Source organism: Microbacterium phyllosphaerae, assembly GCF_017876435.1.
In the GTDB taxonomy this organism is placed as follows: Bacteria; Actinomycetota; Actinomycetes; order Actinomycetales; family Microbacteriaceae; genus Microbacterium; species Microbacterium phyllosphaerae.
The window spans coordinates 1,075,450-1,190,792 of the sequence record NZ_JAGIOA010000001.1 but is presented as its reverse complement, the minus strand read 5'-3'; the positions used below and the strand labels follow the sequence as shown (position 1 = coordinate 1,190,792).

Annotated in this window: 85 protein-coding genes and 2 pseudogenes (2 of these 87 only partly in view); 26 read left to right on the top strand and 61 right to left on the bottom strand. The window is 69.0% G+C overall.

Annotated elements, in window-relative coordinates; genetic code table 11:
* The 5 genes from JOF42_RS05560 to JOF42_RS05540 all read right to left on the bottom strand — a co-directional run.
* Nucleotides 1-403: the 5' portion of a Sec-independent protein translocase subunit TatA/TatB gene (locus JOF42_RS05560; RefSeq protein ID WP_210096955.1), read on the bottom strand. Its footprint begins 20 nt before the window's first position; only the first 403 of its 423 coding nucleotides appear in the window; the start codon lies at nucleotides 401-403; its stop codon lies off the left edge, out of view.
* A 2-nt stretch (nucleotides 404-405) separates the two neighbouring features.
* Nucleotides 406-1,233: a twin-arginine translocase subunit TatC gene (tatC, locus tag JOF42_RS05555; protein ID WP_307803550.1), complete on the bottom strand. Its 828-nt coding sequence runs from the start codon at nucleotides 1,231-1,233 to the stop codon at nucleotides 406-408.
* 3 nt (nucleotides 1,234-1,236) lie between these two features.
* The gene (locus JOF42_RS05550) at nucleotides 1,237-1,497 is read right to left on the bottom strand and encodes a twin-arginine translocase TatA/TatE family subunit (RefSeq protein ID WP_210096954.1); all 261 of its coding nucleotides are present in this window, start codon (nucleotides 1,495-1,497) and stop codon (nucleotides 1,237-1,239) included.
* A gap of 24 nt (nucleotides 1,498-1,521) precedes the next feature.
* Nucleotides 1,522-2,502: an intradiol ring-cleavage dioxygenase gene (locus JOF42_RS05545; protein ID WP_210096953.1), complete on the bottom strand. Its 981-nt coding sequence runs from the start codon at nucleotides 2,500-2,502 to the stop codon at nucleotides 1,522-1,524.
* Nucleotides 2,503-2,604: 102 nt separating this feature from the next.
* Nucleotides 2,605-3,735 (bottom strand): low temperature requirement protein A, encoded by a 1,131-nt coding sequence (locus JOF42_RS05540; protein ID WP_210099088.1) that lies wholly within the window; start codon nucleotides 3,733-3,735, stop codon nucleotides 2,605-2,607.
* A 352-nt stretch (nucleotides 3,736-4,087) separates the two neighbouring features.
* Here JOF42_RS05540 and JOF42_RS05535 point away from each other — a divergent pair, with 352 nt between their 5' ends.
* The 7 genes from JOF42_RS05535 to JOF42_RS05505 all read left to right on the top strand — a co-directional run bounded on the left by JOF42_RS05535 (nucleotide 4,088) and on the right by JOF42_RS05505 (nucleotide 15,597).
* Complete coding sequence (locus JOF42_RS05535) at nucleotides 4,088-5,620, top strand: sugar transferase (RefSeq protein WP_210096952.1); 1,533 nt, start codon at nucleotides 4,088-4,090, stop codon at nucleotides 5,618-5,620.
* 98 nt (nucleotides 5,621-5,718) lie between these two features.
* Nucleotides 5,719-6,867, top strand: a complete 1,149-nt coding sequence (locus tag JOF42_RS18180) for a DUF1972 domain-containing protein (protein ID WP_307803549.1) — start codon at nucleotides 5,719-5,721, stop codon at nucleotides 6,865-6,867.
* Nucleotides 6,864-7,979 (top strand): Gfo/Idh/MocA family protein, encoded by a 1,116-nt coding sequence (locus JOF42_RS05525; protein ID WP_210096951.1) that lies wholly within the window; start codon nucleotides 6,864-6,866, stop codon nucleotides 7,977-7,979. The genes JOF42_RS18180 and JOF42_RS05525 overlap by 4 nt, the downstream gene beginning before the upstream one ends.
* Before the next feature lie 2 nt (nucleotides 7,980-7,981).
* A complete protein-coding gene (locus tag JOF42_RS05520; protein WP_245340730.1) occupies nucleotides 7,982-8,869 on the top strand; it encodes a hypothetical protein in 888 nt (295 codons plus the stop codon).
* A gap of 1 nt (nucleotide 8,870) precedes the next feature.
* Nucleotides 8,871-10,010 carry a glycosyltransferase family 4 protein gene (locus JOF42_RS05515; protein WP_210096949.1) on the top strand — a complete coding sequence of 380 codons (1,140 nt, stop codon included), beginning with the start codon at nucleotides 8,871-8,873 and terminating at the stop codon, nucleotides 10,008-10,010.
* Nucleotides 10,011-10,199: 189 nt separating this feature from the next.
* Nucleotides 10,200-10,817 carry a DUF4352 domain-containing protein gene (locus tag JOF42_RS05510; RefSeq protein ID WP_210096948.1) on the top strand — a complete coding sequence of 206 codons (618 nt, stop codon included), beginning with the start codon at nucleotides 10,200-10,202 and terminating at the stop codon, nucleotides 10,815-10,817.
* A 64-nt stretch (nucleotides 10,818-10,881) separates the two neighbouring features.
* Nucleotides 10,882-15,597 carry a laminin G domain-containing protein gene (locus tag JOF42_RS05505; RefSeq protein ID WP_210096947.1) on the top strand — a complete coding sequence of 1,572 codons (4,716 nt, stop codon included), beginning with the start codon at nucleotides 10,882-10,884 and terminating at the stop codon, nucleotides 15,595-15,597.
* Nucleotides 15,598-15,951: 354 nt separating this feature from the next.
* Here the strand turns inward: JOF42_RS05505 and JOF42_RS05500 are convergent, their stop codons facing one another.
* The 7 genes from JOF42_RS05500 to JOF42_RS05470 all read right to left on the bottom strand — a co-directional run bounded on the left by JOF42_RS05500 (nucleotide 15,952) and on the right by JOF42_RS05470 (nucleotide 29,379).
* Nucleotides 15,952-18,510, bottom strand: a complete 2,559-nt coding sequence (locus tag JOF42_RS05500) for a right-handed parallel beta-helix repeat-containing protein (protein WP_210096946.1) — start codon at nucleotides 18,508-18,510, stop codon at nucleotides 15,952-15,954.
* A gap of 170 nt (nucleotides 18,511-18,680) precedes the next feature.
* Nucleotides 18,681-19,262 (bottom strand): CDP-alcohol phosphatidyltransferase family protein, encoded by a 582-nt coding sequence (locus JOF42_RS05495; protein WP_307803548.1) that lies wholly within the window; start codon nucleotides 19,260-19,262, stop codon nucleotides 18,681-18,683.
* A 131-nt stretch (nucleotides 19,263-19,393) separates the two neighbouring features.
* Nucleotides 19,394-24,727, bottom strand: a complete 5,334-nt coding sequence (locus JOF42_RS05490; RefSeq protein ID WP_210096945.1) for a PKD domain-containing protein — start codon at nucleotides 24,725-24,727, stop codon at nucleotides 19,394-19,396.
* Between the two features lie 110 nt (nucleotides 24,728-24,837).
* The gene (locus JOF42_RS05485) at nucleotides 24,838-25,470 is read right to left on the bottom strand and encodes a hypothetical protein (protein ID WP_210096944.1); all 633 of its coding nucleotides are present in this window, start codon (nucleotides 25,468-25,470) and stop codon (nucleotides 24,838-24,840) included.
* 56 nt (nucleotides 25,471-25,526) lie between these two features.
* Nucleotides 25,527-26,804, bottom strand: coding sequence for an O-antigen ligase family protein (locus JOF42_RS05480; RefSeq protein WP_210096943.1), 1,278 nt, complete (start codon nucleotides 26,802-26,804; stop codon nucleotides 25,527-25,529).
* Nucleotides 26,788-28,113, bottom strand: coding sequence for a YveK family protein (locus JOF42_RS05475; RefSeq protein ID WP_210096942.1), 1,326 nt, complete (start codon nucleotides 28,111-28,113; stop codon nucleotides 26,788-26,790). Before JOF42_RS05475 ends, JOF42_RS05480 begins: the two co-directional genes overlap by 17 nt.
* A gap of 57 nt (nucleotides 28,114-28,170) precedes the next feature.
* Nucleotides 28,171-29,379 (bottom strand): lipopolysaccharide biosynthesis protein, encoded by a 1,209-nt coding sequence (locus JOF42_RS05470; protein ID WP_210096941.1) that lies wholly within the window; start codon nucleotides 29,377-29,379, stop codon nucleotides 28,171-28,173.
* Between the two features lie 144 nt (nucleotides 29,380-29,523).
* Between JOF42_RS05470 and rfbA the strand changes: the two genes are divergently transcribed.
* The 3 genes from rfbA to JOF42_RS05455 are packed head-to-tail and all read left to right on the top strand — an operon-like array spanning nucleotide 29,524 to nucleotide 32,809.
* Nucleotides 29,524-30,396: a glucose-1-phosphate thymidylyltransferase RfbA gene (gene rfbA, locus JOF42_RS05465; RefSeq protein WP_210096940.1), complete on the top strand. Its 873-nt coding sequence runs from the start codon at nucleotides 29,524-29,526 to the stop codon at nucleotides 30,394-30,396.
* On the top strand, nucleotides 30,393-31,391 hold the full coding sequence (gene rfbB / locus JOF42_RS05460) for a dTDP-glucose 4,6-dehydratase (RefSeq protein ID WP_210096939.1): 999 nt from the start codon (nucleotides 30,393-30,395) through the stop codon (nucleotides 31,389-31,391). The genes rfbA and rfbB overlap by 4 nt, the downstream gene beginning before the upstream one ends.
* Entirely contained in the window at nucleotides 31,391-32,809 is a 1,419-nt protein-coding gene (locus JOF42_RS05455) for a sugar nucleotide-binding protein (RefSeq protein ID WP_210096938.1), read from the top strand. Before rfbB ends, JOF42_RS05455 begins: the two co-directional genes overlap by 1 nt.
* Before the next feature lie 3 nt (nucleotides 32,810-32,812).
* Here JOF42_RS05455 and JOF42_RS05450 read toward each other — a convergent pair whose 3' ends face one another.
* The gene (locus tag JOF42_RS05450; RefSeq protein WP_210096937.1) at nucleotides 32,813-33,991 is read right to left on the bottom strand and encodes a glycosyltransferase; all 1,179 of its coding nucleotides are present in this window, start codon (nucleotides 33,989-33,991) and stop codon (nucleotides 32,813-32,815) included.
* A gap of 163 nt (nucleotides 33,992-34,154) precedes the next feature.
* Here JOF42_RS05450 and JOF42_RS05445 point away from each other — a divergent pair, with 163 nt between their 5' ends.
* Nucleotides 34,155-34,616, top strand: coding sequence for an FAD synthase family protein (locus JOF42_RS05445; protein ID WP_210096936.1), 462 nt, complete (start codon nucleotides 34,155-34,157; stop codon nucleotides 34,614-34,616).
* A gap of 69 nt (nucleotides 34,617-34,685) precedes the next feature.
* Here JOF42_RS05445 and JOF42_RS05440 read toward each other — a convergent pair whose 3' ends face one another.
* Nucleotides 34,686-35,078, bottom strand: a complete 393-nt coding sequence (locus tag JOF42_RS05440; protein ID WP_210096935.1) for an SIP domain-containing protein — start codon at nucleotides 35,076-35,078, stop codon at nucleotides 34,686-34,688.
* A 111-nt stretch (nucleotides 35,079-35,189) separates the two neighbouring features.
* On the opposite strand from JOF42_RS05440, the gene JOF42_RS05435 reads away from it, so the two are divergent.
* From JOF42_RS05435 to JOF42_RS05425, 3 genes are read left to right on the top strand one after another with little or no spacing between them, the layout of a single operon-like run.
* Entirely contained in the window at nucleotides 35,190-35,453 is a 264-nt protein-coding gene (locus JOF42_RS05435) for a glutaredoxin family protein (RefSeq protein ID WP_210096934.1), read from the top strand.
* A gap of 39 nt (nucleotides 35,454-35,492) precedes the next feature.
* Entirely contained in the window at nucleotides 35,493-36,872 is a 1,380-nt protein-coding gene (locus JOF42_RS05430; protein WP_210096933.1) for an MFS transporter, read from the top strand.
* A gap of 45 nt (nucleotides 36,873-36,917) precedes the next feature.
* The gene (locus JOF42_RS05425) at nucleotides 36,918-38,672 is read left to right on the top strand and encodes an aldehyde dehydrogenase family protein (RefSeq protein ID WP_210096932.1); all 1,755 of its coding nucleotides are present in this window, start codon (nucleotides 36,918-36,920) and stop codon (nucleotides 38,670-38,672) included.
* Between the two features lie 51 nt (nucleotides 38,673-38,723).
* On the opposite strand, the gene pip is transcribed toward JOF42_RS05425, so the two are convergent.
* A complete protein-coding gene (gene pip, locus JOF42_RS05420; protein WP_210096931.1) occupies nucleotides 38,724-39,692 on the bottom strand; it encodes a prolyl aminopeptidase in 969 nt (322 codons plus the stop codon).
* Between the two features lie 49 nt (nucleotides 39,693-39,741).
* Between pip and JOF42_RS05415 the strand changes: the two genes are divergently transcribed.
* Entirely contained in the window at nucleotides 39,742-40,374 is a 633-nt protein-coding gene (locus JOF42_RS05415; RefSeq protein ID WP_210096930.1) for a hypothetical protein, read from the top strand.
* Nucleotides 40,375-40,386: 12 nt separating this feature from the next.
* Here the strand turns inward: JOF42_RS05415 and ypfJ are convergent, their stop codons facing one another.
* Nucleotides 40,387-41,271: a KPN_02809 family neutral zinc metallopeptidase gene (gene ypfJ, locus JOF42_RS05410; RefSeq protein ID WP_210096929.1), complete on the bottom strand. Its 885-nt coding sequence runs from the start codon at nucleotides 41,269-41,271 to the stop codon at nucleotides 40,387-40,389.
* A gap of 51 nt (nucleotides 41,272-41,322) precedes the next feature.
* Here ypfJ and JOF42_RS05405 point away from each other — a divergent pair, with 51 nt between their 5' ends.
* Complete coding sequence (locus JOF42_RS05405; protein ID WP_210096928.1) at nucleotides 41,323-42,312, top strand: malate dehydrogenase; 990 nt, start codon at nucleotides 41,323-41,325, stop codon at nucleotides 42,310-42,312.
* 52 nt (nucleotides 42,313-42,364) lie between these two features.
* On the top strand, nucleotides 42,365-42,835 hold the full coding sequence (locus JOF42_RS05400; protein ID WP_210096927.1) for a recombinase family protein: 471 nt from the start codon (nucleotides 42,365-42,367) through the stop codon (nucleotides 42,833-42,835).
* Nucleotides 42,836-42,859: 24 nt separating this feature from the next.
* Here the strand turns inward: JOF42_RS05400 and JOF42_RS05395 are convergent, their stop codons facing one another.
* The 11 genes from JOF42_RS05395 to JOF42_RS05345 all read right to left on the bottom strand — a co-directional run bounded on the left by JOF42_RS05395 (nucleotide 42,860) and on the right by JOF42_RS05345 (nucleotide 56,808).
* Complete coding sequence (locus JOF42_RS05395) at nucleotides 42,860-43,330, bottom strand: TY-Chap domain-containing protein (protein ID WP_210096926.1); 471 nt, start codon at nucleotides 43,328-43,330, stop codon at nucleotides 42,860-42,862.
* The gene (locus JOF42_RS05390) at nucleotides 43,330-43,815 is read right to left on the bottom strand and encodes a DUF6301 family protein (RefSeq protein ID WP_210096925.1); all 486 of its coding nucleotides are present in this window, start codon (nucleotides 43,813-43,815) and stop codon (nucleotides 43,330-43,332) included. Before JOF42_RS05390 ends, JOF42_RS05395 begins: the two co-directional genes overlap by 1 nt.
* Nucleotides 43,816-43,850: 35 nt before the next feature.
* Nucleotides 43,851-44,750 (bottom strand): hypothetical protein, encoded by a 900-nt coding sequence (locus tag JOF42_RS05385; RefSeq protein ID WP_210096924.1) that lies wholly within the window; start codon nucleotides 44,748-44,750, stop codon nucleotides 43,851-43,853.
* A complete protein-coding gene (locus tag JOF42_RS05380) occupies nucleotides 44,747-45,175 on the bottom strand; it encodes a UCP033725 family protein (RefSeq protein WP_210096923.1) in 429 nt (142 codons plus the stop codon). The genes JOF42_RS05385 and JOF42_RS05380 overlap by 4 nt, the downstream gene beginning before the upstream one ends.
* On the bottom strand, nucleotides 45,172-49,431 hold the full coding sequence (locus tag JOF42_RS05375; protein ID WP_210096922.1) for a WXG100-like domain-containing protein: 4,260 nt from the start codon (nucleotides 49,429-49,431) through the stop codon (nucleotides 45,172-45,174). The genes JOF42_RS05380 and JOF42_RS05375 overlap by 4 nt, the downstream gene beginning before the upstream one ends.
* A 7-nt stretch (nucleotides 49,432-49,438) precedes the next feature.
* Nucleotides 49,439-49,768 (bottom strand): hypothetical protein, encoded by a 330-nt coding sequence (locus JOF42_RS05370; RefSeq protein ID WP_210096921.1) that lies wholly within the window; start codon nucleotides 49,766-49,768, stop codon nucleotides 49,439-49,441.
* Complete coding sequence (locus tag JOF42_RS05365; RefSeq protein WP_210096920.1) at nucleotides 49,765-50,214, bottom strand: WXG100 family type VII secretion target; 450 nt, start codon at nucleotides 50,212-50,214, stop codon at nucleotides 49,765-49,767. Before JOF42_RS05365 ends, JOF42_RS05370 begins: the two co-directional genes overlap by 4 nt.
* A gap of 48 nt (nucleotides 50,215-50,262) precedes the next feature.
* Entirely contained in the window at nucleotides 50,263-50,556 is a 294-nt protein-coding gene (locus JOF42_RS05360; protein WP_060928559.1) for a WXG100 family type VII secretion target, read from the bottom strand.
* A gap of 111 nt (nucleotides 50,557-50,667) precedes the next feature.
* Nucleotides 50,668-51,342, bottom strand: coding sequence for an FHA domain-containing protein (locus JOF42_RS05355; RefSeq protein ID WP_210096919.1), 675 nt, complete (start codon nucleotides 51,340-51,342; stop codon nucleotides 50,668-50,670).
* A 94-nt stretch (nucleotides 51,343-51,436) separates the two neighbouring features.
* On the bottom strand, nucleotides 51,437-55,774 hold the full coding sequence (locus JOF42_RS05350; RefSeq protein WP_210096918.1) for a type VII secretion EssC family protein: 4,338 nt from the start codon (nucleotides 55,772-55,774) through the stop codon (nucleotides 51,437-51,439).
* Nucleotides 55,771-56,808 carry a hypothetical protein gene (locus JOF42_RS05345; RefSeq protein ID WP_210096917.1) on the bottom strand — a complete coding sequence of 346 codons (1,038 nt, stop codon included), beginning with the start codon at nucleotides 56,806-56,808 and terminating at the stop codon, nucleotides 55,771-55,773. The genes JOF42_RS05350 and JOF42_RS05345 overlap by 4 nt, the downstream gene beginning before the upstream one ends.
* Before the next feature lie 74 nt (nucleotides 56,809-56,882).
* On the opposite strand from JOF42_RS05345, the gene JOF42_RS05340 reads away from it, so the two are divergent.
* Nucleotides 56,883-57,542, top strand: a complete 660-nt coding sequence (locus JOF42_RS05340; protein WP_210096916.1) for a hypothetical protein — start codon at nucleotides 56,883-56,885, stop codon at nucleotides 57,540-57,542.
* Complete coding sequence (locus JOF42_RS05335; RefSeq protein ID WP_210096915.1) at nucleotides 57,526-58,239, top strand: hypothetical protein; 714 nt, start codon at nucleotides 57,526-57,528, stop codon at nucleotides 58,237-58,239. The genes JOF42_RS05340 and JOF42_RS05335 overlap by 17 nt, the downstream gene beginning before the upstream one ends.
* Before the next feature lie 15 nt (nucleotides 58,240-58,254).
* On the opposite strand, the gene JOF42_RS05330 is transcribed toward JOF42_RS05335, so the two are convergent.
* From JOF42_RS05330 to JOF42_RS05245, 18 genes are all read right to left on the bottom strand, one after another.
* Nucleotides 58,255-58,614 (bottom strand): hypothetical protein, encoded by a 360-nt coding sequence (locus JOF42_RS05330; RefSeq protein WP_210096914.1) that lies wholly within the window; start codon nucleotides 58,612-58,614, stop codon nucleotides 58,255-58,257.
* 10 nt (nucleotides 58,615-58,624) lie between these two features.
* Nucleotides 58,625-59,389, bottom strand: a complete 765-nt coding sequence (locus JOF42_RS05325) for a hypothetical protein (RefSeq protein WP_210096913.1) — start codon at nucleotides 59,387-59,389, stop codon at nucleotides 58,625-58,627.
* Nucleotides 59,390-59,428: 39 nt separating this feature from the next.
* Nucleotides 59,429-60,172, bottom strand: coding sequence for a hypothetical protein (locus JOF42_RS05320; RefSeq protein ID WP_210096912.1), 744 nt, complete (start codon nucleotides 60,170-60,172; stop codon nucleotides 59,429-59,431).
* Complete coding sequence (locus tag JOF42_RS05315; protein WP_210096911.1) at nucleotides 60,169-61,872, bottom strand: serine/threonine-protein kinase; 1,704 nt, start codon at nucleotides 61,870-61,872, stop codon at nucleotides 60,169-60,171. Before JOF42_RS05315 ends, JOF42_RS05320 begins: the two co-directional genes overlap by 4 nt.
* On the bottom strand, nucleotides 61,869-63,314 hold the full coding sequence (locus JOF42_RS05310; protein WP_210096910.1) for an FHA domain-containing protein: 1,446 nt from the start codon (nucleotides 63,312-63,314) through the stop codon (nucleotides 61,869-61,871). Before JOF42_RS05310 ends, JOF42_RS05315 begins: the two co-directional genes overlap by 4 nt.
* A complete protein-coding gene (locus JOF42_RS05305) occupies nucleotides 63,314-64,126 on the bottom strand; it encodes a PP2C family protein-serine/threonine phosphatase (protein ID WP_210096909.1) in 813 nt (270 codons plus the stop codon). Before JOF42_RS05305 ends, JOF42_RS05310 begins: the two co-directional genes overlap by 1 nt.
* Entirely contained in the window at nucleotides 64,123-65,733 is a 1,611-nt protein-coding gene (locus tag JOF42_RS05300; protein WP_210096908.1) for an RDD family protein, read from the bottom strand. Before JOF42_RS05300 ends, JOF42_RS05305 begins: the two co-directional genes overlap by 4 nt.
* Nucleotides 65,730-68,135: a transglutaminase TgpA family protein gene (locus JOF42_RS05295; RefSeq protein WP_210096907.1), complete on the bottom strand. Its 2,406-nt coding sequence runs from the start codon at nucleotides 68,133-68,135 to the stop codon at nucleotides 65,730-65,732. The genes JOF42_RS05300 and JOF42_RS05295 overlap by 4 nt, the downstream gene beginning before the upstream one ends.
* Nucleotides 68,132-69,394, bottom strand: coding sequence for a DUF58 domain-containing protein (locus tag JOF42_RS05290; RefSeq protein ID WP_210096906.1), 1,263 nt, complete (start codon nucleotides 69,392-69,394; stop codon nucleotides 68,132-68,134). Before JOF42_RS05290 ends, JOF42_RS05295 begins: the two co-directional genes overlap by 4 nt.
* Nucleotides 69,394-70,365 (bottom strand): AAA family ATPase, encoded by a 972-nt coding sequence (locus tag JOF42_RS05285; protein WP_210096905.1) that lies wholly within the window; start codon nucleotides 70,363-70,365, stop codon nucleotides 69,394-69,396. Before JOF42_RS05285 ends, JOF42_RS05290 begins: the two co-directional genes overlap by 1 nt.
* Nucleotides 70,366-70,420: 55 nt before the next feature.
* Nucleotides 70,421-76,480, bottom strand: a complete 6,060-nt coding sequence (locus tag JOF42_RS05280) for an Ig-like domain-containing protein (RefSeq protein ID WP_210096904.1) — start codon at nucleotides 76,478-76,480, stop codon at nucleotides 70,421-70,423.
* Nucleotides 76,481-76,626: 146 nt separating this feature from the next.
* On the bottom strand, nucleotides 76,627-77,196 hold the full coding sequence (locus JOF42_RS05275; protein ID WP_210096903.1) for a DNA-3-methyladenine glycosylase I: 570 nt from the start codon (nucleotides 77,194-77,196) through the stop codon (nucleotides 76,627-76,629).
* Between the two features lie 51 nt (nucleotides 77,197-77,247).
* On the bottom strand, nucleotides 77,248-77,850 hold the full coding sequence (locus JOF42_RS05270; protein WP_210096902.1) for a hypothetical protein: 603 nt from the start codon (nucleotides 77,848-77,850) through the stop codon (nucleotides 77,248-77,250).
* Complete coding sequence (locus tag JOF42_RS05265; RefSeq protein ID WP_210096901.1) at nucleotides 77,843-79,195, bottom strand: XrtP-associated glycosyltransferase; 1,353 nt, start codon at nucleotides 79,193-79,195, stop codon at nucleotides 77,843-77,845. The genes JOF42_RS05270 and JOF42_RS05265 overlap by 8 nt, the downstream gene beginning before the upstream one ends.
* 78 nt (nucleotides 79,196-79,273) lie before the next feature.
* The gene (locus JOF42_RS05260; protein WP_210096900.1) at nucleotides 79,274-79,888 is read right to left on the bottom strand and encodes an archaeosortase/exosortase family protein; all 615 of its coding nucleotides are present in this window, start codon (nucleotides 79,886-79,888) and stop codon (nucleotides 79,274-79,276) included.
* Nucleotides 79,889-80,149: 261 nt separating this feature from the next.
* A complete protein-coding gene (locus JOF42_RS05255; protein WP_210096899.1) occupies nucleotides 80,150-80,326 on the bottom strand; it encodes a hypothetical protein in 177 nt (58 codons plus the stop codon).
* A 152-nt stretch (nucleotides 80,327-80,478) separates the two neighbouring features.
* A complete protein-coding gene (locus JOF42_RS05250; RefSeq protein WP_210096898.1) occupies nucleotides 80,479-81,315 on the bottom strand; it encodes an Ig-like domain-containing protein in 837 nt (278 codons plus the stop codon).
* Nucleotides 81,312-82,067, bottom strand: a complete 756-nt coding sequence (locus JOF42_RS05245; RefSeq protein ID WP_210096897.1) for a GntR family transcriptional regulator — start codon at nucleotides 82,065-82,067, stop codon at nucleotides 81,312-81,314. Before JOF42_RS05245 ends, JOF42_RS05250 begins: the two co-directional genes overlap by 4 nt.
* 94 nt (nucleotides 82,068-82,161) lie before the next feature.
* On the opposite strand from JOF42_RS05245, the gene wecB reads away from it, so the two are divergent.
* From wecB to JOF42_RS05230, 3 genes are all read left to right on the top strand, one after another.
* On the top strand, nucleotides 82,162-83,280 hold the full coding sequence (wecB, locus tag JOF42_RS05240) for a non-hydrolyzing UDP-N-acetylglucosamine 2-epimerase (RefSeq protein WP_210096896.1): 1,119 nt from the start codon (nucleotides 82,162-82,164) through the stop codon (nucleotides 83,278-83,280).
* Nucleotides 83,281-83,617: 337 nt separating this feature from the next.
* Nucleotides 83,618-84,430, top strand: coding sequence for a GntR family transcriptional regulator (locus JOF42_RS05235; RefSeq protein WP_210096895.1), 813 nt, complete (start codon nucleotides 83,618-83,620; stop codon nucleotides 84,428-84,430).
* Complete coding sequence (locus tag JOF42_RS05230) at nucleotides 84,430-85,104, top strand: GntR family transcriptional regulator (protein ID WP_210096894.1); 675 nt, start codon at nucleotides 84,430-84,432, stop codon at nucleotides 85,102-85,104. Before JOF42_RS05235 ends, JOF42_RS05230 begins: the two co-directional genes overlap by 1 nt.
* Nucleotides 85,105-85,262: 158 nt before the next feature.
* Here JOF42_RS05230 and JOF42_RS18310 read toward each other — a convergent pair whose 3' ends face one another.
* The 3 genes from JOF42_RS18310 to JOF42_RS05215 all read right to left on the bottom strand — a co-directional run bounded on the left by JOF42_RS18310 (nucleotide 85,263) and on the right by JOF42_RS05215 (nucleotide 88,915).
* On the bottom strand, nucleotides 85,263-87,089 hold the full coding sequence (locus JOF42_RS18310) for an HNH endonuclease signature motif containing protein (RefSeq protein WP_504739534.1): 1,827 nt from the start codon (nucleotides 87,087-87,089) through the stop codon (nucleotides 85,263-85,265).
* 323 nt (nucleotides 87,090-87,412) lie between these two features.
* Nucleotides 87,413-87,853: a hypothetical protein gene (locus tag JOF42_RS05220; RefSeq protein ID WP_210096893.1), complete on the bottom strand. Its 441-nt coding sequence runs from the start codon at nucleotides 87,851-87,853 to the stop codon at nucleotides 87,413-87,415.
* 15 nt (nucleotides 87,854-87,868) lie between these two features.
* Nucleotides 87,869-88,915, bottom strand: coding sequence for an NAD(P)-dependent alcohol dehydrogenase (locus JOF42_RS05215; RefSeq protein ID WP_210096892.1), 1,047 nt, complete (start codon nucleotides 88,913-88,915; stop codon nucleotides 87,869-87,871).
* Between the two features lie 114 nt (nucleotides 88,916-89,029).
* Between JOF42_RS05215 and JOF42_RS05210 the strand changes: the two genes are divergently transcribed.
* On the top strand, nucleotides 89,030-90,115 hold the full coding sequence (locus tag JOF42_RS05210; protein ID WP_210096891.1) for a hypothetical protein: 1,086 nt from the start codon (nucleotides 89,030-89,032) through the stop codon (nucleotides 90,113-90,115).
* 181 nt (nucleotides 90,116-90,296) lie between these two features.
* On the opposite strand, the gene JOF42_RS05205 is transcribed toward JOF42_RS05210, so the two are convergent.
* The 6 genes from JOF42_RS05205 to JOF42_RS05180 all read right to left on the bottom strand — a co-directional run bounded on the left by JOF42_RS05205 (nucleotide 90,297) and on the right by JOF42_RS05180 (nucleotide 103,289).
* The gene (locus JOF42_RS05205) at nucleotides 90,297-92,366 is read right to left on the bottom strand and encodes an acyl-CoA dehydrogenase family protein (protein ID WP_210096890.1); all 2,070 of its coding nucleotides are present in this window, start codon (nucleotides 92,364-92,366) and stop codon (nucleotides 90,297-90,299) included.
* A 151-nt stretch (nucleotides 92,367-92,517) separates the two neighbouring features.
* A complete protein-coding gene (locus JOF42_RS05200; RefSeq protein ID WP_210096889.1) occupies nucleotides 92,518-93,765 on the bottom strand; it encodes an HTTM domain-containing protein in 1,248 nt (415 codons plus the stop codon).
* Nucleotides 93,762-94,577 (bottom strand): DUF5819 family protein, encoded by an 816-nt coding sequence (locus tag JOF42_RS05195; protein WP_210096888.1) that lies wholly within the window; start codon nucleotides 94,575-94,577, stop codon nucleotides 93,762-93,764. The genes JOF42_RS05200 and JOF42_RS05195 overlap by 4 nt, the downstream gene beginning before the upstream one ends.
* Before the next feature lie 76 nt (nucleotides 94,578-94,653).
* Nucleotides 94,654-99,801 carry a choice-of-anchor G family protein gene (locus JOF42_RS05190; RefSeq protein WP_210096887.1) on the bottom strand — a complete coding sequence of 1,716 codons (5,148 nt, stop codon included), beginning with the start codon at nucleotides 99,799-99,801 and terminating at the stop codon, nucleotides 94,654-94,656.
* 432 nt (nucleotides 99,802-100,233) lie between these two features.
* Nucleotides 100,234-101,988: a glycoside hydrolase family 3 protein gene (locus JOF42_RS05185; protein ID WP_210096886.1), complete on the bottom strand. Its 1,755-nt coding sequence runs from the start codon at nucleotides 101,986-101,988 to the stop codon at nucleotides 100,234-100,236.
* A gap of 2 nt (nucleotides 101,989-101,990) precedes the next feature.
* Complete coding sequence (locus JOF42_RS05180) at nucleotides 101,991-103,289, bottom strand: MFS transporter (RefSeq protein ID WP_210096885.1); 1,299 nt, start codon at nucleotides 103,287-103,289, stop codon at nucleotides 101,991-101,993.
* 139 nt (nucleotides 103,290-103,428) lie between these two features.
* On the opposite strand from JOF42_RS05180, the gene JOF42_RS05175 reads away from it, so the two are divergent.
* Nucleotides 103,429-104,709 carry a TetR/AcrR family transcriptional regulator gene (locus JOF42_RS05175; RefSeq protein ID WP_210096884.1) on the top strand — a complete coding sequence of 427 codons (1,281 nt, stop codon included), beginning with the start codon at nucleotides 103,429-103,431 and terminating at the stop codon, nucleotides 104,707-104,709.
* Between the two features lie 13 nt (nucleotides 104,710-104,722).
* Here the strand turns inward: JOF42_RS05175 and recQ are convergent, their stop codons facing one another.
* Nucleotides 104,723-106,753, bottom strand: a complete 2,031-nt coding sequence (gene recQ, locus JOF42_RS05170; protein ID WP_210096883.1) for a DNA helicase RecQ — start codon at nucleotides 106,751-106,753, stop codon at nucleotides 104,723-104,725.
* 92 nt (nucleotides 106,754-106,845) lie between these two features.
* Between recQ and JOF42_RS05165 the strand changes: the two genes are divergently transcribed.
* Together JOF42_RS05165 and JOF42_RS05160 are read left to right on the top strand one after the other, a co-directional pair.
* Nucleotides 106,846-107,163, top strand: a complete 318-nt coding sequence (locus JOF42_RS05165; protein WP_210096882.1) for a GNAT family N-acetyltransferase — start codon at nucleotides 106,846-106,848, stop codon at nucleotides 107,161-107,163.
* Nucleotides 107,163-108,080: a pirin family protein gene (locus JOF42_RS05160; protein ID WP_210096881.1), complete on the top strand. Its 918-nt coding sequence runs from the start codon at nucleotides 107,163-107,165 to the stop codon at nucleotides 108,078-108,080. The genes JOF42_RS05165 and JOF42_RS05160 overlap by 1 nt, the downstream gene beginning before the upstream one ends.
* An 87-nt stretch (nucleotides 108,081-108,167) precedes the next feature.
* On the opposite strand, the gene JOF42_RS05155 is transcribed toward JOF42_RS05160, so the two are convergent.
* The 6 genes and pseudogenes from JOF42_RS05155 to JOF42_RS05130 form a co-directional block, all read right to left on the bottom strand.
* Nucleotides 108,168-111,128 (bottom strand): S8 family serine peptidase, encoded by a 2,961-nt coding sequence (locus JOF42_RS05155; RefSeq protein ID WP_210096880.1) that lies wholly within the window; start codon nucleotides 111,126-111,128, stop codon nucleotides 108,168-108,170.
* 244 nt (nucleotides 111,129-111,372) lie between these two features.
* The gene (locus JOF42_RS05150) at nucleotides 111,373-112,830 is read right to left on the bottom strand and encodes a sodium/solute symporter (RefSeq protein ID WP_210096879.1); all 1,458 of its coding nucleotides are present in this window, start codon (nucleotides 112,828-112,830) and stop codon (nucleotides 111,373-111,375) included.
* A complete protein-coding gene (locus JOF42_RS05145) occupies nucleotides 112,827-113,219 on the bottom strand; it encodes a heavy metal transporter (protein WP_210096878.1) in 393 nt (130 codons plus the stop codon). The genes JOF42_RS05150 and JOF42_RS05145 overlap by 4 nt, the downstream gene beginning before the upstream one ends.
* Nucleotides 113,216-113,935: pseudogene (locus JOF42_RS05140) on the bottom strand (LytR/AlgR family response regulator transcription factor). Before JOF42_RS05140 ends, JOF42_RS05145 begins: the two are co-directional and overlap by 4 nt.
* Before the next feature lie 9 nt (nucleotides 113,936-113,944).
* Nucleotides 113,945-115,124: pseudogene (locus tag JOF42_RS05135) on the bottom strand (sensor histidine kinase).
* A 41-nt stretch (nucleotides 115,125-115,165) separates the two neighbouring features.
* On the bottom strand, nucleotides 115,166-115,343 hold the 3' portion of the coding sequence (locus JOF42_RS05130; protein WP_210096877.1) for a YbdD/YjiX family protein. Its footprint extends 68 nt past the window's final position; the window shows 178 of its 246 coding nt (coding positions 69-246); its start codon lies beyond the right edge, outside the window — the gene reads right to left on this strand; it ends in the stop codon at nucleotides 115,166-115,168.

Here is a 115,343-nt window from a genome sequence, read left to right as displayed (position 1 = left end):
ACACGCGACGGGGATGCCCCGACGATCCGGCCATGACCCAGGATCCGGCGGGCGCGGAGGACTCGCTCTCCGGCGCATCCGGAGGGCTCATCGCAGGCACCGGCACCTCGGCCGATGAAGAGGCAGCCTCGTCCGTCGAACCCTCCGCGTCGGATGCGGCCCACGCTTCGCGGATGATGCGCCGAGGGTCGTACTGTCGGGGGTCCAGCGCGGTCCAGTCCTCTCGGATGGCCGCCACGCCGGTCTCCTGCTCCGCGCGACGCGCGGCGTCTCCGGCCAGCACGGTGAGTCGACGGATCAGTGCGCCCAGCCTCCCCGCGTACTCCGGCAGGCGCCGAGGACCGATGATGACCGCGGCGAGCAGTGCGACGACGAAGAGCTTCTCGATCGTGAGTCCGAACATCGTCACTCCTCCGTCGCTCGGGAGATGTCCGCGGAGATCGCGGAGAGGCGGCGGCTCGCCGCCCGATCGTGGAGCCAGGCGATGACCAGCGCCACGAGGAACAGCGCAGTCATCGGCACCGCGATGAGGAACATCGACAGCACGTCGGCGGCCGGTGTCACGATCGCACTGAAGAGGACGATCGCGACGACGACGATCCGCCAGCTGCGCGCGATCGACCGCGCCGGCAGGATGCCGAGCAGATTCAGCATCACGAGGAACACGGGGAGCACGAAGGCGACACCGGTGGCGAGAACGATCTTGAGGATGAAGTCCACGTAATACGAGGCCTGGAGGAGGGTGCTGTCCTCCGTCGAGGCGAAGCCGGCGAGCATCTCCACCATGTGCGGGAACAGCAGGAAGCCCGCGACGCACCCGCTCGCGAAGAGCGGGACGGACGCCGCGAGGAACCCGAATGTGTACTTCTTCTCCCGCCGGTTCAGTCCGGGGGCGAGGAAGGCGAACAGCTCGTACATCCAGACAGGGCTCGACAGCGCGATGCCGCCGAAGAGCGCGATCTTGAGCTTGAGATCGAAGGCTCCGGTGATGCTGTCGTAGTTCAGGCTCGCGTCGCGAGATTCGGCGAGAGCCGTGATCGGCGCCCTCACGATCTCCATGACCTGGTCGGACAGGAGATAGCCGACAGCCACTCCGATCAGGAGCGCCGCCACCGCGCGGAGGGAGCGGGTGCGCGCCTCGCGCAGGTGCGAGGACAGCGGCATCCCGGTCGAGGTGCCGGCCCGCGTGGTCGAGGCGGAGTCCCCGACCACGTCAGGTGCGAGCACGGTCACGGTCTACTCCGCGGCGCGCGCGACAGGACGAGCGAGGTCGTCCGCGGCGACCGCGTCGACGTATGCACGGGCGCCCCGTGGCGTCACCGGCCGCGGCGCGGTTTCGGGTGCGGTGTCGGTCGCAGGTTCGGACACCTCGGTCTTGAGGATGCGCATGGACTGCCCCACGCTCTTGGCGAGGGCGGGGAGCTTGGCGGCGCCGAAGATGAGGACGACGATCGCGAGGATGATCAGGGCGTGCCACCCTGTGAGGTTCTGAAGCATGTCTTCTCTCCTTTCGTGAGAGCGTCAGTTGGACGGCGCCTGGCCGCCGCCGGGGCCGCCGTCGCCGCCCGAGGGGGCGGAGCCTGCGGAGGGAGTGGTCGTCGTGTCGACGCCGACCACGAGGGTGGCCGTGTAGCCGCCGGTCACGTCGCCCGTGATGGTGGGCAGCTGCAGGGCCGCGGAGTCGTCGCCGAAGACGTTGTCTCCGGCGAGGCTTGTCTGCGACAGGTTCTGCGACGAGCCGTCGTAGCGCGAGTCCGCGTAGACCGCCGAGCAGGCGTCTTCGGGGAGCGCCATCTGCGAAGTGGCGATCGCGTTCGCCGAGTCGGTGATCGAGTCGACGTCGGGGTACACCTCGAAGTGGATGTGCGGCCAGCGTCCTGAGTAGCACCCCGGGAAGACCGAGGAGAACGAGACTTTGCCCTCGGCATCCGCCACCTGCACTCCGCGCAGGTACGTGACGTCCTCGAGGCCGGAGGAGTACATGGAGTACTCGCCCTGGGCGGTGCAGTGCCAGGCATAGACGGCCACGCCCTCGAAAGGAACGCCTCCGTTCGCCATGTCGAGCACCTCGAACTCGAACGTGAGCGGGATGCCGTCGGCAGTGGCCGAGCCGTCGATCGACGTGGTGATGTCCTGACGCACGATGCCCGACTCCTCGAGCACGTCGGGGCCATTGGATCCGTCTCCCGGGTAGGGCCCCGCGGTCTCGTCGGGTATCTCCCCCGCGGCCGTCGCCGTGCCGGACGAGCTGCCGGTGTCCGTCGTCGCGGTCGGTTCGGCGCTGCCGGTGCTCGATGTGCCCGTCGCGGCCGGCGCGCAGGCCGCCAGGACGACGGCGCCCACACCGAGCCCTGCGAGACCCAGCACGCCTCGTCGGGTCACCAGGGTGCGGATGTCGAAGGCTGCGCCCTGATCGACGACCTCCTCATCTGCGCGGTCGAGCAGACGACCTTCGTAGGTGGGGCCCTCAGGGGTCTGGACGGGTTCGGGGATGCGGCTCATGATCGTGCTCCTCTCGATGCGTGCGGGGTGTCGACGGTGGCGTCGATGTACCCATGGTCACGGAGGAGCCGATCAGCGAGCTATGCCTCGCCTATGCGAAAGCTATGACCTCTTGTCCACCGGGGGATGCAGGACCAGGACGGCCACGATCGCGGCCAGGACGAGCGCGGTGACGGCCACCGGGATCGGCAGGATCGGGTCGAGGAGCACCACGGCGGCACCGATCGGGATGACGGTGTTCACGACGCGGTCGGCGTTCTCGCGGATCGCGATCCACCAGATCCCGAGCAGGAAGATCGCGATCGGGATCGTGACCGTGTACGACGCGATCGCGTTCGAGAGGTGGCTCTCACCGGTGAGGACGTCGAGCTCGACCTCGATGCCGGCCGAGAACGCCGCCGCCGCCGCGAACACCACGTAATGGGTGTAGCCGTAGCGGAGCGAGCGGCCGAACGTGGTGATCGCCCGGTGATGCGGCGGCCAGAAGTAGATCCACCACAGGGAGGCGGTCACGACGAGGGTGAGCACCGAGATCGAGATGAGCGGTACGAAGGACTCCAGCTCGTGACCGGCGTCGATGATCGCGTTCGCCGAGGCGAGGAGACTCTCGCCCAGGACGATCAGCGTGAAGAGCCCGTACCTCTCGGTGATGTGGTGCGGATGCCACGGCGTCTGCTTCCGGTACTCGGCGAACACCGGCACACTGACCTCGATCAGCGCGAAGACCACGAAGGCGACGAGTTGCGCAGGACCCGAGGGGATGAGCAGGAACAGCACCCACAGCACCTGCACGGCGGCGATCCCGAAGGCGTAGCGACGGGTCGCGGAGCGCAGCTCTCCCGCCCCACGTGAGGCGCGGAGCCACTGAGCGACCATCGCGACGCGCATGACGATGTAGCCGACGACCGGCACCGTGAAGTCGCCGTACTCGAATGCCGCGGGGATGCCGGACGCGAAGACGAGGACGCCACCCATCTGCACGATCGTGGTGACGCGGTACAGCCAGTCGTCGGTGTCGAACGAGGTGGCGAACCAGGTGAAGTTCATCCAGGCCCACCACAGAGCGAAGAAGACCATCGCGTAGGAGGTGATGCCGTGCACGAACTCGCCGTGGCTCAGGGCATGGTGCAGCTGCGCCGAGGCGATGCTCACCGCCACGACGAAGACCAGATCGAAGAAGAGCTCGAGCGTGCTGGCCGCGCGGTGCGGCTGCGCGGGGTCTCTCGGCAGCATGCGAGCCAGGCGGAAGCGCGGTGGTGTGGTGGTGGTCACGCGGTCAGAATATCGCCGCGATCACGGGCTTCAGCGCGCGTATCGGAATATCGGTTCGTCCACTCGCGTGAATTATCTTCCCCTGAACGTTCGGTTCCGCTAGAGTGAACGAAGTCTGCAGTGCCTGCTGCCAGCACCACCGTGTGGGACGGTGACCGCGACTCGTGATGTGGGATCACGAAACGCAGCAGGACCCGAGGGGTCGGGATGCAGACGATGCCATGGACGTGGGGTCCGTGGTCTGGGGAAAATCTGGGGAAATCATGGCGCACTGGGGAATTCTGCGTACATTCACGGCTCACGAGGCCTCGGCATGACTTCCGTCGAGGATGCGTTGAGCATCACTCGCACGGGTTCGGTCTTCACGCCGATCGCCGCACCGCGAGCCGCCAAGTCGGTCACGCATACGGTGGTCACACCGCGCGTGTCCGCAACGCTGGAGCGACGCCGTCAGTGGGAGCGGCGTTATCGGATGCGACTGCGCATCACGGATGCTGGGGTCATCCTGTTCGCAGTCGGAATCACAGCAGCGGTCCAGGTGATGACCGGTATCGCAGGGGAAGAGGCCCTGCGTAACGGAATTCTGCTGGCCACGCTCTGGTATCTGATGCTCAGCGCCCTGCACACCCGTGATGCAGCGCTGTTCCGTGCCAGTGCCACCGAGTACCGCGGAGTGGCTCACGCCAGCGGCCTGGCGTTCGGGATCATCGCCATGCTCAGCGTGCTGCTCGGTTGGCAGACGATGCAGCTGGTGCTGCTCGTCGGCCTGCCGCTCGGTGTTCTCACACTGCTCGTCACGCGTTGGGCGTGGCGGCACTGGCTGACGGCGCAGCGTGCGCGCGGGCGTTTCGCCTCGCGCACGCTCGTCGTCGGCAACAGAGACGACGTCGAGTACGTCATCCGCACTCTGCACCCGATCGGCGCTTCCGGCTACCAGGTGGTCGGCGCGACGCTCCTCGACGGCAACGCCCGCGATGTCGAGGCAGGCGGCGCGCACTTCCCCGTCCTGGGCAACGTCAACTCCGTCTCCACCGTCGCCGCCGAGCTGGGTGCCGACACGATCATCGTCGCGAGCCGCCCTGACGGCGACCCCGACTTCGTGAAGCACCTGAGCTGGCAGCTCGAGGGCACCGCCGCGGAGCTCGTGCTCTCCAGCCGCCTCACCGATGTCGCCGGCCCTCGCATCTCCTTCGCGCCGGTCGAGGGGCTGCCGCTGATCCAGGTGCAGATCCCGTCGTACGAGGGCGGCCAGCACGTGCTCAAGCGCGCACTCGACATCGCCGTCGCATCGGTCGCGCTCATCCCGATCGCCCTGATCACGCCGATCCTCGCACTGCTCGTCAAGCTCGACTCTCCCGGGCCGCTCTTCTTCTCGCAGGAGCGCGTGGGCCGCGACGGCCGCACCTTCAAGATCATGAAGTTCCGCTCGATGAAGACCGACGCCGAGCAGCAGCTCGCCGCGCTCAAGGAGCAGAATCAGGGAGCAGGTCTGCTGTTCAAGATGAAGGACGACCCCCGCGTCACCCGCGTGGGTCGGATCCTGCGCAAGCTGTCGCTCGACGAGCTGCCGCAGTTCTGGAACGTCCTGATCGGCGACATGAGCGTCGTCGGCCCGCGTCCGCCGCTGCCCTCCGAGGTCACGGCGTACGACGGCACGGTCTTCCGTCGCCTGTACATCAAGCCCGGTATCACCGGTCTCTGGCAGGTCTCCGGTCGCAGCGACCTCTCGTGGGATGAGAGCGTCCGCCTCGACCTGCGGTACGTCGAGAACTGGTCCGTGATGAACGACCTGCAGATCATGTGGCGAACTGCCAAGGTCATGGTGCAGCCCAGCGGGGCATACTAGTCACAGAACGCTGTGGTTCGGTCCGCCGGGGAGGCGGATGCAGGACCGTGATGCAGTGAGATGGATGCGGGAGCATCCGAAATGAGGGGGAAATCAACGTGCCATCAACCGTCCGGATCCTTGGCACCCATGGTGTTCCGGCCGCGTACGGCGGCTTCGAGACAGCCGCTGAGCATGTCGGTCTGTACCTGCGCGATCAGGGCTGGAACGTCATCGTCTACTGTCAGATCCCCGGGGAGGGGCCGACGACCGTCGACGACTGGAACGGCCTTCAGCGCGTGCTCGTGCACGAGCCCCGCGAAGGCTGGAAGGGCACGTCGTCGTTCGACCTGACCTCGATCCGTCACGCGATGCGCGAGCACGTCGACGGAGACGTGTGGCTCACGTTCGGCTACAACACCGGCGTTTTCGACATCATCCCGCGGCTCCGCCGGATCCCGAACGTCATCAACATGGACGGCATGGAGTGGACCCGCAAGCGCTGGGGCGTCGTCAAGCAGGGCATCCTGCTGGCGAACGAACGCCTCGCCGGGCTGGTCGGCGACGTGCTGATCGCCGATCACCCCGTGATCGCCACCTACCTGCGCCGGCATTTCGGCAAGCGGCGCGTGCAGACCATCACCTATGGGGCACCCGAGGTGCTCGATGCCCCGACGGGGCCGGTCGAAGAGCTCGGGCTGACACCCGACGACTACGCGATGATCGTCTGCCGCCCGATCCCCGAGAACTCGGTGCTCGAGATCGTCCAGGCATGGTCGGCTGCCGAACGAGGCATGCCGCTGGTGGTCGTCGGTCCCTACGGTGACGACGACCCGTATCACGTGGCGGTGCGCGCCGCGGCATCCGATGAGGTGCTGTTCCCCGGGTCGATCTTCGAGCCCGAGCGCATCCAGTCGCTCCGGTTCCACTCCGCCCTCTACCTGCACGGGCACACGGTCGGCGGCACCAACCCGTCGCTCGTCGAGGCGATGGGCGCGGGCAACGCCGTGATCGCCCATGACAACCCGTACAACACCTGGGTCGCAGGACCCGACAACGCCTACTTCACCGGAGCCGACGATCTCGCCGGTCTGCTCGACGATGTGCTCTCCGATGAGGGCAGGAGGCGGCGCATGGGCGCCGCCAGCCGCGAACGGTTCCGCGCGGAGTTCACGTGGGCCAAGATCGGCGCCGAGTACGAACAGGCCCTCCGCACCGCGCTCGCGCGGCGAGGGCACGCACAGCAGCAGACAGGGGTAAACGCATGATCGATGTCGCAGTGGTCGGACTCGGGAAGATGGGGCTCTCTCATCTGTCGATGATCAAGGCGCACCCCGACGTCAATCTCGTGGGGGTGTGCGACGCCACGGGGTACCTGCTCGACATCCTGGCGAAGTACACCGGGGTCACCACCTACAAGGACCTCGACAAGATGCTCGATGAGGCCCGCCCGCAGGCGATCATCATCGCGACGCCGACGCACCTGCATGCGGGGATGATCCGCAATGCGCTGCAGCGCGGCATCCACGTGTTCTGCGAGAAGCCGCTCGTGATCGACCCGGCCGACAGCATCGAGCTCACGGCGCTGGCCGAGCAGAAGGGTCTCGTCACCCAGGTCGGCTACCACAACCGCTTCGTCGGAGCCTTCCTCGAAGTCAAGCGCCTGCTCGACCTCGATGCGATCGGCACGGTCAACACCGCTCTCGCCGAGGCCTACGGACCCGTCGTGCTCAAGCCGGCCGGTCGCACCTGGCGCAGCGAGCGCGCCACCGGTGGAGGCTGCCTCTACGACTACGCGGCCCACCCGCTCAACCTCCTCACCTGGTACCTCGGCACGCCGGAGTCGGTCAGCGGCAGCCAGCTGACCAGCATCTTCTCGGCGCAGATCGATGACGCCGTGGCGAGCACCCTGCACTACCCCGACGGCACCGCTCAGATCATCTCGAACTGGTCGGACGAGTCGCAGCGCAAGATGACGACCAAGATCACCCTGTGGGGCACCAACGGCCGGATCTACGCCGACCGTCAGGAGATCCACGTCTACCTGCGCGACACCGCCACGATTCCCGAGGGCTACCGCGTCGGCTGGAACGTCCGCTACACGACGGATCTCACCGAGGCGCCCTGGTTCTACCTGCGCGGCGAGGAGTACAGCGCACAGCTGGACTCCTTCGTGCAGCGCGCCCAGGCCGGCGCATCCGCCGGAACCAACGACTTCGCATCGGCCGCGGTCACCGACAGGGTGATCTCGATGATCAGCGAGGATGCGGTGCGCGAGGACTCGCGACTCACCGCGGAGGCAGCATCCGATCTCGCCGTGCAGACGGCACCGAAGGGGCGTATCGCGGCAGCGCTGAGCGCTCTGCGTGGAGGGAAATGACCATGACGACATCCACTCGCACCATGGACCGGCTGCTGTTCGGTGACAACCAGTTCTTCGGCGTCAACCACATGTCCGAAGAGAAGGCACGCGCGCAGCAGATGCGCTTCCAGGACACCGAAGCGATCATGAGTGTGCTCGACGCGGCGTACGACGAGGGCGTGCACACGTTCATGTGCACCACCCACGATCGCATCGCCGAGGTCACCGACCACGTCCGAGCCCACCCGGATCGCTACTCGGACATGACGTTCTTCCCGTGCATGCCGTACGCGCACAAGTACGCGAACGCCGTGACCGAAGACGGCTTCCTCGGAGCCATCCGCAAGTTCCTCCCGGAGGAGGGCCTGCTCGACAGCATCGCGCGAGGCACCTCGTCGCTCGCCCGCAAGGACATCGAGGGCGTCACCACGCTGCTCATCGACGCCGAGATGAAGATGTTCGACGGCCTGTCGACGCCTGTCATCTGGTTGCAGAACGTCGTCGTCGACCTGCTGTCGGGGCTCGGCTTCACCGATGCGTTCCGCATCTTCGCCGACCACGTGCGCAAGCGCTACAACGCCGAGCCCGGCTTCATCACGATGAACCTGCCCCGGCTGCTCGACGACCTCGACAAGGCGGGAGTCGAGAACCCGATCGTGTGCTCGAACATCAACAAGCTCGGATTCCGGATGTCGGGTGGTGTCGACGCCTACCGCGACGCGATGGACAAGCGTCCGTTCCGCGCCGTCGCCATGTCGGTGTACGCGAGCGGGGCGATCCCGCCGCGTGAGGCCATCGAGTGGGTGACGAGCCTTCCCAACCTCGAGTCGATCGTCTTCGGCGCGTCGAGCCGTGCGAACATCGCCTCCACGGTGAGCCTCGTGGACGAGTACTGGCCGCAGCGCTGACATGCCGACGGGTGACCCGAACGTCGTTCTGATCGCCAACCCCGGCGCCGACCTCTACGGGTCGGATCGGATGGTGCTCGAGACCGTGCGCGGCCTCGTGGGGGCCGGCCGACGAGTCGTCGTGACCGTGCCGCACACCGGCCCCCTCGTGCCGCTGCTCGAGGATGCGGGCGCGGAGGTGGTCGAGTGCGCGACCCCGATCGTCCGCAAGGGATTGCTGAACGCGCGGGGCCTCGTGGAGCTGGTCGTGACGTCGATCCGCTCGGTCGGCCCCGGCCTCAGGCTCATCCGACGGGTCGACCCCGGCGCGGTGATCGTGAACACCATCACTCCCCCGCTGTGGATCCTTCTCGGGCGCATCAGCCGACGCCTGACCGTGTGTCACGTGCACGAGGGCGAGGGTTCCGTCGCCGGCATCGTGCGTCGCGCCCTCTACCTGCCCCTCGTCTTCACGAATCGCGTGATCGCGAACAGCGACTTCACACGACGGGTGCTGGCGACCTCCGCCCCGCGGGTGGCCGACAGGACCATCGTGGTGCACAACGCGGTGCCGGGCGCGGATGCGGTCGAGACACCGCGCGACACGCTCACGGCCCCGACGCGCCTGCTCTATGTCGGTCGCCTGTCGCACCGCAAGGGCGTGCACGTGGCGATCGATGCGCTCGACGTCCTCGTCCGCGAGGGTCGCGACGTCCGCCTCGATGTCGTCGGCGCGGTCTTCCCCGGCAACGAGGCCTACCTCGCCGAGCTTCACGCGCAGGTCGCCCGCTGCGCACTCGGGGATCGCGTGTCCTTCCTCGGGTTCAAGTCGTCGGTGTGGGACGACCTCGCACGCAGCGACATCGCCGTGATCACCTCGCTGGTCGACGAGACGTTCGGCAACACCGCTGTCGAGGCCGCTCTCGCCGCGCGTCCTGCAGTGGTGAGCGAGGTCGGCGGTCTGCCCGAAGCGGTGAGCCACTCGCAGAGCGCGACGCTCGTCGCCCCCGGCGACGCCTCCGCACTCGCAACGGCCATCGCCGCCAAGATCGACGACTGGCCCACTCAGGCGGCACTCGCCGTGTCGGATTCGGCGGCTGTCGCCGAGGCTTTCTCGAGCGAGCGATACACCGACGGGATCCTCGCCGCGCTTCGCCGCTGAAGGTCTAGCAGAATCTGTCCACAGGACTCTTGTCCCCCATCCGGTGGACATGATAGGATCGCGCTCACTGGGGATAGCGTCATTTGGGGATGACGCAAGCCGATCGACTCGTTCTGAACGGGTCGACATCGGCAAACCCTGATTGGGGAATCTGGGGAATCGACAATCATGGTGATTGCGCGTACAAGCATGTCCATCGCGGCCCTCGCGCTCTGCGTGAGTCTGGTCGCCTGCAGCGGCACCGGGGAGCCGGCGAGCGAAGCGGATCCGACGAGCTCATCGTCGGCGACGCCCGCTCCTGATCCGACCGCGGGCTCGGCTCCGTCGGCGAACTCCGGAGCGACCGCGCCCGACGAGCCCGTCGCGAAGATCGAGCGCGCGGGGCACTCCGATGCACCGACGGTGACGGCGGATGCAGCCGACACCTCGGACGCCGTGTCCTACGGCGACGGCGTCAGCGTCAGCATCGACGACGTGTCGTCAGGCAAGGAGACGTCGCAGGGGCCGGGGAGCTTCCCGGGCCGCGAATACGCCCGACTGACGATCACGATCGACAACGGCTCCTCCGACTCGATCGACCTCGGCACGTCGGTGCTCACTGTGCTCGATGCGAAGGGCGCGACCGCCGTGCGCGTCTACGCCGCCGAAGCGAAGGTCACCGACTTCGCCGGCACGGTGGCCGCGGGCAAGAGCGCCACTGCGACCTACGCCTTCGCCATCCCCGAGGATGCGCGTGACGAGGTCACCGTGGTCGTCGACTTCGACGGCGACCATACATCCGCCGTCTTCCACGGAGGGCTCGACTGACATGTCCACGCTGAGCCCGTCCGCGACCGCTGATTCCGACCGCTTCTCGACACGAGGAACCTCCATGACACGCACCGCCCGCGGAGCAGACCGTCTCCGCCGCGTGATCGCCGCGATCGCCACCGCCGCGACGGCCCTCGCCGCGATCGCGTTCATCGCTCTGCCCGCAGAGTCCGCGTCCGCCGACACACCCGGACAGCCCAACACCGTCACCGCCGATGTCCTGCCCACCTGGCAGATCAACGGCGTCGTGTGGAGTCAGGTCGTCGCCGGGAACACGGTGTACGTCACCGGCAGCTTCACGAAGGCGCGACCGCCGGGGGTCGCCGTCGGCGGCCCGGGCGAGATCGACGCGAACAACGTGTTCGCATTCGACATCACCACGGGCAACCCGGTTCCGAACTTCAGCCACTCCTTCGACGCCCAGGGTCTCGTCGTGCGAGTCACGCCCGACGGCAAGACCGTGTACTTCGGTGGCGACTTCACCGCCGTCGACGGTCAGGCCCGCGCGCACGTCGCGGCCTTCGACGTCGCCACCGGCACCATGCTCGACTGGGCACCCCGCACGGACGGTCAGGTGAGAGGCTTCGCCTTCGCGGGCGACACCGTCTACGTGGGCGGCAACTTCCGTTCCAGCGGCGGTCAGCCGCGCAGCGAGCTGGCGGCCTGGAACACCACGTCCAAGACGATCACGTCGTGGGCTCCGGCTGCGGCAGGCGACGGATTCGTGTGGGACATGCTGATGTCGCCCGACTCCTCGCGCGTCATCATCGGCGGCTCGTTCACCACCCTCAACGGAGCAGCCGCCTACGGCATGGCCTCCCTCGACACCGCGACCGGGGCGGCACTCCCCTGGGCCGCCACCGACAAGATCAAGACCGCCGGTCTCAACGGCGCGATCTCGAGCCTCAGCACCGACGGCACCCAGGTCTACGGCACCGGGTACGCGTTCGGTGCAGGAGCATCGTTCGAGGGGACCTTCGCGGCAGATCCCTACACGGGCCAGATCAACTGGCTCAACGACTGCCTCGGTGACACCTATGCGAGCTTCCCGCAGGGCGGCGTGCTCTACTCCGTCTCGCACAAGCACGACTGCAGCGTCGTGGGCGCCTTCGGCGACACGAACCCGCGAGCACGGTGGACCAAGGCGATCGCCGAGAGCACCACGCCCACCGGCGGTGTGATCACCAAGAAGGATGCCTACGGGTGGGACTTCACCGGTATGCCCTACACGGAGCAGCTCAACTGGTACCCCGACCTCGAGTTCGGCACGTACACGAGCGCGCGTCAGGCCGCATGGTCGGTCACCGGAAACGCGAACTACGTCGTGCTCGGCGGAGAGTTCCCGAAGGTGAACAACGTGGCGCAGCAGGGCCTGGTCCGGTTCGGCAAGACGAACGTCTCGCCGCACGCCGTCGCCCCGGTCTACAACGCCGGCCTCACCCCCGCGCCGTACTCGAACGAGTCCGGAGTGGTGAGGGTCCCGTTCACCAGCGTCTGGGATCGCGACAACGCCACGATCACATACGACGTGTTCCGCAGCCCCTCCGTCAAGATCGCGACCTTCACCCGCACTGACGGCCGGTTCTGGAATCTGCCGAGCCTGAGCATCACCGACAGCGGCCAAACACCGGGAGCGCAGGTGCGCTACCAGGTCAGGGCCAAGGATGCCGACGGCAACGTGCAGTGGAGCGCCTGGTCGCCCTATGTGACCGTGTCGAGCACGCCGACCGCCACGTACCGCGCAGCGGTGCGGGCGAGCGGTGCCAGCCACGCCTGGCGCCTCGACGAGACGACCGGAACCCGACTGTACGACGACGTGGGGAACGCACCCGGTACGGCGACGAGCCTGACGCTCGGATCGAGCGGCGCGCTGCTCAACGATTCGAACGCGGCGATCACCTCGGCGGGCGGCAGCACGCCCAAGATGACGACGCAGGACGTCAGCACCGCGACGTCGGCCGCGACGGTCGAGGCGTGGGTGAAGACCACCAACACGAAGGGCGGACGCATCGTCGGCTTCGGCGACTCCGCCACGGGCACATCGACGTCGGGCCTCACCGACCGGGTGCTGTACCTCGACAACTCCGGACGCGCGAACTTCGCGATCAACGACGGCTCCTACCGCACGATCTACAGCCGCACCGCGGTGAACGACGGCAACTGGCACCACATCGTCGGTACCGTCGGCTCCGAGGGCATGCAGCTCTTCGTCGACGGCAAGCGCGTGGACCGCGATCAGGCACGCACCTCGCCGAAGATCTACGACGGCTACTGGCGCATCGGCGCAGACCAGACGAACGGCTTCACCAACAAGCCGACCAACGCCGGTCTCGCAGGCACGATCGACGACGTGGCGGTGTATCCGTCCGCGCTGACTCCGGCCGACATCCAGTCGCACTACCTCGCGAGCGGTCGCTCGGCCGCGTGGACCGCCGCTCCGACCGACGTCTACGGCGCCGCGGTGTCGACGGACAAGCCGGATCTCTACTGGCGCCTCAACGAGACGGCGGCCGGCACGATCGTCGACTCCGCCGCCGGAGGGACGACAGGCAACCTCGCCGGAACCGTGACCCGTGGGCAGACGTCCGCGATCGGCACCGGAACCGCGACCACCTTCAACGGCTCGACCGCGCTCGTGGTCGCACAGGAGCCCTGGACGGCGCCGACCACCTACAGCGCCGAGCTGTGGTTCAAGACGACGACCAACAGGGGCGGCACGCTGATCGGATTCGGCAACGCCACCAGCGGGCTCAGCACCCAGTACGATCGCCACGTCATCATGCAGAACGACGGGAAGGTGCAGTTCGGAAGCGGTCAGCCGCAGACCACGCTGGTCACCCCCACCGCATACAACGACGGCCAGTGGCACCACGTGGTCGCCAGTCAGGGCGCCGACGGGATGAAGCTGTGGCTCGACACCCAGCTCGTCGGCAGCAACTCGATGGCAGGTTCCGAGAACTACCGCGGCTACTGGCGCATCGGTGCGGACAAGACCTGGGGCAGCACGTCCAGCAACTACATCGCCGGAACACTCGACGAGGTCGCCGTGTACCCCTCCGTGCTCTCCGAGCAGCGGGTTCGCGATCACTTCGCAGCGAGCGGCCGTACCGTTCCGGGACGCGCACCGGTGGCGGCGTTCACCTCGGTGACCGACAAGCTGAAGATCGACGTCGACGCGAGCACGTCGACCGACGCCGACGGCGGGCCGCTCGCCTACGCGTGGAACTTCGGTGACGGGACGGTCACGACGGGGGCGACGGCATCGCACGTCTACGCCGCCGGCGGCACCTACACGATCACGCTGAAGGTGACGGACAGCACTTCGCTCGTCAACACCCTCACCAGGTCGGTGACGGTCGCCCCGAACCAGGCTCCGACGGCGGCGATCAGCGCCACGGCGGATCACCTCGATGTCGCGCTCGACGGATCGGCATCGTCCGATCCCGACGGCACCATCGCGTCGTACGCGTGGGACTTCGGCGACGGCACCACCGGCACCGGCGCCACCACGACCCACACGTACGCGACGGCGGGCGACTTCACCGTGACTCTCACGGTGAAGGACGACACCGGCACCACCGCCACCAAGACACGGGTCGTCACGACGACGCTGGCGCCGAACCAGGATCCGACGGCGGCATTCACGACCGCGTCGAACCTGCTCGCGGTGACCCTGGATGCCACGACGTCGACGGACCCTGACGGGACCATCGGGTCGTACGCCTGGGAGTTCGGCGACGGCGGCACCGCATCCGGTGCGACGGCGTCTCACACCTACGCGAGCGCCGGCACCTACACCGTGAAGCTCACGGTGACGGACAACCGGGGTGGCACCGCGACCGTGACGCATGACGTCACTGTGGCGCCGAACCAGGCGCCCTCTGCGGCCTTCACCACCTCGGTGGCGAACCTCGCTGTGGCTGTCGACGGCTCGGGTTCAGCGGATGCGGACGGCACGGTCGCCGCATACGCCTGGGACTTCGGCGACGGCGGCACCGCTTCGGGAGCGACGTCGTCTCACACCTACGCAGCCGGGGGCACGTACACCGTGACCCTCACGGTGACGGACGATCGGGGGGCGACAGCCACCACGACCAGGTCGGTCACCGTGGCGGCACCGCAGGTGTGGGCGCAGGATGCCTTCACCCGGACAGGCACCAACGGATGGGGTACCGCAACCACCACCGGCGGCGCGTGGACCATGTTCCCGAGCAGCGCGACGGCACTGAGCAAGTTCGCCGTCAACGGCACCGGCGGAACCGTCACCCTGTCGGCGGGGAACAACTACTCGGCCTCGCTCGCCGGCTCGACGCCGTCGACGAACACCGAGGAGCGGTTCTCCGTGGCGTTCAACCAGCCGTCCACCGGCGGCGGGTACTACTTCTCCGCTCTCGGACGACAGATCGACAACGCCAACGACTACCGCGCGAAGTTCCGCGTGGCGTCGAACGGTGTCGTGTCCCTCTGGCTGACGAAGACGATCGCCGGGGCCGAGACGGTCATCTCGTCGACGACCGTCCCCGGTCTGACGGTCACGAGCGCCGACCAGCTGAGCGTCAGGTTCCAGGTGACGGGCACCAACCCGACCACCCTCAAGGCGAAGGTCTGGCGCACCGCCACCACGGAGCCGACGGCGTGGACCCTCACGACGACCGACGCCACGGCCTCGCTGCAGGTTCCCGGCTACGTGGGCGTGAACAGCTACCTGTCGTCCAGCGCGACGGCCGTCCCGGTCGTCTACACATACGACGACTTCTGGGCGGGACCCGCGCAGTAGTCATCAGTGACACGAAGGGCCGAGGCGTTCACCGCCTCGGCCCTTCTGGGTTGATGGCGACGACCGCAGGCGAGAGCGATGCCCGTGGTCGAGAACGGATACCCCGTGGTCGAGCGCACGCACGCTCAGCGCCCTCGGGGTGGTTCCGTTGTGCGGGCGGCGCCCACCACTGGTGGTACCCACCGCCGGGCAGTGCCACCACCGGGCGGTGCCACCACCGGACAGGACTCGACATGGGAGCCGAGCTCGGACAGCACAGCAAGAGGCCGGGGTGTCTGCACCCCGGCCTCTTGCGTGCGCCCGTTTCAGGTTCCGGATCCGGATCCGAGCCGGATCAGGGGAACCGGATCCCGATCAGGGGAACCGAGCCCCGATCGTGGGTGTCGTGGATCCGAGGATCGTCGCGACGATTCCCGGGAGAGTCCGCGCCGAGGCGGTCGCACCCGCGAGCAGCCTGCCCGAGGTGTCCGTCACCTTGCGGCCCTCCACCGCGGTCGAGTTGGCGTCCTGCCCTGTCGTCGTGCGGTAGTTCGCCCACGTCGTGAACACATACGGGTTCACGTTGGCGGTACCGCGCGACCAGATCACGAACCAGGTCGGTGCCGCAGCGCTGTTGCGCTGGATCACGTTGCCATCCGAGCGGATGTTGAGCTGGGCGGGCGTGTACCGGTGGGTGTAGTCCTCGACGCAGTACGTGCAGTTACCGGCACTCTCGCCGATGACGTTGTTGCCGATCGAGATGTCGCGGATCAGCCACGGCATCGTCGGGTCCGGGAACGGACGTCGGGCGTTGTGCCCCGGCACGGATGCATCCGATGCGCTGCGGCTGTCCTGCACGATGTTCACGGCACGGTCTCCGCCGATGATCGTGTTGTTCCACAGGTTCACGCCACCGGTGTTGTTGATCTTGACGCCGTTGCCCACATTGCGCAGCACGAGGTTGTTGACGAAGTCGATCTTCTGCGACAGCTCGAGGAAGGCGCCGGCGCCCCTGTTCTCGATGATGTCCGAGCCGGAGATACGCACGTCGTACACCGACTGGTCGAGCCAGATTCCCGGCCCGTCGTTGCGCAGCAGCGCGGAATCGGTCACGGTGACTCCGCGCGACTTGGCGATCTTCACACCACCCGACACGGGCGATGTGTTGAAGTGCTCCGCGTTGTTCTCGACGGCCAGAAGGTCGTCGATGACGAGCGCATCCGCGTAGTTGGCTCCGAGCCCCATGAGGCCGTTGCGCGCCAGCGTCACGTCGCGGACCGTCGCGTTCGAGGCGCCGACGAAGAGTCCGGTCGAGGCGGTGTCGTAGATGACGACGTTCTCGATCGTCGCCTTCGGGGCCTCGACCGTCACGGCACCCATCATCCAGACGGAGGTCGCGTAGTTGCGGATGCCGATGCCGCGGATGACCGCTCCCTCGCCCCGCAGCGACAGCGCCTTGGTGAGGGTGGAGGTCTTCACGGAGTGCCCCGTGGGGTCGCTTCCGAGGTACAGACGGTCGTTCGCGACGTCGGTGAAGAAGGTGCCGGCCTTGAGATTCGCGAGCGACGCGACCTCGACCTGGGCGACGCCGTCGATCCAGACCTGCTCCGGGTGAGCGGCCATCGGGTGCGCGGCATTCAGCCACCGCCATCCGGCCGCCGTGCCGTCAGCCTCGCCCTTCGTGAACGACGGGGTCGAGTCGAAGTCGTACTTCCAGTCGGCACTGAACCAGCGTCCGCTCGCGGCCTGCCAGTTCTTCAGTGTCGACGCACCGTCGAACCACACGGACTCTCCGGGGTACGACTGGATCGTGAGCTTCTTGCCCGCGGGGACCACGACGGACTCGTGATAGGTGCCGCCGCGGAGCACGAGAGTCGAGCCGGATGCCGCACTGTTGACCGCAGACTGCACCGTGGCGAACGGCGCTGCCTGGGTGCCCGTGCCTGACGCCGCGCCGCTGGGGCTCACGAACAGGGCACCGGCTGGCACCGCGTACTTGGTGGTCCCGACGGCAGCCGCGCCCGCGGCGGTGCGTGCGCCGCTCACGTTCCAGGCGGGTGCACCACCCGCCGGAGTGGTCGGAGTGGTCGGAGTGGTCGGCGTGGTCGGCGTGGTCGGCGTCGTCGGAGTCGTCGGCGTCGTCGGAGTCGTCGGCGTCGTCGGAGTGGTCGGCGTCGTCGGAGTGGTCGGCGTGGTCGGAGTGGCGTCCTCTTCGTTCGAGGCCACCCGGAGGTCGTCGAAGAGAACGCCCAGCGCGGGGGTGCTCCTCGAGACGTAGAGCCGCACTCCTGTGCGGCCGTCGGCCTTCAGCCGCTTCGCCGCCCGGTCGGTGACGGAGAGCTTCCAGCTCGTCGGCTTGGCTCCGACCGCGCTCACGCGCGCGTCGATGGTGACCGCGTCGGTGCCGGCAAGGCGCGTCTCGAGCACGAACGGAACTCCCGCCTTGACGCGGAGCTCGGGCACCCAGGTGTAGCCGAGGGTCGTCTGCACCCCTGCGTTCACGCGGAGGGTCTCGAGGAGGACGACGCCCTTCGGATCGACGCGCACCTGGGTCTGGTAGAAGCCGTCGGCGGTGAGCCGCGACTGCAGGCTCATGTAGACGCCGGAGCCGGACTTCGGCAGCTGCGGCAGTGTGAAGGCGGTCGACTGGGTCGAGTCGCCGACAGCGACACCCACAGGGCGGGCGGTCACGGTGGCGCCCGGCGCGGCGGCGTTGAGCTTCGCCGTGCCGTTCGCCACCGAGACCGATGCGACGGGTGAGGCGTCGTAGGTCGTGCCGTCGGCGGCGGAGCCGAGGCCCGCTTTCACGGTGCGATCCATGGAGTCCTGGACCAGGACGACGTCAGTGGTGTCCGCCGCAGCGGGGGTCACGACGGCGAAGGGCAATAACAGTGCGGATAAGGATGCGATCAGGGGGAGGGTATTTTTACGCATGGGGGAGGGTCTCCGATGTGTTTCTCGTCACTGCAGGGTCGGGTAGGCAGCGTCGACATCCGGCTTCGGTGGCGGATGATTGTAGACCATAGCCTGATTTCCCTGGGCGGTTCCTGAGGATTTGCTGATATCGATTGGATAACTGTCAGCGATCGGAGGGTTCTTCCGGGTCAGCCGAGCGCGGACATCTTCCGGAACCATATGGCCAATGCGGCACCCAAGTACAGAGCCGCTGCGAGGGCGAGAAGGCTGTATACCAGCATGAACGCGGGCGGCCAGCCCCACAGCACGAACGCGAAGCAGAGCACCCCGTAGTCCGTGGGGAGCCCCAGCAGAGAGCGCCCGAGTGAGAATCCACCGGCCTGCGCCGCCTGAGCGACGCCCTTCTTGCCGCGCAGCAGATCGTTCAGGATCATGCCGAAGAAGGTCACCGTCGAGATGACGGCGAAGCCGAGCGGCACCAGGAGCCAGAGGTCCGACGGCAACGGGAAGAACCGGTACCAGCCGATGGCCACCGCGAGCGGGAGAGCGACGAGCTTCGTCGAGTCGAGGACGTGGTCGAGCCATTCGCCTGCGAGCGAGCCTCCTCCACGGAGCCTCGCGACCTGGCCGTCTGCGCTGTCCCAGGCATACCCGACCGCGAGGAGCAGCCAGACGATGATCCCGAGCACGATCGACGGCGGCACCGTCGCCAGGAGCACGATCCCCGTGAAGGTGAACGCCGCGCTGATCAGAGAGACCTGATTCGGCACGAGTCCTGCGGTGAAGGCGCCGGCCGCGATGACCCGGCCGACGGGGCGGTTGATGAAGACCGAGTACGCAGGAGCCCCGCGTGCACGCCCCTTCTGGGCGGCCGCGAGGCTCCGGTACGAATCTGCGAAAGTCAGGGCGTCACTCCTCGTGCTCGGAAGTCGTCGAATGTCAGGGTGTACGGAACGCTGGTGAAGCCGGATCCCGCATAGGTCGAGATCCCGACGTAACCGGCGGTCTGCAGTGCTGCGGTGGAATCGGTCGTGGACAGCTGCCAGGCAGCCGGCTCCGTGGTTCCCGCCGCCCAGAGCTTACTCCGGAGCGTCGTCGTACCCGTGCCGAATGCCTGCACCCGGACGTTATATACCGTTCCTGGGGTGAACGTGAAGCCCGCCATGTTCTGCGAGACCAACGCCGTGCCACCGCGGGCGAGCTGCGCCGTCACCGATCCGTCGGCACCGATCAGCCACCGCGCCCGGTAGTCATCCGACCCGACGACCCGAGCGAGAGCCGCGACGTAGACGCGTGCTCCGGCCGGCATCGCCGGCGCGGTCACGGTGAACGTCAGATCCGTGCTCGTGGAGGTGGCGGAGTTCAACGATGCGGTGCGGGTCTGCCCCGCCGCCTGCGTCGTGAACTTCGCCGCCCCGTTGTCGATGGCGACGTTCGCCGCGCCGCTCGTCTGGGTCCAGACACCGCCGGTCTGGGCCGTCCCGAGCGTGCCGTTCGCCCGACCGAAGTCATCGGCGGCGAAGGCCGCGCCCGCCGGAGCGACCACCGTCACGGACTTCGTCACGGTGTTCACCGCGCCGAGGTTGTCGGTCACCGTCAGCGTCACCGTGTACGTGCCCGCTGCGGCATACGGGTGCGAAGCGGTCGACCCGGTGGCGGTCGCCCCGTCACCGAAGTTCCACGCATACGAGGCGATCGAGCCGTCAGGATCCGTCGATGCCGTGCCGTCGACCGCGACCGTGAGATCGGTCGGAGTCGCCGTGAACGATGCGACGGGGTTCTGGTTGGCCGGAGCCGCCGTCACCGTGACCGCCTTGGTGACCGTTCCGGTTGCACCCTTGTTGTCCGTGACCGTCAGCTTCACCTGATAAGTGCCTGCGGCAGCATATGCATGCGCGGCGGGCGTGACGCCCGTGGCCGTGGCTCCGTCTCCGAAGTCCCAGGCGTACGAGGCGATGGTGCCGTCGGCGTCGGTCGAGGTCGATCCGTTCACCGTGGCCGAGAGCCCGCTCACCGAACTGGTGAACGCGGCGACCGGCGCCTGGTTGACGGGAGGCGTCGGGCCGCCCGTCGTGGATCCTGCCCAGAAGTTGTCGAACCGGGTCTGGAACGGCACGTTGGTGACCGAGCCGCCGAGGTACACACCGAGACCGACGTGTCCGGCCGACTGCAGACCCGCGGTGGAGCTCGTCGTCGACGAGGTCCAGTTCGCGGGCTCGGCCGTGCCGACCTTCCACACCTTGGCCCTGATCGTCGTCGGCGAGGTTCCCGTCGCTTCGGTGCGCACGTGCAGTGCGTCACCGGCGCTCACGGTCAGCCCCGTCGACGCGGTCGTCAGGACGGTCGCGGTCTGCTGCAGCTGCAGCTGGACCCCGCCGGTCGGCGAGACGATGACCCGCGACCGGTAGTCCTCCGTGCCCACACGACGTGCGGCCACCGTGTAGTACGCGCTGCCCCCGGTCGGAAGCTGCGGCAGCACCACGTCGACGTCCACCGCAGTGTCGGTCGAGGAGACGTCCGTGAGGTACGCGTACCGCTGCGCTCCCCCGGCCGGCTGCTGGAATGCCGCGTAGGCGCCGCTGACGAGGTAGTTGGATGCCGTGTTCGACAGCGTCCACGCTCCCCCGGTGTTCGCGGTGCCGAGGCCGCTCGCCACGGTGCGGTTGAACGAGTCGGTGGCGTAGGTCACCGCTCCCACCGGTGCCGTGACCGTGATCGACGCCGTCTTCTGCGACGTCGCTCCCTCGTCATCCGTCACCGTGAGCGTGATGGTGTACGTTCCCGCTGCCGCGTACGTGTGGGTCGCGGTCTTGCCCGACCCTGCGGCCGTCCCGTCACCCCAGTTCCACGAGTAGCCGGCGATCGTGCCGTCGGTGTCCTGCGAGGCGCTCGCGTCGACATCGGCCTTCAGGTCGGTGGCGGCGGAGGTGAACGAGGAGACCGGCGCCTGGTTCGCGACGGCTTCGACGATGGCCGTCGACGTGCCCGTCGCGCCCTTGTCGTCGGTCACCGTGAGGGTCACCGTGTAGGAGCCCGCGACCGCGTAGGTGTGCGTCGCCGTGGCTCCGGTGCCCGCAGGCGTTCCGTCTCCCCAGTTCCAGCTGTAGCTCGCGATCGTGCCGTCGGCATCCGTGGAGGCGCTCGCGTCGACCGCGAGGCCGAGCTTGGTCGCGGTGTTCGTGAAGCTCGCCGTCGGGGCGATGTTCGCGGGTGCTCCGGTGGTTCCCAGCGCGTAGTGCTGCGAGACGGTCGTTCCGGACAGCGGCGACAGGTAGACGGCGACCTCGTCGATCGATCCGTCGAACTCCCAGTCACCCGGACCCCACGTGACGTCGCCGCCCACGTGCCAGTACCCGGTGTAGTCCTGAGCGTTCGTCTGGCCGTTGGACCCCTGCTCCACGCCGTCGACGTAGAGGCGCATTCCGGTGGCGCCCTGCGTGGCGACCACCTGGTGCCACTGGCCGTCGTTGTACGACGCGGAGGTCTGCAACGTTTCGGCGAAGCCGACCCAGACTCCGTAGATGAGCTTGCCGTCCGGTGTCATGTAGACGTGACGGTCGTAGCCCGACGAATTGCCGTCCGGGCTGTTGCCGAATCCGATGATCTTTCCACCGCTGGTCGTGCTGGTCTTGAACCATGCCTCGAGCGAGTACGAGCGGGGGTTCGTGTACGAGTTCTGGCTGATGACCTGGCCACCCTCGAACGAGGCCGCCTTGTTGCTCACACCGGCGAGGGCTCCATCGACGCCCTTGCTGACGCCGCCGAAGTAGGTGCCCTTCTGGTTGTAGCCCGAGGCATCCGCTGCGGTGCTGCCCGTCGACTCACCGAGTCGCCAGTACAGCGCGGGGTCTGCGGCGTAGACGGCCGCGCCATACGCGTCAGCCGGAGCGGTCGATCCCTCGAGCTCGCGACCGGATGCCGTGTAGTGCGAAGCCACCTGCTCGCGGGTCAGCGGGGCGCCGTAGATGGCGACGTCGTCGATCTGGCCGGGGAAGAAGGCTGCACCCGACCACGGGCTGTCGCCTCCGACTCGCCAGTAGCCGTTGTACGCCTGCGCCGACGTCACGTCGGTGCGCTGGGCGACGCGGACGCCGTCGATGTAGAGCACCATGCCGCCGTCGCTCATACCCGCCGACACGTAGTGCCACTGCCCGTCGTTGAACGCGCTGGCCGAGCTGATCGTCTGCGACGACCCGGGGTAGACACCGAAGGTGATCTGTCCGCTCGGTTCCATGTAGACGTGGCGGTCGTAGCTGCCGGACGTGCCGGTGGAGCTGTTGCCGAAGCCGACGATCTTCCCGCCGTTGGTCGTGGTCGTCTTGAACCACGCCTCGATGCCGAACGAGTTCGGACCGGCGATCGCCGACGTCGTCGATGCGAAGCCCTCACCGGAGCCGTCGAAGCTCGACGCGCTGCGCGAGTCCGAGAGCATGGCACCGGACGTTCCACGGGTCACGCCGCTGTGCACGGCGAGGTCGGATGCTCCGGCCCAGTCGTACGAGAGCGTGGCCGACGAGTCGTCGAGGGGCCAGTAGTTCAACGGTGCGTCATCGAGCACCGCGGTGCGGTACGCGCTCGGGGCGGCGGATCCGGATGCCGTCACGGTCGTCGTCCCACCGAGGATCGAGTGTCCCTCGTTGTCTGTCGCACGCACACGGTACGTGTACGTCGTGCCGTTCGTGACCGTGGTGTCGACGTAGGCCATGGGCGGCAGGCCCCAGTCGGCAGACTTCGACCGCACGTTCTCATAGGTCTTGACGACCACGTTGTCGCGGAGAACCTCGTACTTCAGGTACTCGCTGTCGCGGTCGTAGTTGAGCGGCCAGCTCACGCGGATCGATCCGCCGGTGAGGGCGATCGACGAGGCGGGCCAGGCCGTGTTCCAGAGGATCGGTCCCTGCGCGTTGGGCGCCTTCGACGTCACCGCGAAGCGGGCGAGACCCTGTTGACCGGTGTTGTTCACCCGGGTGAACTCACCGCCGTATACGAGGTACTCGCTGTTGGAGGAGACCGACCAGGGTCCCTGCGAGGCACCGCTGGCGGTGCCGGTGTTGAAGCTCGGGAACCAGTGCAGCAGCTTCGGAGCGGGGTTTCCGCCGAAGTCGTAGTATCCGAGGTTCAGTCCGTAGGGCGTCGTCCGCGCGACATCCTTCGACACGGCGAGGCCGCGGTAGAAGGACCAGGGATCGCTCTGCGGGAAGCCGTCTTCGAGGCTGCCGCAGTAGTGCGAGTGCCCGGCCGCGTACACGGTGTCGCCCATCGGCTCCACGTCGTACTGGTCGCCGTGGCAGTCATTGACCCAGACGAGGTCGCCGCTCGACCACGATGCGCGGAAGGAGCCCTCGAGGTTGCCGCCATTGCCGAACACGTAGCCCGTGCCATAGATGTCGTCGCCGGACGACTTGAGCGAGAGGATCGCCGCGTCGAGTCCGGCGTTGCGGATGACGTTGTTCGCCGAGAACGGCAGCAGGGAGGCATCGGATGCCGAGACCATGGCCAGGCCGTAGCCCGGGTTCGAGCTGCCGTTGAGAGTCTGGAAGTTACCGCCGAGGACCACCTTGTCGCCCGCGGGAGAGACGGTCACGACACGACCCTGGCGACCTTCGAGCACCGGGGCCCAGGGCAGCAGAGCGCCGGCGCGGGTGAACGCCGCGGCGCCGGAGCGGTCGTTGCCGGAGACGCGACCGAACGTACCGGTGATGTACACGGTGTCGTTGGTCGCGGCGACACCCGAGGTGACGCCGTTGGAGTTCGGGTTGAACGTCGAGAGCGTGCCGCTGGGCAGATCGAAGGCTGCCACGCGGTTGCGGGTCTGGGTGTTCACCGTGGTGAAGTCGCCGACGATGTAGAGGCGCGTGCCGTCGGGCGAGGCCTCGACCTGACGCACCTGGCCGTTGATCGACGGCGCGAACGACGCGATCAGGACACCGGTGCGGATGTCGTAGGCCAGAAGGTTCGACCGGGGGGTCTCGTTCACTCCGGCGGCAGCCCCTGCGGGCCGGGCGCTGGTGAACTTGCCCGCCGCGTACACGACGTTGCCGACCACGGCCTGATCCCAGACGATGCCGTTGATCTGCACCGTAGGCAGCGAATCAGCGGTGACCGTCGAGGCCTCTCCGGCCGGTGGACTCACGTCCGCCTGCGCGGGCGACATCGTCACCAGCGATCCGAGTGCGACGGCGAGCGTCACCGCGATCGCGATCAATGCACCGCGTCCGCGGCGTCCCCAAGACATTGCTGTAGTGCCCATCGTTCATCTCCCCAGATGATGGACCGTTCGCGCTCAACCCCTACATTGGCACCGAACGATAACTCCCCAGTAATCCGTCGTCCGACGGCAGCGACCTAAGGTCGAGGGCCGACGAAGACGACGTTTGGCACAGCGGCCAATATATCGACGATAACACGCACGTCCCCGTCAGGAGAAGAGGGAACTGCAAACTGGAATACTGCGTCCGCGCTGGCGCCGGCCGCGATGGACGACGGCCACACCGATGTGCCCTCGCCGGTGAGTCCGGCAGCGGGCAGGCGGTCGTCCCCTCCATAGGTCAGGGTGACGTTGGCCCCCGCGGTGTCGATCGCCTTCTCCGACCCGTTCGTCAGCCGTACGGTGACCTGGATGGCCGGGCCGCTGGGCTCGCCGGGGATGTCGTTGCCTGCGGTGATCGACTGGATGTCCGTGACCTCCGTCACGACCCCTTCCACGGCAGGAGCCGGCTCGTCGAGCGGCACCTCCTCGCCGTCGTCGGGCTTGGCCACACCGTCGGTGGCACCGGGAGACGGCGTCTCGAACTCGGTCGGCTGCGGCGTCGGCGTCGCGCCGGGGCTCGTCGATGCGCCCGGGTCGGCCTGGTCGGAGCCGCTGTTCGCGAGCACTCCCCACACGATCCCGCCGATGAGGAGCACGGCGATCACACCGATGAGCGTCCACCCGCGCCAGCCCATCCGCCGCCGCGGTTCCGTCTGCGAATCCGCCATGGTTCCCCTCCTCCACCCACCGGTACTCCGCGTCGAGGACGGAATATTCCGCCATTCTAGGTCAGACTCGCCTGCCGGGAACGGCGCCCCTCCACCGCGTCGAAGCGGGGGCCCGTCGGGTCGTCCGCATGTCTCGACCTGTGGGTGAGCAGCGACGCCACGGTGAAGAAGAGGATGAACGCGGTCGCGCTGTCGACGAGACCACTCTCGGTCACCGAGCGGATGATCACGAGGGTCAGCAGGGGCGCGACGAGCCAGCGCCGCCGCGACGAGATGAGTGCGCTCGCGACGCACCACACGATCAGCGCCGCGATCAGCGCGGTGCCGATGAGGCCCGTCTGCGCGAGCAGCGATGCCCAGCTGCTGTCGAGCACCTGCTCGTCGCGCCACTTGATGTCGACCGGGATCTTCTTGGCCGACAGGCCGATCCCGATCCACTTCTGCCACTCGCCCCAGTCCCACCCGAGCACCACCCGCCACACGTCGAAACGGGAGTCGAGGGCCGTCGAGGTGTCGTTCGAACCGGCTCTGGTGGCGAGGCTGCTGAAGACGTCGGTGAATGACGCGATCGCGTAGCCGAGCGGCAGGACGCCGATCAGCAGGTAGAGCACACTGCGATCCCGGATGCCGTTCACGAGCACGGCGACCACGATGCCGACGACGATCGCGAGCAGCCCCGTCCGCGATCCGCTGGCGACCGCGATGCCCACCAGGACGACGGCGGCGACGAGCCTCCACACGCGGATGCCGTTGCGGAGCATGAGCACGACCAGACCGATGATCGGCGCGGCGACGAGACCGGCCAGCTCGTTCGGGTGGATCTCGGGGATGCCTCCGCCCAGGCGGCCGGTCGACGCGAGCGACGGCACGCCCGTGACGGCCGCCACGACCGCGACCGCCGCCATCGCGGCGAGCAGGCAGGCGATGCTCGTCACCCACGGGACGCACGTCAGAAGAAGGAGGATCGTCGCCATCACGACGAACATCCGTCCGACCAGCACGATCGTCGAGGAGTCGTTGCCGGCGAGGACCGAACCGAGCACGCTCACCAGGAGCACGACGGCGATGACCCCCGCCGGAGCGATCCCGACGGCGACCCTCTCGCGGGTCCTCGCCGCGAAGGCGACCGTCGCTCCGAGTGCGATCACGGCGATGAGCGCCTTGGCGATCACCACGGCATCCACCCCGCCGCTGTAGATCGTGGCGCTGCGCCAGGGGATCACGCTCACGATCAGCAGCACGTAGAGACCGGCGACAGCCGTCACGCGGGCCGTGCTGGGGTGGTGCGCCGACTGCTGTCGAGGCTGACGCGCGAGGTCAGTCGGCGCGAGCATGCGAGGCCCCCGTGCCCGCGAGAGCGGGGTCACGGTCGGAGACCCGCCAGGACTCCGCGATGGAGCCGAGGGACTTGGGCCCGGTGTGGAGCATGACCACGCCGATCGGACGGACGCCCATGACGCGCAGGCGCGTCGTGACGGCGACGAGGTCGGTCGCCGAGGTGGCGTTGTGGCGGACGTTGATGATCACGCCCGCTCCCGGTCCCACCAGCTGCTCGATGAGCGCGGATGCTCCCGGCTCGACGATGACGACGACGACGTCGAAGTCCTCGTGCATCGCGGTTACGACATCGGGCAGCTCCGTCACGAGCCGCTCGAGGGCGATGGCGGCGTCCGCGACGAAGATCGCGTTCCCCTCTTCCCCGTCGGCGATCGACTCGGCGTCGAGAACCTCGTTCAGCGTGTGGCCTCGTCCGGTCACATGCGTCTCGCGGGTGTCGACCACGCACGCCGTCGCGCCGATCAGGCGCTGCGCCTCGAGCATCCCGGCGATCGCGTCATCGTCGATGGCTCCGTCCGACGCAGGGACCACGATCTGCGTGCGCGTCCCGCCGCCGGCGAGAGCGACGAGGTTTCCCGCCGCCTCCTCGTACGCGACGATCGCACCGGTGCTCGACTCGGGATGCAGTCGGCTGCGCCGCGGGATCTGACCGATCACCGGCAGACCCGACGAGCGCCGGACGTCGGAGATCGTGCGGAGGCGCCGGTTGGTGGTCGTGCGATACACCGCCACGATGGCGCCGAGCGCGAGGCCGGCGATGCCACCGAGACCTGTGATGGCCGTGACCTGCGGAGAGATCGGGGCGAGAGGAGCGACGGCGGGGAGCACCTGGTCGAGCGCGACCGTGTACCGCGCGTCATCCTCGTCGTTCTCTGTCTCGCCGATCAACTCCGAGAGATGCGTGGCCGCCGAGTTGGCGATGTCGGTGGCGAGCTGCGCGGTCGGCGCATCAGCGCGCACGATGAGCAGCACGGTGTCGGCCGTGTTCTCGGCGGAGAGCATGCGGCGGATGTCGCGGTCGGGGTACTCGTCTTCGTCGAGATCGAGATCGTCGCGCACGGCGTCGATGACCTCGGGGCTGTCGACGAGCGGCGGGTACGACTTGATGCGTGCCAGGCTGAACTGGTTGCGCTCGAACAGCGACGCCTCGGTCGAGTCGACGCGCAGCAGCAGGGTCGACGTCGCCGCGTAGGTCTCCGGGAGCAGCTTGGTGACGAACCACCCCATGCCGGCACCGAGCACCGCGAGCACGACGATGACGACCCATCCCTCGCGCAGGATACGTCCGTAAGGGACATCTTCCATCGCCAACCCCCTCAGTCGAAGACAGGGCCTAAACCTATCATTGGCCGCTTCGAGCCTTTACCGCGCGGTGCCCTCCGGCCGACCGCCCGTCGAGACCAGCCATCGGAGGCCGATGCCGCCCAGCATCGAGGCCGCGGCGAGCGCGAAGGGCAGGGTCGACGGGTGCGCCCCCAGGATGAGCATGACGACCGCCGCGAGGACCGCGAGGATCGTGTCGGAGAGCCTGATCAGGAACACCGCGATCTGGCGCCCCCCGACCGCGCCCAGGGCGCCGTAGGGAGTGACGATCGCCACGGACATCCCGTAGGCGAGCCAGGCGATGACCGCCAGAGGATCGACCTGGACGTCGAAGAGCAGCGGACTGACCCAGGGGATCAGCACCACGGCGATCACGCTCATGAGCAGCGTGCCGATCACGAGGAACACGACGACCCGGTCGGCTTCGCGGACGGATCCGGCCTTGCCGGCCTTGTGCTGGTCGGCGAAGCGCACGAAGAGGAACGACGACAGCCCGCCGATCACGAGGATCAGCGGGGAGGTGTAGGTGCGGGCGGCCTCGAGCAGACCGACGGCGGTGAGACCGGCCCCGGCCAGCACGAGCAGACGCACCACGGTGAACAGGCTGGGGCGCAGCACCTGCTGAAGCCCTCGCCACATGCCGTATCGCCAGACCGCGGCGATGTCGGCGCCGCGGAGCCCGACGAGGTGCCTGTCGTCTCGCGGCACGAGGAACCAGCCGATGATCGTCGCGACGATCTGCCCCGCGGCGATTCCCCCGAGGAAGGCGGCGAGCGACAGCGTGCCCGTGGAGTGGACGGTGAGGATGACCGCGAGAGCGACGAGGAATCCGGAGAGGTCGGTGATCGCCGTGCGCACGAACGACATGTGCGCGATCAGCAGGCGACGGACGATCTCCTCGACCGCGAACGCGGCGAGCGCGAGAGCGAACAGCGCCGACTCCCAGACATCCGAGAACCCGGTGAGCCAGGCGATCAGGAAGGATCCGATCGCGAGCACCACGGAGGTCGCGAGCAGCATGGCCTCGAGGCCGGCCCTGATCGAGCGCTGCGACCGCTCGAGGACGACGAGCGAGTCGCCGACGAGGCCGGTGACCACCGCTGTCGCGACGATCACGACGCCGTACAGGACCGCGAAACGGCCGTACTCCTCGATGCCGAGCAGGCGCGCGACGAGGATCTGCAGAAGCAGACCGATGCCCGCCTGCGCCGCCTGCGCGATCACGGCCCCCAGAGCCTTGCGTTTCATGTCGCCTCCCCGCCTGACATCCTCGCACGCGACTCGACGCGATAGAGTCGTAGCGTACGGCTGTGGGGGTCGTCGTGGACGGCGAGGGGAAGTCGTCCTCTGTGTGACGCCACCATGGACATCGACGTTTCCACGAGGGGGATCATGAAGGGCATCATTCTGGCGGGGGGCTCGGGCACCCGCCTGCATCCGATCACGCTCGGAGTCTCGAAGCAGCTCATCCCGGTGTACGACAAGCCGATGGTGTACTACCCGCTGTCCACCCTCATGCTGGCCGGCATCCGCGACATCCTCGTCATCACGACGCCGCACGACGCCGCGCACTTCGAGCGCCTGCTCGGTGACGGCTCGCAGTTCGGCATCACCCTCACCTTCGCGCAGCAGGAGTCGCCCGACGGGCTCGCCCAGGCCTTCACGATCGGCGCGGACTTCATCGGCGACGACAGCGTCGCCCTCGTGCTCGGAGACAACCTCCTCTACGGTCCGGGCCTCGGCACGCAGCTCAAGCGCTTCGCCGACATCGACGGCGGGGCCGTCTTCGCCTACTGGGTCGCCGAGCCCGAGGCCTATGGCGTGGTGTCCTTCGACGCGGACGGCCAGGCCGTGTCGCTCGAGGAGAAGCCGAAGAACCCGCAGAGCAACTACGCCGTTCCTGGCCTCTACTTCTACGACAACGACGTGATCGAGATCGCTCGCAACCTCGCTCCCAGCCCGCGTGGCGAGTACGAGATCACCGACGTGAACCGCGAGTACCTGGAGCGCAAGAAGCTGCAGGTCGAGGTGCTCCCCCGCGGAACCGCCTGGCTCGACACCGGGACGTTCGACCAGATGACGGATGCCGCCGACTACGTGCGCACGATGGAGCGCCGCACCGGCATGAAGATCGGAGTGCCGGAAGAGGTGGCGTGGCGTCAGGGGTTCCTGACCGACGACGAACTGCGCTCCCGCGCGGAAGCGCTCGTGAAATCCGGCTACGGCTCGTATCTGCTCGCACTGCTCGAAAGGGGCCGCGCATGACCCGCCTGCTCGTCACCGGCGGCGCCGGTTTCATCGGCTCCAACTTCGTCCACCATGTCGTCGCGCACACCGATGCGCACGTCACCGTGCTCGACAAGCTGACCTACGCCGGCAACCGCGCCTCGCTGGCAGGTCTCCCCGACGATCGCGTCGAGCTGGTCGAGGGCGACATCGCCGACGCCGAGCTCGTCGACTCGCTGTTCGCCGGCGTCGACGCCGTGGTGCATTACGCGGCGGAGTCGCACAACGACAACTCGCTGCACGACCCGCGCCCGTTCCTCGACACGAACATCATCGGCACCTACACGCTGCTCGAGGCGGCGCGCAGGCACGAGCGCCGCTTCCACCACATCTCGACGGACGAGGTCTACGGCGACCTCGAGCTCGACGATCCGCAGCGCTTCACCGAGAGCACGCCGTACAACCCGTCGTCGCCGTACTCGTCGACCAAGGCGGGGAGCGATCTGCTCGTGCGCGCCTGGGTGCGCTCGTTCGGCGTGCAGGCGACCATCTCGAACTGCTCCAACAACTACGGTCCGTACCAGCACGTCGAGAAGTTCATCCCCCGGCAGATCACGAACGTCATCCGCGGCATCCGACCGAAGCTCTACGGGGCGGGCCTCAACGTGCGCGACTGGATCCACGCGGACGACCACTCGTCCGCCGTGCTGACGATCCTCGAGAAGGGCGTGATCGGAGAGACCTATCTCATCGGCGCCGACGGCGAGAAGGACAACAGGTCGGTCGTCGAGCTGATCCTCACGCAGATGGGCCTGCCCGCCGACGCGTACGACCATGTGACCGACCGCGCAGGACACGACCTCCGCTACGCGATCGACTCCACCAAGCTGCGCACCGAGCTCGGCTGGCAGCCCCAGTACTCCGACTTCGAGTCGGGACTCGCATCGACGATCGACTGGTACCGCGCGAACGAGGACTGGTGGGCGCCCTCGAAGGACGCCACCGAGTCGTTCTACGCGGCCAAGGGACAGTGATGACGGCGTTCGGCAAGGCGCTCACGGTCACGCGCACCCCGATCCCGGGACTGCTCCTGGTCGACCTGCCCGTGCACGGCGACTCCCGCGGCTGGTTCAAGGAGAACTGGCAGCGCGAGAAGATGGTCGCCGCAGGTCTGCCCGACTTCGGCCCGGTGCAGAACAACATCTCGTTCAACGACGCGATCGGCACCACCCGCGGCATCCACGCCGAACCCTGGGACAAGTGGGTCTCGGTGGCGACCGGCCGCATCTTCGGCGCGTGGGTCGACCTGCGCGAGGGCGAGACCTTCGGCGCGGTCTTCACCGCCGAGATCGACCCGTCGCGCGCGATCCTCGTGCCCCGGGGGGTCGGCAACTCCTATCAGACGCTCGAGGCGGACACGGCGTACGCCTACCTCGTGAACGACCACTGGTCACCCGACGCCGAGTACTCCTTCCTCAACCTCGCCGACGAGACGGCCGCGATCGACTGGCCCATCCCGCTCGCCGAGGTCGAGATCTCGGCCAAGGATCTCGCACACCCCCGTCTCGCCGACGTGACGCCGATCGGTCCCCGCCGGACTCTGGTGATCGGGGCCTCCGGTCAGCTCGGGCTCGCACTGCGCGATGCTCTCGGCGATGCCCCTCACATCGAGTACACGACCCGCGACACCTTCGATCTCGGCTCCGCGGATCTCGCGAACGCTCGCCGCTGGCGGGACTACGGCACCATCATCAACGCCGCTGCCTACACCGCTGTCGACGTCGCCGAGACGGCGGAAGGGCGCACCGCAGCCTGGGCGGCGAACGTCACCGGTGTCGCGGCGCTGGCCCGCATCGCCACCGAGAACGGCATCACCCTGGTGCATGTGTCGAGCGACTACGTCTTCGACGGCTCGAAGCACGGGGCGTATGCCGAAGACGACGCCGTGAGTCCGCTCGGCGTCTACGGCCAGACCAAGGCCGCCGGCGACGCGATCGTCGCGACCGTGCCGCGCCACTTCATCGTGCGCACCTCGTGGGTGATCGGCGAGGGTCACAACTTCGTGCGCACCATGGCGTCGCTGGCCGAGCGCGGCATCGCACCTCGCGTGGTCGCCGACCAGATCGGCCGCCTGACGTTCACCGATGACCTCGCCTCGGCGATCGCCCATCTGATCTCGACCGATGCGGCGCCCGGCATCTACAACGTCACGGGCTCGGGCGAGCCGCGGTCGTGGGCCGACATCGCCCGCACCGTCTACCGCGTCACCGGCCACGATCCCGCGTCGGTCAGCGACGTCACGACGGCCGAGTACTTCGCCGGCGTCGAGGGTCCTGTCGCGCCGCGCCCGCTCAACAGCGTGCTCGACCTCAGCCGCATCGAGGCGACGGGGTGGACGCCGCGAGATGCGGATGCCGCGCTCGAGGCGTACCTCGTCGACCGCGTCGGCTGACCATCAGAGCTCGCCCGGTTTCATCGCCTCGGCGTCGATCGCGCGGATGACGCGCAGGGCGGCCGTGTCGGGCTTCGGCTCGCTCACCTGGCCGTCCGTCTTGGAGTGCCGCTTCGGCGCGTACACGACGAGCGAGTGGAAGAGGAAGCGCGCGAAGAACGCCACGATGAGCGACAGCCCTGTGGCGAGCACGCTCGAGATGTGCCATGTCTCGACCATCAGCGCCATCACCGGGATGCGCAGCGCGGCCTCGACGTTGTTGAACGTGAAGGATGCGGCGAATCGACCGCCCAGACCACGCGCGTCCGTGCGCATGTCGGCGAAGACGAACCGCTCCTGCAAGATGAAGTTGCCGATGATCGTGATCTCGGCGCCGATGATCGCCGCCCAGATGTAGGGCACGCCCGCCACCGTGAGCAGCCACATGATGCCGAGGTTGGCCACCGCTCCGATCACGCCGATCATCGCGAAGAGCGACATCTTGCCGAAACGCAGTCTGGCCAGGTGCGCGATGAACGTGGTCCCCTGACGGAAGCTGGCCTTGGAGGTGCCATGCCGCCGCTCACCGAACTCCATGGGCACCTCGGCGATGCGCAGATCGGTGCGGGCGAGGATCTCGAGCAGGATCTTGAAGCCCTGCGGCTTGAGGGTCGCGAGATCGAGGCGGCTCCGGTCGACCAGGAAGAACCCGGTCATCGGATCGGTGCTGCGCGCGAGCCGGATCGGGAACATCGCGCGCGTCAGCCACGTCGCCGCCCGGGAGACCCCGAAGCGCACAGCCGTGCCGAGACCGCTGGTGTCGCCGCCGCCGATGTAGCGCGAGGCTGCGACGACGTCGGCATCGCCCTCCTCGTGGCGGCGCAGCAGGGCGGGGAGGAGTTCGGGCGGATGCTGCAGGTCGCCGTCCATGACGATGCAGATCTGCGCCGCCGCGGCCTCGAGCCCGACGACGACCGCTCCCCCGAGTCCTCCGGTGTTGTCGTCGCGATGGATCACCCTGACCGGCAACGGGGCATCCGCCGCGACCCGCGCGACCTCGAGGGCCGTGTCGTCGGTGCTGTCGTCGACGAAGAGGATCTCGGCGTCGTAGGCGGCGAGCGCGGCCGCGGTGCGAGCGACGAGCTCTGCGACGTTGTCGCGCTCGTTGAAGGTCGGCACGATGACGGTGACCGGTGTCCCCACGAACCATCCCCCTCGCGTGCGCCTGCGATTGCTGTGCCCTCCATAATTCCATGTGTTCCTATGGGCACGGAAACCGTCTCCTGCTAGACTGCCCTGATGCGGCTGTGGGAGTCGCTGGGCGGATGGGGATCCGCCTCTGGGGAATCACTGATCTGGGGAGATCATGGGGACGCGTATCGGCTATGCCGTGGGTGCTTTCGACCTGTTTCATGTCGGGCATCTGAACCTTCTTCGTCACGCCAAGCAGCACTGCGACGTCCTCGTCGCGGGTGTCGTCAGCGATGAGATGCTGCGGCAGGTGAAGGGCATCGAGCCCGTCATCCCGACCGCGGAGCGGGCGGAGATCGTCCGCCACATCTCGTTCGTCGACGACGTGTACGTCGAGACGACTCCGTCGAAGATGGATTCGTGGCGAGACGTGCAGTTCACGCACTTCTTCAAGGGCGATGACTGGCGTGGCACCGAGAAGGGCCTGCGCCTGGAGCGCGAGTTCGCCGAGGTCGGCGTCGAGGTGGTCTACTTCCCGTACACCGCGCACACCTCCAGCTCGTCGCTGCGACGTGCGCTCGATGCGATCACTGCCGGCGCCACCGCCGTGGGCGCCCCGGCGCTCGCCTCGCGCTGACTCCGTCGCGCCCGCGCTCTCAACGGCGCGGGCGCGGGCGTGACGGGTGGGCGCGCACGCGCGGCGCGATCATCTCGCGACGCCGAGCAGGCTGCGCGCCATCCGCGCCACGTGGGGCGGGGTGTGCGCGCCGAGCCAGACCGTCCACTGCAGTGCAGGTTCTGAGCACGTCCACTCGACGCACCACGAGTGCACGGCGTTGGCGAGTCGTTCGCCCTTCGCATGCTGCCGTGCTCCGTCGCCACGCAGGAGCCAGCGCACCGAGACACCCTCGGGCACGTCGATGTGTCGGAACTGGCTGCGCGCGGCGGCTTCGATCAGGATGACCCCTTCGGCGTCCCACGGCATCCGTGCCGCGATGGCGGCTATCGCCCCGGCGTCCGTCGAATCACCGGCGATCAGCACGACCCCCTCGATGTGCTCCCAGTCCGGATCCTCGAGGTGCTCGCTGGCGTTGTTCATGGCCCCAAGTATAGGTAAGGCTACCCTTATCCAGCAATGGCCGATGAGACATCGTGGACGACCACAGGTCATCTCGGCGCCCGCCCAGCCACACGGCTCTACCCTGGATACATGACCTCTCCTGCAGAATCCGCGATCACGCTGTTCGGCGCCGACTGGTGCCGCGACTGCATCCGCACCAAGAAGCAGCTCGACGAACTCGGTGTCGAGTACACCTACGTCGACCTCGTCGCCGACCCCTCGGCCGCCGATGTCGCGAAGGAGATCTCGGGACGCACGAACATCCCCGTCGTGCTCTACCCCGACTCCTCGCACCACGTCGAGCCGTCGAACGCCGACGTCGAGTCGAAGCTGCGCGAGCTCTCCCTCATCTGACCCCGCTGCGGGCTCCTCGCGCACCGATACACTGGCGCGATGAGCACCGCGGCTCGGCCTGAACGAGCATCCGCCCGCCTGTCCGCCCGCACGGTCGCCCTGTACGCGATCGGCTCGCTGGGCACAGGTGGCTACGCGACCCTCCCCGGGCTCGTCCTCACGTACTTCCTCACCGACAACCTCGGTGTCGCCGCCCTCGCGGCCGGCCTGATCGTGACCGCGGCGAAGATCTGGGACGTCATCATCGACCCCCTGATCGGCGCCGCCTCCGACCGCCAGTACGCGAAGACGGGCTCCCGCCGAGGATTCATGGTCGTGGGTGCCCTCACGCTCCCGGTGTTGTTCGCCCTCACCTTCGCCGTGCCCCCGTCGTGGGGTCCGTTCGCCGGCGGGATCAGCGTGTTCCTCGCGTTCCTCGCCACCGCGACGTCGTTCAGCCTGTTCCAGGTTCCCTACGTCGCGCTGCCCGCCGAGCTCACCTCGGGCTACGACGAACGCACCCGACTGCTCGGATGGCGCGTCGTCGTGCTGACCGCGGCGATCCTGCTCTTCGGCGCCGGCGGCCCAGAACTGCGCAGCGCAGGGTCGGACCAGGTCTCGGGATACCTGCTGATGGGGATCGTCGCCGGTCTCGCGATCGGCGTCGGCATGCTCGTCGCCTCACGCACCGCGGATGCCGCAGCGCATCGCCCCGAAGCCGGCGAGCGCCCCGCGGTCACCCCGCCGGCCGGATTCCGCGAGCAGTACGCGGCCGGCGTGCGCACCCTGCGGCGCAGCCAGCCCTTCCGCGCGCTGCTGGGCACGTTCCTGCTGCAAGCGCTCGCCACCGGCACCATGCTCGCCGCCGCGCAGTACGTGGCCACGTGGGTGCTGCGCAGCGAGGACGCCGTCACTCTGGTGTTCCTGGCGCTCGTCGGCCCCGCACTGATCGCCGCCCCCGCGTGGACGGCCCTGGCGCGGAGGATCGGCAAGGAGCGGGCCTTCGCCATCGCGAGCATCCTGTTCACGGTCGCCGCCGCGATGCTCGTGCTCGCCGCCTGGATGCCCGGCACCTGGATGTACAGCACGATCGGGTTCGCCGGCGTCGCATACGCCGGCCTGCAGTCGCTGCCCATGGCGATGCTGCCCGATGTGATCTCGCACGACGAGCGCACCAGCGGCAGAGGCCGGGCGGGCACGTTCACGGGGGTGTGGACGGCGGGCGAGACCGTCGGGTTCGCCCTCGGCGCCACCGCGGTGTCGCTCACTCTCGCGGCGACCGGGTATGTGTCGACCGTCGCAGGAGCCACCGCGCAGCAGCCGGACGCGGCGATCACGGGGATCGTGCTGAGCTTCAGCATCCTCCCCGCCCTCCTGATGGTGGCGAGCCTGCTGACGCTTCGCCGCTACCGGCTGCGCCGCGCCGACATCGACGCGTGAGCGAGCACCCGGCCTAAGCTGGGATCCCGTCCGAAGGAGACGCCGATGACTTCTGCGACCACCCCCGCCGCCAAGACCGCGACACCCGACCTGTCGGAGGGGGAGCGCGAACGCCTCGACGCCGCGATCGCCGAGCTCCACGTCGGGAGCCGCACCTGGTCGGCGCTGACTCTCGCGCAGCGCGTCACCCTGCTGCACGGGGTGCGCACGAGCGTCGCGGCGGCAGCCGAGGACTGGGCGAACACCGCCGCCGCGTCGAAGGGCCTCGACGGGCGGCATCCGCTGCGCGGCGAGGAATGGCTCAGCGGGCCGTACAGCGTGCTCGGAGCCATCGACGCCTACATCGAGACCCTCTCGCGGCTCGCGAACGGCACCAATCCGCTCGACGGCGTCAGGATCGACCGGGCGCCCGGCGGACGCACCCGCGTGCATGCCTTCCCACTGACCGGCATCGACCGGTTCCTGCTCTCGGGCTACACGGGTGAGGTCTGGCTCGAGCCGGGCATCACGCCGAACGCCGCACGGGCGGCGGCCGGCCTGGCTCAGCGTACGCCGTCGGAGACCGGGGGCGTGGGCCTCGTGCTCGGCGCGGGCAACATCACCTCGATCCCGGTGCTCGACGTGCTCTACGAGCTCCTCGCCCACAATCGCACGGCTCTCCTCAAGGTCAACCCGACGCAGGATGCCCTCGTGCCGGTGTACAAGCGCGCCTTCGCGCCGCTCATCGCCCTCGGACTGCTCCGGATCGTGCGCGGCGGGCCCGCCGTGGGCGCATATCTGACCGGCCACCCCGACCTCGCGCACGTGCACATCACGGGTTCGGCTGCGACGTTCGACGCGATCGTCTGGGGCACGGGGTCAGCCGCCACACGTCGCCGCCGCGAGAACCGCCCGACACTGAAGAAGCCCATCACCGCCGAGCTCGGCGGGGTGTCGCCGATCATCATCGTGCCCGGCGACTGGACGGCCGCCGACCTGACCTACCAGGCCGAGCATGTCGCGACCATGCGTCTGCAGAACAGCGGCCACAACTGCATCGCCGGCCAGGTCGTCATCATGTCGTCCGACTGGGCGCAGGCCGACGACTTCCGTGCAGCCCTGCGCCGCGCGTACGCGAACGCCCCCGAGCGACCGATCTGGTACCCCGGCTCACCGTCGCGGATGGACCTCGCGACCGACGCCTACCCCGACGCCCTCGTACTCGGCGATCGACTGCTGATCGAGATCGAGGAGGGCGACGATGCGGCCGCGCTGCAGCACACCGAGTACTTCGCGCCCGTGCTGGGCGTCGTCTCGCTCACCGGCACCGGACAGGAGTTCCTCGACTCGGCGGTGGCCTACGCGAACGAGCAGCTGCAGGGCACGCTCGGGGCCAACCTGCTGATCGCCCCGGCGACCGAGAAGATGCTCGGCGCGGGGTTCGACCGGGCGATCGCGGCCCTGCGCTACGGCTCGATCGCGATCAACGGATGGACCGCCTTCGGCTTCATCACGCCGACCCTCACCTGGGGAGCATTCCCGGGCAGCACGATCGACGACGTCGGCAGCGGCATCGGAGTCGTGCACAACGCCCTCCTGCTCGACGGTGTCGAACGTTCGGTGATCCGCGGCCCCTTCCGGCCGTTCCCCCGTTCGCTGCCGATCGCCAACGGAGGCGGGCGCCTCACGATCCTCCCGAAGCCGCCGTGGTTCGTGTCCGCACGCACCGGGGCCGAGGTGAGCGAGGGCCTGACCCGATTCCGCGCGAACGGCGGGACCGTCGGGCTGCTGAAGACGCTCACGAAGGCACTGCGGGCCTGACACGCGCCCGCCGATGGCCCGGTCGCCCGGTCGCCTCAGGTCACCTCCGGCTCAGTGCGCGAAGCGGTCGGTCGCGGCGCGCAGCGCGCGCTGGATGCCGGGCTCGGCGGCCGAGTGACCGGCATCGTCGACCACGACGAACTCCGCCTCCGGCCAGGCCGTGTGCAGATCCCACGCGGTCATCATCGGCGTGCACACGTCGTGGCGGCCCTGCACGATCACGGTCGGGATGTGCCGGATGGCGTCGACCCCGGCGATCAGCTGCCCCTCCGACCACCATCCGCGGTTCACGAAGAAGTGGTTCTCGATGCGGGCGAACGCGGTCGCGGTGCGCGGGTCCGACATCGCCTCGATCTGGGCCGCGTCCGGGCGCAGGGTGACGGTCGACGCCTCCCACCGCGACCACGCGACCGCCGCCGGCTCATGCACGGCGGGATCCGGATCGAACAGGCGCCGGTGGTAGGCCTCGATCATGTGCGAGCGCTCGAGCACCGGGATCGGAGCGAGGAACTCCTCCCACAGGTCCGGGAAGAGCGCCGCGGCACCGCCCTCGTAGAACCACTCCAGCTCTTCGCGACGCAGCGTGAAGATGCCGCGCAGGACGAGCTCGCTGACGGCATCCGGATGCGCCTGCGCATAGGCGAGCGCGAGCGCACTCCCCCATGACCCGCCGAACACCTGCCACCTCTCGATGCCGAGGTTGCGTCGGAGCAGCTCGATGTCGGCGATCAGGTGCGCGGTGGTGACGAAGCGGAGGTCGGTGTCGGGCGCGCTCGCGTGCGGGGTACTGCGTCCGCAGCCGCGCTGGTCGAGCAGCACGATGCGATACACCTCGGGGTCGAAGAACCGGCGCTGCCAGGCGGAGGTGCCGCTTCCGGGGCCGCCGTGCAGGAACACCACGGGCTTGCCCTCGCGGTTGCCGCTGACCTCCCAGTACATCCGGTGCCCGTCGCCCACGAGCAGCTCGCCGCTCTCGTGCGGCTCGATCGGCGGATACAGCGCATCCAGGTTCATCGTCATCGACCCCCGGGTCAAAGCAGTCCAACAGAGACCACGCTAGCGTGATCAGATGAGTTTCACGCCCCTGCGCTCCAAGTCGCGCAACCTGTACACCTGGTTCGCCACGCGCCCCGACCTGTTCGAGCCCGAGCGTTCGCCGCGCAAGACCATGGGCTGGGGAATCGTCGCCGGGATCATGGTGGTGCTGGCGCTGCTCGTCTACCTCAACCCGACCGGGACGGTCGAGCTGCTGGGCGGGCGCATCAGGGGCGGTCTCGCCATCGCCGCCGCGTTCGCGTTGCCGCCGGTGATCTTCGTCGCGAGCATCGTCATGATCTTCGTCGGCGCGCGACGGTGGCGGGTGAAGGGCGGCGGGGTGCTGCTGAACCCGGTGATCCACAGCTACAGCCCCGGCTTCCCGATCGAGCAGGTGCTCGCAGCGCTTCGCCAGGGCAGCGCCGACAGCGCGGGCGTGATCTCCGCCCTCCGAGCGGTGCAGAAGGATGCCGGCGACCAGCGTCTGCTCACGATCTGGTCATCGGCCGCGGATCGCGCGATGTACGTCGGCCTGATCCGCGTCGACGGCGACGACAAGCTCTGGATCGACACCGAGCCCTTCGCGATCGCGCCCGATCGCTACTTCGACGCGAAGAAGCACGACCTGGCCGCGTCGCTCGGCAAGACGAGCATCGACGGGGTCTGAGGCGAGCGGCCTCTAGAGCTCGTCTCCGGACACGGTGAGAGGCTGCCCGCACACCTGGAGGCCGTTCTGGTATCCGTCCGCGAACCACGCCTTGCGCTGCACGCTGGTGCCGTGCGTGAAGCTCTCGGGGTTGACCGTGCCCGACGACTGCTGCTGGATGTTGTCGTCGCCGACCGTGTTCGCCGCGTTCAGAGCATCCTCGAGCTCCGTCTCGGTCGGTGCGAGGAGGTAGGGCACGCCGTTCTTGTCCTTCTCCCTGGTCATCTGCCCGATCCACGCTCCGGCGTAGCAGTCGGCCTGCAGCTCGATGCGCACACCGTTGCTGTCTGGGCCGGTGCCGTTGTTGGGGTAGTCGGTCATGACGCCGGTGATGTTCTGGATGTGGTGGCCCCACTCGTGCCCCACGATGTAGAGCTGGGCGAGGTCTCCCGCGGATGCTCCGAACTGCTGCTGCATGAGGTCGAAGAACGTGGGGTCGATGTAGACGGTCTCGTCCGGCGGGCAGTAGAAGGGACCCACGGCGTTCGAGGCGGTGCCGCACGCCGTCGAGGTCGCACCGTCGACGATCACGAGCTGAGGTGCGCGATAGGGGTCGACCTCGTCCTCCCAGTAGCCGTCGAGGGCCAGCTGCGAGGCCGCCACCCGGCAGTCGACGTTCTCGTTCGCATCCTCGCCGGTCAGGCAGTTCTCGATCACGCTGCCGCCCTGCGGCTCCGACCCGCCGCCGGTCGTGCCGCCTCCGCCGAGCAACCCGGTCAGGTCGATACCGAGCAGCGGCCCGGCGATGAGCGCGATGATTCCGAGCAGGCCGACTCCGCCGGCTCCGGCGACGACGGCGCCGCGGCCTCGACGGCGGGCGGTGTTGCCCGAGACATCGGCATCTGGGTTGAAGGTCATGCCACGAGGGTACTCTGCGACACGGCCCGCTCACGGTCGTAGGCTCGTGTCATGACGACCACGATCACGCTGACCGGTGCAGGCGGACAGATCGGATACGCGCTGCTCTTCCGCATCGCCGCCGGAGACCTGCTCGGCCCCGACGAGAAGGTGCGGCTGCGACTGCTCGAGATCCCGCAGGGTCTGGGCGCCGCCGAGGGCGCCGCGCTCGAGCTGCAGGACGGCGCCTTCGGGCTGCTCGAGCACGTCGAGGTGACCGACGACCCCGCCGTGGGCTTCGACGGCTGCGACCTCGCGCTGCTCGTCGGCGCGCGCCCGCGCGGACCCGGCATGGAACGAGGCGACCTGCTGGCGGCCAACGCCGGGATCTTCGGACCGCAGGGTGCGGCGATCGCCGCCCACGCGTCATCAGACGTGCGCGTGACCGTGGTGGGGAACCCGGCGAACACGAACGCGCTCATCGCCGCCGCATCCGCCGACGGCGTCCCCGCCGAACGGTTCAGCGCGCTCACCCGCCTCGACGAGAACCGCGCCAGGGCGCAGCTCGCGCAGACGCTGGCGGTGCCGGTCGACACGGTGCGACGCGTGCCGATCTGGGGCAACCACTCGGCCACGCAGTTCCCCGACGTGACGTACGCGACGGTCGGCGGGCGACCGGTGACCGACGCCCTCGAGGCCATCGTGGGCGACGTGCCCACGTGGCTCGACGAGACGTTCATTCCCCGGGTCGCGAAGCGCGGTGCCGAGATCATCCAGGTGCGCGGCTCCTCGTCCGTCGCATCCGCCGCCAACGCGACGATCGAGCACGTGCGCGACTGGGTGCGCGGCACCGACGACTGGACGTCGGCAGCCGTCGTGTCGTACGGCGAGTACGGCGTGCCGGAGGGCCTGATCTCGTCGTTCCCGGTGCGCTCGGTCGACGGAGAGTGGCGGATCGTCGAGGGACTCGAGATCAGCGACCGGGCACGGGCGCGCATCGATGCCTCGGTCGCCGAGCTCGTCGAGGAGCGCGACGCGGTTCGAGCCCTCGGGATGCTCTGAAAGGTCACCACGCACGGGCCGGGCAGGGCAGAATGGATGCCGGAGGTGCGCGATGAGCGAGACGATCGATCCGATGAAGGCGACGGCATACGTCGAGGATGCCCTGACGAGCCCGCTGCACCTGCCGCACGCCGCTGCGGAGTGCCCGAAGTGCTTCACCGAGCTGCAGCAGAACCGTGACTTCTGGCTCGCCCGCCCCGACGGGTCACGCCTGGTCGGACTCGTGGTGGCACGCGAGGGAATGCCTTCGGTGGTCGAACAGCGTGACGACCTGACCCGGTTCGGCGTGCCGATCGAAGGCTTCCGTCATCCCGCGCCCGACATCCTCGAGAGCTGGAGCGATCGACTCACGCGGCTCATCGCCACGCTGAAGCCCGGCGACGTGCTCGTCGTCGCGAACATCAACGCCCTCGGCCGCGATGCCGAAGAGGGTGCTCGCACCGCGAAGGACCTCCGCAGCCACGGCATCATTGTCAAGGTGCTGAACCACAACGCCCGTCACCTGGCAGACGCGACCCGCTGACCGCTGCGGGCGGTTCGGGGCCGATCAGCTCGAGGCGAGCCCGAGACCGAGCAGCTCGAGCGATTCGACGCCACGGTCCATCCGCTCGACGCGCTCGGCGGACCACGTCTCACCCTCCGGCATGCGCTCCGCCTCGCGCCATGCGCGATAGCCGAGGTCGTCGGGGCTGTCGACACCGTAGGCATCCCGAAGCGCGACGACGCAGCGCTCCGCCAGCTGCGCATACTCGGAGGTGAGGGCGGGGAGGCCCAGCGACGACGACCAGTTCGGCTGCGCGACGGTCGGCGCGGTCCAGCCGGCGGCGCTCAGCACCGACTCGTCGGCATCCGCCACGACGTCCGTCGCCGGAGCCTCGGCGTCGAGCCGATCGGCCTGTCCGGCGAACTGCACGTAGCGCGCAGGATCAGCTTCGGAGGCGACGATCAGGAAGACCCGGTCGGACACGTGGCGGAAGGTCGACGCGAGTCGCGTCCCGAAGTCATCCCAGTCCGACATCAGCGATCACCGAGCTTCCGCTCGACATCAGCGCCCTGCGGCGTCTCGAAGCGCACGTTCAGTCCGCGCGGCAGGAAGTTGAACGCGACGCGCGACCCTCCGGCGGCGTCCCAGCGCGCCGTGGTCCATTTGTCGGTTCTCCGCAGATCGGGCTTGCCCCAGCGGGCCTCCCCCTCGCGCACCATGAGGGCGAAGTTGTCGCTGAGGAATGCCGTCGATTCGGGTGTGACGTCGCGGATCGTGTCGGTGGTGTCGAAGGAGAGCTCTCGCATCTGATCCTTGACGGCGATCGTCATCACGTCCGGCACGGCGAGTCCGGTCACAGTGTTCATCAGATACCGCGTGCCGTTCTCGACCTCGATGCTCCAGCCGAAGCGTTCGACGGCCAGCTGCTGCGCCTCGTCTTCGGTCAGCGGCCACGGAGCGGCTGTCCAGAAGTCGACGATGTCGCAGACCTCGGTGGGAGTCATTGCTTTCCAGCTCATAGAAGAACCCTATCGATCACGTCTGCTGACGACTGTCATTCCGCTTCGCCCGCGGCGGCGTCAGTGAGGATCTCGGTCTGCTCCTCGCCGAGGCCTGAGATCTCGGATGCCGAGACGACACCCTCGTAGACGCCGGCGTCCGACTTGGTCAGCCCCAGGGACTCGGCGTCGATCGCATCGTGTCCGAGGAAGACGATGTGCGCACGATCCCCCGACTCGCCTCGCTCGAGCCCGACGAGCTGCACACGGCGATTCTGCCAGCGTCCGACGACGCGCACGGCGTAGATGCGGTCGACCCGGTCGCGCGACGTCGCGGCCCACCAGACCCCGCGCGAGGACTGCTGCATACCCTCGCGCTGCTCGGGCGAGCACAGGATGATCGTGCCATCGGGCAGCACATCGGCGAGCAGGCGTTCCCCGTCAGCCTCTGCCCAGATCCCCACCAGCTCGGGTGAACGGAGCGGGACGGTCGGGAGTCCGAAGTCCGGACGGACCGACACCCAGCCGGTGGCGACGTAGGCATAGCCCGCGAGGATCTCCTCGCGTCCGTCGGCGTGCGCACGCCACAGGCTCGTCCCGGCAGGCAGCGCGCTCGGCGCGAGCCACCAGTACGGCACCATGGCGGACGCGCTCTCGACGAATCCTGTGCCGCTGAGCGGCGCGTGGTCGCGGAACGGCGGGATGACGTCGCCGGTACCGGGCGACTCGAGCGCGAGGTACGACGCGGCCGGTATCCGGAGCGTGTCGATGTACGGGGCGTCGGCGGTGAACGGCGAGCCGGGGAAGCCCAGACCGAGCTCTGCGAACAGCGCGGACGGCGTCTTCGCCGACGCCACGTCGTCGCGACGTACGACGTATCCTGCGACCCACCCGAGCCCCTGGCTCAACCACGCGCGACCTCGCGAGGGTGTCACGGCCAGGATGAGTTCGGTCATGGTCTTCCTCCGGGGGCGGTCAGCCACGGTGCGGGCACCGGGGTGCGAGTCTCGGTGATGCGCAGATCCCGATCGTCCGCCGGGATGAGCTTCACCCAGGCGTCGCGCTCAAAGCTATCAAACCCGTTCTCGGGCGCCCTCGGATCCTTGGTGACCGCCATGACTCGACCCTGGTTGCTCGGAGAGAGTTCGACCGCGATCCTGCGGTAGACGCCGGCGTGCGAGATCCGGAAGCATTCGAGCTTCTCCGTCGGATCGATCTTCCGTTCGAAACGCTCGGGCGCATGCTTCGTGAAGGCGGCCTTCTCGAATCCGGCCGTCGCCCTGTCTGTCTGCAGCACCCACCCCGAGCCTTTCCGCTCGAGCCGGTAGTCGACACCCTTCCACCGGGCGTGCAGCCCCCGCTTCTCCAGCGCGCCGGTCACGAGCCCGAGCCGGGGGCGAAGAATCCGCGACCGGGGATGTAGATGCCGACCAGACGCGGACCGTCGGGGCCGACAGCCCACAGACGCGCCCCCTCGGACAGATCCATCCGCGCGGACGCCTCGTACTCCGGCCGCCAGACGTCGTCGCGGTTCAGCAGGAACCCGGACCCGGCGAACGGCTGGTCGTACTCGGCGGTGCCCCCGAACTCCGGAGAGAACGGCACACCCAGGAGGTCGACGTCCTGCGTCTGGAACTCGATGAAGCCGTAGGAGTCGGCACCGGGCACCGTGTACGGGTTGGTCTGGCCGCTGTTGGGCGTGTAGTCCAGACGGGCGTCGGCGACGACCTGATCGAGTCCGCCCCACGGGTTCAGGTCACTCGCTCGGGCCACGAATCCGCCGACCTGCGGCCCGTACTGACCGTACTGGTAGAGGCTGACATCGTCGAACGGGATCACCTTGACCAGGTGCGTGTCCGGCGTCGGAGCGTCGATGAGGCTGCGCAGCTCGAGCAGCTGAGCGCGCTGGTCCTGCGAGAGCTGCGACGCCGGCGTGTGCCGCAGGTCGTGGAGGTCCTGGTTGGACAGCCCGTGCTCGTCCGCGAAGTCTCGGATGATCTGGTCGGAGCTGCGGTCGGGACCGCCGCCGTGTCCGCCGCCGTTCGCGGGATCGACGGGGTCTCCGCCGTCGGCGCCGTCGAGGTCGCCGTCTGTCGCGCCGCTGGCGTTCTCACCGCCGCTCGGCGTCGCCTCGGTGGCGGGGCCTTCAGCCGCACCGGATGCGGGGCCGTCCGTCGTGGTGTGCGCGGATCCGGCATCCTGCGTGGTGTGCGGTGCGTGCGTCGTGTCTGCAGCCGCCGCGGGGCGGACGTCGGCGTCGACAACCGGTGCCGCCGTTCCCGCTGCGTGAGTGCTCGGAGACGTGCCGCTCGCTGCGCTGCCGTGCGGCAGCGTGGCGGAGGCGTCGGAACCGGGCACGCGGACCTGACTGCGATCGATCTGGAACTCGGTCACACGGATGCTGCCGTCAGGGCGTGCCTGAACCAGCTCGTAGCGCACGTCCAGTGTGCCGTTGCGGATCGCCTCCACCACCCGAGGATCAGCGTCCGGGCTGTTCACATACGCGTCGAGGTTGTCCTGCAGACGCGTGTCACGGCCGGCGATGTCGTTGAGGTACGACGTGGTTCCCTGCTCGGCGCGCACGCCGTCGACCGTGCGGTAGCCGAGCGACGAACCGCCGCCCTTCGCTTCGTAGACGTGCAGGGTCGGCGAGGGATCGCCCGTGACCGTGACGTGGTCGAACTGGCCCGCGCCCGCACCGCCCGGGGCGATGATGGTCGTCTCTCCTCGAGCTGCCGACACGGAACCGGCCGCCTGGTCGCCGAGGGACTCCGACGATCCGCGCAGGTCAGCGAGCGCCGTCCGCGCCTCGCTCACCGATCGCTGCAGATCTGCAGCCTGACGAGGCGTGATGTCTCCGCTGGTCCGCAGATCGGCGATCGTGTTGAAGGCGTCTTCCGAGCGTCCTCGCAGGACGTGCGGGTCGATGCCTGCAGCATGGGCGAGCTCGTCGAGCCGCGTGGCTGCGGCGCTCGCGTCGGCCTGCAGATCGTTGCGCTGATCGACCCGGGCATCGTGCGCGGTCTGAGCGTCGCCGTCGAGCGTGACCTCTGTGGTCTCGCCGCGCACCGCACGGTCGACGGGCATGTCATCGACGTCGGGCCGGTTGTTGTCGGGCACGAACTGGTGCGTGTCCTCGTCGTGCAGACGACCGGTGCGATCGCGATACGTGTCGGCGGGGTCGCCCTCGAGGGTGCGGCGGCCATCCTCGCGTTCGAGGTAGTCGCGGCCGTGCGCATCCTGCGCCGGACCGCCGTCGCCCCACTGCGTCGGCTGGTCGCCGGTCGACGAACCGGCGTCGGCCGGGCTGTGGACGGGGGCGTCGTCGGCATCCGCGCCGTCGGCCGTCGGGTCCGCGCCGTCGGTGTCGCCGCCGTCGCCGGTGCCGTCTCCGGTGCCGTCGGCAGTGCCGTCGGCGGTGGGATCGACGCCGAGGTCTCCGTCTGCATCGACGGGGGGCGCGGTGTCGAGGTCGAGATCGACGTCGGTGTCGGTCGGCGCGGTGGAGTCGCCGTGCGACGACGGGCCGCCCTCGGGCGAGGCGGAGTCGCCCGCCGTGCCCGCACCGGTGCCCGTCGAGCCTCCGGCACCCGAACCGGCAGGAGCGGAGTCGCCCGAGCCAGCAGGAGCGGAGTCACCCGAACCAGCGGGAGCAGAGTCACCCGAACCGGCAGGAGCGGAGTCGCCCGAGCCAGCGGGAGCGGAGTCACCCGAACCAGCGGGAGCCGAATCGCCCGAACCCGCGGGAGCCGAATCGCCCGAGCCCGCGGGAGCAGAGTCACCCGAACCCGCGGGAGCAGAGTCACCCGAACCCGCGGGAGCAGAGTCACCCGAACCCGCGGGAGCAGAGTCACCCGAACCAGCGGGAGCCGAGTCACCCGATCCTCCGAGCGACGACGAGTCGCCGCCGTTGCCCACCGGCGCTGCGGGGGTGTCGGTCGTGGTCGAGCCGCTGCCGTCGGAGCCCGAGGTCGAGTTCGACGAGTCGCCACCCGTCGAGGTGCTCTCTGGAGCAGGACTGTTGTCGGGAGCAGGACTGTTGTCGGGAGCAGGACTGTTGTCGCCGCCGCCGGAGGCACCGCTGTCGCCGCCGGAAGTACCGCCGTTGCTCTCGGGCGTGACGTGGATGTCGGTCGCCGCAGGCGCGTCTCCGTGGTTCGACGACGCAGCTCCGCCGTCCCCACCGCTTCCGCTGACGTCGCCGCCCTGGCCGCTGGGACCGTCGTAGTCGGAGCGGGGCGGAGCACCGCCGTCGCCACCCGAGGCGTTCGCGGCATCGCCGGTCCCGGAGGGGCCGTCGTAGTCATTGACGTGCACGCCGCCGCCGCCGTTGCCGCCGGACGCTGCGCCGGGGTTGCGACGGCCGGGGAGTCGTGCCGAGCCTGCGACGCCGAGCCCGGTGCCCATGGCGATGGCCGCGCCGGTGATGTCCTCGCCGCGCACGGCGAGGTCGACCACCGTGCCGCCTGCACCGCCGGCTCCGTTGGCCAGCGCCTGCACGACGAAACGCTCGCCGGCCCTGCCGAACGGAGCCGTGAGCGCTGCGGTGACCGAGCTGCCGGCGAAGCCGGAGAGGAAGGCCGCGCCGTAGTTGGCCTCGCCGCCCTGCACGGTCTCGGCGATGACGGACGAGCCGGTGCCGGAGACCACTTCGATGCCGACACGGGTGAGCTTCGGGAACTTCGTCGCGGCGCGGGCGAGCCCGGGGACGATCGCGCGGAGCCGCATCGCGAGTCGCGTGGCGGTGGCCACGCATCGGGCGACGAGAGCACCGATGCGTCCGCCCACCGCGATGACGCGAGCCGTGATGGCCGCGGCACCCGCGACGCCGGCGGCGCCGAAGGTCACGAACGACAGCGCGAAGCTGAGGCCTGCGCCGGCGATGACCTCGATCACCAGCTGCGCGAGCATCTGACGGGTCTCTTCGAGCGTGTCGCGGATGGTCTGCGCGTACTCGGCGCAGATGTCGTCGATCTGACCGATGCCCTCGTCGGCGCTGAGGAAGGTGGTCAGGCCGTCGGCGAAGTCGTCGACCTTCTGCTGGATCGCTGCGATCTCGCCGCTGTCGATGCCTGCCAGCGAGTTGTCCGCGAGACGGATGTCGGTGCGCAGACTCTGGATGTCGCTGAGAATGCCGGACCAGGCTCGCCCCGCTGCTTCGAGCTGCTCGGGGTCGCCGTCGGGGAACAGCGTGCCGATGAAGTTGAGGATCTGATCCCACACCCACACGGCTGCGCTGTCGAGGCCCTGCACCATGGTGTCGGGTCGACCGCCGAACGCGGAGGGCGGAGGAGCGACGCTGGACTCGGCGATCTCCGGGCGGAGCACGAATGCGGCCGACGCGTCGTAGACGATGCGCTCGGCGTTCGCGTTGGCCTGCGCGTGGGTTCCGCCGGACGCCATGAGCGCCCTGTCGAGGCCGCGGGTCGCCACGGCGATGTCGTAGAGCGTCTGCAGGGCAGCCGCCGCCATCTGGTCGTAGGACTCTGCGAAGGACTCGCCTCCGGGGTCGGTTCCGGCGATGCCGCCGAAGCCGCTGAGCGAACCGCGCGCCTCGATCGCGTAGTTGAGCGCCTGCTGGGAGATGCCGTCGAATGCGTCTGCTGCCGCGGAGTACTTCGCGGGGTCGATTCTCACCATCGGATCACACCGCCACAGGTCCGCCGCCGCCACCGGCGCCACCGCCGCCCCACATGCTGCCGACCGACGACTGCGCCGTCTCGTACTGCGTGGCGGCTTCACCGGCCCAGGTGGCGAGGTACTCGGCGTAGGAGGTGAGCAGAGAGGCGCCGACCTGCCAGGTCTGCACGCAGTTCACGAACTCGGTGTTCGCGATACCGCTCCACTGCGCGCTCACCGCGCCGGTCGCCCCGGCCGCATGCGTCTGCAGTTCGGTGCAGTAGCCGTGCAGCTGCTTCAGTGCGGACTCGAGTCCGCGGATGTCAGCCGTCTCGTACGTGTGCAGGCCGCTCATGCGCTGTCTCCCCTGGTGACGCTGGCGTCGATGGTCACATCGGCAGGCATGGCCTGCACGTTCTCGGTGGTGAAGGATGCCGTCGCGGCAGACGCCTGAGGGGCGCCGCCGCTGCCTCCGCCGCCACTGCCGGGCATGCGGATGTTGACGTTCGACGACCGCGAGGCGGCCGTCAGCTGGGCCTCGTTGCCGTCGTAGGTGCTCTGCCCGCTCTGCAGGCGCACCGCGATGCTCATCAGCGCCTCGCGGGTCACCCCCGCGCTGTTGAGGAACTCCGTCCACTCCGCGAGGAACGCGTCAGCTGCGCTCCCCGTCCAGGTCGACCCGACGACCGCGTTGACCGCGGCCGTGACCTGTGCGAGCTGCGCGTCGAACTGCGCGACCGCTCCGGTCATGGACGACGCCGAGAACCCCAGCGCCGGTGTGGACACATGGAACTGCACCACGAGGCACCCCCCTCACATCAGCAGACCCGGCGCACCGGGCCGATGGACTTACGAACGGAAGCTGTTGCCGATGTTGTTCTCGGACTCCTCGTAGGCGAGTGCGGCCTTCGAGAGCTGGTCGCTGATGCCGTTCAGCGACTCCTTGAGCTGGATGCCCGCCGCGTCCCACTGCTCGTAGAGCTCGTTGAACGTCTGCGAAGCGGATCCGCCCCAGTCGCCGGCGATGAGGCCCTGAACGAGCGACTTGAGGTTTCCGAGCTGCGACTCGATCGACGTCGCACCGGATGCGAGCTGGTTCGCGACGCCTGCGAGCGACTCGGAAGTTACCTTGATCTCAGCCATGTCATACCCCCTGCTTGTGCGGCGATGCCGCGGAATTGGTCCGGGTACATTCGTAACACACGAGGGTGTCCTGAGCCGATGGGGAGAACTCCCCATGGGCCTCCCGCGGGGTCAGGCGACGAGCAGGACGGCGTCTCCGAGCAGCAGTCGATCGCCGGGGACCAGCGCAGTGGGCGTGCCGGCCACGAGCCCGTACTGGACGCCCTCACGCTCGAGGAGTGTGCCGTTCGCCGAGCCGGGGTCGGTCGCGATCACGGCGCCGGATGCGGGCGCCAGCACCAGGTGCACGCGCGACATGGCGCGGGCCGGGTCGTCGAGACGGATGGGGACGCCCTGGTACGCCGCCGCTCCGCGCTCGGGAGAGCGTCCGAAGACGAGGATCTGATCGAGGCCGAGGCGCTGACCGTCGGGCAGCGTCACGGTCGAGGCGAGCGCCGGAGCAGGAACCTCCACCTGCGGCGCCTCCACCTGCTGCGCAACCGCGGGCTGCGCGTCCGCGGGCCGCGCCGGTGCCGCCTGAGGCTCAGCGACGGGCGTGGGTGCCGGAGCCGACTGCGGAGCGGGAGCCGGCTGCGGAGCGTCGGCTGCCAGCGGCGCGGGCAGTGGCACGGGAGCGAGCGGCTCGCTGGGCCGCTGCGCGACGGGTGCGGCGGAGGACGAGGGCTTCGCGCCCCCGGGGAACGGAGGAACCGCGTTGCCGGCCATGCCGATGAGCTGTCCGCACGACGGGCAGAACATGCTGTCCGGTCGCACGGCCTCGCCGCAGAACCGGCACTGAGTGCTCATCGACTTTCTCTCTCCCCCGTTGTGGTCTTGTGGCAGCCGCGATCGCCGCCACAGCGCCCGCGTCAGTCTATCCCGCCTGCCGGACCCGGGATCCTCAGGCGGTCAGGTCGGGAACCTGCACCGGCATGTACGACCCGTCACTGAAGAACACACCGCTGCCCGGTGCCGCACGACCGACATGCGTGCGAGCGAGCTGCACGCCGAAAACCTGGGTGCCCACGATCGTCGACGGCGGCGAGAGCAGGATGCCGGCGCGGCCCTTCTTGGCCTCGGTCAACGCGATCGTGAGCGACGAACCCGCCGACTCGGCGCCGACTCCGACGATGAAGCGCGCGTGCGAGCGCGCAGCGCCCAGCGCGCGGTCGAGCGACGTGTCCCTGATCGACTCGCTGTCGTCGACCACGACCGTGAGGGGCTGGTCGGCGGGCGCGAGGGCCTCGGTGATCTCCTCATCCGGGGTGCGCGGCGACAGCACCGTCACGCCGTGGCTCTTCGCCACCTCGGCGAGGATCGACCCGTCGCGGGCGACGACGACCATCGGGGTCTTGTGCCAGCCGAGCTGATGCGCGATCGCGGCGAGCGTGTGCGTCTTGCCGCTGCGCCGATCGCCGGCGACGACGAACCCGCCGATGCCGGGCCAGTCGATGGTCACCCGTGAGAGCTGATCGCCGCCGACCGCGACGACGGGTGTCTCGGACGCGGTGCCTCCCATGACCGGCAGCGAGTGCACCACGCTGAGGCCGATGCGCGAGGGCAGCGGGTCGACACGCATGGGCTGCGGCAGCTCCGAGAGCTGCGGGAACTGCCCGAAGTGTCCCCTGACGTACTCGACGATGCCTCGGGCTGCGGCCGTCTGCCCTTCACCGCTCGGGTCGGCCGAGAGCACGGCGAACTGGGCCTCGGTGCCCTCCGAGCCGAAGAGCGCACGCCCCGGGGGCATGTTCGGCGCGATGTCGCGGATCATGATTCCCGCGCCGCGGTAGTCGTTGATGTCGCGCATCCGCAGCGCGTACTGGGTGTCGATGAACGTCGAGACCTTGTCCGCCGAGATCGAGCGATCGGCGGTGAGGATCAGACGCAGGCCGACGGCCGGTCCCTCGCGGAGCAGGCGCATGACCTGGTCTCGCACGAGCACCATGTCATCGGCGCTCATCGAGGCACCGAGGCGCTCCCAGCCGTCGATGACGACGATGTTGTAGGGCAGCGCGTCACGAGCATCCGCCTGCCTCCGCTGCTCTCCGATGCTGCCGACGCCCGCGCGGGCGAGCAGCGCCTGTCGACGCGAGAGGTCCATGCCGAGGCGATCGAGCAGTCGTGGCAGACGACCGGCGTCCTGCGGCGTGATCACCGCACCCGTGTGCGGGGCGTCGGCGAACGGCAGCAACGCTCCGGTGCCGTAGTCGACCGCGTAGATGTGCAGGTCTGCGGGGGTGAACCGCTGCACGGCCTGCGCGAGGAGCGTGCGCACCGCGGTCGTGCGCCCGGATCGGCTGCCGCCGAAGAAGAGCAGGTGCGAGCCGGTGAGCGCGTTCCAGACGAGCGGGCGCTGGTTCTGCTTCGAGGGCACGTCGACGAGGCCGAGCACGAGCCCGCCGTCGGGGGCCGACGACTCGTCGAAGCGATCGAGCGGAAGCAGATCCGGCAGCGGCAGCAGCCACGGCGACGGGCTGCGTTCGATGCCGAGGGCGGCCGCCGCCTGACCGGCGAGCTGCACGAGACCGCGCAGGTCGGTGTCGTCCTGATCCGGGCGGTGCGACTGCGTCTCTGCGGCGGGGAACCGGGGCGGCAGGCCCACGGTCTGCCAGTCGAAGCGCGCGGCGGGCGGCAGCACGCGCGTCGTGCGCTGGTGCCCGATGCGGAGCCCCGCCACACGGGCGGTCTGGAACGGTGCGGGCGCGGCGTCGAGGCCCGCGCGCACGTAGCCGCGGCCGGGGGTGGCCGCCGAGATCAGTGCGGCGTCGGGGACGCCGATGATGTCGGTCGAATCGGCGCGGTCGGTCACACGCAGCGCGATGCGCAGGTTGATGTTCGACTGCATCTCGGGCGTGATGACGCCCGAGGGGCGCTGCGTGGCGAGCACGAGGTTGACCCCGAGCGACCGCCCGACACGGGCGATGCGCACGAGACCGTTGATGAAGTCGGGCAGCTCGGTCTTCAGCTCGGCGAACTCGTCGACCACGATCATCAGACGGGCGAGGCCGAGGCGTGCTGCGGCCTCAGCATCCTTCTCCCACGCGGCGTCGACGTCTTTCGCGCCGATCTCGTCGCGGAGCACCCGCTCGCGGCGCTTGAGCTCGGCGTCGAGCGAGGCGAGTGCACGCTCGGTCTCGCGGGCGTCGAGGTTCGTCACCATGCCGACCGTGTGCGGCAGACGGGCGCAGTCGGCGAAGGCGGATCCGCCCTTGTAGTCGATGAGCACGAAGTTCAGGGCGTCCGGCCGGTTGGCCAGAGCGAGCGAGATCACCAGCGCCTGCAGGAACTCCGACTTTCCCGAACCCGTTGTTCCGGCGACGAGCGCGTGCGGACCGTCGGTCGCGATGTCGATCGCGTACTCGCCCTCGGCGCCGGCGCCGATGACGACGTACGACTGCCGCGGAACGACCTGCCACTGATCGATGATCGGCTGCGGATCGGTCAGATCGATGCCGAGCAGCTCGGTGTAGCGCACGCTGCTGGGCACCGTCGCATCGTCGCCGACACCGCGCACGTGTTCGATCGAGCACAGCGCGCGGGAGATCTCCTCGGCGTAGCCGACGCTCACCTGGTCGAGCAGCACGGGCGAGTGGTAGGCGTCGCCGGACTCCACACGGCCCAGCAACGGGTCGCCCGGGTCGGCCACGACGACCGTCGTCGCCTCTTCGGGCAGACGGGAGCGGTCGGAGTCGATCGCGATCACGTGGATGCCGTACGCGGCGCCCTGCTCGAGGATCGTCACCATGCCCGGCAGCATCCGGTATCGACGAGCACCGTCGACGACGAGGACGATCTGCGACTCGGAGTCGAGTCGGCGGTCCTTGCCGATCCGCATGCGGATGTCGAGCAGGGATCCGATCTCGCGGATGCGCTCGCGGCGGGTCAGGTCGGTGTTGCCGATGAGGGCGACGGGGCCGATGCCCGGCTGTGCATGCGGGAGCCACTGCACCCACGACCAGGCGTGCTCCTGGTCGCGATCGCAGAGCACGGCCACCTGGAGGTCGCGCGGCGAGCGCAGCGAGACGAGCGCGGTGAGCATGGCGCGCACGACGCCGGTCGCCACATCCGACGGACCTGCGACGCCGACGGGACCGGAGGCGAGATCGACCGCCACGGGTGAGGGTGAGACGCCGACCCGCCTGTCGTCTCGTCGTTCCTTCTGGGGCCCGCCTTCGAAGCGCACCTCCAGCGGTACGTCGGCGACGCCGACGCGCGCGCGCAGAGCATCCTCTTCACCCCGGCGCCGCTCCCACAGACGCGAGAGCGGACGCGTGACCACATCGCGGATGTACACCGGGTCGAGGTGGTGGTACCAGCTCGTCAGCCGCTGCTGACGCACATGCACCGCGATGCGCTTGCGCGCCGAGTCGATCTCTTCGATCCAGTCGGCCTCGCTGCGCTCGCCCTTGCGACGGGCGAGCTTCTTGTTCGCGAAGAACGAGCCGATCACCATGACGGGCGAAGCGGCGGCCATCAGCAGCATGATCGGCCGCTGGAAGACGAAGGCGAGGGTGATGCCGAGGACCACGGGCACGATCGCCGAGAGCCAGGGCAGCGGAGACGCATCCTGCTCCTCCGGCTTGTCGCCGGGGAGAGTGATCACGGGCGGGATCTGCGACGGACGGATGCGCGACGGGCGGTTGAACGCGCGGGCGCCGACCTCGTCGATCGTGATGTCGGCGTCGGATGCCGGTGCCGCACCGATCCGGATCACACTGCTGCCGAGCTGGATCAGGTCGGCAGGGACGATGTCGGCGGACCGGGCGTCGGTCGTGCCGTTGACGACGAGCTCCGCCTCGGGAGAGGTCAGCTCGACGTGCGCGGTCAGGGGCAGCAGCGACCCGTCGTCGGCGATGCCGCCCGAGACGGTGATCGTCGCGTGCTCCTCGCTGAGGTGGGGGTCCGCGACGCGCACAGAGGCGGTCGACCCGCGACCGATGGTCGTCGCGACGCCGGGGGTCATCGGCACGGACTCGCCGGCGAACGGGCCCGCGACGAACTCGAGACGCAGTGCGCCGGGCTCGAGCACCACGGGATGACGGGAGGGCACGACGACACCGCTGCGGATGCCGGAGACGGTGAAGGCCGACGCCGGGTCGGTGCCCGGCGCGAGCTCGTCGGCGGGGACGTCGAGCGACTCGCCGATCTCGGAGATCGTGGTGGCCTCATCGACCTTGACGATCCAGGATTCGGGTTGGGGTGCGCCGGGGCGGTCGGCGACGGTCAGCCGAAGGCTCATGATGCGGGTATCCCTTCCAGAAGCCGGGCCAGGCCGGCGAGCGGAACTGCGTCGTCGGCCTGCTGCTCGTCGACGGGGGCCGAGACGAGAGACAGCGGCGCTTCACTCTCCCACGAGGGAGCGACGAGCTCGGTGACATCCGCGTCGGCGTCATCGGTGATGCTGCCCCAGGTGAGACGGCCGTCATCGTCGACGGCGCGGAAGAACAGCTGTGCCGGACCTTTGCCTGTGCGTTCGACGGCGCCGTCTTCGGTGCACCGCAGACCGATGGACTGGGGTGAGCTGCAGACGACCGTGGCATCGCCGCCCCAGATCAGATCGGAGATGTCGAGCTTCTCGGCGTCTCCGGTGACGTGCAGCGCACCGAGGGTCGGCGCGGGAGCGGTGACGAACGTCACGGTGAGCTCGACCGAGACGGCCTGCCCCGCATCATCGGTGATCGTGAGCGGAACGATCGCGTCACCGGAGTTTTCCCCTCGGAGCGCGAGATGCGTCTCGCTGACCCCGGCGGAGACTCCGGCGGGGAGGGTGTCGACGCGGATGCTCGCTCCCCCGTCGGTCGTGCAGACCGCGCACGTGATGCCGAGGGCTGAGAGAGGCACGAGGGTCTGCTCTCCGACGACGATCGGAAGGTCGAGGCGCCCGAGGGCGATCTCGGGGATCGGCGGGAGCTCGAGCCGTATTCGATAGGCGACCGAGATGGTCGTGGATCCCGAGACCTGAGGCACGGTGAGCGTCTGCTCCCCGAGCTCGGTGTCGAAGCCGGCCGACACGAGCGTCACGGAGTCGTCGGCGCAGCTGACCTGGATGCCGTCGAGATCTCCGACGCCCGAGCAGTCGATCAGCCATCCCTCGCCGGGGCGGATCTCGGTCACGTCGGAGTACGAGACCTCCACGGCCCCGCCCTGGGGCGGTGCGGCTGCCTCGGTCGCGGTGTCGGCGGCCGCGGACGAGATCGCGGGCCACACCGTGAGGGCACCCAGCAGTGCGACGAGAGCGAGAGCTCGTCGCCGGCGTCGGTGCGTCGAGGTCATGAGACTCCAGGATCGGCGGCGGGCCATGACTAGGATAGACGCGCCCGACCACGACGGAGAATCTGCACAGATCGATGAGCGACATCCCGCGCACACGCCGGCAGCAGAACGCTGCGTCGGTCGGCGAGCGACCGGCGAACGGCATGATCACGGCCGCGCCCGTGCCCTGGACCTCCGCCCGCACAGCCGCACCCGCAGCCCTCGACGGCCAGCTCGGCTGGGACTCGCCTCGCCCGAGCATGCAGGTCGCGCCCGGCTCCATCCGCACGCTCGAGACCTCCGGCGACGTGCTGCCGGAGCTCGAGGAGGCTCCCGAGAAGCAGCGCCCGCTGTGGCGGCATCCCGCCTTCCTGATCTCCATCGGCACGACCGTTCTCGCCCTCATCGCCTTCGTGGTCTTCGTGATCGTCGGCGGCCTGTCGGGCTCGTCGAAGGCGACCGACCTCACCCTCGAGGTCACCGACAACGTGGTGCGCGCCGACTGGTCGGGCCCCGACGTGCCGTATCAGGTGATCGTCGTCGACGGCCCCTCGGGTCCGACGCTCGACGTGTCGCAGCTGGTCACGGGCACCGAGGCGTGGCTGCCGCGGGCCGCCGCGATCGTCGACGACGGCTCGTGCATCGTGGTGCGCCCCGCCGAGGGCAACGAGAAGGCCGAGGTCAAGCTCGACCGTGCCACGCTCGACGCCCAGGGCGCCGTCTCGGGGTGTGTCACCGATGCCTCGACGGAGTGACCTGCGGCTGACGGCCGTCATCCTGGGCTCCGCCCTGCTGCTCACCGGATGCTCGTCAGGAGCCGCACAGCCACCCGAGCCCGCCCCCAGCCCGACGCACATCGACCTGGGCGCCTGGGACGAGGAGACCGACGGCAACGGCATCGTGCTGCTGGATGCCGCCACCGCCAGGTCGGCCGTGCTCAGCGCGGTCCGCGAGGCGGGACCCGTGACCATGACCGGCACGTTCACGAACACCGCAGGGCGGGTTCTGACGGTCTCCGTACACGGCTCGAGCGAGGAGACGGTCGCCGAGTTCACGGTCGACGGGCAGTCGACCTCGGTCGCGATCAGCGACGGGCAGGCGTACATCCGACCCTCCGAGGCCACGGCGGGCGACGGCCTCACCCCCGACGAGTACTCCTGCGTCGCCGACGACGACCCCGCTCTGACGCGCTGGGGATCGCTGCTGCATCCGCTTCAGGCACTCGCCGAGCACACGTCCGATGCCTCGGCACTCGGTGCGCCGGCTGACGACGCGGTCGATCTCATCATGGGCGCCGACGGCACTCTCGGCGCACTGAGCGTGCAGACGCAGGGTCCGGCACTGCCCGTGTCGATCACGCGCGCCGACATCGCCGGCAGCCTGCAGCTGGAGTTCTCGGGGTGGGGCGATCCGGTGGATCTCCCCGATCTCGACTCCGCGGCGGGCTGCTGAGGACCCCGCCGGGGATCAGACGAATTCCGAGCCCTCCGGGGGCGCCCAGCGCGGCAGCCCGTTGCAGGCCGCGGCGACGCGGTGCAGACCGTACTGCGGGTGCGAGAATGCCTCCCACACGCCCGTCGTGTTCTTCGCCTCGGCCGCCTCGATCAGGGCGTCGAGGGTCCGCGGCGAGCCGGCCGCCCACTCGACGTAGTCGCTGCTGCCGACCCCGTCGGAACCGAGTTCGGCGATGGCCCGCACGTCCTCGGCCGCGCGGATGATGTCGGTGAAGCTCTGCGGGATGCGCTCATTGCACGACACGACGGCGACGGTCAGCGCCGTCACCGGGTCGACGAGCTGTTCGCATCGGCTGGCACGAAGATCGGCCATCATCTCCCTCTCATCCCTGCCCTGACGGGGCAGGCTTCTCAGGCCCGAGCAGGGCGAGCGTTCTGGCGTAGATCGTGGATCTGTCGGAGGTCACCTCGACGTCGACGCCGCTGCGCACACCGGCTATGCAGATCGCCGCGAGAGCGGCCCTGACGTTCTCGGCCGCGACCATCGTATCGACCGGCACCCGGATACCGCCGTGGGCGCCGATCACCTCGAAGATCCCGTGCAGGTCGTGCGGGGCTGCGTCGCGCAGAGCGCGCACCCCGCGCACTCCGAGCACGAACTCGGACTGCACGCGCCCCGCGGAACGCTCGATCGCGGCAGCGGGGCCGCGCAGCAGCGGCACGGCCGCACCGCGGTCATCGAAGCCGACCCCGCCGATCACCGCGGTCCAGGGCAGGTCGACATGCCCGGCGAGACGGATCCCCTCCGCGCTCACCACGAGGAAGTCATCGGTCGAGGCACGCCCCGCGCGCAGACGCCGGCGCAGCAACGCGAAGCGCACGAGGAGGACGATCGCCGCGATGGCGAGCAGCGCCAGCAGCAGCACGGTCACCGGGCCGCCGATGTGCAGGAAGAGCACCGCGAAGAACGTCACGACGGTCGAGAGCAGCACGACCCCCGCCACACCGATCACGACCGCGTTGACCCGCAGGCGCCGTCGCACCGCGGCGCGATCGAGAGGAGCGACGAACACCCTGCCGCTGCCGAAGAAGTCGCGCCACTCGTCCTCCTGCACGGAGGTGAGTCCCAGGGCGCTCAGCTCGTGCACGGAGCATCCGCCGTCATCCGGGGACAGGGCACCTGACGATCAGGCATCCTCGTCTTCTCCGGCGCCCTGCGGTCGATCGAGCTCTGCGAGGTCCTCGCGGGTGACGAGCCGCGTGGCGATCGTGTACTCCACGAGCCGCGCGCGCCGGTTCGTCGCGAACGACCTCTGCCCCCCGCGCATACCGGGCACCCCGATGCGGTCGAGCTTGTCGCACACGTTGTCGAGCTTGCGGTTGAAACGGGTGACCGTCCATCCGAGGCGGGCGGCGGCCTTCGCCGACGTGGGGATCTCGCTCATGCCGGTGCCGTCGCGCAGCAGCTGCGGCTCGGCGAGGGCGAGGATCAGCAGGCGCTGGGACTGCGTGAGCGGCACGTCGCCGATCGTCGAGTCTCCCCCGGCGCTCTCGCGCTGCGTCGGACGGAACGCCGGCTGCGTGGCGTGCACGACGAGTTCGTAGGTGGTGGGCCCCGCGCTGAAGACGACCGTCGTCGCGTCGAAGACCAGAGGCAGGCGAGCCCCGGGAGACAGCCATGCCTGCACGCCGCCTGTGCGATCGGTGACGGATGCCGTGAGGCGCGTGCCGATGTTCGACAGCCACCAGAGACCGGCCGACTCGGCGATCTCGAGGAAGTTCCGGTGCAGGAACAGGTTGTCGTCGATCGCCAGATCGCCTTCGCGCCCGGCGGTGAACCGGCTGCCCGGTTCGACGCTGAAGTACTCGCCGGCGAACTCGACGGTCACCGTCCCCGTGCCTGCGCCCGCCTCCGTGCCCGTACCCGTCATTTCACGCACCCCCGTACCGGTTCTGACGCGCGCCCGTCATCTCGACGCAGCGCCACGTCGATGCACACCTCACCCGAGGCGGCGTCGTCGATCGTGACTGTGGTGTCGGTCGTCGTCGAAGGAGCTCCCTCGCCGCTCAGATCGACCGGCACCCAGATGAAGCTGTCGCCCTCGAGCTCGTCGGTGTTCGTCCAGGTGAACGTGACCTGGTCGCCCGAGCGGCTGCCCTCGAGATCCGAGACCTGCGGAACCACGTCCGAGACGATGTCCTTCGGGTCCACCTCGTCGCCCGTCGCGACCGGCTCCGGCGTGGGCAGGTTCGCGACCATGAGGTTCAGACCGACGATCGCGCCGACGACGACCACGACCCCCGCGGCGATCAGACCGATCGTCCGCCCCTTGCGGCTGCGGGGCTTCTCGTCGGTCGCAGCTCCGCTCGTCGGCTGCGCGTGCGGCTGTGCGGATGCCGATCCGGCCGTCGGCGACGCGGCCGGAGACGGCGCCGCGGACGGGGACGTGAACGACGGCGACGCTGCGGATGCTCCCGGTGTGGCTGCGTGCGGCACCACGACCGTCGGCCCGCGTGCGATCGTGCGATCGTCGTCCTCCGGAGTCGCCGGGGCTGCGGGCGCACCGGGAGCACGCAGCTGCGTGGCCTCGTCGACCGGGTCGGGGCTGTCGAAGCGCGGCACGTCGGGCGACGGGAACAGCGCCCCCTTCGGCTGCGTGGCCGCGGAAGGACGGGTGAACGACGCGACGTCGGGGTCGATGCTGACGATCTCGCGGACGCGGGTGAGACCGTCGCCGTCGTCATCCAGATCCTCTGCCGGCGGATGGTCGTCGACGATGTCGATCGGCGTCACCGAGTGCGACAGCTCGATCTGCACCTTCTGCAGCGCACGCGCGAACGCCACCGCGCTCGGATACCGATCATCGGGATTCTTGGCCATCGACCGGTCGAGGAGCCGCTGCAGGCTGTCCGGCGAATCCGGGCGGGCGAGCGACGGCAGAGCCGCCCGTTCGATGCGCTCGATGAGGTCGGCGCTCGAGTTGCGCTCGCCCGGTCGCTCGAACGGCGAACGGCCGGCGAGCAGTGTGTAGAGGGTCGCACCCAGTGCCCACACGTCGGTGCGGGGGCCGCTCTGGGGCGGATCCGCGAACGACTCGGGCGGCGACCACGGGATCGACATGCCGGATGCCTCACCCGTCGCGCCCGTCGTCGACGCGATGCCGAAGTCGGTCAGCGCCGGTCGGTTGTACTCGGTGACGAGGATGTTCGCCGGCTTGATGTCTCGGTGCAGCACACCGGCGCGGTGCGCCGTCTCGACGGCACCCGCCACCTGCACGCCGACGCGCAGCGCCTCGGCGACCGAGAACGGCTCCTTGCGGGCGCGCAGCTGCAGATTCGGCCGAGGGCAGTACTCCATCACCAGATACGGGCGGTCGTCACCCGCGACACCGGCCTGGTAGATCGTCACGATCGCCGGATGCGTCGAGAGCATCGCCATCACGTTCGCCTCGTCGGCGAACTCCTGGGCGGCGCTGCTGGTGAGGCGATCGGCGAGAAGCACCTTCACGGCCACGCGCCTGCGCGGCATCTGCTGCTCGTACAGGAAGACGTCGGCGAAACCACCCGTTCCGAGCGGCTCCAGATACGTGAATCCGGGCAGCTCGGGGGGCGGGGACGGGCGACGACTCATGGGAGATCCTCGAATGCGACGGTGACTCCGTCGCCGAGGTCGATCACGTCGCCCGACAGCACGATCGTCTGCTCCCCCGGGTGCAGACGCACAGGGTCGGCTCCGGAACGCAGCAGGGTCGAGCCGTTCGTCGTGTGCAGATCGATGACCACGACGGTGTCACCCTCGGGGCGCACCTCCAGGTGGCTGCGTGAGATGTCCTGCTGCGGGCTCTCGACGGCGACCAGGTGCGGCAGGTTCGCACCGCTCGCCCTCGTCGACCGCGGCCTCCGCCCGATGATGACGGTGCGATCGAGTGTCACCACCTGACCTGTGGACACGCGGATGCGCCCGCCGCCCGCCGCCACGGGCAGCGCCTCGGTCGGTGCATCCGGCGAGACGGGTGCGTCTCTGCGCAGCGCACGAGCCTCGGCGGCCGAGATCGTCGCTCCGTCGTGATCGCCGGCGAGACCGGCATCCGCAGGGGCGGCGGACTCCGACGTCGGGCGATGGATGGTCTGTCCGAAGAGCATCTCGAACTCATCGAGCTCGTCGGCTCCGTCGGAGTCATCCGTGCTCGACTCGTCGTCGGGCATCACCGTGTCGGCGATGTCGGGTTCGGGCAGCAGAGTGTCGGACAGATCCGGCTCGTCCTCGATCTCGTCCTGAGTGGTCCCGGTGGACGCGGGTGCGTCGGTGGTCGCGGGTGCGTCGGTGGACGCGGGTGCGTCGGTGGTCGAGGGTGTACTGGCGGGCGGGGGCACGACACCCAGTGGAGGCACGGGAGGGATCGGTGGCACGCCACCGACGGAGGGCAGGCCGACGGGCGCGGGAGGCACGACCACGGCGGGAACCGCGACGGGGGCCACCGCGGCGGCGCCGAGATCGGTATCCGCCGAGCCCTCAGCGGACTCCGGCGCACCCGGTGCGGGCACCGGTGCCGGGGCGGGCGCCGCGTCCGCCGTCGGGATCGGTTCCGGGGAGAGAGTGCGCGCCGGCGCGCTCTCGATGGCGGACAGGGAGGCCTCGGCCGTCGGATCGATCGCGACCGTCGCGGCGCGCACGACGCCGCCGAGGATCGGCAGCTCCGCATCGTCGGCGCTCTCGAGGACCACATCGACGCGGGTGGCGCCGCGAACAAGACGTTCGCTCCACGTCGTGACCTCCGCACCGGTGATGCGCGTCTGCCCGTCGGCGGTCTCGACGATGATCTCGGGGACTCCGCGGACGGCGACCCGCACGTCGTCGCCGTCGACGACGACGGCCGCGAAGTCGGGCACCGACGACAGCGAGCCTCCGGAGCGCACGGCCAGGAGGTCGACCAGCGGGCCGAGTTCGCGGATGCCGTCGAATCCGTTCCACGCATCGGCGACCAGTGCGGGATCGGCGGTGGCCGGGAGCACGAGCAGCGCGTGCTCGCGGATCAGGGCGTTCCACGTGCCGGGGCGATAGTTCACACGCATCAGCGGACTCCTCCTGCGGCTTCACGCGGACGCGTGTCCGCGATGTCTGGTTCATCGGTCTCGACGAGCGTGCCTGGCCTCGACGCGACCGAGACGGCATCGATCACGACAGCCGTGACGTTGTCGCGTCCGCCGGCGTGCACCGCGCTCGAGACGAGGAAGTCCGCGGCGCGCTGGGGATCGGACTCGACCATCAGGATCTCGCGGATCGCGCCGTCGCTGAGTTCCGACGAGAGTCCGTCCGAGCAGATCAGCATCCGGTCGCCCATCTCGGCGGGGAACAGCCAGTAGTCGACCTCGCCGTCGCTTCCCGCGCCGATGGCCCGGGTGATGATGTTGCGACGACGGTCGGTCTGCGCGTCCTCCGGGCGCAGCTCGCCCGCCTCGATGAGCTCCTGCACCACCGAGTGGTCGACACTCACCTGTTCGAGGTCGCCGTCCTCGAGGCGGTAGACGCGCGAGTCGCCGATGTTCAGCACGAGCCAGTACCCCATGCCGTCGACCGTCGCGATGATGACACCGCTCAGTGTGGTGCCCGCCCGGCCGTTGCTCGTCGTCGACAGCGCTTCGACCTCTGCGCGCGCGACGGCGACGGCATCGCGCACCTCGTCGAGGGCGAGGGCCGGCTGCCCGACGTGACGCGAGAACTCGGTGATGACGGCGGCGCTGGCGCGCTCCCCCGCCTCGTGGCCGCCCATGCCGTCGGCGACGAGGAAGATCGGCGCGCTGGCGAGGAAGGCATCTTCGTTGAGGGTTCGGCGCAGCCCCGTGTGCGTCGCCGCACCCGTCGAGACCGCCAGCGCGACGCTCATGCGTATCCGCCGATGGTCACGATGCGATCGCCGATCTCTATCGCGTCGCCGAGTCGGACGGGCACGCGCTGCCCGGCCGGGCAAGCGATGCGCTGCCCCTCGCGCACGAGCGTCATGCCGTTGGTCGAGAACCGATCGAGCACCCAGCCGCCCGAGGTCGAGGCCGCGGCCTCGAAGTGCGTCTTCGAGAGGGAGAGCGTCTCGTCGCGCACGGGCACGATGATGGCTCCGTCTTCCGGCGCGGGGTTGCGGCCGAAGACCGTGCGGCGCGAGACCGTGACGCGGGTTCCGTCGTCCCAGGTGAACACCAGACGGTGACCCGGGATGCTGATGCGGGTCTCCTCGAGGTCGTCGTCGACGCTGTCGGCTGACAGCGTCGACTCCGCGGACGCGGCCGCATCGGGCGCCACCGTCGCCGGTGCGGGGAGTTCATCGGCCGGCGCGGCGGTGAACGCGGGCGCCGGTGGCACGACGGGAAACGCGGGGGCGGCCGGGCGCTCGGACACGGCCCACTGTGCGGGCGCGACGGGTTCGACCGGCGCGGGCTGCTCCGTCGGCGCGGGCTGCTCGGTCGGTGCGGGCTGCTCGGTCGGTGCCGCGTCCGGAGCGTTGCGGTGAGGCGGGGCATCCAGCGTGATGCCGGGGACGTAGGCGATGAGCCCGTCGTCGTCCGCGGGCGCAGCCGGAGTCGTCGCGAGCGGCGCCTGCTCGGCAGGTGCCGGCGGAGCGGCGGGAGCGGCGGGAGCGGCGGGTGCCGGTGCGGCATAGGCGGGGGCAGCGTCGGGCGCGGCGTACGCAGGTGCGGGATGGGCCGGTGCGGCTACCGGGGCTTCGGGAGCTCCCGGCACAGCGGGCACTCCCGGGGCCGCGGCGGGCCAGGATGCCGGCGTGGCAGCAGGCGCCGGAGCATGGGGCATCACGGGAGCGTCCGCACCGAACGGCGGTGTCTGCGGAACGGGGGGCGCGCCGAACGGAGTCGCCGGCGCCGAGTGCGGCGCGGGGATCCCGGGAATCGCGGTGAAGGCCTGCGTGGCGGGAGCATGAGGGGCTTCAGTCATCCCGGGGGCGAACGGCACTCCGGGCGCCGCGAAACCGGGCACGGGTGCGGGAGCCTGCGCCCCGGCAGCGCGCATCGGCTGGGCCGGATCGGCAGCGTCTGCGCCGCGAGCATCCAGCATCAGCGACTTCGCGACCTTGTCGTGCCACCCCTGGAAGCGGCCGGAACCGTCGAACAACGGGGTGAAGTACCCCACGACGATGCCCGCGGCGAGTCCGAAGATCACGTTGCGCAGCAGAGTGCGGCCGAAGCCGAGCGGGCTGCCGTCTTCGGCGATGAGGCGGAGGCCCTGCGACCGCATGCCGATCGACCCCGCACCGGCCTGCATGAACGTGTAGAACACGAACCATCCGAGCAGCACGAGGCTGACGAGGGGCAGCCCGATCGCGAGCACGCCGACGGCACCCTCGACGGATCCGGTGAGGTTCGCGCTGATCACGACCAGGATCGTCAGCACGACGGCGAGACCCCCGGCGATGAGTGCGTCGATCAGGTAGCCGATCGCGCGTCGGGAGATCGGCGCGATCTGGCCGAACGGGACCTGCGTCATGGTGTCTCGCTCTCGGGTGAGGTGGACGTCGTCGTACTGTTGCTGCTCTTGATGGTGCCAGGTTCGCGTCTCACTCGCGCGACCGCGGCCTCTCTGAGGTTCTGCAGACCGGCCGACACGGCGGTCCCGCCCATCAGCGACCTCAGGCTCAGTCGCGCCTTGGTGCGCTTCCAGAATCCGGCCTCCTTGCCGAGGCCGCCGACGATCGTGTCGACCTCCGTCCAGAAGGCGTCCACGTCTTCGGTGGTGGGCTCCGAGGGGCCGAAGACCTCGGCATCCGCCCGCTGCGCGAGCGTCGTCACCTGCGGCAGCGTGAGCGTCGCGGCCACGGTCGCCGCCTCCTCGACACGCGTGCCGCCGGGGGCGAGCCTCGCGCCGTAGTCGACCGCCCTGTCGGCGAGTTCATCCCATCCGCCGCTGATGCGATCGGCCGTGCGAGCCGCCTGCCGACGCGTGCGACGCTTCGCCGCCTTCCACGCGCCGATCACGATGAACGGCGACGCGAGCACCGCGAGAACCGCGAGCGAGATGCCGCCGATGGCGAGGATGGCGCCGATGATCCCGAGGATGTTGAGTGTCTCGTCGTCGCCCTTGCGGTCGTCGGGCAGCGTCGGGGGAAGATCGACCGGCTCCTGCGGCGGGGGCGGCGGCTGCAGCACCTGCGGCTTGGGGTCGACCCTGGGCTTGGTGTTCTGGTCGTTCGGCACCTTGTCTTCGGGCGGGGTGGGATTGAACTCGAGCCAGCCGACCCCCTCGAAGTTCACCTCGACCCAGGCGTGCACGTCTCCGCCCGTGGCGGTGAAGACCGCCTCGCCCTCTTTGTCCTCATCGGGGTAGAAGCCCATCACCACGCGGGCGGGGATGCCGACCTCGCGGGCCAGCAGCGCCATCGCCACCGCATACTGCTCGTCGTCGCCGATCATCTGATCGCCGCCGATCAGCGTCGAGATGCGCTCCGAGGTGTGCCCGGCACGCGACAGCACCTCTCCCTCGAGCCCGTGGCTGAAGAAGCCGCCGTCGGCGAGGAAGGTCTCGAGCGCTCGCACCTGTTCGATCGGAGTCTCGGCCTCGGCGACCGTCTCCGACGCGAGCGATGTGAGCTCTTCCGGGACGTTGCTCTGAGTCGGCAGCGGCACCTTGCCGAACTGCACATCGGCGAGCTGGGTGTCGTCGAGATCGGCCGGGATGACGGTGTCGACCGTGTAGGCGTCACCCTTGGTGAGCTTCGAGGTGACGACCGCCGTGCCGGTGTCGCCGTTGTAGTACGCGGTGCGGCGCAGCTCTTCCGCGCGATCCCCGGTGAAGTCGATCTCCGAGACGGAGCCGGCATCGGGCAGCCAGACACCGCGATACTCGTCGACCTCGACCTTCAGCGTCACAGGGATGCCCTCGGCATCGGGAGACATGTTCGAGCGGATGGGTCCGAACGCGCTCGACGAATCCACTCCGCCGTCCGTGACGTTGTAGACCATGCCGTCGAACTGATCCATCACGGCGATGCGCATGCGCGACCCCTTGGGCAGTCCGCTCACCGTGAAGAGAGTGTCGGAGGCCTCATCGCGCACGTTCTTGCGGAACGCCTGCAGCGGGCTCGGGTAGTCGCGGATGTTGAACGGCGGGATGATCACGTCGCGGAACACGTGGCGGGGCTGCTCCGGGGCGGCGACGGCGCTCGACACGACGCCCGCTCCCCCGGCGATCGCCAGCACGGCGGCGCCCGCCAGCAGACGCCTCATGCGCATGTGCGAGGCGCGGGACGGATCGACCTCGCTCACCGAGACGGCGGCGTTCTGCGGAGCCCACAGCTGCCGAAGGGCCAGCCACGCGACCGCCAGCACGGCGAAGAGGAGTCCCTGGGCGACGGGGAAAGCCGGCTCCGGGGTGCCGAGAGCGATCACCATGACGAGCATCGCACCGGCGGGAAGCAGAGCCCACGCCACGAGCGACAGCCGAAGTGCGAGGGATGCCGTCAGCACGGTCACCACGAGGGTGAGCAGGAACGGTACGAGCAGATGCCCGTCGGCCGCGGCCACCGGAGCGACCGTCGTGAGCAGCTGCTTCCACGACGTCACGGTGCCGACCGCGAGCCGCTGCAGAGTGTCGAGCGTGGGGATGACCCCGAGGATGGCGGTGTGGGGCAGCGCCAGCGCACCGCCGAAGACGAAGTAGACGCCGATCGTCAGACCCGTGACGATGAGGATGCCCCATCGACGCCAGGTCGCGACCGTGGCGACGGCGAGTCCGAGCAGCAGGGCGCCGATCGCGGCGGGCAGATACGACGGGCCGGCGAAGGTCGGCCAGAACCCCACGATCGACACCAGGATCAGCAGAGCCGACGCGGTCAGGTCGAGGATCCACCGACGCAGCGGCAGCCCGGCCTTCTCTGTCGTGAAGAGGGTCATGCGAGCACCTTCTGCAGTGCGAGGGGAACCTGTTCGAGAGCGCCGATCGTGACGACATCCGCGTCGCCGATGCGGCGCAGCGCCGGAGCCGACACCGAGCGGTCGGCGACGACCGCGAGCACCTTGGCCCCATAGGGCAGACGAGCGCACGCGAGTCGCAGGTCGTCGGTGCTGACCTTCGACCCGCAGACGAGCACGACGACGCTGGCGAGCGGCATGGTCCTGGCCAGCACTCCCGCCAGGTGGTCGATGCCGCCGTCGCGAGGTTTCGAGTTCTCGACCGCGGACAGCGAGTCGAGCAGCTGCTTGCCGGTGCCGGCGGCGAGCTCGCGCCCCTGCACGCGCACGTCGACGCGCTGGGAGTCGCGGATCGCGCGGAGCCCGATGGAGCCGGCTGCCGAGATCGCGAGCTCGAAGTCGTCGTCGGTGGCATAGTCGCCGGTCGACCGCGAGAGTCCGATGACGAAGTGCGAGCGACGGGTCTCCTCGTACTGGCGCACCATCATCGTTCCGGTGCGAGCCGTGGACCGCCAGTGCACGTGGCGAAGGTCGTCGCCCGGCTGATACTCGAGCAGCGCGTGGAACGAGACGTCGTCGCGCGACAGATCGGCGGCGGGCAGACCCTCGAGGTCACGCAGGTAGCCCAGCGACTGCCCGTCGAACAGCACCGTGCGAGGGTGCACGTAGAGGTCGACCGGATCTTCGCGCCGGTGCGCGCGCTCGAACAGACCGAGCGGGTCGCCGCGGACGACGCTCACGGGCCCGACCTTCACGACGCCGCGCTTCTGGGTGGGGATCGCGAAGAGCTCCTCCGCCTCCTCCCCCGGCGCGAGGCGCTGGATGCCGAATTCTCCTCGGCCGGAGCCGACGGGAAGCACGACGCGCGAGGGCAGGATCGCCCTGGCGCCGCGGTTCGCGAGGGTCAGCGCACCGACGGCCCGCTCGCCCACGACGACGCGGGAGCGAGCGAGGTCGAGCGAGACGTCGTAGGCGGTGCGTCCGATCAGGAAGAGGGCGCACAGACCGACGGTGATGGCGATGACCACGGCGGCGATCGTGAACTCGGCCCAACCGGCGATCTGACCGAGGATCCAGAATCCGACGGCGAGGGCCATGAGGACCCACGCCAGCGGTCGGATGGCGGCGGTGATCATGCGGAGGCGAACCAGGATGCGCGCGCCGATGACCGCCGCGACGTCACGCCAGCCGGCGTCGCGGTCGATCGGCGCGGTCGCAGCCGGCAATGCCTCCGTGGTCATCAGGCCGCTGCTCGGGCCTGCGGTGCCGCGACGTTCTCGAGGACCCGCGCGATGACCGTGTCGCTCGAGGTGCCCGCGAACTCGGCCTCGGCGTCGAGCAGCAGACGGTGCTGCCACACCGGCCGCGCGAGGGCCTTGATGTCGTCGGGGAGCACGAAGTGGCGGCCCTGCGAGGCGGCGCGGACCTTGGCGATGCGGATCATCGCGATCGCGCCACGCACCGAGACACCGAGCCTGATCGCGGAGTCCTCACGGGTCGCCTCGGCGAGCTCGGCGACGTAGCGGAGCACAGCGGGCTCGACGTGCACCGACGCACCGAGGTCGGCCATGTCGGCGACGGCGCTCGTGGTGATGATCGCCGAGAGTCCGGCCGACGGGTTGCGGTCGGAGGCACCGGCGAGGATGCTCTCCGTGACCGCCAGATCGGGGTAGCCGATCGACGTCTTGACGAGGAAGCGGTCGAGCTGGGCCTCGGGGAGCTTGTAGGTTCCGGCCTGCTCGATCGGGTTCTGGGTCGCGATCACGAGGAACGGGCGTCCGGCCTCGTGCGTGACGCCGTCGACCGTGACCCGCGACTCCTCCATGACCTCGAGCAGAGCCGACTGCGTCTTCGGCGAGGCGCGGTTGATCTCGTCCGCGAGCACGATCGAGGCGAAGATCGGTCCCTTGTGGAACTCGAAGCGATGCGACTGCTGGTCGTAGATCGTGACACCCGTGACGTCCGACGGCAGCAGGTCGGGCGTGAACTGGATGCGCGTGCTGGTGCCCTGCACAGTGGATGCGAGCGCCTTCGCGAGGCTGGTCTTGCCCGTGCCGGGGGCGTCCTCGAGCAGCACGTGTCCCTCGGCGAGCATCGCCGACAGCACGAGACCGACGACCTCGCGCTTTCCCTGCACGGCCCTGTCGATGTTGTCGACGAGGCGGGTGAAGGTGCCCTGGAACCAGGCCGCCTGTTCGGGGGTCATGCTCATGAGTGTGGGTTTCCCTGTTCTGTGAAGGTCATCGGGGCGCGCCGTCGCCGGCGCGCTAATACCAGACGAGCGCGTCGGCGTACCGATTGAGCTCGACGATGTAGACGCGGATCGACCGGCCAGGATTGCCGTAGAAGCAACCGAGCTGAACCGTGCCGTTCTCCGGCACGGCCCTTCTCGAGTTGCCGAACTGTCCGCCGTCGTCGCACCGGAGTGTGTACGTGCCAGGGCTGCGGAAATTCTCGACCTTGAGCGTCACGTACGCGCATGTCGGGGTGTCGCACTCTCCCGGCCAGCTGCCCGACGCGCCCTTGCCCGTCTTCAGGACCTCCGCGGGCGGATCGCTCGTGCGAGCGGATGCCGATGCGACGGGCGTCCACTGTCCGGCCGAGTCCTGAGCCCGCACCCGGATGCTGTGCGTCTGCTGGTATCCGTTGCCGACGATCCGCTCACCGCTCTGCGGCACGTCCTGCCAGCCGTTGCCGATGTCGATCTGCGTCAGCTGGATGGCACGGCCGTTGCCGGAGCCGTTCGAGTTCCACGTGAGCTTCACCTGGGTGCCGAGGTTCTGCGCGCCCGCCCCGGGAGCCGACGGAGGGCCGTACGGCACGGCACTCGCCGTGTTCGACGCGGCTCCGGCGTAGGTGCCGCCATCCACGCTGGCGACGGCCCGGACCTGGATGTTGTACGTCGTGCCGTTGGAGAGACCGCCGATGCGGTTGCCCTGCAGGCCCTGCCATCCTCCGCCGTTGAGCGAGTACTGGTAGCTGATCTCGCCTTCCCTGGCGCCGTTGCGCGACCCGGGGTTGTACGTCACGTCGACGTAGCGGTCATGCGGCGCCGCGGCGAGACTGGTCGGCGCGCCGGGCGCGACGACTCCTCGACGCGGGGCCGACATCCCGGACCACTCGCCCCAGCCCGCCTTGTTGTGCGCGCGGATGCGGTACGTGTACGGCGTCTCGGACGTCGGCACGGTGACCGCCTGCGAGGTGGCACCCGCCCCGGGCGTCAGGGTGTTCCGCAGGGTCGAGCCTTCGTAGACCTCGAGCGTGTAGCCGTCGATCGCGTCACCGTTCGAGTTCGGCGCCGCCCAGTTCACCTGCATCTGGGCCTGGTCACCGACCGGTGCCAGCTCGGTCGTGGTCGGCGCGCCCGGCTGCATCGGCGGACCCGCAGGGATCTCGGATGCCGACCAGTTGCTCCAGCTCGAGGGCTCGGGCGCGAGGTTGTGCGCCTGCACGCGCACCTGGTAGTTCGACCCGTTCTCGAGGCCGTTCCAGACGATCGAGTTGCCGGTGACCTCCTTCTGCGCGACGCCGGACGGCGGCGCGGGAGAGATCTCGAGCGTGTAGCTCTCGACCGGAGAACCCGGGGTCGTGGGCGTCGTCCAGCTCACGGTGAGCGACTTGTCGCCGAACTTCAGCGTGGGCGGGTTGGGGGTGTCGGGGCGCGCGTCGGGGCGCGCTTCTCCCGAGGTGCCCGAGGGCTTGCTCTCGCCGACGCGGTTCGTCGCCGTGACCTGGAAGGTGTATTTGACGTTGTTGGTCAGACCGTCCAGGGTGCAGGTCGTCGACTGGCACTCCTTCGAGTACGCACTGCCCCCGACCGACTTGACCGTGTACTTCGTGATCTCGGCGCCGTTGTTCGACGGGGCCGAGTACGAGAGCACCACCGTGCGGTCCTGCACGCTGGTCACCACGGGGGCTCCCGGCGCATCCGGCACACCCTGCACCGTGAGCACGACCTGCCCGTTGACCTCACGCTCCGTGTCCTTCGTGGCGTCCTGGATGCGGTAGCGCACGACCATCGTGCCGACGAAGGTGGCCGCCGGAGTCACGACGAGCTCGTCGCCCTGGCGCTCGACCGTGCCCATTCCGGCCTCGACGTTCTGGGAGACGATCTTGAGCGGCGTCTCGGGGAACGGGTTGTAATCGTTGGCGAGCACCGGAACGGTCACGGACTTGCCCTGATCGGCCTCGGCGATCGTGTCGGTGTTCGCCGTGGGCATCGCGCGCGTCGACGCCGACACGGTCACGGTCACCGTGCCGTCGACCGGTTCGGTCTCGCCGTCGGTGACGCGCACGTTCAGCGTCATCGCGGTGCCCTTCTTGGCATCCGATGACGCCTTCACCAGGAGCTCGGATCCCTTGACGTCCGCGGTCACACCGTCGCCGTCTCCGTCGACGAAGGTGAACTCGAGGTTGTCCTGGTCTTCGGGATCGGGATCCGTCGTAAGTGCGGCGAGATCGAGCGAGGACGCATCCTCACCGGGCGCGACCTGCATCTGACTGTTCACGAACACCGGCTGCTGGTTGTCGGGCGGCAGCACGTCGATCGGGATGGTCAGCGTCGCCTTGCGACCCTCGGGGTCATCGGGGCCCGTACCGTCCGTCACCTCGAACGTGATCGCGTCCTGGCCGAAGTATCCGTCCTTCGAGGTGTAGACGAGGGTCTTCTCGTCCTGCACGAGGTCGGCGCCATCGGCGTGCACGGCACTCACCTTGGAGTGCTCGGTGATCCGCGCCGTGCCACCACCGGCGACGGTGACGTACTCCGACAGCGGCAGGACCTTGGTCTCGCCGCTGATGACCTCGACCGGCTTGGTCAGGTCCGTCATGGGGCGCAGCCCCGACTCGGCCGGGACGAAGATGAACGCCGACGCCTCGAGGCCGTCGCGGTCGGTCAGCGTGTAGCGGATGAGCTGCTGCTCCTCACCCACCGTGACTCGCACCGATCCGTTCTCGAGCGCGGTCGCACCGTCGCCGAGCGTCACGTCGAGCGCGTCCGTCGTGCCGTCCGGGTCCTCGTCGTTCTTGAGGATCGGGATGTCGGCCGTCAGCGTGCCGTCCTTGAGATCCTCGGGCCGCACGCGGTCGTCGCGCGCGACGGGCGCCTGCAGCGGAACGTTCTCGTCGACCGTGACCTGCAGCGTCGCCGAGGCCGTCGCCCCTCGGGCGTCGCGGATCGTGTACTGCAGCGAGGTCTCGATCTCCTCGTTCGGCGCCTGCACGAGCACACGGTCGCCCGAGACTCGGGCCGTCAGCTCCTCAGGGACCTCGAGTCCACCGTTCTTCTCGCTGACGAGGATGATCTCGTCACCTTCCGGGTCGGAGTCGTTGGCCAGCACCGGCACGGCGATCTCACGCCCGGGCCGCACGACGACGGCATCCTTCACCGCATACGGGGGCTGGTTGATCTCCTCGGCGGGGGCGATGCCGACGCGGATCGTCGCGATGCCCTCCTTGCCCAGGCGGTCGCGCACGCGGTACTTGAACGTGTCGACACCGGCGGAGCCGTCGAACGCCTCGTACTTGAAGTAGTTGGCGCCGGTCTCGGTGATCCGGCCCTTGCTCGGGCTGGAGGCGATGTCGAGCAGCTCGACCGAGTCGCCGTCCGAGTCGATGCCGTCGAGGGGGACGGCGATGTTGATCTCGGTGCCCGCCAGCGCTCGCGAGACGATGTCCTGCGGGCGAGGAGCCGCGTTGGTCTTCGCGTCGATCGGCAGGATCTGGATCGTCACGTACCCGGCGGCCTTCTGCTGCCGTGAGTCGACGGCCTCGTAGGTGAGGTAGACCGTCTTCGCCTCCGGCCCCGCCTTGAACCGCACGGTGTCCTGCGAGACGAACGCCTCGCCGTCTTCGGGCTCGGGCGTCTCGACCAGCTCCGGAACCACGTGCAGCACGTCGTCGTTGGGGTGGGTGTCGTTGTCGAGCACCGGGATCGTGACGACGTCGCCCGCTCGCACGTAGACGTTGTCGGGTGCGGCCACCGGCGGCATGATCTTGTCGGGTGCCGGGATCGGGATCACGACGACCTCGCCCTCGGCGGACTTCGAGCCGTTCGAGATGCGGTATTTGACGCGCACCTGGTCTTTGAGCGCACCCTGATCGGTGATCCGGAGGGTCTCGTGGTTGATCACCGAGACCGAGATCCCGCTGTTCGGCTCGAGGCTCACCGACTGCACGACCAGGATCCCGCCGGCCGGGTCGGTGTCGTTGGCGAGGACGCCGACGAGCACGTCGCCGCCGCTCGGCACCAGCGCCACATCGCGCACCGCGACCGGCGGCAGATCGTTCTCGCTCGCCTCCTGCACGTCGACGCGCACCAGGCCCTGAGCGCTCTTGGGTCCGGCCGTCGCGAGGTACTGCACGTAGTAGGTGCCGGGCGCCTCCGCCGAGAACAGGAACGTCTTGTTCGTGTAGTCCGGGGTCACGGTCGCACCGGGCACCTCGTCGACGTTGCCGAGGCGCAGCGACTCGCGGCCCGAGCTCGTGTCGTTCGTGAGGGGTGCCACCGAGACCTGCTCGCCGACCCGCGTGATCACGTGATCGGCGTTCGTCTTGGGGTCGGTCGACCCGGCGGGACGCACATCGAGGGTGATCGTGCCCACGTAGGTCTCGCCGTAGCCGTCGGCGACCGTCACGCCGACCTCCTTGCGACCCTGCAGGCTCGCGGTGGCCTTGTAGGTGATCTGGCCGTCGGTGCTGAAGTCGACCTCGTCACCCGGCGCCGGCTCGACGCCCTTGAGATAGATGTCGTCGCCGTCGGGATCGATGAAGTCGGGGAGGACGTTGTACGAGATGGTGCCGCCGGATTCGACCGTGAGGGTCGTCTTGCGCTTCGGCACCGGGGCGTTGTGCACATCGAAGTCGTGCACGGTCAGTGTGACGGTGGCGGTGTCCTTGCCCTTGCGGCCGTCGCTGGCCTCGTACTGGAAGGTGGTGGATCCGGTCGCCTTCTCGTCGACCGCGATCTGCAGCGAGCCGCCGTTCTGGATCGGCTGCACCGTGCCGATCGACGGCTGCTTCTCGGCGAGGGCGGCGACGAGCACGTCGCCGTCGGGGTCGTTGTCGTTGTCGAGGACCGGGAGCAGCGTCGATGCACCGGGGCGCACGCCGAACTCGTCGTCCTCGGCGATCGGAGGAGTGTTCTCCTCCTTGCGGTCGGGGAGGGTGGTCTCCACCGTCTCCTCGGTGGAGTCGTCCTCGTTCTCGGTCTCGCCCTCGGGAGGAGTGAGATCGTTCCAGTTGTCGACGCGCTGCAGGCTCTCGTTGGCCATCCACGCGGCTCCGCCGACGGCGTCGTTGAGGATGATCACGTCGCGGTTCACGCGGAACGTGAGGCTCTGGGACTGCTCGGCGCCCTCGATGCGCTCGTTCACGTCGTTGGCCTCGCCCGGGCATTCCCGCAGGAACGTCGCCGAACCGGCCCAGGCGGCATAGGTGCATCCGCGCAGCGAGACGGGAGCCGCGGGCGAGCCGTCGCCCCCGACGTCCTTCACGACGGCTTCGCCACCGTCGAAGGGCACGGTGATGAGGGCCGACTTCGTCGCCAGCGCGACCGCGTCGTTCGTGGCGGAGGCGGGCTGGAGCACGGCATCCGCCGCGTCTCTGATCTCCGTGCGGAATCCGCCGGGAGTCGTGACGACGCCGGCGGCGGCGTCGAGCACGACAGGCGTGCGCCCGACGGCGGTGATGTGCGGCGCCTCGGAGTCGTCGATCTCGCCGACCGACGCGGCCGACGGATCGAGCGCCTCACCCTCGTTGTCGACCGGGACCGTGACGACCTCGCCGCGCTCCGACGACAGACCGAACACGGTGCCGTCTTCGGCGACGGCGACGTCGGCGTTGGGCCCGAGCTCGGCGACGGGGTCGGTGGCCTCGATCTTGAAACCGGCTATGCCCTTGACGGGCAGAACCCACAGATCGCCCGACTTCTGGTCGAGGATCGCGGCCGTCTGGTGCCCGAGGGCGACCTTCGCCGATGTCGGGATGCGGGCGCTGTCGCCCAGCGTCACCCGCGCCGGATCGATCGACGTGACGGTCGAGGCGCTGGTGTCGGTGACGAGGATGTTGGTCTCGTCCTGGAGGATGTCGAAGTTCTCGCCGGTCGTGCGGAGTCCGCCGTCGAGCACCGTGGACTCGTGGTTGAAGTGCCCGACGAGCAGGCTGGACGCCTTGGTGATCCAGACGCCGCCGTCATTGAGATCCACCTTGGTGGTGGGAAAACCGTCATACGTGAAGGCCATGGTGGTGAGGGCCACGACACCGACCGTCACCCCTGCCGCCGACGCCAATGTCTTCGGTCGCGCGCGCATCCATGACAACGCCTTCATGCCCGGTTCCCCCCCAGGGTCGTACATCCGCAGACTCTCGGCCGATGCACTCAGCGTGCACGGCGCACCCGTTCATCCTAACCGGCCGAAATACCGGCCACGATGGGGAGAATTGTCCACTGCTCCCCCGACCCGCGTCGGCGAGATCAGACCGCTCGCCAACACCCCTCGATATGGTCGTCGACCATGCCCGCGGACTGCATCAGCGCATACATGGTCGTCGGACCCACGAACCGGAACCCGCGGCGCCGCAGCTCTTTGCTCATGGCGGTGGATTCGGGCGTCACCGCGGGGACGTCGGCGAACGACGTGGGGCGGATGCCGGGCGCCGGCGCGAACGACCACATCAGGGCATCGAACTCGCCGTCATCCATCGCTCGGACCAGACGTGCGTTGCCGATCGTGGCCTCGATCTTGGCGCGGTTACGGATGATCCCCGCATCCGCCATGAGTCGCTCGACATCGGACTCGTCGAACTCCGCGACCGCCTCGGGCTCGAATCCTGCGAACACCTCGCGGAATCGGGGCCGCTTGCGCAGGATCGTGATCCACGACAGCCCCGCCTGGAATCCCTCGAGCGCCGTCTTCTCGAACAGTGCCCGGTCGCCGTGCAGCGGTGTACCCCACTCCTCGTCGTGATACCGGCGGTACTCGGCGTCATCGCCCACCCACGCACAGCGCTCGCGGTGGTCGGGCCCGGCGATCAGCGAAGTCATGCACCCACGTTATCCGGCGGCACCGACACCGGGATCGGGCGAGCCGAAGCCTCAGCCGACCCTGCGCAGTGCCCTGATCCAGATCCGCAGCACGAACGCGAAGAACACGGCGCCGCTGATCAGCACGACCAGACCGCTGAGGATCCGGGGGCTCCACGCGTGGATCGGAGACACCACGACGAGCGCGACGAGCGCGACGGCCACGCATCCGGCGCGCAGAGCGGCCACCGTTCCGTCGGTCCCGTCCACGCGGTGCCGTGTGACGAGGATCGCCAGCAGATGCCACAGCGAGGCGAGGATCAGCACGAGCGCGCCATACGTGGCGAGCCAGCCGACGAAGTAGCGCGAGGACAGACCCCATGCCGACACCAGCGCGGCGAGCACGGCGATGTCGATCGCGACGACCACCCGTTCGACGGCGAGCGACAGGGAGAGCGCGAGCCGGATCAGCAGCAGCGATGAGGCGAGCAGGAGGCATCCGGCCTGCGAGACCCAGGAGCCGTCGACGACGGTCGAGCCTCCCCCGTTCCAGAGGATGCTCGCGCAGCCGACCACCGCCGCGGCGTCCAGGAGCGCGGCGACGGTCCCCGCCACGACCGGGCCGACCGGGCTCTCGACGGATAACGCAGGGACGGATGCCGAACGCTCAGACATCGACAGCGACCGGACCGACGACATGCGTCTCGGCGTTACGTCGGGTCTTCGCCCACCCGTTGCGGCCGAGCACCACACGGAGCATGGCCCGCGTCACCGACACGAGGATGTACTGCACGAAGAAGAAGAGGCCGGCTCCCCAGCTCACCGCCTGCAACCAGCTCGAACCCGGCTCGCAGCGCAGCTTGTACAGGATGCCCCAGATCACGAACGGTCCGATGCCGAACAGCATCCCGAGAAGGACGAACGCCCACGCATTGTCGACGAGTCCGTCGAGCGCTGCCGGATCGGCGATCACGCCCGCGCCGTGGAATGCCAGCGTGAGCAGGATGACGATCAGACCGATCATCTGCAGGAAGGGAAGGAACAGGTAGTAGAGGCACTCCAGGACGCCGGAGCTGTCGAAGTGGCGTGAGCGCACGATGTCCTTGATGTACTTCACGCACTGGATGTTGCCCTGCGACCAGCGCGTGCGCTGGGCGAGCAGACGCCGAAGGCTCGGCAGCGCCTCCTGCGCGACGTACGTGTCATGGACCTGACTATTCTCGTAGCCGGCCAGGATCACGTGAAGCCCGAGCTCGTAGTCTTCGAGCAGTGCCCCGTGCCAGGGTGCGCCGTACCCCTCTCCGATCCGGTCGAGCACCGAGAGCCGCGTGAACTGCCCGTTGCCGCCGAGTCCGACCGTGCCGGTCTTCGACCTCAGCGACTGCATCGCCAGGATCACCGTGCGGAACTCCACGTCCTGCATCCGGATCAGATATCGGGCGAAGGCGTTCGCGAGCCTCCCCTTCTCGGGGTACGGCGTGCGATCGTCGCGGTTCTTCATCCAGACGGTGATCTGGGCGGCTCCCACCACCGGATCGCCGAAGCAGTCGTCGGCTGCCACCGCCGCGAGCGCGTTCTCCGCCATCTCTCCATCGGCATCCACGACCGTCACGATGATGCGGTCGCGGTCGGCGTCGGTCGGCAGCCATCCGTTGAGTGCGTCGTACGCGCTGTTCAGGGCATCACCCTTCCCCGTGCGCGCGAGGGGTCGCCGGCGCTGCACCAGGTGCACGAACGGGTCGACATCCGCGTGCGCCTGGATGATCGCCGAGGTCTCGTCGTCGCTGTCGTCGTCGATCACCCAGAGGTGGGCCTGCGGGAACCGCTCGCGCTGGCGCGCGATCGTGGTGGCGATGACGGCGGCCTCGTCACGGCACGGCACGAAGATGTGCCAGTCGAAGAGCGCGGGGTCCCCCGGCTTCTCCTTCCTGTGCCGGACGTAGGGGATGAGGATGAACGTCATGTAGGCGAGGAACATCACCGTGAGGACGAGCGAGATGGAGCCGAGGAGGGAGAGCATCAGAGGTCCTTTCGTGAGGCCGTCAGCGGGATCTGTCGTGAGGGGTCTTCGGTCGCGGAGTCGTTCTGTCTTCGGTCGTCAGGGCCGTGCCGGTCGTCGACGACGACGGACGCCCGCCACGGCGATGAGCACGATCAGCCCCGCCGCGAAGCCCGCGATGCCGACGACGGAACCTGCGAAGCGGTGTCCGATCTCGTAGCCGGCGTCGAGGCCGCCCAGCTGGGTCGACCAGCCGATGAGCGCGAGGCGCAGTTGATTGACCAGGAGCATCACTGCGGCGGATGCGGCGATCCCTGCGACTCCGCGGAACCAGGACACTCTCGTCGAGAGCATCATCACGGCCCCGAGGGCGAGGAGGGGAGCGAGCAGGATGATCGCCGTGCACTCGGCCGTCACCTGGAACCCGACGAGATGGTTCTCGCTGATCCACAGCATGTAGGTGTCCTCGAACGCGGTGACGCCGCGGGGCATCCAGAGATCCATCCACCAGGCGGCGAGGTGTGCCTCGCCCGCCCGAACGACGTCGGCCTGGAGCAGCATCCAGACGATCGCCCCCACGAGAGCGGCGGCGAAGACGATGCGGGCTGCGTGGTCGACGGCCCGCGATCGCGGCCGTGGTCGCGGGGAGGATGCGAGCCTGCGGTGGCGCCGCCCCTGGGGCTGGGCGGACACGGCGGGCAGTGCGGTGGTCATCTGTGTGCTCGTCTCGAGGAGAAGGGTCGTGGCGAAAGGTCGTGGTGAAAGGTGCGGACGAGCATGTGCTCGCCCGCACCCGATGTCCTGTGCGGCGGTCAGGGGATCGCTCAGCGATTCGACCGGGCCGATGGGGAGATCAGCCACGGCCGGGACCGGCACTGCGGACGCTCGATCGACGATGTGGGGTGCCGATCGAAGGGCGGCGTTCGGCGAAGGGGAGTTCACCGCACGCCCCGTTCATGGGGTCGGTTCGCCGTGTCAGGCGTCGACGAGCGAGTCTGCCGAGCGGCGCAGATAGGACTCGCGGATCATCAGGAGAGCACCCGCGGTCAGGCACACGGCGACGATGATGAGAGGCCAGGTGGGGTCGGCACCTGTCGCGGCGAGCGTGCCGCTGAGCGCGGTGCCGACGATGGGAGGATTCGCTCCGTACATGCGCAGGGGTTCCTTTCTTTCTTTCAGGAAGTGGGAGTTTCGGGCGATCGCCACGTGGGGGTGTGGCCGCGACGGTCAGGATTTGGGATCCTCGGCCGGGATGGGGTCGCGCGGATGCGGCGCGGTGAGCGGGCATCCGCACGACCCGGCACTCAGGAGGTGACCTGCGCGGTGCGGCGACGCTTCGCGGCGTAGACCGCCGCGGCACCGACGACGAGCAGCATGCCGGCACCACCTGCGAGCAGCGGGTCGGCCACGGGTGCGGCGACCACCGTGAAGGTCAGGTCATCGGTGCTGGTGTCAGTGCCGTCGTTCTGCACGGCCGTGACCGTGTAGGACTGCTCGGGGAGATCGACCGTCGACTGCGCGCTCCACGTGCCGTTCGCCGCGACCGTGGCGGTGACGAGCAGCGTGCCGTCCTGCCCACGAACCTCGACCGTGAGGCCGGGCTCGCCGACGCCCGAGAACGTCGGCTTGAGGCCGCCCGAGGCGCCGTCGAGCGAGACCGACGAGTGGCTGGCGGTGAGCCCGCTCTTCAGCCACGGAGTGCCGGCGGTCGTGTACGAGCGCAGGATGAGCTTGCCCTCGGTGGTGGAGGAGCCGAGCGTGAGGCGGCGTGTGTCGACGGGGCGGTTGACCGCGTTGAGCGAGAAGGTCGAGCCGTCGGCGCCACGCTCGGCGCTGAAGAGCTGGTTCGCGGAGCCGTTGCACACGGCCGCGATCGGCTCACCGGCACCGGTGTAGTCGAGGCAGAGTCCGCCGCTGCTGACGGTGCCCGTGGCGCCCACCGCCGGCATCGAGACGACGGCGGAGCCCGTCGCACTCAGCGTCGGCTGCGCGCCCTGCACGAACGCGTCGAGTTTGAAGGTGCCCTGCGCGAGCGTGCCGACGGCCGTTCCGGGAGTCTGGGCGCTCGCCGGTGCGACCGCGCCGAAGAGGGCGACGCCGCCGAGTAATAACCCTGCGGTGATCTTCATGGTCTTGTTCATGGTGTTGCCTTTCGCATGAGCTCGCGGTGCGTGGCACCGAGAGCGGACTTGTGCACGGAGTCGTGCGTTTTCTTCCGGGGGGATTGAGGGGCACCCGATCGCTCGGGCGCAGGGGCGGAGGATTCGAGCGCACTGATGACCTGGACGGAGAGTGCGGCGAGGGCATCCCGCGCCGCTGCCGGATCATCACGGTGGAGCGCCGCACGAGCCGCGCTCAGCAGCTCGCGTCGCCGGTCGCGGCCGCGGTCGAGTTCGATGCCGTGCGCGGCTGCGGTGTCGGGGTTCACGAAGAGACGCAGCGGCTCGACGTATTCACGCACGATGCGCGGGCCGAGTCGAGAGAACTCGCTCTCGATCAGATGCGAGGCGAGATCGAGATAGCCCCGCAGTTCGCACTCGGGAGCGCGGGTGACGATCGTCTGCTGCGGATCCGCTGCGGCGGAGAGGCATGACGACTCCCCCGCGAGCAGCCGACCGACGATCCGAGCACGCTCGATCATGTCGACCGCCGACCACTCGGCGACGCGTGTGCCCGCGTTGGGCGACACGTGCACGAAGCGCATGTCGGCGAGGCGCTGGAGAGCTTCGCGGACCGGGGTGCGCGACACCGCCCAGCTGTGCGCGAGCAGGTCGAGGCGCAGTCGATGCCCTCGTGGAAGCCGTCCGCTGACGATCTCCTCCAAGAGCCGCTCATAGGCAAGACCGCTGAGCAGCTGCGGGCGCAGCTGCTCTTCCAGGGAGCCCATCGACATGATCTCGCCTCTCTCATCGAACTAACATATTGGATGATTAGAGGATGACATACTTAAGTAGTAATCACAAATCCACTAATATTTGAGAGAAGCCATGACGAAGAAGGACATCGCGATCGTGCTCGGCACCCGACCCGAGATCATCAAGCTCGCCCCCGTGATCAGGGAGCTGGGGGATCGCGCGCTGATCGTGCATACCGGACAGCACTACGACCGAGAGCTGTCGGGACGATTCTTCGAGCAGTTCGGCATCGGCGAGCCGCACGTCGTGCTCGACGGCGTCGGCGGGAGGGACCGCGGCATGCAGATCGCGACGGCGATCAGCGCTCTCACCGAACTCTTCGCCCGTCAGGCGCCACGGGCGGTCATCGTGCAGGGCGACACGAACGCGGTGTCGGCGGGCGCTCAGGCGGCCAACTATGCCGGCATCCCCGTCATCCATGTCGAAGCCGGTCTGCGGTCGCACGACCGAGCCATGCCCGAAGAGCTCAACCGCCTCGTGGTCGGCGTTCTCGCCGACGTCCATTGCGCCGCGACCGAGCACAACGCGGAGAACCTGCGGCGCGAAGGCATCCCCGCAGAGCGGATCGTCGTCACCGGCAACACGATCGTCGAAGCGACCCGCGAGTCACTGCGACACGGCCCCGCTCCCGTGGAGGCGTTCTTCCCGGAAGGGCGGGTCCCCGAGCGGTTCGTCCTGGCGACGATCCACCGTCCGGAGAACACCGACACCCGAGAGGCACTCGCCCGGGTCCTGAGCGCGCTGGGCGACATCGACGTCCCGGTGCTGCTGCTCGCGCACCCGCGCACCCGTGCGGCGATCGCCCGCTTCGACCTCGCTGATCTGCTCGACAGGGTCATCGTCGCCGAGTCGGCGGATCACCAGGAGTTCCTGACACTCGCCTCACGCGCCACGCTCCTGGTATCGGACTCCGGAGGCCTTCAGGAGGAGTGCACCGTGCTCGGTCGCCCGCTGCTCGTGGTGCGCCGCAGCACCGAGCGACCCGAATCCATCGACGCCGGTTTCGCGGAGCTGGTCACCCCCGGGCTCGACATCGCCGCGGCAGCGAATCGTCTCATCTCCCAGGGATCCGATCACCTCTCCGGCACACCATGCCCCTACGGAGACGGCAGTGCCAGCGCCAGAATCGCGCGCCTCGCGACGGCCATCGCGGATCGCAGTGCGCGACCGAGCCACGGCCTCGCCGCGTGACGCAGGGAGAGCGATGGTCTGATTCTTGAGAGGCGATGCAGCGGAGGCGGTGCCGACGAGGCGGTGCCGACGAGGCGGTGCTGAGGAGGCGATGCTGAGGAGGCGCTGCTCAGACGTGATCTTCGGACCTGACAATCGAACGTTGCCCACGCGAGCCACCCGGGCGCGATACTCAGGCGGGGATACTCAGGGCTTTCGACGAATCACTCAGGGGCTCGGCGATTCGCTCAGCAGGGCGTTCCCGCGATGCTCAGCACGTGCGACACATCGCTCAGGGCAGCGCCGTAGTACCCCAAAATATTAGATATCTAGCGCATTTCCGATTAGCATCAGGGGCATGCCAGTCCCCAAGACACCGGCGCGGATGCCTCGAAAGCTGCTGCGCGACCAGATCTTCGACACGCTGCTGGATGCCATCGTCGCCGGTGATCTTGCAGCGGGCGAGCCGATCTCCGACAAGCAGTTGGAGACGTGGCTGGGTGCGTCTCGCACTCCGATCCGCGAGGCCGTGAACCGCCTTGCAGGCATGGGGCTGATCGAGGTTCTCCCCCAGAAAGGCACCCGCATCGCTCCGCTGGATCCGACCCGGTTCCGAGAGGAGATGGAGATGCTCGGCGTCGTGTACTCGGCGACGGTACGCGAGGCGACGGCCCTGCTGACGGATGCCGACCGGGCACAGATCCGCGATCTGCACCGAGCGGTGAGTCAGAACACCGACGCGCTCGAGCGAGCCCGCATCGTCGACGCGCTGATGAACGTGTTCATCGACCGCTACCGCAACACCCTCGTGCAGCGCATCCGCGAGAAATCGGTGCCGCACGTGACGCGCATGATCACCGCTCGACCGGGCGCGCTCGACGCGACCGAGACGTCTGCGGCGCTCGACGCGCTCGCTGCGGCGGCGGCATCCGGAGACGCGGATGCTGCGGCTCTCGCGACGCGGGATTATTTCACCGCGGGCGCGGCGAGCGTCACGGCACGCGATGCTGCCGAGATCGGCGGCACTGCCGACGGATCCGCGGCAGTCGGATTCGCGTCGACTGCCGCTGCACCGGCTGCCGCGGCACTGGCTGCATCCACGCCGGCTGCGTCCACCCCGACTGCCGCCGTGCCGAGTGCGGCCGTGCCGACTGAGAACGAGGTGGCGTGATGCCCACGACAGACGCCCCGCAGCCACGACGCCTGCTCCGCGATGAGGTCTACGACACCATCCTCGGCGCGATCCTGGATGGCACTCTCGAGCCGGGCGAGATCCTCCATGATGAGGAGCTCATGACGTGGCTGGGCTCGTCGCGCACCCCGATCCGCGAGGCGCTGAACCGTCTCGCCGAGGAGGACGTGGTCGAGCTCGTGCCGCATCGCCATACTCGGGTCGCGCCTGTCAACGTCGCCGCGATCAACGAGGGCCTGTTCGTCACGGGCGCGATCCACGAGCACATCGCGCGCAGCAGCGCGGCGGACCTGACCGATACGCAGATCGCTGAGTTCGCCGAACGGCTGTCGCAGGTCGAGGCCGCAGCGCTCGAGGGCGATGCCGCAGCGTTGGGACGGACGATCCGCGAGTACTTCCTCGTGCTGGTGCGCGCCACGCCGAACTCCGTGCTGCGAGCGAAGGCCGAATCGCTGTCGCTGCAGCTCGTGCGCTTCCTGACCCCCCGAGAGAATCTGCGCACACCTCAGCAGGCATTGGAGTTCCTCCGGTCGATCACCGCGGCGCTCGCGGAGCGTGACGGCGAGCGAGCCGGCGACTTCATCCACGAACTGCATGAGACCACTCGCAGCAACTTCATCGAGTTCTACCGCGAGACAGACCCGACCGACTGAGCGGGATCCGATCGATCGGCGACATGCTGGTGCGCGGCGAGGCCGCAGACGCAGAGGCAGACGCAGAGGCAGACGCAGAGGAGCGATGCAGACGAGCGATGCAGACGCAGAGGAGCGATGCATCTCTGCGGCCATGAGGAGAGGGCGGCAGCGAAGCACTAACCGGTTCGGGCGAGATTCGTGGGTACGTGGGAAATACCGAAGAGGTCAGATTCTTTCGGGAGGCTGAGTCGTGGGGTGCGCCATCGTTGGTCGGGGTCCCACCATCTCGGGCCCCGCACCTGTGGGACACCCGCGTTCATCCGGATCTCCCACCCCGACGTGCCGAGACTTCGGTGATGCCACCAGCACAACGGCACACCATTATCCGTGTGCGTCGGCCCACCCCTCGCGTGCTCGGTCACATGATGGATCTCACACCACGACGCCGGCACATGACACCCCGGAATCAGACACTCCTTGTCACGAGCGACGATCGCTCGGCGTTGATGCACGGTGAACACCCGGTCGGTGGTCGTGATCCCGATGATCCGCCCCTCGTCCATGAGGACGCGTTGGATCGTGCCGGCGCATCCGACCTGCGCGGCGACCGACACGGGGACATGGGCGCCGGATCCGGGAATCGTCGCCCACCCGCCGTTGCCATGGCTGCGGCTCGTTCCGTAGGGATTGCCTCCGAAGACGGCACCGGAGGCGGCACCGGCCACGCCGCCACCATGGGCGGCGAGGTCGTTCGCGTCGACGTTCACGACAAGGACCGGCGACGACCCACCGAGAGTCGGCATGTCCTTGTGACGGGCAGCGATTCCGAACACCATCGCGAGAGCATCATGGCGCTTCTGCGCCGCGGTCCGATCATCGAGAACGCAGCGCGGGTCGCTGTTGAACGGGTCACTGTCGTCGGCATCAGTTCCGACGTCACCATCACCGGCGACATAGACGTCGATATCGACATCTATGCGTTGCCGACCGATAGACGCCGCAGCCTCATCACCATCACCATCACCATCACCATCACCATCACCATCACCATCACCGGCGTCGGCGTCGGCGTCGGCGTCGGCGTCGGCGTCGGCGTCGGCGTCGGCGTCGGGTCCGATATCACCATCACTTTCGACATCGACATCGACGCGCGGCCAACACCTGTCCGCACCAGCCTCCCCACCGCCACGACGGGCATCCGCAGCGTCGGTCGGTGCGAAGTTCACGCCCGGCATCGGCGGGCCGTCCCCCTTCGGATTCAGGATCGCGTCCAGGATCAGTTGCAGCTGTGCGGCCGCGTCCGGGGTCAGGTACCCGCGGATCGCATGCATGCCGTCCTTCAATCGGCCGATCGTGATCCCCCGGCGACGGCGCGCGTCTTCATCTTTGGGTTCTTCCCCGTCAGGGTCGAACATCGACGCGAGATCTTCCGCGAGAGCCTTCAGATCCTGCACCGTCGGCGCAGGCCCCGGCGCATCAGCGTCCAGGCCATCGTCAACATCGGCCTCGGCCGCGAGGCCGTGACCCCGCGCGCACCCCGCCAACGCCACGTCTGCCGCCAGGCGTTGATCGATCGTGAGTCGATCCCACACCCTCTCGATCGGCCCCGTCGCCGCGAGAAACCCGGCCACCCCGACCACCCCGTCCAGCAACGCGAGGCGCAACTCCGCCCACCGGGCCGGCATCCGCTCCCCCGACAGACTCACCGGACGCCGCACCAGATCGACGACCCTGTCGACCCGCGCCGCACCCCGCACATCCACCCGCAGCATCCGCTGCAACAACTCATTCAGACCCCGACACCCCGCCACATGCGGGACGTCGGCCGCATCGCCGGTCGCGACGGTCTCCACGATCACCGCCTCGACCCGCCGGAACGCCGCCCCCGCCCCCTGCAACACGGTGATCCGGTCCGCGTCACTCAGCCCCGCGAGCGCGTCGTCGGACAGCACCGTGTCGAGGTCGGCGGTGACCCGATCCAGAAGCTCCACAGTGCTGTTCATACCCCTGAGTCAACACGGGACCACCGACATTGAAGACCCGAAATGAACCCGAATTACCCCAGATCAGAGCACGTATCCCAGCGTTCCAGCATGCTGCACCGTGGCAGGGACGCGGCGTGCCCAAGGCACCGATGCGACAGGAACACGTACCGGAAAGGCGTATCGACGAGGCATCCCGAAGAGGTGTCCCGAAGAGGCGTCCCGAAGAGGCGTCCCGAAGAGGCGTATCGAAGAGGCGTATCGACGAGGCGTCCCGATGAGAAGCACGAACCGGAGAGGCGTCCCGCAGTAGCCGGGTCACGAGGCATCCCGCAGTAGCCGGGTCACGAGGCTTCCCGCAGCAGTCGTGCCACGAGGCTTCCCGCAGTCGACGCATCCGCGCGAGAGAACGTCGGAAGGAGAACGTCGGGAAGAGAACGTCGGGAAGAGAACGTCGGGAAGAGAACTTCGGGAAGAGAACTTCGCGAGAGAACGTCGGGGGTAGAACTTCGCGAGAGAACGTCGGGGGTAGAACGCCGGGAGGACAGCACCAACAGAACGACAACACCAACAGAACGGCAACACCAATAGAACGACAACGCCAACACCGACACCGACACCGACACCGACACCGACACCGACACCGACACCGACACCGACACCGACAGCACCGACAGCACCGACACCACCGACACCACCGACGGCACCGACACCACCGGCGGCGCGAAAGCGCCCCCCTGAACAACGAAGTGGCCCCGCTCGACGAGCGGGGCCACTTCGATCACACAGTCACGGAGACGTCAGTCCGCGATGGTCTTCGCGTCGATGACGAAGCGGTAGCGCACATCCGAGGCGAGCACGCGCTCGTACGCCTCGTTGATCTGCGCGGCGCTGATCACTTCGATCTCCGATGCGATGCCGTGCTCGGCGCAGAAGTCGAGCATCTCCTGCGTCTCGCGGATGCCACCGATGTTCGATCCGGCGAGCGAGCGGCGCCCGCCGATCAGCGACGAGACGTTGACGGCGAGCGGCTCCGCGGGTGCACCGACGCAGACCATCGATCCACCCACATCGAGCAGTCCGAGGTACGAGCGCAGGTCGACGACGGCACTGACCGTGTTCAGGATCACGTCGAACGATCCGCGCAGCGCATCGAACGTCTCGGGGTCGCTCGTCGCGTAGTAGTGGTCGGCGCCGAGGCGCAGGCCGTCATCCTTCTTGTTCAGCGTCTGCGACAGCACGGTCACCTCTGCGCCCAGGGCGTGCGCGATCTGGACACCCATGTGCCCGAGGCCGCCGAGACCGACGACAGCTACGCGGGTGCCGGGGCCGACGTTCCAGTGCCGCAGGGGCGAGTAGGTGGTGATGCCGGCGCAGAGAAGCGGAGCGGCGACGTCGAGCGCGAGAGCATCGGGGATGCGCACGGCGAACGACTCGGTCACGACGACCTGCTCGGAGTAGCCACCCTGGGTGATGGTGCCGTCGCGGTCGGTGCTGCCGTAGGTGAAGATCGCTCCGTTGGAGCAGAACTGCTCGTCGCCGCGCAGACAGTTGCGGCACTCGCCGCATGAGTTGACGAGGCATCCGACGCCGACGCGGTCGCCGACCGCGTGCTTCGTGACCTCGGCGCCCACGGCAGCCACGGTGCCGGCGATCTCATGCCCGGGCGCGAGGGGGTAGCTCTGCGGGCCCCAGTCACCACGCACCGTGTGGATGTCGGAGTGGCAGATGCCGGCGAAGGCGATGTCGATCAGGATGTCGTTCGGGCCGAGCTCTCGGCGCTCGATGACGGTCTTCTCGAGCGGCGCGGCTTCGCTGGGTGCGGCGTAAGCGTGGACACGGGTCATCACAGACTCCTCGGGTCGATTCGGGTGGAACACGTCGACACTACGGGGCGAACCTGTGCCGTTCCGGCGCTCGGATCGATACCGTGGGGGCTACGACTCCGGAGGGGAAGTCCCATGCGCCGATCATCCTTGACCGCCCGCCTGATCACGATCGTGATCGCTCTCGTACTCACGCCGATCGCCCTGATACTCCTGTCCCTCGGAGGGCAGACGGTGACGCTCACGTTCTTCGCCTACGGATTCGACGGCGACTTCGCACCTCTCGTCGGGCCACTGCTGCTGCAAACGCTCGGGCTCGTGCTGCTCGTCCTCGTCGTACTCACCGGCATCTGGAGCTCCGCCGGCCTGATCGCCGTGGGCCTCCTCAGCGTCGCCCCGCTCATCGTCGCGGTGTTCCCCGTGACACTGTCATGGCTCATTCGGATCGCACCGCGCGAGTGGGGCGACGGTCTCATCTACGGCGTGCCCCTCGTCGTGCTCACAGCCCTCGGGACGATGGGTCTGGTTCTCGCCCTGGTCCGCCGGGATCCGCGGCCGAAGGGTGCTGCGCTGAGCGTGATCGGCATCATCGCCGCATCGGTTCTGCTGGCCGGCGGCGCCTGGGCGATCGTCTGGGGCATCGGCGACGGAGTGCTCTTCGCCCTGCAGAGGTTCCAGTTCGACATCCGCCCCGGCGCGTCCCTCGCGGTGTTCGCAGGCATACTGCTCGTGGTCGCGGGAATCGCCGTGACGAGATGGTCGCCCTTCGCGCTCACCCTTCCGGCAGTCGTGCTGCTGGCCGCCAGCATCATGCTCGTCGCCGCTCCCGACGTCGTGTTCCCGATGCTGCTCCAGCTTCCGCGCGGCATGAACACCGTGCTTCCGACCCTGCTCCTCTACGGAGGCGGGGCGGCGGCCGGGGTGCTGTACCTCGCCTTCACCGCCGTGCTCCTGCGCGTGCGCGCGCACTCGCGACTCGCGAGCGGAGGTTCGGCGAGTACAGGCGACACCTCGTCGTCAGCGGCGCAGTATCCAGCGGCGCAGTATCCAGCGGCGCAGTATCCCGCGGCACCGCACGGGTATGCACAGAACCCGAATGCTCCATACCCGCCGGCTCCCGTGCAGCATCCATACCCGCCGGCTCCCGCACAGCATCCGTACCCGCCCACCACCGGACAACAGCCGCCTCCCGCCCCGCACCCGCCCCAGCCCGGACGCTGACGGCACCCGCCCCAGCCCGGGCACTGACGGCACGGAGCGCCCACGCGCGGCCCCCGACCGGGCCAAACAGACAGAACCAGACAGACAGAACCAGACAGGCGGAACCAGACGGAACCAGACAGACGAAGCCGGCCGAGATCTCACGATCCCGGCCGGCTCCACAGGAGGCTCGAACTCCTCGTCAGCGCTTGGCGTTCTTCTTCAGCACCTTCTCGAGCACCGGAGCGTCTCCGGATGCCGCGAGCGCTGCGTAGTAGTCGCGGGCCTCGTCCTGACGCTCGCGTTCCGCACCCGACGCGATCGGTGCGCGCACGTGCTCCGGCTCGTAGCCGAAGGCGTCGACCAGGTCGAGCGCGTACGGGCGGAGCCGCGTGCACAGCCGGTCGATGTACCGAGACACCGCAGCGGCCCGCTGCGTCGAGAGGCGCCCGTTGATGAGGTGCCACGCGAGATGCTTCTCGATGAGCTGCAGGCCGAAGAGGTCGCGCAGCCACGTGAGCACCTTCTTGGTGTCGGCGTCGTCGACACGGTGGACGGCGTCGGTGAACGCCTCCCACTGCAGCAGCTCGCCGTGCGCCCGCGCAGCCTCGATCAGTTCGGCCTGGTTCTCGTTGAACAGCCGCGCACCGAGCACCTTGTCCTTGCCCGCAGGACGCAGGCGACCTGCGACGTCGGCGACCATCTGCTGCACGCGCTCGGCGAGCAGCTGGTGCTGCTGCTCCTCGCGCAGACCGTTCTCGACCGAACGAGCGACCTGCCCCAGGTCGACGACAGACTGCCCGAACTGACGGAGACCCGCACCGTGGAATACCTTGCCCGCGGTCATCCCGACGGCGAACTTGGCCAGCGCCGCCGCATCCTTGCCCGTGAACTGCTTGGCGTAGTCGGTGAGCAGACGCTTGCCGACGAGCTGGAGGAGCACGTTGTTGTCACCTTCGAAGGTGACGTAGATGTCGAGGTCGGCACGGAGTCCGACGAGGCGGTTCTCGAACATGAAGCCCGCCCCGCCGCAGGCCTCGCGTGCCTCCTGCAGCGTGTCGAGCGCATGCCAGGTCGACAGCGGCTTGAGCGCCGCGGCCAGGGTCTCGAGGTCTTCGCGGTCGGCAGGGGTGTCGGTGCGACCCGAGAACACTCCGTCGAACTTCTGCAGGAATTCGTCGTGCGCGAAGATCTGCGCGTACGTCGTCGCGAGACGCGGGAACAGGCGGCGCTGGTGCTTGCCGTAATCGAGAAGCACGACCTCCTGCCCGTCCGCTCCGTCGAACTGACGGCGCTGGGTGGCGTAGGTGATCGCGATCTTCAGCCCGAGAGCGGATGCCCAGCAGGCCGCGCCGTCGAGCGAGACCCGCCCCTGCACCAGCGTGCCGAGCATCGTGAAGAAGCGACGACCGGGGCTGTCGATCGCGCTCGAGTACGTGCCGTCTGCCGCGACGTCGCCGTACTTGTTCAGCAGGTTCGTGCGGGGGACGCGGATGTGGTCGAAGCTCAGGCGCCCGTTGTCGATGCCGTTGAGGCCGCCCTTGAGTCCGTCGTCTTCCCGGCCGATGCCCGGCAGGTCGACGCCGTCCTCTCCGCGCAGCGGCACGTAGAAGCAGTGCACGCCGTGGTTGACGCCGTTCGTGATGAGCTGCGCGAACACGGTCGCCGCGATCCCGTGCAGGGCCGCGTTGCCGAGGTACTCCTTCGTGGCGCCGCGGAACGGCGTGTTGATCACGAACTCCTCGGTCTCGGGGTCGTAGGTCGCGGTCGTGCCGACGGCGGCGACGTCGGATCCGTGCCCGATCTCGGTCATCGCGAACGCGCCGGGGATCGACAGATCCATCACGCCGGGGAGCCACTTCTCATGGTGCTCCGTCGTGCCGAGCTGCAGGATCGCGGAGCCGAACAGTCCCCACTGGACGCCCGACTTGATCTGCAGGCTCGGGTCGGCGACGACGAGCTCCTCGAAGCCCGCGATGTTGCCGCCGTTGTTCTCCTCGCCGCCCAGCGACTTCGGGAACGCGCGGTGCACGGCCTTGTTCTCGACGAGCAGATGCAGCTGGCTGAGCACACGCTCGCGGTGCTCGTCCTTGCCCAGTTCGTCCTTGCGCCAGAACGCCGAATCCTTGATCATCTCGCGCGCCTCGCGGCGGGTGTCTGCCCAGGTGCCCATCAGCAGATCGGTGACCCGGGCGACGTCGAACGTCAGGTTCGCGTCAGCGCTGTCGGTGTGGGGGCGAGTCGTCTTCGGACGGACGGCGGCGTCGACCATGAGCATTCCTCTCAGAGGCAAGTAAAGATGCTTCCATGGTAGGTCTGCCACAACCAGGAGCGAACTGCCCTGTGGCCATCCTCCAACACCGAGCGGGCACGCCGCCCCGCCGCGTTGTCGTCAGACCACAGTCGACACGACGCGAGGCCCGTCAGGCCTCGACGGTCGCACCGGGCGGAGGCGACGCCTTCGTCTGCTCCCACCGCCGCCTGGTTCCTGCACTCAGCCGCGCCCAGGTGCGGTCGCGAATGAAGATCGAGTCGATCGCGATCATCGTGAGCGAGAACCAGGGCAGCCCCATGAGCACGCCGATGCCGATGTGGAAGGAGAGGATGCCGATCAGACCGATCAGCCGCGTCGGACGCGTGAGCAGCATGAGCGGGAAAGCCACCTGCAGGATGATCGATCCCCACGTCGCCGCGACGACCATCGGACCCCACGTCGTGACGAGGTCGCTCAGCACGGGCCAGGTGCCGAACCGCGCCGTCTGCAGGGGGTTGTAGACCGCGTATCCCTCTTCCCACGGGGCGCCCCCTGCCTTGTAGAGCGCACCGGAGGCGTACACGAAGCAGACCTGTGCGGTGAGCGCCACGAGCGCCAGGTTGTGGAAGACCGTGCCCAGCAGCGCCGGCTGACTGTCCGCGGCGAACCACTCCCCCCGCTTCGCGCGGCGCCGTGCGTCGAGCGACCAGCGCGCTGCGGGATCGGCGAAGAACAGCAGCAGCAGCGCGATGCGGAACATGTTGTCGCCCTGATCGCCCACCATGTCGTTGGCCTCGACGAAGCCGACCCACAGGCAGAAGAAGACCGGCAGCACGATGCGGAAGCGCCACCCCAGGACGAACAGCACCGCGAGCACACCCAGGAACAGGTAGAGCGCCGTATAGAGGACGTCGTTGCCCATCGCGGCGTGGAAGGCACTGAAGATCCAGATCTTCGGGAACTCGCTGACGGGTTCGGCCATCTCGCCGTTCCACGCCGACCCGGAGCCGAACGTGTAGAGACGTGTGCCGAAGTTCGCCGCGAGCAGGCCGATCGCCGTGACACCGAACAGGATGCGCGTGACCGCGAGCCCGTAGAGAGCCTTCTTGCCGTGGAAGAGCCAATCGCCGACGAATGCCGAGATGCGGTCGATGGCCGAGAGCACCATCGACCAGAGGCCCGCGATCATCGACGACGCGAAGCTCAGCAGACGCGTGACGAACGAGCGGGGCGGCGCTCCGGCCGGAGCCGACGGCGGAAGAGGAGCGGAGGGAGCTGATGCCGGGGCGGGAGCCGTCTTCGTGGGCCGCGTCTGCGGATCCTCCTTCAGCGCCTCCTTCTTCGGTGCGTCCTTGTTCGCGGCATCCTTCTTCGGTGCGTTCGCCCGGGGCGCCGCGGTCTTGATCGGCGCGCTCACGGCTGGATCCTCTCGAACTGTGCGCGGAAGGTGTTCGCGAAGTTCTCGCGGCTCTGGCCTTCCTCTTCTATGGGCAGACGCCAGCCCGTCGTCGAGAACGTCGGGTCGGGGCGCTGCGCGCCCGGGTCGTTGCGATCCGCGTAGGGAACCACGTTCTGCCTGCTCACGCGGTACTGCACCTTGATGACGGCGTCAGCACCCCAGATCGCGTAGGCGACCTGGGTGGCGTACGCCGTCGAGAGGTGCTCCTCGGCCATGTAGGCCTCGGTCGACGGGTTGTCTCCCTCGAGCTCGTCGAACGAGCGGACCATCCACTCCTCCCACTCGCCCTCGTCGAAGTCGAGCCCGACGACGGCCTTCTGATCCGCGTTCAGCTTGTTGAACGCGTTCATCTGACCGCTGGCGACCTCGCTGGACTGGATGCCGGCGCGAGGGGGCATCAGGTTGTAGCGGATCGTCGAGAGCTCGACGTCGGTGGCACTCACCCAGCCTGTCTCGACCTCCTCGCCGTCCTTCTCGATGACGGCGCGGACATTGAAGTGGTAGTCGCCGTTGATCGGCTCGGGCGCGAAGACGCTCCAGGACTGACCGAACATCGGCAGCATGTATCCGGCGAGGACCTCCTGCGTGGGGATCTCGCGCAGCGCCGAGTACGGCGCGATCCAGAGGAACGACGCGCCCACATGCCACAGGGTCAGCAGGCACGCCGCGAAGGCGATGAGCTTCACCCACCAGGTCGGTCGGGGTCGTGCCTGGGCGACGGAAGCCGAAGCCGCCTGCTCTTCCGGTGAGGTGTCAGTCATCGTGCTCATTCACATCCTTCTCACCGCTGAAGGTCGGAGCCGCCTCAGCGACGGCTCCGACCTCTCAGCGTTCGTGCACTGCGTTCTACTCCGCCTGGACCATCGGACGGCGGGATCGTGCGATCCGCGTCGCCCCCAGTCCGAGCATCAGCAGCAGGGCCGCCAGAGCGATCCATCCGCCCTGGACTTCACCACCGGTGGTGGCGAGACCCGAGGCCACGACCTGGAACGTGGCCGCCACACTGCCGGAGCTCGCTCCGGTCAGGGTCACGGTGTGGGTTCCGAGGTCGGTGTCGGACGGGACCGTCCAGGTGAAGGTGACCGTGCCCTCGTCGTCGGCGACCTGGGATCCGAGTGCGATCGGCGCCGAGGTCATCACACCGGTGACCTCCTCGCCGGGCTCGAATCCGGTGCCGACAGCGGTCTGCTTCGCACCGCGCTCGAGAACCGGGACCTTGATCGTGATCGCGATGTCTCCGGTCGGATCGGCCGCTGCATCCGCGGATGCCGAGGCCTCAGCCGTCGCCGACGCGGATGCTTCCGCCGCGGCCTCTGCCGATGCATCAGCAGCTGCCGACGCGGATGCCGTGGCAGACGATGACGCGTTGGCCGCCGCGGCCGCCGACGCGTTCGGGTCGGCATCGGCCGAAGCCGACGCGTCAGCCACGCTCGTCGAGGTCGCATCGGTCTGCGCCGCCGCCTGGGCCGCCGCCGCCGCAGAGGCATTGGCATCCGTGGTGGCCGTCGTCGAGGCATCCGTGGACGCGTCGTCCGTCGCGGCGGCCGAGGCCGCTGCATCCGCCGTCACATCCGCCGCCGCCGAGGCGGTGCTGGTCGCGTCGGCGAGTGCCGCTGCGACTGCCGCCGCCTCCACCGAGGCGTTGCTGTCATCATCAGCCTGAGCCGATGCCGCAGCCGACGCCGAGGCGTTGGTGTTGACCTCGGCCGACGGATCCGCCGCCGCAGAGGCGTCCGCCGTGGCGACCGCATCCGACGAGGCATCGGTCGACGCGTTGGCGATGGCCGCCGCGCTCGCGTTCGACGAGGCGCTCGTGCTGGCGTCCGACGTCGCCGAGGCCTCAGCCGCGGTGTCGGTCGTCGCGTCAGCCAGAGCGGCCGCCTGAGCTGCGATCGCCGCACCGGCGTTCGCCTCGGAGGTGGCATCTGCGGTCGCGGCCGTCGACGATGTCGCCGTCGCCGCCGATTCCGCCGCAGCCTCTGCCGCCGGGTCGGCCGCAGCCGAGCCCTCAGCCGTGGCGTCCGCGAAGGCGGAGGCCTGAGCCGCCGCTTCAGCGACTGCATCGGTCGAGGCGTCGGCATTCGCCGATGCGGATGCCGAAGCCGCCGCGTTCGTGTTGGCCGAGGCCTCGGAGGAGGCGTTCGTCGACGAGTCCGCCGTCGCCGCCGACTCCGACGATGCCGCCGAGTTCGAGTCCGCCGCCGTCGAGGCATCCGCGTTCACGTCGTCCGAGGCATCCGCCTGCGCCGCCGCCTGAGCAGCCACCGCCGCGGAGGCATTGGCTGTCGAGGTGGAGGTGGTCGACGCATCCGTCGATGCCGCCGTGAGCGCCGCAGCCTCGGCCGCCGACTCCGCACTCGCGTCCGCAGCCGCCGAAGCGATCGCCGTCGCATCGGAGAACGCCGCTGCTTCTGCTGCCGCCTGCGCCGACGGGTCTCCGTCTGCGGTCGCGTCAGCCGACGCGGATGCCGAAGCCGCCGCGTTCGTGTTGACATCGCCCGGGTCGCCCGCGGTCACCTCGGTGGTGTCCGTGTCGCTGAACGCACCGGAGGTGGCCGTGAGCGTATAACCCGTGCCGGGCACTGCGTCAGCCGGAACCGGATAGTTCTCCGTGAACGCGCCGAACTCGTCGGTCGTCGCGGTCACCGGACCACCGACGTCCGCGCCACCGCCAGGGGCGGTGAGCTGCAGCGACACCGAGGCGTTCACCGGCCATCCCGTACCGGTGACGGCCAGGTTGGTGCCCGCCGGGACGGACGCGGCCGCATCCACGACGACGGGAGCCGCCGTGACCTCGGTCGTGTCGGTCGCCGTCTGCGTGCCCACACTCGCCGTGACCGTGTAGCCGGTGCCCGCGGGGGTGCCGGCCGGCACCGGGTAGTCGAGCGTGAATCCGCCGAGCGGACCCGTCGTCACCGTCTGTGCGGCGCCGACGTTCGCGCCATCCGGCGCGGTCAGCTGCACCGTGATCTCGGTGTCTGCGGGCCAGTTGGTGCCCGCGACGGCGAGGTCGGTGCCCGCCTCGACGGTCGCGTCTGCGTCGATCGTCGCCGCGGCGGTGACCGCGGTCGTGTCGGTCGCGGTCTGCGTGCCCACGTTCGCCGTCACCGTGTAACCGGTGCCGGGAGTCGCGGATGCGGGCACCGGGTACTGCAGCGTGAAGCCGCCCGATGCGTCCGTCGTGACCGTCTCCGGACCGCCGACGTTCGCGCCACCGCCGGGGGCCGTCAGCTGCACCGACACATCGGTGTTCGCCGGCCATCCCGTGCCCGTGACAGGGAGGCTGGTGCCCGCCTGCACGGTCGCTGCGGCGTCCACCGCAGCCGCGGCGGTCACCTCGGTCGTGTCGGTCGCGGTCTGCGTACCCACGTTCGCCGTCACCGTGTAACCGGTGCCGGGAGTCGCGGATGCGGGAACCGGGTAGTCGAGCGTGAATCCACCCGATGCATCCGTCGTCACCGTCTCCGGACCACCGACGTTCGCGCCACCGCCCGGAGCCGTCAGCTGCACCGACACATCGGTATTCGCCGGCCATCCCGTGCCCGTGAGCGGAAGGCTGGTGCCCGCCTGCACGGTTGCCGCTGCCTCCACCGCAGCCGCGGCGGTCACCTCGGTCGTGTCGATCGCGGTGACCGCTCCTGCTGTCGCCGCGACGGTGTACGCCGTGCCGGGAACCGCTGATGCCGGAACCGGATAGCTCAGTGTGAACCCACCCGATGCATCCGTCGTCGCCGTCTCAGGACCACCGACGTCCGCACCGCCACCGGGAGCGGTCAGCTGCACCGAGACCTCGGTGTTCGCCGGCCAGTTCGATCCGGAGACCGCGAGGTTCGTGCCCGCCTGCACCGTCGCCGCGGCATCGATCGCCGCGACCGGAGCATCCGTCACCTCGGTCGTATCGGTCGCCGTCTGCGTGCCGACGCTCGCCGTGACCGTGTAGCCGGTCGCGGCGGGGGTTCCGGCCGGCACCGGGTAGTCGAGCGTGAACGAACCCGAACCGTCGGTCGTCACGGGCTCGGGTCCCCCGATGTTCGCGCCGCCGCCGGGCGCCGTGAGCTGCACCGAGACCTCGGTGTTCGCGGGCCAATTGGTTCCGGAGACGCCGAGGTCGGTGCCCGCTTGCACGGCGGGTGCCGCGTCGATCGCCGCGGCAGCGGTGACCTCGGTCGTGTCCTCCGCGTCGCTCGTGCCGTCCGTCGCGGTCACGATGTAGCCGGTGCCGGGCACCGTGGCTCTCGGGATCGAATACGCGAGGGTGAAGTTACCCGAGGCATCCGTCGTCACCGGCACCGGGTCGTTGACGATTCCGCCACCGGCGGTCGTCACCTGCACGGTGACGTCGGTGTTCGCCGGCCAGCCGGAGCCGGTCACGGGAAGACTGGTGCCCGCCTGCACGGTGGCTGCCGCATCGATCGCAGCGACGGCCGCAGCGGCCGCCTTGACAGTCGAAGACCCGAGGTCGAGCGAGACCCCGCCGCCCACGGCAGGCAGCAGGTCGATGCCGAGTGCACGCACGGTGAAGCTGTCACCGGGAATGTCGCCCGGCGCGGACTGCTCATTGATCGTGATGGTCGCCACACCCGACAGCACACCCTGCAGCACAGGGTCGAGGGTCGAGAGCACGGGTCCCGTCAGCGCGGCGAGTGCCGGCTGCACGAGCGGGATGACACTGTTCAGCGCGGTGTTCACCAGTGGCCCGGTCGTCGTGGCGACGGCCGTCGTGACGGCACTCACCACCGGGTTGAGCAGCACGCCGATGTTGAGCCCTGCCAGTGCGATGTCGGTGGTGACGGTCGGCGCCGGGGTCTGTGTCCCCGCGAACTGCGCGAGGGTTCCTGCCACCGTGACGTCGCCCGAGAGGAGGTCGATGCCCGTGAGCGGGTTGGTGAGATCCACCCCGACCGTGATCGTGACGCCGAGCGAGTCCAGCGTGGAATCGAGGATCGTCGCGACCTTGCCGTTCAGGCTGTTCGGGTGCGTCCCGGTCAGCGCCGAGGTGATGCCCTGCTGAATGGCCGCGATCGTGGTCGCGGACAGCACCGGCGTGTTCGCCGGGAGCGAGTTGAGGTCTGCTCCTGCGCCCGTCTCGACGAGGATCTTCGCGAGGTCGACCGAGATCGTCCCATCGTTCAGGTCGACGAGGACCGAGCCCGTGGTGTTCTCGACCGGCTCCTCGAGCAGTTCGGTGACGACCGTGTCGCCGACCGTGTCGATGCCGTCGATCGCGACCGTCCCACCGGTCGCCTCGAAGGCCGCGATGAGCGGCACGTCGGGAATCGCATTGATCGTGTTCACCAGTGTCGTGGCGAGGCCGGTGAGCGCTCCGCCCGGGCCCGCGAGGTTGCTCACGGGGGTCACCGTGCCCTGGATCGCCGACCCCAGCGTGGTCGCGAGTCCTGCGACCAGGTTGCTGTGGAGGTCGAGGTTCAGATCCGCGACGCGATACTCGGACGCGGTCGTTCCCGTGACGGAGGTGGCCCGTGAGGCAAGAGCCCCGATACCGACCGACGCCTCGTCGAGCACGGCATCCGTGAGGCCGGCGACGGCGAGCTGATCGAAGAGATCGGTCAGCTCGAGGGTCGCGGGGTTCGTGCTGCCGTCGATCGCACCCGTGTCGATCGCACCACCCGAGGTGATCGTGCCCGAGGAGGCGACCGATTCGGTCTGCGACGGCGAAGAGCTGAAGCTCTGCGTGGCGCCCAGGTCGCCGAGCTGCAGCAGACCGGGCGTCGTGCCATCGGTGAGCAACGGGATGTTCAGCGTGCCGACGTCGATGCTGAGAGCCTCGAGCAGGTCCACATCCAGGCCGCCGAGCTCAGAACCCGGTGCTGCCGGATTGCTGGTGATCGTGTGGCCGAGTGCCGCGATGTCCAGACCGCCGAGCAGAGCGGCGGGCAGCTGGATGATCTGGCCCTGCGCGACCGACGGATCGGTCGGCTCCGCCGCGTCCAGCGCGTGGGCCGCCGTCGGCACCAGCACACTTGCGAGAATCACCGCTCCGGCTGTTGCGCCGGCGATGCCCCCTCCGATGGCTCTGCGTCGCCGCAGAGTCTTCCCCCTCGTGATTTCCATTCGCCTCTCCCGTGATGCAGATGTTCCGCGTCACAAGGCCCTCCCCAGGCGTCAACACTTGTCGACCGAGCGCATGTCCAGACAGTATTGCGGGATTTCGAATGTTAAGTCCAGCGGGCGTCCAGAGATCTTCCAGGAATCGTCACCATCTGAGACATTTCGTCACGCCAGAACTCAACCACCCCACAGGTATGCGCTGCGGGGTGGTTCCGCCGGACGAATCTGAGTCCGGACGAGTCGCGGGTGAGGCACCACCGGAGCCCGCGGACGCACTCCCCGAAACGGCCTCCTACAAGACGCGAAAACGCCCCGCAGGTCGATGCCTGCGGGGCGTTTCGGAGCGTTGCCTGGTTGCTAGAGCGTGAGCCCGTGACCGAACCGGAAGAGCGGGTCGGCCGTGTCGAATGGGACATCGGGGCGGGACGCCTCCACTGCCGCCATCGACCGCGGAAGGTCGAACGGCAGCTTGCCCTGCGCGCTCGCGACGCCGCTGAGGACATCGAGCAGGGCAGCCGCCGACACGCCCCAGTTGACCGTGACGGCCGCAGCCACATCCGTGATCGGCTGGAGGATCGGCGGACGATCGGCCAGCACGTCGACCACGGTCGGCACCGCACTCGCCACCTCGCTCACGTGGGCGATCACGTCGTCTGCGAAGTCGAGCGGGCCCGCGTGGAAGAAGTTCTCGAACATGGTCTCGCGCTGCTCGAACGGCGCCTGCAGCCGGATGACCGCGAGGTCGGCCTCGGCCGGAGTCGCGACCACGGTGCCGTAGGCCGCTGCCGCGTCGGCGTCGATGCCCTCCACGTAGAGCTTGAGCCCCACCGAGAACGGCAGCGATCCGTCGTTCGTCAGCACGGTGACGGATGCACGCTGAGCCGCCTCGCCGGCGGCACGGAACTCCGCGCGCCCGACGACCTCATCCGCGGCATCCTCGTCGACGAACGGATTCTCGAAGAGCCCGAGTTCGAACTTCTCGCGGAGGATGCGGCGGGCGGAGACGTCGAGCCGCTCCTCCGACACGGAGCCGTCCGCGACAAGCTCGAGCAGCAGTTCGGGGCAGTCCTCGCCGCCGAACTGGTCGGCGCCCGCATCCAGCACCTTCAGCATCCTCTCGCGCGGCGTCAGATCCTCGACGCCCCACGCCCTGGCGGGGAAGGGCTGTCCGAAGATCTCGGCGTCGTTGATCAGCCCCCAGTCGGTGCACACCAGGCCGTCGAAGCCGTAGCGCTCACGAAGCAGCCCGGTGATGACGGACCTGTTGAAGCCGAATCCGACCTCTTCGTACTCGGTCCCGACGGGCATGCCGTAGTACGGCATCATCTGCCGAGTGCCTGCAGCGAGAGCATCCTCGAAGGGCTTGAGGTGCAGCTCGAACTGCCCACCCGGGTACACCTGCTCGCGGCCATACGGGAAGTGCGGATCTTCACCGTCCTTCTGCGGGCCACCCCCGGGGAAGTGCTTCGTCATGGTCGAGACCGACCCCGGGCCGAAGGCCTCGCCCTGGAACCCACGGATATATGCCGCTCCGAGAATGCCCGACAGCTCGGCATCCTCCCCGAAGGTCGCGGTCTGACGCGCCCAGCGTGATTCGGTGGCCAGATCGACCTGCGGGTGCAGCGCGACGCGCAGGCCGACGGCCGTATATTCCTGACGCGCGATATCCGCGAAACGCTCGACCAGCTCGGGGTCGCGCGTGGCGGCGAGCCCCAGCGTCTCGGGCCACTGGGAGAAGGGACCGGCGAGGATCGATGCGCCCGGGTTCTCGCTGAACGAGTGACGCGGATCGGTCGACAGCGTCACCGGGATGCCGAGCCGGGTGTCTGCGGCGAGACGCTGCAAGGCGTTCTGCCACGCGGCGATCTCGCGTCCGGTCGGCGCCGCACCCAGCAGGTTGAAGTGCGTCATGTTCTTGACGTGCACGAACTCACGCGCGCTCGGGGTCGCGAAGACCGGGTTCGCCTCGTCGAGGTCGCCGATCGCGATCATCGTGTGGAAGAACAGTCCTGCCTTCTCCTCGATGCTCATCTCGTCGAGGAGAAGCTGCACACGGTCGTCGACGGGCAGGCTCGTGTCGAGCCACGGTCGGGCGGTGGTCACGTCTGTCATGGTCACTTGACTCCCTTGATGCGGTAGACGAGGACGGCGCCGGCGAGTGCGACGAGCGCACCGAACAGGTACCAGGTGGTGTATCCGCCGAGCGGGGTGGCGGCTCCCAGGGCGATGATGCTCGGCGCGATCGCGGGAGCGATCGACTGCGGAAGGGCGTTGGCGATGTTGAGCACGCCGAGGTCCTTCGCCACGTCGTCGGGATTGGGGAGCACCTCGGTGGCCAGGGCGAGGTCGACAGACAGGAACGAGCCGGCTCCGAGTCCGATGATCGTCTGCGCGACGATGACGATCTCGATGCTGGGAGCGATGGCCAGGATCACCAGGCCGACCACCATGATGACGCCCGCGATCGCGACGAACGGACGGCGCTTGCCGATCTTGTCGGAGAGGAATCCGCCGAGAGGCGCGGAGATGGCCATCGCCGCCATCGAGGCGAGGTTCGCGATCAGGATCGTGCCCACCGCCGCCTGCTCGTCGAGCGCGAACTTGTTGACGAGGTAGAGCGGAAGGAAGGTGGCGATGCCGGCGTAGCCGAACATCACGAAGAACTTGGTCAGCCAGGTCCAGCCGAAGTCGGGGTGCTTGCGGGGATTGAAGACGAACGAGCCGAAGAACGTGCCGATCGTGAAGGGGGTCGCAGGCTTCTCGGTGAGGCGGCGGTCCTTGAGCGTCAGCACGAACACCACGACGAGGATCAGGGCGATCGCACCGGGCACCACGAAGCGCTCGAAGTCACCGGGGAGGAAGTTCACGATGAAGCTTCCGGCGAGGATGCCGATGGGCGTGGTGATGCCGATGATCCCCGAGACCTTGCCTCGGCTGGAGACGGGCACCTGGTCGGGCAGCGTCGCGTTGGCGGCGGCGAGCACGGCATTCATGGCCGCCTGCACGAGGCACCATGCCAGCAGCACCACGAGCACCGAGGTCGCGGCGCCGATGATGGCGAAACCGCCGAGTCCGACGATCGCACCGCCGAGGATCCAGGGGCGACGCATGCCCCACTTGGAGGTGGTGCGGTCGGAGAGGCGGCCGACCAGCGGGTTCGCGATCAGCGCGAAGGCGGCGCCGACACCCATGACGAGGCCGAGGCTGCCCTCGGTGTTCACCGGGTCGAGGCGCTGGATCTTGAACGCCATCGACACCATCACCGGTGTGAGCAGGGCCAGGTAGACGCCGAAGTTCACGGCGGCGAGTCCGGGCGTGTAGCCGCGCGGGGTCTTGAGAGGTGTGGTGCCGGGGGCTTTGAAGCCGGTGGTTCCGACGGCCGCCGCGGTGGCGGCCGATGACAGCTCTGTCATGGGGGGTCCTTTCGGGCAAAGGGTGCGCCGGTCCTCCGCGACTCGGCGTCGAGAGATGACGATACACGAATCTCGACCGTTTGGTAAGTGAATGTCTACCGATTGGTAATGAGAGAGAATGGGACGGAAGGGGGCTGCGATGACGACAGTGGCGACAGGCTCCCGTCAGGCGCGCGCGGCCGAGACCCGTCAGCGCATCGTGGATGCTGCCCGCGAGCTCTTCATCTCGAACGGCTACCGGTCGACGTCTCTGCGCGACATCGCGGGGGCGGCCTCGGTCAGCCACCCCGGCCTCCTCGGCCACTTCGCGTCGAAGGACGACCTTCTCGCCGAGGTCGTCGCGGGCTTCGAAGCCGACAACGAGAAGGACTTCGACCTGATCGCCGCGGCATCGGAGCCCGGCGGGCTGATCTTCGCAGACGTCGCGCGCCGCAACGCCCGCACACCGGGCTACCTCGAACTCTTCGCCGCGCTCACCGGCGAGGCCTCAGCCCTCGAGCATCCCGCACACGAGCGGATGCAGGCACGGTACGCACGCCTGCGGTCGCTGAGCTCCGAGGTCCTCGAGGATGCGGCGCTGCACGGTTCCGTCGACTCCGACCGCGACGTGTCGGCGGAGACGACCCGCCACATGGCCGGCTGGGACGGTCTCCAGCTGATCTCGCAGTACCTCCCCGACCGCGTCGACGTCGTGGACATGCTCGAAGAGCGCGAGTCGCTCTGGGCGATGCCGTTCGGCTGGCGCGATCCCGACCAGCCCGCTCCTGCCCCGGAGTCCGCGGGCCCGCTGCCCGCACTCGACGGCACGACCGTTGACGGAACCCCGGAGAGCGATCCCGGTTATGCCGTCGGACGGCGGCGGCGAGCGCAGATCCTCGCCGACGCGATGCGACTCTTCTCTCGCGCCGGGTACGGCGACACGAGCCTGCGCGACATCGCTGAGGCCGTCGGGGTGTCGAAGTCGACGCTGCTGCACCACTATGCCTCGAAGGAGCTGCTGCTCAGTGCCGTGCTCTCGGAGCGCGACCGGTCGATCCAGGAGCGCACGAATGCTCACGGGGAGGAGCGGGCCGCCGACGTGCTCCGCGCCATCCACCAGGGCGCCCTCGTGAATGCCCTCGACGAACCGGGGCTGATCGAGGTCTACGCGGTGCTCTCGTGCGAGGCCGTGCCCGCAGGCCATCCCGCCCACGAGTACTTCACCGAGCGGTTCCGAAAGGTGATCGACCATTTCGCGGAGCTGTTCCGGCTCGCGCAGGTCGACGGGGACCTTCCCGATCACCGCGATCCCGAGCACGAGGCCGTCTGGCTTCTCGCTCTGTGGGACGGGCTGCAGTACCAGTGGCTCTACGACCGCGATGCCGTCGACGTCGCGGCGCACCTGCGCGCGCACATCGATGACGTGCTCCCCCGAGCATGAGCGACGCCCGGGATCAGGATGCGGCGATGACCGCCAGCACGCCCTCGCCGTAGCCGTCACGCTTCTTGGCGCCGATTCCGGTGATGCCGTCGAGGTCGGCGAGTGAGGCCGGACGATGCTCGGCGAGCGCGCGCAGCGTCGCGTCTCCGAAGACCATGTATGCCGGCTTCCCCTCCTCGCGAGCGGTCTCGGCGCGCCACGCGCGGAGCGCCTCGAACAGACCGCGGTCGGCCGCATCCAGAGCATCCGCCGCGCTCGCCTTGCGTGCCCGCGGACTGGAAGCCGGTCGACCGATCGTGTCTTTTCGCAGCGGCACGGGCGTCTCGCCCTTGAGCACTCCGGCCGACTGCTCGCCCGGGGCGAGCGTGCCGTAGTCGCCCTGCGCCACGATGATCCCGCGCGCGAGCAGCTGACGCACGACGCTGCGCCAGTCCTGATCCGAGAGGTCGGCGCCGATGCCGTAGGTCGCGATCTTCTCGTGGCCCTGCTGGCGGATGCGCTCGGTCGACGCGCCGCGGAGGATGTCGATCAGATGCCCGGCGCCGAACGACTGGTTGCGCTCGCGCTTGAGACGAACGATCGTCGAGAGCAGCTTCTGCGCTGGGACGAGTCCGTCGAAGGTCTCCGTCGTCTCGAGGCAGGTGTCGCAGTTCCCGCAGGGCTGGGAGTCCTGACCGAAGTAGCCGAGGAGGTTCTGCCTGCGGCATTCGACCGTCTCGCACAGCGCGAGCATCGCGTCGAGATGCTGTCCCATGCGCATCTTGAAGGTGCGGTCACCGGGGCTCTGGTCGATCATGCGGCGCTGCTGCACCACGTCGCCCAGACCGTAGGCCATCCACGCGATCGACGGCTCGCCGTCACGACCCGCACGACCCGTCTCCTGGTAGTACCCCTCGACCGACTTCGGGAGGTCGATGTGGGCGACGAAGCGCACGTCGGGCTTGTCGATGCCCATGCCGAAGGCGATCGTCGCGACCATCACGACACCGTCTTCTCGCAGGAAGCGCGACTGGTTCTTCGCACGCACCTCGGCGGGGAGACCCGCGTGGTACGGCAGGGCATCGAACCCCTGCGCCGCGAGATAGGTCGCCGTCTGCTCGACGGATTTGCGGCTGAGCGCGTAGACGATGCCCACCGAGCCCTCGGGCTGCGCGCGGATGAACGCGACCAGCTGCTTGCGCGGGTCGACCTTCGGCACGATGCGGTACTGGATGTTCGGGCGGTCGAAGCTCGCGACGTAGTGCTTCGCGTCGTCGAGGCGCAGCCGCTCGGTGAGCTCCTTGTGCGTCGCCCGGGTGGCGGTCGCCGTGAGCGCCATGCGCGGCACACCGGGGAACCGCTCGCCGAGGTCGCCCAGAGCGAGGTAGTCGGGACGGAAGTCGTGGCCCCACTGCGACACGCAGTGCGCCTCGTCGATCGCGATGACGCTGAGGGTGCCCCGCTGCAGCAGTGCCGTCGTCTGCGGCGACGAGAGTCGCTCGGGTGCGACGTAGATGAGATCGAGCTCGCCGGCGACATACGCACGCTCGACTTCACGCCGCTCGTCGATCGACTGCGTGGAGTTGAGGTACGCCGCGCTCACGCCGTTGGCCCGCAGTGCGTCGACCTGGTCGTGCATGAGAGCGATCAACGGGCTGATCACGAGCCCCGTGCCCTCGCGCACGAGCGCGGGCACCTGGTACGTGACACTCTTGCCGCCACCGGTCGGCATGAGCACGACGGCATCGCCGCCGCCGATCACGTGCTCGACGATCGCTGCCTGGTCGCCGCGGAACTCGTCGTAGCCGAAGACCGTGTGCAGCGCCTCACCCGCGCTCGGGTACCGGCTGGGGGCAGCGCGCCGCACCGCGGGAGCGGACGGAGGCCGCGACGACGTCACCGGCGTGACCGGGCCAGGGCCCCAGTCGAGAGGCGGCTCGTATCCCTCACCCTGCGGCACCCAGTCCAGGGGCTCCGGCGGTTCGGAGGGCTCCCACTCGGCGCCGTCCCAGGGCTCGTCTGCGTACGGCAGATCCTCGTACGGGTCACGGGGAGTCTGCGGCATCCCTCCAGCGTAACGACCCCCGCCGACGCCGGCCGGACCTTCCACACTTCTCGCGGGCGTAGGTTGGACGCAGACGCCCGAAGGAGCCTCCGATGACCGACATCACCGTCACCCGCAACGACGACGAGTCCCGCTACGAGATCCGCACCGACGGAACGCTCGCCGGCTTCGCGGAGTTCGACCTGCGCCCGGGCTCGATCCGCTTCATCCACACCGAGCTCGACCCCGCCTTCCAAGGTCAGGGTCTGGCGGGCATCCTCGCCGAACGCGCGCTGACGGACGCCGTGACATCGGGCGAGGCGATCGTGCCGCTCTGCCCGTACATCGCCAAGTACCTCACGACCCACGAGATCCCCGGGGCGGAGATCCGCTGGCCGAAGCGCCCGGGCACCGCGCCGACGGAGGCGTGATGATCGGGGAACGACGCATCCTGCTCGAACCGCGCGAGGTTCCACTCGGCGGCGTGCGCGGCATGAACGTCCTGCGCGTGCTGCCGCATCGCAACCTCCCGACGATCGGAGCCTGGTGCTTCCTCGACCGGTTCGGGCCGGCGGACACCCGGATGCGCGTCGAACCGCACCCGCACATCGGGCTGCAGACGGTCACCTGGCCGCTCGTCGGCGAGATCCGCCACCGCGACTCGCTCGGCAGCGACGCCGACCTGCGACGCGGCCAGCTGAACCTGATGACGGCGGGCAACGGCATCTCGCACTCCGAGTACTCGATCGGCGACGACCCGATCCCGCTCGACGCCCTGCAGTTCTGGGTCGCGCTCCCCGAGGGCGCCCGACAGGGAGCCGGAGGTTTCGAGCGTCACACCGACCTTCCCGCCGTGACGCTCGCGGCCGACGAGGGGGCGGATGCCACCGCCACCGTCGTGCTCGGCGAGTTCGCCGGCACCGTCTCGCCCGCGACCGTGCACACCCCGATCGTCGGCGCCGAGATCGTCATCCCCGCCGGAACCCGCGTGCGACTGCCGCTGCGCACGGACTGGGAGCACGCGATCATGCTCGTCGAGGGGGACGCATCCGTCTCGACGCACGAGATGACGCAGAACGACATGCTCTACCTGGGCGATTCGAGGGATGCCGTCGAGGTGACCAGCGCCCAGGGCGCCCTGCTCTTCCTGATCGGCGGCGAGCCGTTCGACGACGAGATCGTCATGTGGTGGAACTTCGCCGGCCGCACCCACGATGAGATCGCCGAGGCGCGCACGGAGTGGGAGGCGGCATCCGCTCGCTTCGGTGTCGTCGAGGGGCACGACGTGCGCATCCCCGCGCCACCGCTGCCCGACGTGCGCCTGATGCCACGCGGCCGCCGGATCTGACCCGCACCCGTCTCCGCATCCGCACCCGCACCCGCGGACAGAGCGGCGCCCCGCGCTCCGAAGAGCACGGGGCGCCGCCCCTGATCCCTACTCTGCGTCGACCGTGATGATCGTGCGCACCTGCGACTCGCCGTACTGCACGAGTCCGAGGTAGCGGGTGCCGGCGGTGAGGCCGGTCCAGCTGAGGTCGTAGCTCGTCGCCTGGCCTCGCACCGCGTCGATCGGGTTCGGGTTCGCGGTGAGCGCACCCTCGCCCTCGGGCTGCACGTTGGCGTAGGTCATGTCCCACGTCATCGGAGCAGACGTGGCATAGACGTTCGCGACCACCAGGTAGGTGCCCGCCGTCGGAGCAGGCAACGTGACCTGCTCGTCGGCCGAGCCCGTCGCCGACTGCCAGCGCTCGTAGTAGCGCAGGTCGTCGGGGCTCACGACCCGGTAGACCGTGAGGTCGAGGTCGCTTCCGGTGTCGTCCGACGAATCGAGGTCGAACCGCGAGAGCGTCGTGCCCTCGGGCACGTCGACGATCCACGACACGTCCTTGTTCTCGTCGCCCGAGGCCTCGTCACCCGAGTGACCGGTGACGCGACCGTCGGGGTCGTCCAGCAGCGTGAACGGCGTCAGACCCGACAGGCCGAGAGCGAGCTGGCCGTCGACACCGGGCGTGATCTCGACCGTGGTCGAGCCGTCGACACCCGTGCCCTCGACCTCGGCGGGAGCATCCGCCGTGACCGGGAACACCGCGATCGGCGAGCGCACCGTCTGCTTCTTGTTCGACCAGGTGAGCGAGCCGGTCGCCCACTGCTCGACCGGCGCGCTCTGGTTGTCGAACGTGACCGTGTAGGTCGCCTTCTGACCCGCCTTGGTGAACTTCAGCGTCGACGGCTTCACCGTCACCTTGACGCCGGGCAGATCGACGGATGCCGTGAACGTGCCCTTCTCGGTCGCGGTGACCGTGCGGGTGACCGTCTGCGCGCTGGCCAGCGATCCGATCGAGAACGATGCGACGTTGAGGTCGCTGCCGTCGATCGGCTCGACGCCGTCGAACTCCGCGAGCCCCTTGCCCTCGAGGAACGCCGCCCAATCGGGCACGTCGTTCAGGTAGAGCAGACCCGGGTTGAAGTAGCGCTTCGGGTCGACCTGACCCGCGCCCTGCTGGAACGGGTCCTTGTTCTTCGATCCGTCGGCGTTCACCGTGTCGTAGGCCGTGGTCATCATCGCCGACTTGATCTCGGCGGGCTTCGCCTTCGGGCGCTCGCCGAGGTAGAGAGCAGCGAGGCCGGCGATGTGCGGTGATGCCATCGACGTGCCCGACAGGATGCCGAACGTCGGCTTCTCACCCGGGGCGTTGTTCGTCGCGGCGAGGATCGCCACACCCGGAGCCGCGATGTCGGGCTTCATGATGTCGCTGCCGTCGGCGAGCATCGGCCCGCGGCTCGAGAATCCGGCGATCTGGGGCACGGGAGTCACCACACCGGTCGTGTTCTTGCCGACGAGCGTGATCGGACGATCGGTGCCGCCCTGGACGTACGCGAGCACGGCGGCGCGGTACGCCGACGCGAGATGCACCGTCGGCACGGCGTGGAAGTCGTTGTCGAGCGAGTCGGCGCCTCCGGGGACGTTCACGAGGACGACCCCCTTGCCGCCGGCATCCTTCACGACCTGGGACTTCTCGGCGCGGGCGTTGCCGCCGCGGTCGCAGACCACGATGTGGCCGGTGACCTTCGCCGGGTCGATGCTGCCGGGCAGGCACAGCGCCGCGTCGGCGGCCGCCTTGCCCGCGGCCGGTGCGTCACCCGCGTAGATCGAGGGCCCGGTGACGGTCGTGCCGAACGGCACGCTCACCGATGCTCCGGCCTGGGCGAAGCCCGGGAACTGCACGGTTCCCTCCCAGGTCGGGATCGTGGATGCCGCGACCGTGGTGTACCACGGAGAGGCGTGGTCGGCGGTGACCGGGTCGGGTCCGTCGTTGCCGGCGCTGGCCGCCACGAAGACGCCTGCGGCGGCCGCGTTGAAGAACGCGATGTCCTCGGGGGCGAGGACGGTCGACGCCGCTCCGCCGCCGATCGAGTAGTTGATCACGTCGACGCCGTCGGCGACGGCCTGGTCGATCGCGGCGATCAGGTCGCTGCCCGCGCAGATGTCGTCGGTGGTGACGGTCTCGTCGGGTCCGACGTAGCAGGCCTTGTAGGCCGCGACCTTGGCGCCGGGCGCGACGCCCGAGACCTTGCCGAAGTCGACGTTCTCGATCGACGCCTTCACGCCGAAGTTGCCCGCCGCGGTGCTCGCGGTGTGCGAGCCGTGGCCGTCGCCGTCACGCGGCGAGAGGTAGTCGTACTGGAAGTCGAAACCGGCAGCCGCGGCGCCGGAGGAGAAGTACTGGGCGCCGATCAGCTTGGTCGAGTAGTCGCTCTTGTCCCACTCCTGCCCTTCGACCATCGCGCCGCGGAACTGGCCGCCGTCGGACTTGTCGAAGTACACGTAGCTGCCGTCGGTGTAGGGCTGGGTGCCCTTGTGGCGCTTGTCGCTCTTCTTCTGCTTCTTGAGCTTCTTGCCCTCGAACGAGGGATGCTCGGGTGCGATGCCGGTGTCGATGACACCCACCACGACACCCTCGCCGGCCTTGTCGACGCCGCCGGTCTGCTGCCAGACGCCGCCGCGGCCCTTCTTGTCGTCGCCGAGTCCGAGGAAGCTGGTGGACGTCTGCGCGTCGGGGTGGCGGATGAAGTCGGGATAGACGCCGTAGACGTCCTTCGAGGCACGGAGCTTGTCGACCTGTGCGCCCGAGAGTTCGGCACTGAACCCGTTGAGGACGACCTGGTACGTGGTCTCCGGGGTGACGCCCGCCTCCTCTGCGACCGTCTGCTGCTCGGTCTCGAGATGCTGGACGTAGCGCTGCGAATCCTTCGACTGCGTCTCGAGCTGCTCGCCCTCGGCCGGCTTCGTCGCCTTCAGACCCTTGACTTCGCCGGTGTAGCTGGCGAGCGGGTCGGACTTCAGCACGACGATGTAGTGTCCAGGCGTGCCTTCGACCGGTGTGGGGTGTGTCACCCCCTCTGCTGCATAGCCTGCGGTTGCCGTCGATGCGATGAACAGCGTGGCCAGGGTTGTGGCCGCTGCCATCCGGAGGGGTGTTCGACCCATGTGCTTCTCCCGATGATCTCCGTGCGACTGCGTTGCCGCACCGCCGCTCAAGCTACGCCCGCCTTCCGTCTACACACCAGGGTCGGGGGAGATTCCTAGACGAACGACCAGCGCAGTCGCCATTGGTCGACCCGGCGTGCGCCGACCTGTCTCAGAGTCGTTCCGGGGAGTGCACGCGTGCGAGGAACCGCGAGGTGCGCGGCGAGGGTCCCCGCGGATCGAGCAGCGACACGATCACGGTGACCGCGGCCGCGAGCGGGATGGTCCAGGCTGCCGGCTGCGCGAGATAGGGAGCGGCGACGCCGACTCCTCCGATCGCCGCGTGGATCAGCAGCGCCAGCCCCGCGGCGAGTCCGCCTGCGGCCATGCCGGCCACCGCACCGCGTGCGGTGAGGCCTCGCCACCAGACGCCCAGCAGCACCACCGGGGAGAGTGTGGATGCCGCGACCACGAAGACCACTCCCACGCTCGACACGAGTCCGGCCGGCGCCGTCATGAGCGCGACCGCGAGGGGCACCAGGGCGCACAGGACGGCCGACACCCGGAACGAGCGCACGGAACCGGAGAACACGTCCTGACTGATCACCCCGGCGAGCGACACCACGAGGCCCGCCGAGGTCGCCAGGAACGCCGCGAACGCTCCAGCGACGATGAGTGCCGTCAGCAGCTCGCCGAAGACCCCGGGGAACACCCGCGACGGCAGCAGGAGCACGACGGTGTCGGCGATGCCCGGCACGGCGAGATCCGGTGCCTCGATGCGTGCCAGCAGACCCATCGCGCTCGACACGGCGTAGAAGGCGCTGACCATGGCGATCACGATCACCGTGGTCCTGCGCGCCGAGACCCCGGTCGGGCTCGTGTAGAAGCGCACCAGCACGTGAGGCAGTCCCATCGTGCCCAGCAGCAGAGCGAGCAGCAGGGATGCCGATTCATAGGCGTCGAACCCGGAGGGCCCGGCTTCTGCCGGGAAGACGAGAGCGGGATCGAAGTCGTGCGGTCCCCCGCTGAGCGCGAAGGCGATGCAGATGACCGGCACGAGAAGAGCGGTGAGCTTCAGCCAGTACTGGAACGCCTGCACGTAGGTGATCGCGCGCATCCCGCCGGCCGCCACGGCCGCGGCCACCAGCACGGCGACCGTCACGGCACCCACCCATTCGGGCAGCCCCGCGACCACGACGAGCGTGATGCCGGCTCCGTGCAGCTGCGGCACGATGTAGAGCCACCCGATGATCAGCACGGCCAGACTCGTGACCCGACGAGCCGATGTCGATTCGAGCCGCGCCTCGATGAAGTCGGGGATCGTGTACGCGCCGCTTCGACGCAGAGGGGCGGCGACGAACACCAGCACGAGCAGGTAGCCCGCCGCGTAGCCGATGGGGAACCAGAAGCCCCGAGCGCCGTCGAGCAGCACGAGACCGGACAGACCGAGGAAGGTTCCCGCAGAGAGGTACTCGCCGCTGATCGCCGAGGCATTCCACACGGGGCGGACGGTGCGCGAGGCCACGAAGAAGTCGCCGGTGGTGCGCGAGACCCTGAGCCCGTACACGCCGATCAGCAGCGTCGCCAGAATGACCAGGGCGACACCGACGAGATTGGCGACCGCGTTCACTCGCGGTCCCTGAGTGCGCGATAGCGACGCTCGTTGCGGGCGGCGGTGCGCGCGTAGAGCAGGGCGAAGACGAGGATGATCGGATAGAACGCGAAGGCCTGCAGCAGCCACGACAGCGGCACGCCCCACAGGGTGACGCTCTCCATTCCGGGAATCAGCGCCACCGCCAGCGCGAGCACCACCACGACGACGACGAACCCGGCGACGGTGCCGAGCGCCAGGCGCAGCTGGCTGCGCATGAGAGCACGCGCGTAGACCGCATCGGCCTCGTCGACGGGGGATCCGGGAAGCGCGATGCCCCGGGTGAGAGCCTGTGGCCGCCGGGGCGGCAGGTCGGCCGTGACCCGCACCCTCTTGGGCGTCTCCGCCTTCTTGGGCGTCTCGGTCATGGCCCGGCCTCGCCACGCACCAGCGCCTCGCGCACCGTCGGCACGAGACGTCTGCTCACCGACAGCGAGACGCCGTCGATCACGAGCTAGGGATCGGAGCCCGACAGCCGCGCCTCGGTGACCGCCGATATCCGCACGAGCACCGAACGATGGATGCGCAGGAACCCGGCATCGGCCCACCTGCTCTCGAGCTCGGAGATCGGGATGCGCACCAGATGGCCGGTGCCGTCGTCGGTGTGCGGGCGCGAGTAGTCGCCCTGGGCCTGCGCCCACACGACGCTCTTGCGATGCACGAAGCGGACGGCGGATCCGACCGTCACCGGGATCACCTCGTCATCGCCGGATGCCGCGCTCTCGCCGAGTTCGAGCACGCGATCGACGGCGCGACGCAGCCGCTCGGTGCGGACCGGTTTGAGCAGGTAGTCGGCGGCGCGGAGCTCGAACGCCTCGACGGCGCGTGCCTCGTCGGCCGTCACGAACACGACGGCCGGCGGATCGGCGAGGGCGAGGAAGGCGCGGGCGAGTTCGGTGCCGAGCAGCCCCGGCATGTGGATGTCGAGGAACGCGATCCGCACGGCTCGCTCCGAGAGCTGACGCAGTGCGTCGGCACCGGTGCGCGCGGTGAGGATCTCGCCGATCCGGTCGTCGGTGCGCAGGAGATGCACGAGCTCATCGAGCGCGGGCTGCTCGTCGTCGGCGACGAGGACGTCGATCATGAGCGCACCTCAGTCGTTGTCCGGATCGTGGAGCGGTTGCGACTTGGGCACCCGCATCCGCACCAGGGTACCCGCGCCGGTGTTGGTCTCGACCACGAGTCCGCCGTCGGTGCCGTACAGCTGGCGAAGACGAGTATCGACGTTGCGCAGACCGATGTGCAGCCCCTCGGCTCCGTCGGTGAGCAGCTCGCGAAGCGCCTCCGGGTCCATCCCGATCCCGTCGTCTTCAACCGTGATCTCGGTGTGCGTGCCGTCATCCCTCGATGCGATGCGGATCTCGCCGCCTCCCTCCCCCGGTTCGAGGCCGTGACGCACGGCGTTCTCGACCAGAGGCTGCACCGAGAGGAAGGGGATGACGGTGGCGAGAGTCTCGGGGGCGATCTGCAGTGTGACCCTCAGTCGGTCGCCGAACCGGGCACGCTCGAGCTCGAGATACGAGTGGATGCTGCCGAGTTCCTCCGCCAGCGTCGTGAACTCGCCCTGCCTGCGGAACGAGTATCGGGTGAAGTCGGCGAACTCCAGCACGAGGTCGCGCGCGCACCGGGTCGGTGTGGATGAAGGAGGCGATGGCCGTGAGCGCGTTGTAGATGAAGTGCGGTGAGATCTGGGCCCGGAGCGATCGCAGCTCCGCCTCGGCCAGCTGCGTGCGCGAGCTGTCGAGGTCACCCAGTTCGACCTGGGCGGCGCACCAGTCGGCGACCTCTTCGGCCGCGCGGACGAGCGAGGCACGCACCGGTGCGGCGAACGCGACCACTGCTCCGATCACCCGGCCGTCGACGAGGATGGGCGCACCGACTCCTTCCAGGTCGTCATCGGCACCCGGCGAGGGGAACACCTGTCGACGCCCCGACGCCGTGACCTGCTCGGCGATGCGCACTGCGGCCGATTCCAGCCCGTCCGAGGGGCCGTCGAACGACAGGGTGCCGTCGGCATCGACGATCGCGACCGCCGCGCTGCCGAGCAGCACCCTCAGGTGTCGGGCAGCCTTGACCACGTCGGGGCCGGCGAGGCCCGCGCGCAGGTGCGGCGCCGCCAGACTCGCGTGGTGCAGGGCGGTGAGCGCCGCCCGCTCGGCATCGCTGCCGAGGTCGGCCGCCCCGCGCGCGAGCCGACGGGCGAGCAGCAGCAGCACCGTGAGCACGACGCCGCCGAGCACGCCGAGCACCGCTGCGAGAACGACGTCGGTCATGCTCTCAGCCTAGGCACTCGGCGGTCGGCGACGACCGCGCCTCAGCAGCAGCGCGCACCCGGATTGCGATCCTGATCGTCCATGCGCTGCCGCCAGAACTGCCGCTCCGTCAGCGGCTCCTCATTCGGATGCTGCCGCCGGTGATGCGCGACGTAGGTCGCGTAGGCACTGTCGCCCATCAGGGTGGTGATGTACCAGCGGATGCCGCGACCCACCCGC

Coding starts and splice junctions, on each gene's coding strand:
- JOF42_RS05550 (WP_210096954.1), bottom strand. CDS start 1,497: ATGCTTCAGAACCTCACAGGGTGGCACGCCCTGATCATCCTCGCGATC.
- JOF42_RS05545 (WP_210096953.1), bottom strand. CDS start 2,502: ATGAGCCGCATCCCCGAACCCGTCCAGACCCCTGAGGGCCCCACCTAC.
- JOF42_RS05540 (WP_210099088.1), bottom strand. CDS start 3,735: ATGCTGCCGAGAGACCCCGCGCAGCCGCACCGCGCGGCCAGCACGCTC.
- JOF42_RS05535 (WP_210096952.1), top strand. CDS start 4,088: ATGACTTCCGTCGAGGATGCGTTGAGCATCACTCGCACGGGTTCGGTC.
- JOF42_RS05525 (WP_210096951.1), top strand. CDS start 6,864: ATGATCGATGTCGCAGTGGTCGGACTCGGGAAGATGGGGCTCTCTCAT.
- JOF42_RS05520 (WP_245340730.1), top strand. CDS start 7,982: ATGACGACATCCACTCGCACCATGGACCGGCTGCTGTTCGGTGACAAC.
- JOF42_RS05515 (WP_210096949.1), top strand. CDS start 8,871: ATGCCGACGGGTGACCCGAACGTCGTTCTGATCGCCAACCCCGGCGCC.
- JOF42_RS05510 (WP_210096948.1), top strand. CDS start 10,200: ATGTCCATCGCGGCCCTCGCGCTCTGCGTGAGTCTGGTCGCCTGCAGC.
- JOF42_RS05505 (WP_210096947.1), top strand. CDS start 10,882: ATGACACGCACCGCCCGCGGAGCAGACCGTCTCCGCCGCGTGATCGCC.
- JOF42_RS05500 (WP_210096946.1), bottom strand. CDS start 18,510: ATGCGTAAAAATACCCTCCCCCTGATCGCATCCTTATCCGCACTGTTA.
- JOF42_RS05490 (WP_210096945.1), bottom strand. CDS start 24,727: ATGTCTTGGGGACGCCGCGGACGCGGTGCATTGATCGCGATCGCGGTG.
- JOF42_RS05485 (WP_210096944.1), bottom strand. CDS start 25,470: ATGGCGGATTCGCAGACGGAACCGCGGCGGCGGATGGGCTGGCGCGGG.
- JOF42_RS05480 (WP_210096943.1), bottom strand. CDS start 26,804: ATGCTCGCGCCGACTGACCTCGCGCGTCAGCCTCGACAGCAGTCGGCG.
- JOF42_RS05475 (WP_210096942.1), bottom strand. CDS start 28,113: ATGGAAGATGTCCCTTACGGACGTATCCTGCGCGAGGGATGGGTCGTC.
- JOF42_RS05470 (WP_210096941.1), bottom strand. CDS start 29,379: ATGAAACGCAAGGCTCTGGGGGCCGTGATCGCGCAGGCGGCGCAGGCG.
- rfbA (WP_210096940.1), top strand. CDS start 29,524: ATGAAGGGCATCATTCTGGCGGGGGGCTCGGGCACCCGCCTGCATCCG.
- rfbB (WP_210096939.1), top strand. CDS start 30,393: ATGACCCGCCTGCTCGTCACCGGCGGCGCCGGTTTCATCGGCTCCAAC.
- JOF42_RS05455 (WP_210096938.1), top strand. CDS start 31,391: ATGACGGCGTTCGGCAAGGCGCTCACGGTCACGCGCACCCCGATCCCG.
- JOF42_RS05445 (WP_210096936.1), top strand. CDS start 34,155: ATGGGGACGCGTATCGGCTATGCCGTGGGTGCTTTCGACCTGTTTCAT.
- JOF42_RS05440 (WP_210096935.1), bottom strand. CDS start 35,078: ATGAACAACGCCAGCGAGCACCTCGAGGATCCGGACTGGGAGCACATC.
- JOF42_RS05435 (WP_210096934.1), top strand. CDS start 35,190: ATGACCTCTCCTGCAGAATCCGCGATCACGCTGTTCGGCGCCGACTGG.
- JOF42_RS05430 (WP_210096933.1), top strand. CDS start 35,493: ATGAGCACCGCGGCTCGGCCTGAACGAGCATCCGCCCGCCTGTCCGCC.
- JOF42_RS05425 (WP_210096932.1), top strand. CDS start 36,918: ATGACTTCTGCGACCACCCCCGCCGCCAAGACCGCGACACCCGACCTG.
- pip (WP_210096931.1), bottom strand. CDS start 39,692: ATGACGATGAACCTGGATGCGCTGTATCCGCCGATCGAGCCGCACGAG.
- JOF42_RS05415 (WP_210096930.1), top strand. CDS start 39,742: ATGAGTTTCACGCCCCTGCGCTCCAAGTCGCGCAACCTGTACACCTGG.
- ypfJ (WP_210096929.1), bottom strand. CDS start 41,271: ATGACCTTCAACCCAGATGCCGATGTCTCGGGCAACACCGCCCGCCGT.
- JOF42_RS05405 (WP_210096928.1), top strand. CDS start 41,323: ATGACGACCACGATCACGCTGACCGGTGCAGGCGGACAGATCGGATAC.
- JOF42_RS05400 (WP_210096927.1), top strand. CDS start 42,365: ATGAGCGAGACGATCGATCCGATGAAGGCGACGGCATACGTCGAGGAT.
- JOF42_RS05395 (WP_210096926.1), bottom strand. CDS start 43,330: ATGTCGGACTGGGATGACTTCGGGACGCGACTCGCGTCGACCTTCCGC.
- JOF42_RS05390 (WP_210096925.1), bottom strand. CDS start 43,815: ATGAGCTGGAAAGCAATGACTCCCACCGAGGTCTGCGACATCGTCGAC.
- JOF42_RS05385 (WP_210096924.1), bottom strand. CDS start 44,750: ATGACCGAACTCATCCTGGCCGTGACACCCTCGCGAGGTCGCGCGTGG.
- JOF42_RS05370 (WP_210096921.1), bottom strand. CDS start 49,768: ATGAGCGGCCTGCACACGTACGAGACGGCTGACATCCGCGGACTCGAG.
- JOF42_RS05360 (WP_060928559.1), bottom strand. CDS start 50,556: ATGGCTGAGATCAAGGTAACTTCCGAGTCGCTCGCAGGCGTCGCGAAC.
- JOF42_RS05355 (WP_210096919.1), bottom strand. CDS start 51,342: ATGAGCACTCAGTGCCGGTTCTGCGGCGAGGCCGTGCGACCGGACAGC.
- JOF42_RS05350 (WP_210096918.1), bottom strand. CDS start 55,774: ATGAGCCTTCGGCTGACCGTCGCCGACCGCCCCGGCGCACCCCAACCC.
- JOF42_RS05345 (WP_210096917.1), bottom strand. CDS start 56,808: ATGACCTCGACGCACCGACGCCGGCGACGAGCTCTCGCTCTCGTCGCA.
- JOF42_RS05340 (WP_210096916.1), top strand. CDS start 56,883: ATGAGCGACATCCCGCGCACACGCCGGCAGCAGAACGCTGCGTCGGTC.
- JOF42_RS05335 (WP_210096915.1), top strand. CDS start 57,526: ATGCCTCGACGGAGTGACCTGCGGCTGACGGCCGTCATCCTGGGCTCC.
- JOF42_RS05330 (WP_210096914.1), bottom strand. CDS start 58,614: ATGGCCGATCTTCGTGCCAGCCGATGCGAACAGCTCGTCGACCCGGTG.
- JOF42_RS05320 (WP_210096912.1), bottom strand. CDS start 60,172: ATGACGGGTACGGGCACGGAGGCGGGCGCAGGCACGGGGACGGTGACC.
- JOF42_RS05315 (WP_210096911.1), bottom strand. CDS start 61,872: ATGAGTCGTCGCCCGTCCCCGCCCCCCGAGCTGCCCGGATTCACGTAT.
- JOF42_RS05310 (WP_210096910.1), bottom strand. CDS start 63,314: ATGCGTGTGAACTATCGCCCCGGCACGTGGAACGCCCTGATCCGCGAG.
- JOF42_RS05305 (WP_210096909.1), bottom strand. CDS start 64,126: ATGAGCGTCGCGCTGGCGGTCTCGACGGGTGCGGCGACGCACACGGGG.
- JOF42_RS05300 (WP_210096908.1), bottom strand. CDS start 65,733: ATGACGCAGGTCCCGTTCGGCCAGATCGCGCCGATCTCCCGACGCGCG.
- JOF42_RS05295 (WP_210096907.1), bottom strand. CDS start 68,135: ATGACCCTCTTCACGACAGAGAAGGCCGGGCTGCCGCTGCGTCGGTGG.
- JOF42_RS05290 (WP_210096906.1), bottom strand. CDS start 69,394: ATGACCACGGAGGCATTGCCGGCTGCGACCGCGCCGATCGACCGCGAC.
- JOF42_RS05285 (WP_210096905.1), bottom strand. CDS start 70,365: ATGAGCATGACCCCCGAACAGGCGGCCTGGTTCCAGGGCACCTTCACC.
- JOF42_RS05280 (WP_210096904.1), bottom strand. CDS start 76,480: ATGAAGGCGTTGTCATGGATGCGCGCGCGACCGAAGACATTGGCGTCG.
- JOF42_RS05275 (WP_210096903.1), bottom strand. CDS start 77,196: ATGACTTCGCTGATCGCCGGGCCCGACCACCGCGAGCGCTGTGCGTGG.
- JOF42_RS05270 (WP_210096902.1), bottom strand. CDS start 77,850: ATGTCTGAGCGTTCGGCATCCGTCCCTGCGTTATCCGTCGAGAGCCCG.
- JOF42_RS05265 (WP_210096901.1), bottom strand. CDS start 79,195: ATGCTCTCCCTCCTCGGCTCCATCTCGCTCGTCCTCACGGTGATGTTC.
- JOF42_RS05260 (WP_210096900.1), bottom strand. CDS start 79,888: ATGACCACCGCACTGCCCGCCGTGTCCGCCCAGCCCCAGGGGCGGCGC.
- JOF42_RS05255 (WP_210096899.1), bottom strand. CDS start 80,326: ATGTACGGAGCGAATCCTCCCATCGTCGGCACCGCGCTCAGCGGCACG.
- JOF42_RS05250 (WP_210096898.1), bottom strand. CDS start 81,315: ATGAACAAGACCATGAAGATCACCGCAGGGTTATTACTCGGCGGCGTC.
- JOF42_RS05245 (WP_210096897.1), bottom strand. CDS start 82,067: ATGTCGATGGGCTCCCTGGAAGAGCAGCTGCGCCCGCAGCTGCTCAGC.
- wecB (WP_210096896.1), top strand. CDS start 82,162: ATGACGAAGAAGGACATCGCGATCGTGCTCGGCACCCGACCCGAGATC.
- JOF42_RS05235 (WP_210096895.1), top strand. CDS start 83,618: ATGCCAGTCCCCAAGACACCGGCGCGGATGCCTCGAAAGCTGCTGCGC.
- JOF42_RS05230 (WP_210096894.1), top strand. CDS start 84,430: ATGCCCACGACAGACGCCCCGCAGCCACGACGCCTGCTCCGCGATGAG.
- JOF42_RS18310 (WP_504739534.1), bottom strand. CDS start 87,089: ATGAACAGCACTGTGGAGCTTCTGGATCGGGTCACCGCCGACCTCGAC.
- JOF42_RS05215 (WP_210096892.1), bottom strand. CDS start 88,915: ATGACCCGTGTCCACGCTTACGCCGCACCCAGCGAAGCCGCGCCGCTC.
- JOF42_RS05210 (WP_210096891.1), top strand. CDS start 89,030: ATGCGCCGATCATCCTTGACCGCCCGCCTGATCACGATCGTGATCGCT.
- JOF42_RS05205 (WP_210096890.1), bottom strand. CDS start 92,366: ATGGTCGACGCCGCCGTCCGTCCGAAGACGACTCGCCCCCACACCGAC.
- JOF42_RS05195 (WP_210096888.1), bottom strand. CDS start 94,577: ATGAGCACGATGACTGACACCTCACCGGAAGAGCAGGCGGCTTCGGCT.
- JOF42_RS05185 (WP_210096886.1), bottom strand. CDS start 101,988: ATGACAGACGTGACCACCGCCCGACCGTGGCTCGACACGAGCCTGCCC.
- JOF42_RS05180 (WP_210096885.1), bottom strand. CDS start 103,289: ATGACAGAGCTGTCATCGGCCGCCACCGCGGCGGCCGTCGGAACCACC.
- JOF42_RS05175 (WP_210096884.1), top strand. CDS start 103,429: ATGACGACAGTGGCGACAGGCTCCCGTCAGGCGCGCGCGGCCGAGACC.
- recQ (WP_210096883.1), bottom strand. CDS start 106,753: ATGCCGCAGACTCCCCGTGACCCGTACGAGGATCTGCCGTACGCAGAC.
- JOF42_RS05165 (WP_210096882.1), top strand. CDS start 106,846: ATGACCGACATCACCGTCACCCGCAACGACGACGAGTCCCGCTACGAG.
- JOF42_RS05160 (WP_210096881.1), top strand. CDS start 107,163: ATGATCGGGGAACGACGCATCCTGCTCGAACCGCGCGAGGTTCCACTC.
- JOF42_RS05145 (WP_210096878.1), bottom strand. CDS start 113,219: ATGACCGAGACGCCCAAGAAGGCGGAGACGCCCAAGAGGGTGCGGGTC.